Origin of the sequence: Bradyrhizobium retamae (assembly GCF_001440415.1) — a bacterium.
Classification (GTDB): domain Bacteria; phylum Pseudomonadota; class Alphaproteobacteria; order Rhizobiales; family Xanthobacteraceae; genus Bradyrhizobium; species Bradyrhizobium retamae.
This window is the reverse complement of record NZ_LLYA01000013.1, coordinates 55,306-166,453: the sequence shown is the minus strand read 5'-3', so window position 1 is coordinate 166,453 and position 111,148 is coordinate 55,306. Positions and strand designations below refer to the sequence as shown.

113 protein-coding genes and 1 pseudogene (2 of these 114 running past the window's edge) are annotated in these 111,148 nt (G+C 62.7%); 59 read left to right on the top strand and 55 right to left on the bottom strand.

What is annotated here, in order from left to right; translation table 11 throughout:
* From CQ13_RS04625 to CQ13_RS04615, 3 genes are all read left to right on the top strand, one after another.
* Nucleotides 1–443, top strand: partial view of an ABC transporter substrate-binding protein gene (locus CQ13_RS04625; protein ID WP_057841872.1) — the 3' portion only. Its footprint begins 304 nt before the window's first position; 443 of the gene's 747 nt are visible here — the last part of the coding sequence; its start codon lies off the left edge, out of view; it ends in the stop codon at nt 441–443.
* Nucleotides 444–939: 496 nt separating this feature from the next.
* Nucleotides 940–1,791 carry a formate/nitrite transporter family protein gene (locus CQ13_RS04620; RefSeq protein ID WP_057841824.1) on the top strand — a complete coding sequence of 284 codons (852 nt, stop codon included), beginning with the start codon at nt 940–942 and terminating at the stop codon, nt 1,789–1,791.
* Nucleotides 1,792–1,853: 62 nt separating this feature from the next.
* A complete protein-coding gene (locus tag CQ13_RS04615; RefSeq protein ID WP_057841823.1) occupies nt 1,854–3,590 on the top strand; it encodes a bifunctional protein-serine/threonine kinase/phosphatase in 1,737 nt (578 codons plus the stop codon).
* Nucleotides 3,591–3,681: 91 nt separating this feature from the next.
* Here the strand turns inward: CQ13_RS04615 and CQ13_RS04610 are convergent, their stop codons facing one another.
* Entirely contained in the window at nt 3,682–4,476 is a 795-nt protein-coding gene (locus CQ13_RS04610; RefSeq protein ID WP_057841822.1) for a substrate-binding domain-containing protein, read from the bottom strand.
* A 140-nt stretch (nt 4,477–4,616) separates the two neighbouring features.
* A complete protein-coding gene (locus CQ13_RS04605) occupies nt 4,617–5,840 on the bottom strand; it encodes a polyhydroxyalkanoate depolymerase (protein WP_156433493.1) in 1,224 nt (407 codons plus the stop codon).
* Nucleotides 5,841–6,017: 177 nt separating this feature from the next.
* On the opposite strand from CQ13_RS04605, the gene CQ13_RS04600 reads away from it, so the two are divergent.
* Both CQ13_RS04600 and CQ13_RS04595 read left to right on the top strand, forming a co-directional pair.
* Complete coding sequence (locus CQ13_RS04600) at nt 6,018–6,671, top strand: glutathione S-transferase family protein (RefSeq protein WP_057841821.1); 654 nt, start codon at nt 6,018–6,020, stop codon at nt 6,669–6,671.
* 307 nt (nt 6,672–6,978) lie between these two features.
* The gene (locus tag CQ13_RS04595; RefSeq protein ID WP_057841820.1) at nt 6,979–7,413 is read left to right on the top strand and encodes a cupin domain-containing protein; all 435 of its coding nucleotides are present in this window, start codon (nt 6,979–6,981) and stop codon (nt 7,411–7,413) included.
* 226 nt (nt 7,414–7,639) lie between these two features.
* Here the strand turns inward: CQ13_RS04595 and CQ13_RS04590 are convergent, their stop codons facing one another.
* Nucleotides 7,640–7,873: a hypothetical protein gene (locus CQ13_RS04590; protein WP_057841819.1), complete on the bottom strand. Its 234-nt coding sequence runs from the start codon at nt 7,871–7,873 to the stop codon at nt 7,640–7,642.
* A 218-nt stretch (nt 7,874–8,091) separates the two neighbouring features.
* On the opposite strand from CQ13_RS04590, the gene CQ13_RS04585 reads away from it, so the two are divergent.
* Complete coding sequence (locus tag CQ13_RS04585) at nt 8,092–8,463, top strand: hypothetical protein (RefSeq protein WP_156433499.1); 372 nt, start codon at nt 8,092–8,094, stop codon at nt 8,461–8,463.
* 15 nt (nt 8,464–8,478) lie between these two features.
* On the opposite strand, the gene CQ13_RS04580 is transcribed toward CQ13_RS04585, so the two are convergent.
* Nucleotides 8,479–9,585 carry a mandelate racemase/muconate lactonizing enzyme family protein gene (locus CQ13_RS04580; RefSeq protein WP_057841817.1) on the bottom strand — a complete coding sequence of 369 codons (1,107 nt, stop codon included), beginning with the start codon at nt 9,583–9,585 and terminating at the stop codon, nt 8,479–8,481.
* A gap of 155 nt (nt 9,586–9,740) precedes the next feature.
* On the opposite strand from CQ13_RS04580, the gene CQ13_RS04575 reads away from it, so the two are divergent.
* The 9 genes from CQ13_RS04575 to CQ13_RS04535 all read left to right on the top strand — a co-directional run bounded on the left by CQ13_RS04575 (nt 9,741) and on the right by CQ13_RS04535 (nt 19,169).
* A complete protein-coding gene (locus tag CQ13_RS04575) occupies nt 9,741–10,574 on the top strand; it encodes an AraC family transcriptional regulator (protein ID WP_057841816.1) in 834 nt (277 codons plus the stop codon).
* A 147-nt stretch (nt 10,575–10,721) separates the two neighbouring features.
* The gene (locus CQ13_RS04570) at nt 10,722–11,648 is read left to right on the top strand and encodes an SMP-30/gluconolactonase/LRE family protein (RefSeq protein ID WP_057841815.1); all 927 of its coding nucleotides are present in this window, start codon (nt 10,722–10,724) and stop codon (nt 11,646–11,648) included.
* A 141-nt stretch (nt 11,649–11,789) separates the two neighbouring features.
* Nucleotides 11,790–12,383, top strand: a complete 594-nt coding sequence (locus CQ13_RS04565) for a GNAT family N-acetyltransferase (protein WP_057841814.1) — start codon at nt 11,790–11,792, stop codon at nt 12,381–12,383.
* A gap of 23 nt (nt 12,384–12,406) precedes the next feature.
* Nucleotides 12,407–14,050 (top strand): GMC family oxidoreductase, encoded by a 1,644-nt coding sequence (locus tag CQ13_RS04560; RefSeq protein ID WP_057841813.1) that lies wholly within the window; start codon nt 12,407–12,409, stop codon nt 14,048–14,050.
* A 16-nt stretch (nt 14,051–14,066) separates the two neighbouring features.
* Complete coding sequence (locus CQ13_RS04555; protein ID WP_057841812.1) at nt 14,067–14,477, top strand: hypothetical protein; 411 nt, start codon at nt 14,067–14,069, stop codon at nt 14,475–14,477.
* A gap of 626 nt (nt 14,478–15,103) precedes the next feature.
* Nucleotides 15,104–15,604, top strand: coding sequence for a cupin domain-containing protein (locus tag CQ13_RS04550; RefSeq protein WP_156433492.1), 501 nt, complete (start codon nt 15,104–15,106; stop codon nt 15,602–15,604).
* A 116-nt stretch (nt 15,605–15,720) separates the two neighbouring features.
* Nucleotides 15,721–16,437 (top strand): glycerophosphodiester phosphodiesterase, encoded by a 717-nt coding sequence (locus CQ13_RS04545; protein ID WP_057841810.1) that lies wholly within the window; start codon nt 15,721–15,723, stop codon nt 16,435–16,437.
* 1,782 nt (nt 16,438–18,219) lie between these two features.
* Complete coding sequence (locus tag CQ13_RS04540) at nt 18,220–18,408, top strand: hypothetical protein (protein ID WP_057841809.1); 189 nt, start codon at nt 18,220–18,222, stop codon at nt 18,406–18,408.
* 53 nt (nt 18,409–18,461) lie between these two features.
* Entirely contained in the window at nt 18,462–19,169 is a 708-nt protein-coding gene (locus CQ13_RS04535) for a hypothetical protein (RefSeq protein WP_057841808.1), read from the top strand.
* Between the two features lie 98 nt (nt 19,170–19,267).
* Here CQ13_RS04535 and CQ13_RS04530 read toward each other — a convergent pair whose 3' ends face one another.
* Genes CQ13_RS04530 through CQ13_RS04520 form a run of 3 tightly spaced genes read right to left on the bottom strand, consistent with a single transcriptional unit; the run spans nt 19,268 to nt 22,063 of the window.
* Nucleotides 19,268–20,248 (bottom strand): PDR/VanB family oxidoreductase, encoded by a 981-nt coding sequence (locus tag CQ13_RS04530; protein WP_057841807.1) that lies wholly within the window; start codon nt 20,246–20,248, stop codon nt 19,268–19,270.
* 8 nt (nt 20,249–20,256) lie between these two features.
* Complete coding sequence (locus CQ13_RS04525) at nt 20,257–21,009, bottom strand: GntR family transcriptional regulator (RefSeq protein WP_057841806.1); 753 nt, start codon at nt 21,007–21,009, stop codon at nt 20,257–20,259.
* A 4-nt stretch (nt 21,010–21,013) separates the two neighbouring features.
* Nucleotides 21,014–22,063, bottom strand: a complete 1,050-nt coding sequence (locus tag CQ13_RS04520; protein ID WP_057841805.1) for an aromatic ring-hydroxylating dioxygenase subunit alpha — start codon at nt 22,061–22,063, stop codon at nt 21,014–21,016.
* Nucleotides 22,064–22,447: 384 nt separating this feature from the next.
* On the opposite strand from CQ13_RS04520, the gene CQ13_RS04515 reads away from it, so the two are divergent.
* The gene (locus CQ13_RS04515; RefSeq protein ID WP_057841804.1) at nt 22,448–23,464 is read left to right on the top strand and encodes a methyltransferase; all 1,017 of its coding nucleotides are present in this window, start codon (nt 22,448–22,450) and stop codon (nt 23,462–23,464) included.
* Between the two features lie 43 nt (nt 23,465–23,507).
* Here CQ13_RS04515 and CQ13_RS04510 read toward each other — a convergent pair whose 3' ends face one another.
* From CQ13_RS04510 to CQ13_RS04500, 3 genes are all read right to left on the bottom strand, one after another.
* Nucleotides 23,508–25,010, bottom strand: a complete 1,503-nt coding sequence (locus tag CQ13_RS04510) for a flavin-containing monooxygenase (protein ID WP_057841803.1) — start codon at nt 25,008–25,010, stop codon at nt 23,508–23,510.
* Between the two features lie 85 nt (nt 25,011–25,095).
* The gene (locus CQ13_RS04505; protein WP_057841802.1) at nt 25,096–25,938 is read right to left on the bottom strand and encodes an AAA family ATPase; all 843 of its coding nucleotides are present in this window, start codon (nt 25,936–25,938) and stop codon (nt 25,096–25,098) included.
* 98 nt (nt 25,939–26,036) lie between these two features.
* A complete protein-coding gene (locus CQ13_RS04500) occupies nt 26,037–26,279 on the bottom strand; it encodes a GlsB/YeaQ/YmgE family stress response membrane protein (RefSeq protein ID WP_057841801.1) in 243 nt (80 codons plus the stop codon).
* Nucleotides 26,280–26,420: 141 nt separating this feature from the next.
* On the opposite strand from CQ13_RS04500, the gene CQ13_RS04495 reads away from it, so the two are divergent.
* The 3 genes from CQ13_RS04495 (at nt 26,421) to sseA (ending at nt 29,190) form a co-directional block, all read left to right on the top strand.
* On the top strand, nt 26,421–27,596 hold the full coding sequence (locus tag CQ13_RS04495; protein ID WP_057841800.1) for a vWA domain-containing protein: 1,176 nt from the start codon (nt 26,421–26,423) through the stop codon (nt 27,594–27,596).
* A 156-nt stretch (nt 27,597–27,752) separates the two neighbouring features.
* Nucleotides 27,753–28,166, top strand: coding sequence for a rhodanese-like domain-containing protein (locus CQ13_RS04490; protein ID WP_057841799.1), 414 nt, complete (start codon nt 27,753–27,755; stop codon nt 28,164–28,166).
* Between the two features lie 163 nt (nt 28,167–28,329).
* Nucleotides 28,330–29,190, top strand: coding sequence for a 3-mercaptopyruvate sulfurtransferase (gene sseA / locus CQ13_RS04485; RefSeq protein ID WP_057841798.1), 861 nt, complete (start codon nt 28,330–28,332; stop codon nt 29,188–29,190).
* 7 nt (nt 29,191–29,197) lie between these two features.
* Here the strand turns inward: sseA and CQ13_RS04480 are convergent, their stop codons facing one another.
* Nucleotides 29,198–29,968 (bottom strand): hypothetical protein, encoded by a 771-nt coding sequence (locus CQ13_RS04480; RefSeq protein ID WP_057841797.1) that lies wholly within the window; start codon nt 29,966–29,968, stop codon nt 29,198–29,200.
* A gap of 346 nt (nt 29,969–30,314) precedes the next feature.
* Between CQ13_RS04480 and CQ13_RS04475 the strand changes: the two genes are divergently transcribed.
* Nucleotides 30,315–31,664: a L,D-transpeptidase gene (locus CQ13_RS04475; RefSeq protein ID WP_057841870.1), complete on the top strand. Its 1,350-nt coding sequence runs from the start codon at nt 30,315–30,317 to the stop codon at nt 31,662–31,664.
* Nucleotides 31,665–31,863: 199 nt separating this feature from the next.
* Nucleotides 31,864–32,829 carry an NAD-dependent epimerase/dehydratase family protein gene (locus CQ13_RS04470; RefSeq protein ID WP_057841796.1) on the top strand — a complete coding sequence of 322 codons (966 nt, stop codon included), beginning with the start codon at nt 31,864–31,866 and terminating at the stop codon, nt 32,827–32,829.
* 132 nt (nt 32,830–32,961) lie between these two features.
* Here the strand turns inward: CQ13_RS04470 and CQ13_RS04465 are convergent, their stop codons facing one another.
* A complete protein-coding gene (locus CQ13_RS04465) occupies nt 32,962–33,921 on the bottom strand; it encodes a D-2-hydroxyacid dehydrogenase family protein (RefSeq protein ID WP_057841795.1) in 960 nt (319 codons plus the stop codon).
* 125 nt (nt 33,922–34,046) lie between these two features.
* Nucleotides 34,047–34,241, bottom strand: a complete 195-nt coding sequence (locus CQ13_RS04460) for a hypothetical protein (RefSeq protein ID WP_057841794.1) — start codon at nt 34,239–34,241, stop codon at nt 34,047–34,049.
* A 230-nt stretch (nt 34,242–34,471) separates the two neighbouring features.
* Here CQ13_RS04460 and ettA point away from each other — a divergent pair, with 230 nt between their 5' ends.
* From ettA to CQ13_RS04445, 3 genes are all read left to right on the top strand, one after another.
* Nucleotides 34,472–36,121 (top strand): energy-dependent translational throttle protein EttA, encoded by a 1,650-nt coding sequence (gene ettA / locus CQ13_RS04455; RefSeq protein WP_057841793.1) that lies wholly within the window; start codon nt 34,472–34,474, stop codon nt 36,119–36,121.
* A 126-nt stretch (nt 36,122–36,247) separates the two neighbouring features.
* Nucleotides 36,248–36,838 (top strand): TIGR00645 family protein, encoded by a 591-nt coding sequence (locus CQ13_RS04450; RefSeq protein ID WP_057841792.1) that lies wholly within the window; start codon nt 36,248–36,250, stop codon nt 36,836–36,838.
* A 77-nt stretch (nt 36,839–36,915) separates the two neighbouring features.
* Nucleotides 36,916–38,106 (top strand): lytic murein transglycosylase, encoded by a 1,191-nt coding sequence (locus CQ13_RS04445; protein WP_057841869.1) that lies wholly within the window; start codon nt 36,916–36,918, stop codon nt 38,104–38,106.
* Nucleotides 38,107–38,729: 623 nt separating this feature from the next.
* Here the strand turns inward: CQ13_RS04445 and CQ13_RS04440 are convergent.
* Nucleotides 38,730–39,002: a hypothetical protein gene (locus tag CQ13_RS04440; RefSeq protein WP_057841791.1), complete on the bottom strand. Its 273-nt coding sequence runs from the start codon at nt 39,000–39,002 to the stop codon at nt 38,730–38,732.
* Nucleotides 39,003–39,232: 230 nt separating this feature from the next.
* The gene (locus CQ13_RS04435; RefSeq protein WP_057841790.1) at nt 39,233–39,544 is read right to left on the bottom strand and encodes a hypothetical protein; all 312 of its coding nucleotides are present in this window, start codon (nt 39,542–39,544) and stop codon (nt 39,233–39,235) included.
* A 357-nt stretch (nt 39,545–39,901) separates the two neighbouring features.
* Here CQ13_RS04435 and CQ13_RS04430 point away from each other — a divergent pair, with 357 nt between their 5' ends.
* Both CQ13_RS04430 and bfr read left to right on the top strand, forming a co-directional pair.
* Nucleotides 39,902–40,177 carry a (2Fe-2S)-binding protein gene (locus tag CQ13_RS04430; protein WP_057841868.1) on the top strand — a complete coding sequence of 92 codons (276 nt, stop codon included), beginning with the start codon at nt 39,902–39,904 and terminating at the stop codon, nt 40,175–40,177.
* A 149-nt stretch (nt 40,178–40,326) separates the two neighbouring features.
* Nucleotides 40,327–40,812 (top strand): bacterioferritin, encoded by a 486-nt coding sequence (bfr, locus tag CQ13_RS04425; RefSeq protein ID WP_057841789.1) that lies wholly within the window; start codon nt 40,327–40,329, stop codon nt 40,810–40,812.
* Nucleotides 40,813–40,985: 173 nt separating this feature from the next.
* Here the strand turns inward: bfr and CQ13_RS04420 are convergent, their stop codons facing one another.
* Entirely contained in the window at nt 40,986–41,588 is a 603-nt protein-coding gene (locus CQ13_RS04420) for an MSMEG_1061 family FMN-dependent PPOX-type flavoprotein (protein ID WP_057841788.1), read from the bottom strand.
* 65 nt (nt 41,589–41,653) lie between these two features.
* Nucleotides 41,654–42,007, bottom strand: a complete 354-nt coding sequence (locus tag CQ13_RS04415; RefSeq protein WP_057841787.1) for a hypothetical protein — start codon at nt 42,005–42,007, stop codon at nt 41,654–41,656.
* A gap of 380 nt (nt 42,008–42,387) precedes the next feature.
* Between CQ13_RS04415 and CQ13_RS04410 the strand changes: the two genes are divergently transcribed.
* Nucleotides 42,388–43,041, top strand: a complete 654-nt coding sequence (locus CQ13_RS04410) for a hypothetical protein (RefSeq protein WP_156433491.1) — start codon at nt 42,388–42,390, stop codon at nt 43,039–43,041.
* Nucleotides 43,042–43,090: 49 nt separating this feature from the next.
* Here CQ13_RS04410 and CQ13_RS04405 read toward each other — a convergent pair whose 3' ends face one another.
* The 3 genes from CQ13_RS04405 to CQ13_RS04395 form a co-directional block, all read right to left on the bottom strand.
* Entirely contained in the window at nt 43,091–43,438 is a 348-nt protein-coding gene (locus CQ13_RS04405; protein WP_057841785.1) for an MmcQ/YjbR family DNA-binding protein, read from the bottom strand.
* A gap of 19 nt (nt 43,439–43,457) precedes the next feature.
* Entirely contained in the window at nt 43,458–44,522 is a 1,065-nt protein-coding gene (locus CQ13_RS04400; RefSeq protein ID WP_057841784.1) for an alpha/beta fold hydrolase, read from the bottom strand.
* Between the two features lie 80 nt (nt 44,523–44,602).
* Nucleotides 44,603–44,842: a DUF2188 domain-containing protein gene (locus tag CQ13_RS04395; RefSeq protein ID WP_057841783.1), complete on the bottom strand. Its 240-nt coding sequence runs from the start codon at nt 44,840–44,842 to the stop codon at nt 44,603–44,605.
* 130 nt (nt 44,843–44,972) lie between these two features.
* Between CQ13_RS04395 and CQ13_RS04390 the strand changes: the two genes are divergently transcribed.
* The 3 genes from CQ13_RS04390 (at nt 44,973) to CQ13_RS04380 (ending at nt 46,361) form a co-directional block, all read left to right on the top strand.
* On the top strand, nt 44,973–45,239 hold the full coding sequence (locus CQ13_RS04390) for a DUF2277 domain-containing protein (protein ID WP_028347019.1): 267 nt from the start codon (nt 44,973–44,975) through the stop codon (nt 45,237–45,239).
* Between the two features lie 291 nt (nt 45,240–45,530).
* A complete protein-coding gene (locus tag CQ13_RS04385; protein WP_057841782.1) occupies nt 45,531–45,971 on the top strand; it encodes a globin family protein in 441 nt (146 codons plus the stop codon).
* Between the two features lie 198 nt (nt 45,972–46,169).
* On the top strand, nt 46,170–46,361 hold the full coding sequence (locus CQ13_RS04380) for a hypothetical protein (RefSeq protein ID WP_057841781.1): 192 nt from the start codon (nt 46,170–46,172) through the stop codon (nt 46,359–46,361).
* Between the two features lie 61 nt (nt 46,362–46,422).
* Here CQ13_RS04380 and CQ13_RS04375 read toward each other — a convergent pair whose 3' ends face one another.
* From CQ13_RS04375 to CQ13_RS04365, 3 genes are all read right to left on the bottom strand, one after another.
* Nucleotides 46,423–47,595: a cytochrome P450 gene (locus tag CQ13_RS04375; protein ID WP_057841780.1), complete on the bottom strand. Its 1,173-nt coding sequence runs from the start codon at nt 47,593–47,595 to the stop codon at nt 46,423–46,425.
* A 7-nt stretch (nt 47,596–47,602) separates the two neighbouring features.
* Nucleotides 47,603–48,361 (bottom strand): SDR family NAD(P)-dependent oxidoreductase, encoded by a 759-nt coding sequence (locus CQ13_RS04370; RefSeq protein WP_057841779.1) that lies wholly within the window; start codon nt 48,359–48,361, stop codon nt 47,603–47,605.
* A 204-nt stretch (nt 48,362–48,565) separates the two neighbouring features.
* A complete protein-coding gene (locus tag CQ13_RS04365) occupies nt 48,566–48,820 on the bottom strand; it encodes a hypothetical protein (RefSeq protein WP_057841778.1) in 255 nt (84 codons plus the stop codon).
* 179 nt (nt 48,821–48,999) lie between these two features.
* Between CQ13_RS04365 and CQ13_RS04360 the strand changes: the two genes are divergently transcribed.
* Entirely contained in the window at nt 49,000–49,548 is a 549-nt protein-coding gene (locus CQ13_RS04360) for a DUF2380 domain-containing protein (RefSeq protein WP_057841777.1), read from the top strand.
* Nucleotides 49,549–49,599: 51 nt separating this feature from the next.
* Here CQ13_RS04360 and CQ13_RS04355 read toward each other — a convergent pair whose 3' ends face one another.
* On the bottom strand, nt 49,600–49,989 hold the full coding sequence (locus tag CQ13_RS04355) for a RidA family protein (protein WP_057841776.1): 390 nt from the start codon (nt 49,987–49,989) through the stop codon (nt 49,600–49,602).
* 373 nt (nt 49,990–50,362) lie between these two features.
* On the opposite strand from CQ13_RS04355, the gene CQ13_RS04350 reads away from it, so the two are divergent.
* Nucleotides 50,363–50,803, top strand: a complete 441-nt coding sequence (locus CQ13_RS04350; protein ID WP_057841775.1) for a hypothetical protein — start codon at nt 50,363–50,365, stop codon at nt 50,801–50,803.
* A gap of 127 nt (nt 50,804–50,930) precedes the next feature.
* On the opposite strand, the gene CQ13_RS04345 is transcribed toward CQ13_RS04350, so the two are convergent.
* Nucleotides 50,931–51,434, bottom strand: a complete 504-nt coding sequence (locus CQ13_RS04345; RefSeq protein ID WP_057841774.1) for a DUF1993 domain-containing protein — start codon at nt 51,432–51,434, stop codon at nt 50,931–50,933.
* 269 nt (nt 51,435–51,703) lie between these two features.
* The gene (locus CQ13_RS04340; RefSeq protein ID WP_057841867.1) at nt 51,704–53,047 is read right to left on the bottom strand and encodes a lytic murein transglycosylase; all 1,344 of its coding nucleotides are present in this window, start codon (nt 53,045–53,047) and stop codon (nt 51,704–51,706) included.
* A gap of 307 nt (nt 53,048–53,354) precedes the next feature.
* Here CQ13_RS04340 and CQ13_RS04335 point away from each other — a divergent pair, with 307 nt between their 5' ends.
* The 4 genes from CQ13_RS04335 to CQ13_RS04320 all read left to right on the top strand — a co-directional run bounded on the left by CQ13_RS04335 (nt 53,355) and on the right by CQ13_RS04320 (nt 57,982).
* Nucleotides 53,355–54,227 (top strand): FAD binding domain-containing protein, encoded by an 873-nt coding sequence (locus tag CQ13_RS04335; protein WP_057841773.1) that lies wholly within the window; start codon nt 53,355–53,357, stop codon nt 54,225–54,227.
* Nucleotides 54,228–54,243: 16 nt separating this feature from the next.
* The gene (locus CQ13_RS04330) at nt 54,244–54,720 is read left to right on the top strand and encodes a (2Fe-2S)-binding protein (protein WP_057841772.1); all 477 of its coding nucleotides are present in this window, start codon (nt 54,244–54,246) and stop codon (nt 54,718–54,720) included.
* Nucleotides 54,721–54,738: 18 nt separating this feature from the next.
* Complete coding sequence (locus CQ13_RS04325; protein WP_057841771.1) at nt 54,739–57,012, top strand: xanthine dehydrogenase family protein molybdopterin-binding subunit; 2,274 nt, start codon at nt 54,739–54,741, stop codon at nt 57,010–57,012.
* 400 nt (nt 57,013–57,412) lie between these two features.
* Nucleotides 57,413–57,982: a DinB family protein gene (locus CQ13_RS04320; protein WP_057841770.1), complete on the top strand. Its 570-nt coding sequence runs from the start codon at nt 57,413–57,415 to the stop codon at nt 57,980–57,982.
* A gap of 51 nt (nt 57,983–58,033) precedes the next feature.
* Here the strand turns inward: CQ13_RS04320 and CQ13_RS42485 are convergent, their stop codons facing one another.
* On the bottom strand, nt 58,034–58,540 hold the full coding sequence (locus CQ13_RS42485; RefSeq protein WP_156433490.1) for a hypothetical protein: 507 nt from the start codon (nt 58,538–58,540) through the stop codon (nt 58,034–58,036).
* A gap of 422 nt (nt 58,541–58,962) precedes the next feature.
* Between CQ13_RS42485 and CQ13_RS04315 the strand changes: the two genes are divergently transcribed.
* A complete protein-coding gene (locus CQ13_RS04315) occupies nt 58,963–59,376 on the top strand; it encodes a VOC family protein (protein ID WP_057841769.1) in 414 nt (137 codons plus the stop codon).
* A gap of 139 nt (nt 59,377–59,515) precedes the next feature.
* On the opposite strand, the gene CQ13_RS04310 is transcribed toward CQ13_RS04315, so the two are convergent.
* From CQ13_RS04310 to CQ13_RS04300, 3 genes are all read right to left on the bottom strand, one after another.
* Nucleotides 59,516–59,806 (bottom strand): hypothetical protein, encoded by a 291-nt coding sequence (locus CQ13_RS04310; RefSeq protein ID WP_057841768.1) that lies wholly within the window; start codon nt 59,804–59,806, stop codon nt 59,516–59,518.
* 263 nt (nt 59,807–60,069) lie between these two features.
* Nucleotides 60,070–60,315: a hypothetical protein gene (locus CQ13_RS04305; RefSeq protein ID WP_057841767.1), complete on the bottom strand. Its 246-nt coding sequence runs from the start codon at nt 60,313–60,315 to the stop codon at nt 60,070–60,072.
* Nucleotides 60,316–60,630: 315 nt separating this feature from the next.
* On the bottom strand, nt 60,631–62,076 hold the full coding sequence (locus CQ13_RS04300; RefSeq protein WP_057841766.1) for a helix-turn-helix domain-containing protein: 1,446 nt from the start codon (nt 62,074–62,076) through the stop codon (nt 60,631–60,633).
* A gap of 187 nt (nt 62,077–62,263) precedes the next feature.
* Between CQ13_RS04300 and CQ13_RS04295 the strand changes: the two genes are divergently transcribed.
* The 4 genes from CQ13_RS04295 (at nt 62,264) to CQ13_RS46380 (ending at nt 65,275) form a co-directional block, all read left to right on the top strand.
* Complete coding sequence (locus tag CQ13_RS04295) at nt 62,264–63,901, top strand: isocitrate lyase (RefSeq protein WP_057841765.1); 1,638 nt, start codon at nt 62,264–62,266, stop codon at nt 63,899–63,901.
* 74 nt (nt 63,902–63,975) lie between these two features.
* Nucleotides 63,976–64,185, top strand: a complete 210-nt coding sequence (locus tag CQ13_RS04290) for a DUF4170 domain-containing protein (RefSeq protein ID WP_057841764.1) — start codon at nt 63,976–63,978, stop codon at nt 64,183–64,185.
* A gap of 310 nt (nt 64,186–64,495) precedes the next feature.
* Nucleotides 64,496–65,050: a hypothetical protein gene (locus CQ13_RS04285; RefSeq protein WP_057841763.1), complete on the top strand. Its 555-nt coding sequence runs from the start codon at nt 64,496–64,498 to the stop codon at nt 65,048–65,050.
* Nucleotides 65,051–65,140: 90 nt separating this feature from the next.
* On the top strand, nt 65,141–65,275 hold the full coding sequence (locus CQ13_RS46380) for a hypothetical protein (RefSeq protein ID WP_283807486.1): 135 nt from the start codon (nt 65,141–65,143) through the stop codon (nt 65,273–65,275).
* Between the two features lie 7 nt (nt 65,276–65,282).
* Here CQ13_RS46380 and CQ13_RS04280 read toward each other — a convergent pair whose 3' ends face one another.
* Nucleotides 65,283–66,173 (bottom strand): metallophosphoesterase family protein, encoded by an 891-nt coding sequence (locus CQ13_RS04280; protein ID WP_057841762.1) that lies wholly within the window; start codon nt 66,171–66,173, stop codon nt 65,283–65,285.
* 95 nt (nt 66,174–66,268) lie between these two features.
* On the opposite strand from CQ13_RS04280, the gene CQ13_RS04275 reads away from it, so the two are divergent.
* The 4 genes and pseudogenes from CQ13_RS04275 to CQ13_RS04265 all read left to right on the top strand — a co-directional run bounded on the left by CQ13_RS04275 (nt 66,269) and on the right by CQ13_RS04265 (nt 68,382).
* A complete protein-coding gene (locus CQ13_RS04275; RefSeq protein WP_057841761.1) occupies nt 66,269–66,757 on the top strand; it encodes an NUDIX domain-containing protein in 489 nt (162 codons plus the stop codon).
* 95 nt (nt 66,758–66,852) lie between these two features.
* The gene (locus CQ13_RS42480; RefSeq protein ID WP_197427240.1) at nt 66,853–67,011 is read left to right on the top strand and encodes a hypothetical protein; all 159 of its coding nucleotides are present in this window, start codon (nt 66,853–66,855) and stop codon (nt 67,009–67,011) included.
* A 46-nt stretch (nt 67,012–67,057) separates the two neighbouring features.
* Nucleotides 67,058–67,800, top strand: a pseudogene (locus CQ13_RS04270) (glycosyltransferase family 2 protein).
* Between the two features lie 69 nt (nt 67,801–67,869).
* A complete protein-coding gene (locus CQ13_RS04265; protein WP_028346996.1) occupies nt 67,870–68,382 on the top strand; it encodes a GNAT family N-acetyltransferase in 513 nt (170 codons plus the stop codon).
* A 31-nt stretch (nt 68,383–68,413) separates the two neighbouring features.
* On the opposite strand, the gene CQ13_RS04260 is transcribed toward CQ13_RS04265, so the two are convergent.
* From CQ13_RS04260 to CQ13_RS04250, 3 genes are all read right to left on the bottom strand, one after another.
* Nucleotides 68,414–70,210, bottom strand: coding sequence for a cation:proton antiporter domain-containing protein (locus CQ13_RS04260; RefSeq protein ID WP_057841760.1), 1,797 nt, complete (start codon nt 70,208–70,210; stop codon nt 68,414–68,416).
* A gap of 129 nt (nt 70,211–70,339) precedes the next feature.
* Nucleotides 70,340–72,724, bottom strand: coding sequence for a TonB-dependent receptor (locus CQ13_RS04255; RefSeq protein ID WP_057841866.1), 2,385 nt, complete (start codon nt 72,722–72,724; stop codon nt 70,340–70,342).
* Nucleotides 72,725–72,830: 106 nt separating this feature from the next.
* Nucleotides 72,831–73,250 (bottom strand): DUF2946 family protein, encoded by a 420-nt coding sequence (locus CQ13_RS04250; RefSeq protein WP_057841759.1) that lies wholly within the window; start codon nt 73,248–73,250, stop codon nt 72,831–72,833.
* 315 nt (nt 73,251–73,565) lie between these two features.
* On the opposite strand from CQ13_RS04250, the gene zigA reads away from it, so the two are divergent.
* Nucleotides 73,566–74,774 (top strand): zinc metallochaperone GTPase ZigA, encoded by a 1,209-nt coding sequence (gene zigA, locus CQ13_RS04245; protein WP_057841758.1) that lies wholly within the window; start codon nt 73,566–73,568, stop codon nt 74,772–74,774.
* Nucleotides 74,775–74,800: 26 nt separating this feature from the next.
* On the opposite strand, the gene CQ13_RS04240 is transcribed toward zigA, so the two are convergent.
* The 4 genes from CQ13_RS04240 to CQ13_RS04225 are packed head-to-tail and all read right to left on the bottom strand — an operon-like array spanning nt 74,801 to nt 81,623.
* A complete protein-coding gene (locus tag CQ13_RS04240; RefSeq protein WP_057841757.1) occupies nt 74,801–76,864 on the bottom strand; it encodes a hypothetical protein in 2,064 nt (687 codons plus the stop codon).
* A 3-nt stretch (nt 76,865–76,867) separates the two neighbouring features.
* Nucleotides 76,868–79,678, bottom strand: coding sequence for a DUF4159 domain-containing protein (locus CQ13_RS04235; RefSeq protein WP_057841756.1), 2,811 nt, complete (start codon nt 79,676–79,678; stop codon nt 76,868–76,870).
* Complete coding sequence (locus tag CQ13_RS04230) at nt 79,678–80,622, bottom strand: DUF58 domain-containing protein (RefSeq protein ID WP_057841755.1); 945 nt, start codon at nt 80,620–80,622, stop codon at nt 79,678–79,680. The genes CQ13_RS04235 and CQ13_RS04230 overlap by 1 nt, the downstream gene beginning before the upstream one ends.
* On the bottom strand, nt 80,622–81,623 hold the full coding sequence (locus CQ13_RS04225; RefSeq protein WP_057841754.1) for an AAA family ATPase: 1,002 nt from the start codon (nt 81,621–81,623) through the stop codon (nt 80,622–80,624). The genes CQ13_RS04230 and CQ13_RS04225 overlap by 1 nt, the downstream gene beginning before the upstream one ends.
* A 260-nt stretch (nt 81,624–81,883) precedes the next feature.
* On the opposite strand from CQ13_RS04225, the gene CQ13_RS04220 reads away from it, so the two are divergent.
* Genes CQ13_RS04220 through CQ13_RS04200 form a run of 5 tightly spaced genes read left to right on the top strand, consistent with a single transcriptional unit; the run spans nt 81,884 to nt 85,470 of the window.
* A complete protein-coding gene (locus CQ13_RS04220) occupies nt 81,884–82,525 on the top strand; it encodes a DUF1285 domain-containing protein (protein WP_057841753.1) in 642 nt (213 codons plus the stop codon).
* Between the two features lie 8 nt (nt 82,526–82,533).
* Nucleotides 82,534–83,196, top strand: a complete 663-nt coding sequence (locus tag CQ13_RS04215) for a CoA pyrophosphatase (RefSeq protein WP_430649651.1) — start codon at nt 82,534–82,536, stop codon at nt 83,194–83,196.
* The gene (locus CQ13_RS04210) at nt 83,193–83,456 is read left to right on the top strand and encodes a DUF6111 family protein (RefSeq protein WP_057841751.1); all 264 of its coding nucleotides are present in this window, start codon (nt 83,193–83,195) and stop codon (nt 83,454–83,456) included. The genes CQ13_RS04215 and CQ13_RS04210 overlap by 4 nt, the downstream gene beginning before the upstream one ends.
* Nucleotides 83,453–84,712, top strand: coding sequence for a CCA tRNA nucleotidyltransferase (locus CQ13_RS04205; protein WP_057841750.1), 1,260 nt, complete (start codon nt 83,453–83,455; stop codon nt 84,710–84,712). The genes CQ13_RS04210 and CQ13_RS04205 overlap by 4 nt, the downstream gene beginning before the upstream one ends.
* Nucleotides 84,709–85,470, top strand: coding sequence for a sulfite exporter TauE/SafE family protein (locus CQ13_RS04200; RefSeq protein ID WP_057841749.1), 762 nt, complete (start codon nt 84,709–84,711; stop codon nt 85,468–85,470). Before CQ13_RS04205 ends, CQ13_RS04200 begins: the two co-directional genes overlap by 4 nt.
* On the opposite strand, the gene CQ13_RS04195 is transcribed toward CQ13_RS04200, so the two are convergent.
* The 7 genes from CQ13_RS04195 to CQ13_RS04165 form a co-directional block, all read right to left on the bottom strand.
* Nucleotides 85,448–86,575: a hypothetical protein gene (locus CQ13_RS04195; protein ID WP_156433487.1), complete on the bottom strand. Its 1,128-nt coding sequence runs from the start codon at nt 86,573–86,575 to the stop codon at nt 85,448–85,450. The genes CQ13_RS04200 and CQ13_RS04195 overlap by 23 nt on opposite strands.
* Nucleotides 86,576–86,706: 131 nt before the next feature.
* Nucleotides 86,707–87,438 (bottom strand): HAD family hydrolase, encoded by a 732-nt coding sequence (locus tag CQ13_RS04190; protein WP_057841747.1) that lies wholly within the window; start codon nt 87,436–87,438, stop codon nt 86,707–86,709.
* 147 nt (nt 87,439–87,585) lie between these two features.
* Nucleotides 87,586–87,855, bottom strand: a complete 270-nt coding sequence (locus tag CQ13_RS04185; protein WP_057841746.1) for a YodC family protein — start codon at nt 87,853–87,855, stop codon at nt 87,586–87,588.
* Between the two features lie 69 nt (nt 87,856–87,924).
* Nucleotides 87,925–88,812, bottom strand: a complete 888-nt coding sequence (gene hemF / locus CQ13_RS04180; protein ID WP_057841745.1) for an oxygen-dependent coproporphyrinogen oxidase — start codon at nt 88,810–88,812, stop codon at nt 87,925–87,927.
* A 6-nt stretch (nt 88,813–88,818) separates the two neighbouring features.
* Entirely contained in the window at nt 88,819–89,184 is a 366-nt protein-coding gene (locus CQ13_RS04175; RefSeq protein ID WP_057841744.1) for a 6-pyruvoyl trahydropterin synthase family protein, read from the bottom strand.
* A gap of 15 nt (nt 89,185–89,199) precedes the next feature.
* A complete protein-coding gene (gene queE / locus CQ13_RS04170) occupies nt 89,200–89,832 on the bottom strand; it encodes a 7-carboxy-7-deazaguanine synthase (protein ID WP_057841865.1) in 633 nt (210 codons plus the stop codon).
* Nucleotides 89,829–90,314 (bottom strand): tRNA (cytidine(34)-2'-O)-methyltransferase, encoded by a 486-nt coding sequence (locus CQ13_RS04165; protein WP_057841743.1) that lies wholly within the window; start codon nt 90,312–90,314, stop codon nt 89,829–89,831. Before CQ13_RS04165 ends, queE begins: the two co-directional genes overlap by 4 nt.
* Before the next feature lie 276 nt (nt 90,315–90,590).
* On the opposite strand from CQ13_RS04165, the gene petA reads away from it, so the two are divergent.
* From petA to CQ13_RS04135, 6 genes are all read left to right on the top strand, one after another.
* On the top strand, nt 90,591–91,121 hold the full coding sequence (gene petA / locus CQ13_RS04160; protein WP_057841864.1) for a ubiquinol-cytochrome c reductase iron-sulfur subunit: 531 nt from the start codon (nt 90,591–90,593) through the stop codon (nt 91,119–91,121).
* Between the two features lie 68 nt (nt 91,122–91,189).
* Nucleotides 91,190–93,262 (top strand): cytochrome c1, encoded by a 2,073-nt coding sequence (locus CQ13_RS04155; protein WP_057841742.1) that lies wholly within the window; start codon nt 91,190–91,192, stop codon nt 93,260–93,262.
* A gap of 149 nt (nt 93,263–93,411) precedes the next feature.
* Nucleotides 93,412–94,086, top strand: coding sequence for a dienelactone hydrolase family protein (locus tag CQ13_RS04150; protein WP_057841741.1), 675 nt, complete (start codon nt 93,412–93,414; stop codon nt 94,084–94,086).
* A 48-nt stretch (nt 94,087–94,134) separates the two neighbouring features.
* The gene (locus CQ13_RS04145) at nt 94,135–95,037 is read left to right on the top strand and encodes an NAD-dependent epimerase/dehydratase family protein (protein ID WP_057841740.1); all 903 of its coding nucleotides are present in this window, start codon (nt 94,135–94,137) and stop codon (nt 95,035–95,037) included.
* A 286-nt stretch (nt 95,038–95,323) separates the two neighbouring features.
* A complete protein-coding gene (locus CQ13_RS04140) occupies nt 95,324–97,489 on the top strand; it encodes an anthranilate synthase component I (protein WP_057841739.1) in 2,166 nt (721 codons plus the stop codon).
* A 116-nt stretch (nt 97,490–97,605) separates the two neighbouring features.
* Entirely contained in the window at nt 97,606–98,145 is a 540-nt protein-coding gene (locus tag CQ13_RS04135) for an adenine phosphoribosyltransferase (protein ID WP_057841738.1), read from the top strand.
* Between the two features lie 162 nt (nt 98,146–98,307).
* Here CQ13_RS04135 and CQ13_RS04130 read toward each other — a convergent pair whose 3' ends face one another.
* The 9 genes from CQ13_RS04130 to CQ13_RS04090 all read right to left on the bottom strand — a co-directional run bounded on the left by CQ13_RS04130 (nt 98,308) and on the right by CQ13_RS04090 (nt 108,647).
* Nucleotides 98,308–98,640 (bottom strand): GIY-YIG nuclease family protein, encoded by a 333-nt coding sequence (locus CQ13_RS04130; RefSeq protein WP_057841737.1) that lies wholly within the window; start codon nt 98,638–98,640, stop codon nt 98,308–98,310.
* A 96-nt stretch (nt 98,641–98,736) separates the two neighbouring features.
* The gene (locus tag CQ13_RS04125; protein ID WP_057841736.1) at nt 98,737–99,405 is read right to left on the bottom strand and encodes a P-loop NTPase family protein; all 669 of its coding nucleotides are present in this window, start codon (nt 99,403–99,405) and stop codon (nt 98,737–98,739) included.
* 59 nt (nt 99,406–99,464) lie between these two features.
* Nucleotides 99,465–100,217: a P-loop NTPase family protein gene (locus CQ13_RS04120; protein ID WP_057841735.1), complete on the bottom strand. Its 753-nt coding sequence runs from the start codon at nt 100,215–100,217 to the stop codon at nt 99,465–99,467.
* 165 nt (nt 100,218–100,382) lie between these two features.
* The gene (locus tag CQ13_RS04115; RefSeq protein ID WP_057841734.1) at nt 100,383–101,576 is read right to left on the bottom strand and encodes a M48 family metalloprotease; all 1,194 of its coding nucleotides are present in this window, start codon (nt 101,574–101,576) and stop codon (nt 100,383–100,385) included.
* 164 nt (nt 101,577–101,740) lie between these two features.
* Nucleotides 101,741–102,301 (bottom strand): LemA family protein, encoded by a 561-nt coding sequence (locus CQ13_RS04110; protein WP_057841733.1) that lies wholly within the window; start codon nt 102,299–102,301, stop codon nt 101,741–101,743.
* Nucleotides 102,302–102,565: 264 nt separating this feature from the next.
* Nucleotides 102,566–103,540 carry a small ribosomal subunit Rsm22 family protein gene (locus tag CQ13_RS04105; protein WP_057841732.1) on the bottom strand — a complete coding sequence of 325 codons (975 nt, stop codon included), beginning with the start codon at nt 103,538–103,540 and terminating at the stop codon, nt 102,566–102,568.
* Nucleotides 103,541–103,702: 162 nt separating this feature from the next.
* Entirely contained in the window at nt 103,703–107,167 is a 3,465-nt protein-coding gene (gene smc, locus CQ13_RS04100) for a chromosome segregation protein SMC (RefSeq protein ID WP_057841863.1), read from the bottom strand.
* 226 nt (nt 107,168–107,393) lie between these two features.
* Nucleotides 107,394–108,050, bottom strand: coding sequence for a DsbA family protein (locus tag CQ13_RS04095; protein WP_057841731.1), 657 nt, complete (start codon nt 108,048–108,050; stop codon nt 107,394–107,396).
* Nucleotides 108,051–108,167: 117 nt separating this feature from the next.
* Nucleotides 108,168–108,647, bottom strand: coding sequence for a DUF721 domain-containing protein (locus CQ13_RS04090; RefSeq protein WP_057841730.1), 480 nt, complete (start codon nt 108,645–108,647; stop codon nt 108,168–108,170).
* A 173-nt stretch (nt 108,648–108,820) separates the two neighbouring features.
* Between CQ13_RS04090 and mutY the strand changes: the two genes are divergently transcribed.
* Both mutY and CQ13_RS04080 read left to right on the top strand, forming a co-directional pair.
* Nucleotides 108,821–109,921 (top strand): A/G-specific adenine glycosylase, encoded by a 1,101-nt coding sequence (mutY, locus tag CQ13_RS04085; RefSeq protein ID WP_057841729.1) that lies wholly within the window; start codon nt 108,821–108,823, stop codon nt 109,919–109,921.
* A 75-nt stretch (nt 109,922–109,996) separates the two neighbouring features.
* Nucleotides 109,997–110,449, top strand: a complete 453-nt coding sequence (locus CQ13_RS04080) for a PaaI family thioesterase (protein ID WP_057841728.1) — start codon at nt 109,997–109,999, stop codon at nt 110,447–110,449.
* Here the strand turns inward: CQ13_RS04080 and CQ13_RS04075 are convergent.
* Nucleotides 110,418–111,148, bottom strand: the 3' portion of a protein-coding gene (locus CQ13_RS04075; RefSeq protein ID WP_057841862.1) for a flavin-dependent oxidoreductase. Its footprint extends 556 nt past the window's final position; only the last 731 of its 1,287 coding nucleotides appear in the window; its start codon lies off the right edge, out of view; it ends in the stop codon at nt 110,418–110,420. The genes CQ13_RS04080 and CQ13_RS04075 overlap by 32 nt on opposite strands.

The following is a 111,148-nucleotide window of genomic DNA, read 5'->3' as shown; positions in this document are numbered from 1 at the left end:
ATGAGGTTGCGGATGCGACCTACATCGTCAAGCCTGGCTCGACGGTCACGAATTTCGCGAAACTCGATCAACCCGGGATCAAGGTCGCGGCGGTCAACAACACGACCACGATGCGCGGCGCAATCGCGCATTTGAAGAACGCTGAGGTCACGGGCTACCAGACCTATGACGAAATCTTCGGCCTGCTCAAAGATGGCGAGATCGACGCATTCGCGTTGTCGCGCGACCAGCTCAACGCCATGGCAAAACAGATTCCGGGCACCCGCGTGCTGGACGAAACCTTCAAGCAGACGGTCACGGCGGTCGCGGTGCCGCCCAACCATCCGCGGTCTCTGGCGTTTGCTGAGAAGTTTCTGAACGAAGCGATCGCCAATGGTACGCTACGCAAGGCCTACGACAACAATGGCCTGAAAGATCGGCCGATCCGGACGCAGACGAAATAGGCGATCTATCCTCACGTCATTCCGGTGCGCGCCCGAATGACGGATGTGGCGGGCTGCACAGCAGGCGCCAACATATGTGCAACTGCACAAATACAAGGCAGCCGTTCCTCTCCAGGCACCGCGCGATAGGGGCACAACCACGTAGAAATACGCGCTTTTTTGAGCCTACGGCTCGATTTCGGGTTGGCACATCGATTGCTTAATCCTGTCTCAGTCAATGACGACTGCCGTCCGTTCGGATTGCCAAGGCCAGCGTTGGCCGAAGGCGTTGGGATCAAGCGGCCTCGCGTGAGGCGCTTCGAGCAGTCTTCGGGACCACCTCACGATAGCTCGCGCATCCTCAGTTCCTGGTCGGGCATGACCCCGCGTCGTTCTGTGCCGCTCAAAGGCGGCGCGGGATCGGTCGCGCACGAGGACGGCAAGATTTTTCATTCAATCGGTGCACGGCTGCGCAGCATCCGGCGCGCTTCAACGTTGTCTCGAAAGGGGGACTGGAATGGCCTATCTCGCGCCTTCGGAATTCGTGACCAAGATGGTCGACGCCGGAGAATCCAAAATCTTCATGTCGACGCGCGATACGGTCATCCGCGCCTACATGGCCGGAGCGATCCTCGCGCTTGCCGCGGCGTTTGCGATCACCATCAACGTGCAGACCGGCGTGCCGATCGTCGGCGCCGCGCTGTTCCCGGTCGGCTTCTGCATGCTGTACCTGCTGGGCTTCGACCTGCTCACCGGCGTCTTCGTTCTGTGTCCGCTGGCACTGATCGACAAGCGCCCGGGCGTCACGCTCGGCGGCGTGCTGCGCAACTGGGGCCTCGTCTTCATCGGAAATTTCGCCGGCGCCTTCACGGTCGCCGTGATGATGGCGATCGTGTTCACCTTTGGCTGGTCGCAGCCACCGGACAAGGTCGGCCAGGTGATCGGCACCATCGGCGAAAGCCGCACCGTCGGCTATGCCGATCATGGCGCGGCCGGCATGCTCACGCTGTTCGTCCGCGGCATGCTCTGCAATTGGATGGTATCGGCCGGCGTCGTCGGCGCGATGATCTCCACGCACGTCAGCGGCAAGGTGATCGCGATGTGGATGCCGATCATGCTGTTCTTCTTCATGACCTTCGAGCATTCCATCGTGAACATGTTCCTGTTCCCGTCCGGACTCCTGCTCGGCGGCAAGTTCACCTGGTGGGATTACATCTTCTGGAACGAGATTCCGACGGTCATCGGCAACCTCGTCGGCGGCCTCGCCTTCACCGGGCTGACGCTGTACGCGACCCACGTCAAGACCGGCCCGTCGCGCAGCGCGTCGGCTGCGGCATCTTCGCGGCCGTCCTCGCGCATTGCCGCTTGATCTTAAGATGAGGATGGGCCTCTCCTCGCAAGGGGAGAGGCCTATTGTCGTGAAAGCCGGGAATGCCGCGCGAGCTGAAAATATCCGTCGGACAATTTTCCGATAAGGGCCTCAAGGAAACCAACCAGGATTTCCATGGCGTCCTGATCCCGGACGAGCCGCTGCTCAGCCTCAAGGGCATTTCCATCGTGCTCGCCGACGGAATCAGCACGAGCAAGGTCAGCCGGGTCGCCGCGGAATCGGCGGTCAAGGGTTTTTTGACCGACTATTACTGCACCTCGGAATCCTGGTCGGTGCGCACCTCGGCGCAGCGTGTGCTGGAGGCGACCAATTCCTGGCTGCATTCGCAGACGCGCAGCCAGTATGCCTATGACAAGGACCGTGGTTACGTCTGTACGCTCTCCGCCATGGTCATCAAGTCGACCACGGCGCATCTCTTTCACATCGGCGATTCCCGCATCTATCGCCTCTCCGGCAACACGCTGGAGCAATTGACCAACGACCACCGCATCGTCATCTCCTCCCAGCAGAGCTATCTCGGCCGGGCGCTCGGCGTAAATCCGCAAATCGAGATCGACTACCAGATGCTGCGGCTCGAGCCGGGCGACGTCTTTGTGCTCGTGACCGACGGCATCTACGAGCATCTTAGCGCCCGTCGCATCGCAAAGGCGGTGAACGAGGGCGGCGCCGATCTCGATGCGGCCGCGAAGGGGATTGTCGACCAGGCTTTTGAAGCCGGCAGCAAGGACAATCTCACCGTCCAGATCGTCCGCGTCGATGAGGTGCCCGACGGCGCCGCCAGCGAAGTGTTCGCCCAGCCGCATGAGCTGCCGCTGCCGCCGCTCCTGGAGGCACGGGCGGTTTTCGACGGCTACCGGATCGTCCGCGAGCTGCACGGCTCCAGCCGCAGCCATATCTATCTCGCCGTCGACATCGAAACCGATGCGGTGGTCACCATCAAGATCCCGTCGATCGATCTGCGCGACGATCCCGCTTACCTGAAGCGGTTCATGATGGAGGAGTGGGTGGCGCGGCGGATCGACAGCCCGCATGTGCTGAAACCCTGCCTGCTGCAGCGCAAGCGCAACTTCCTGTATGTCGCGACCGAATACATCGACGGCCAGACACTGACGCAATGGATGATCGACAATCCAAAACCAAGCCTGGAAACCGTGCGCGGCATCGTCGAGCAGATCGCCAAGGGCTTGCGCGCCTTCCATCGCAAGGAGATGCTGCACCAGGACGTCAGGCCCGACAACATCATGATCGATGCTACGGGCACCGTGAAGATCATCGATTTCGGCTCGACCAGGATCACCGGCGTCGTCGAGGCCGAGCCATCAGGCATGCGCAGCGACATTCTGGGCACGCAGCAATACACCGCGCCGGAATATTTTCTCGGCGAGCCGGCGACCTCGCGCTCCGATCTGTTCTCGCTCGGTGTCATCACCTATCAGATGCTGACCGGAAAACTGCCCTACGGCGCGCAGATCGCGACGGCGCGAACGCGATCGCAGTTCAACAGGCTGGTCTACCGTCCGGCGTCGCATGGCGACCGCGACGTGCCGCAATGGATCGACGGCACGCTCGAGAAGGCCGTGCACCCTAATCCCTACAAGCGCTATGACAGTTTTTCGGAGTTTTTGTTCGACCTGCGTCAACCCAACGCGAAGTATCTCTCGACGTCATCGACACCACTGATCGAGCGCAATCCGCTTCTGTTCTGGAAAAGCACGACCGTTGTGCTGGCGCTGGCCGTGATCGTGCTGCTGGCAATCCAGCACGGTGGGCATCGGTAGGGCGCCCCGTTCGCGTCTGGCTTTTCGTGGAGGCGCAAACCTACTTTGCATGGGGTTGTTTTCGCGATTTTGTGTCCAGGCCTGCGGTGCTTTAGTTCGTCGCGCCCGCCGGAATCGGGTCCAGCCCGCTCTTGACGATCTCGGGGCGGGCGGCGGGCGAGGCGAGGAACTTGATCAGCGCCTTGCCGGCCTCGGATTCTTTCGAGACGGTGGCGATCCCTGCTGAAAACACCGTGATCTTCTGCAATTCGTCCGGCAGCGGGCCGACGATTTCGATGCCTTCCACCGGCATTAGTTCGCTGATCTGCTGGAAGCCGATCTCGGCATCGCCGCGCGCGACGATCTCGCCGACCGGGGTTGCCGGGATTTTTCTCGCTTTGTCTTTCATTGCTTCCGTAATGCCGAGCTTGCCGAACATCTCGGTCGAAACATAGACGCCGCTGGCGCTGTCGGAATAGGCGACCGACTTCACCGCCAGCAGCGCGCGCTTGAGCGCGTCGGCTGTGCTGATATCAGGCTTCGGCGTGCCCAACTTGACGGCAACCCCGATCGGCGACTTGACGAGATCGACTTTGCTGTCAGCGGTCGCCTTTCCCTTCTTGACGAGATCGTCGAGCGCATAGCCGACCATGATCAGGACGTCCGCAGGCTCGCCGCGCTCCAGCCGCACCGGAATGGCATTGGTCGTCGTGCCCATCGAGGGGCCGTAGGCGGTCAGCACCTTGTGGCCTGCAGCGCGCTCGAATTCGGGCACCAGCGCCTTGTAGGCGGCCGACAGCCCGCCCGAGATCATCACCCGCACCTCGGCGGCTGTGGCTGTGACGGTCAGCAGGAATACGCTGAGAGTGGCGAGGGTGAGGGCGCGGAGATTTGCAGAAAGTCGCATTGATGCTTCCTCCCGGACAACTCTTGAGCGGTCGTCCTTGGGAGAATGTTAGCGCGCGTAGAGGGAGGCGGCTAGTTCGACAATGGCGGTGCGTTCCCTCTCCCGCTTGCGGGGGAGGAAGCGGGAGAGGTGACTACAGTTCACGAATTCACATGCACGAAATCCCGCAGCAGCGGATAGATCTCGTTGTTCCAGCGCTTGCCGGAGAACACGCCGTAATGGCCGACGCCGGCCTGCATGTGGTGCACCTTGCGATAGGCGCGCACGCCGGTGCAGAGGTCTTGTGCCGCCAGCGTCTGGCCTATCGAGCAGATATCGTCCTTTTCGCCTTCGACCGTCATCAGGCCCATGCGCCTGATCGCGGCCGGGCTCACCGGCCGGCCGCGATGCATCAGTTTGCCCTGCGGCAACAGATGCTCCTGAAACACGTCGCGCACGGTCTCGATATAGAACTCAGCGGGCAGGTCCATGACCGCAAAATATTCGTCGTAGAAGGTCTTGATGATCGCGGCCTTTTCCTTCTCGCCCCTGGCGAGATGATTGGCGAGGTCGATGTGCTGCTTGACGTGGCGCTCCAGATTCATCGATACGAAGGCGGTGAGCTGCACGAAGCCGGGATAGACTTTTCGGAACGCGCCCTTGCACTGCACCGGCACGTAATTGATCAGGTTCTTTTCGAACCAGTTGATCGGCTTGCTCTTGGCGAATTCATTGACCTTGGTCGGCTGGATCCGCGTGTCGATCGGCCCGGCCATCAGGGTCAGCGTGGCTGGGCGGGCCGGGTGATTATCCTCCGACATCACGGCAGCCGCAGCCAGCGCCGAGACCGACGGCTGGCAGATCGCGACCATGTGCGCACGCGGGCCGATCTTGTCCAGGAAGGTGATCAGATGATCGGTGTAATCCTCCAGCCCGAACCGGCCGGCGTGAAGCGGAATGTCGCGCGGATTGTGCCAGTCGGTGATGTAGACGTCGTGGTCCTGCAGCAGCGTCTTCACGGTGGCTCGCAACAGCGTCGCGAAATGGCCGGACATCGGCGCTACCAAGAGCAGCCGCGGCTGCTCCGGCGCGTTCTCCTTCTTGAAATGCAGCAGCGAGCCGAACGGGGTGGCAAAGGTGACTTCCTCAGTCACCTCCAGCTCCCGGTTGCCGACCAGTACCCTGTCTATGCCATAGGCTGGCCGGTGATAGGTGAGGGAGGAGCGCGAGATCAGCTCGAGCGAGGCGGCGAGCCGGCCGAACAGTCTGTCGGAGACCCCCTGCGGCACCAGATTGAGATACCTGAGCGCCGCTGCAGCCCCGGTCCGCCATGGCGACGTCAGGTCCATGTGGTTCTGATAGGCCTGGTACATCATTGACATCATTCACATCAGCCCCTGTCCCATGACGCCATGCAATATCGACGCCACAGCGGGCCCGGCCGCCTCTAAAACTGGCACGTGGTTTGCTGCGCAAATGCCCAGCGCACAGGCATTGGCGGCGGCGCGGTCGGCCGCCCTTGGCTGTGCAAGAGGCGTTTTTGGGGTTCGAGGGAAGGCCATATGGCGAAGACCACACTGACCATCTCCAGCAAAAATTACTCGTCCTGGTCGCTGCGCGGCTGGCTGCTGGCGAAGTTCTCAGGGCTTGAGTTCGAGGAGGTCACCACCGCTCCCGACGATGCCTCGGCGCGGGCTGAAATCCTGCTGCTGTCGTCGTCGATCCTGGTGCCGTGCCTGCGCCACGACGGCGCCACCATCTGGGATACGCTGGCGATCGCGGAATATCTCAACGAGGTCATGCCCGACGCCGGCCTGCTGCCGGCCGACCGGATCCGCCGCGCCCATTGCCGCTCGATCTGCGGCGAGATCCATTCCGGCTTCACCACGCTGCGCGCCTCGCTGCCGGTCAACCTGAAGGGCCATTTCCCGGGCTTCAAGATCTGGTCGCGCGCGCAGGCCGATATCGACCGGGTCTGCACCATCTGGCGCGAATGCCTTGCGGAATCAGGCGGGCCGTTCCTGTTCGGGGAGCGTACCATGGCGGATGCCATGTACGCGCCCGTCGTGACCCGTTTAATGACCTATGACGTCAAACTCGAGCCCACTCTCGCGGCCTACGCCAAGACCATCATGGCGATGCCGGAAATGCAGGAATGGATCGAGGCCGCCAAGGCAGAGCCGGCCGATATCGAGGAGCTCGAGGTCGAATATTAGGCAAGCCTGGCGCGGCCATGCCCGTTTGGATGGCTCAGGCAACGGGCAGGCTTTGCTCAAGCCCGTGCCAGCCGTGACCGGCGCAGGGCCCGATCCTCTTGCCATTTCGCAAGCTGCTGAAGCCGGATTTCTGCCTCCGGCCAAGCGGTTCACTGCACCGATGCCGGCCAAATCGCTGCATTGCAACGCGACTGGCGTGAATTTCGCATAGCAGCATGCAGCCGTGAACGCGACGATGCGACGCTGCCGAAAATTTGGACGCTCTTCGCCAGTCGCGGTCCCGCCAACGCGAACCGTGGAGGCTTCGATGAACAAGCAGGCCGTCGTCAGCAAATTCTCTCACGTCAAACCCGGCGATACCAAGTTCAAGGGCGGAGGTCTGCGCGACTTCTTCCTGTACCGCGATCTCGGCATTGCCGATGCCACCGGCGGGCAGGTGATCTGCCATCTGGTCAAGGCCAACCCCGACTTGCCGCCCGAAGAGGGCACCGGCTGGCACAAGCACGAATGCGAATTCCAGATCGTGATCATGACCAAGGGCTGGGCGCGCTTCATGTATGAGGACAAGTCGACCTTGGTGCAGGCCGGCGATGTCGTGCACCAGCGGCCCGGCATCACGCATTACCTGTACGATTACTCGGAGGACATGGAGTACCTCGAGATCGTCAGCCCCGCCGACTTCAAGACCGTCGACGTGCCTCCCGCGGTCGACAAGGTGCCGCCGCCCACGCCGTGGAGCTGACCGCCATGTCATCCGCCGAGGAATTAACCTTTGTCGTCGGCCGCTGACTGCGGCCGATTGCCGTGGTGCTTTATGTGGTGCGCCGGCTGGGATGGCGCGCGACATCTAGCCGTGAACAGGAGCGTACGGCGCTAAATCGGTGATTCGGGCGCGGTTCGTTCCGTAGCTGTTCCAAACCTTAAAGTTCCGCGCGCATCCGTCCCATTCTGACGCAATCTACGACGGGTCAGGGTCTTTCCGCGGCGCTTTCAGATCTCGGCCGCGGCAGTCGCCAACCGACCACGGTGGCCTCGACCATGCCGCCGGTCCTGTCATTTCGCCATTGACCGTCGATCCATCGGCAGGCGAACGGCAGTTGATAGGTTCCGCTGTGATCCTCGCAAAGAACTTCCACCGGCAGGTTCGGCGGCGGCTCCCCGTTGCCATCGAACTGCGCCAGTCGTTTTTCACGCGTTGCCATCAATCAATCTCCACTGCCGCACCCGGCAAACACACCGGTTTGAGGTGCGGCGAAATCCATCCACTGTTAACGGGATGAAGCACAACGCCTGAATGAGGTATCAGTATGGTATCTCTGGGGACGGGGCCCTGCTTCGCGCAAATTGCCGTGATAGACGTTCCCTTACGTGAGATGCTTGTGGAATGAGGATTTTGATGATTGCTCCGACGCCCAGGATCATGATCGTCGCCATCACGCTGCTGATGGCTTTGTTGCCGGCGAGCGTCCACGCGCAGGACGTTCCCGGCATCGAGATCTGCACCGTCGAAAAAACCATGGAACGGCGCACCTCTTGCCTGCAGAGCAATGTCGACTTCCTGCAGAAGACGATCACAAAACTCACCACCGACCATCAGCAGAAAATTGATGCCGCCAACCGGCAGATTGAGGCGTTGAAAAACGCGGTCATTGGCTTGCAGAAGCTGGTCGGCGAGTTGCAGGCGGCGCAGAACAAGGCGGCAGAGGATGCGAAGAAGACCGCCGCGCCCACGGCGAAGGATTCAGCGCCTGCTGCGAAGGATGCGGCGACGCCGAAAGACGGCACCAAGTAGGGGCTGCCCCGCGGGTTACGCCACACGGTATTGCTCCATGATGGCCTTATCCGGTTCGTAACCAAGTCCGGGCCCCTGCGGCACCTCCACATTGCCATTGGCATCGACGTCGATGCGACCGCGCCACAAGCAGGCGGCACGTTTCATGGAGAACACCTCGACGAAGGTTGCGTCGTCGCGCAGCGACATCAAGTGCAGCGTCGCGAGGAAGCCCGGGCCGAAATACGGTGAATGCGGTGCAAGCCTGACGCCGAATTCGTCGGCGAGGTCGACGACCCTGAGATATTCGGTGATGCCGCCGACCTTGATGACGGAGGGTTGCGCATGGCTCACCGCGCCCGCCTTCAGCATCTGCCTGAATTGGTGAACCGTGCAGGCATTCTCTCCGGCCGCAACGTTGAGCCCGCCCTTGCTTCGCACTTCGGCCAGCGTTGCAAAATCTTCCGGCGGCCAGACCGGCTCCTCGAGGAACATCGGCGTTGCGTCGCGGCAGGAATGCGCGAAGGCGATCGCGGCCTCGCCATTCAGCGGACAGTTCAAGTCGACCATCAGCGGAATGCCGGCGCCGATCTCCTGCCGCGCGGCATATACCGCAGGCGTTGTGGTTTCGTGCAGCTTGATCGCCTTGTAGCCCTGCCGCAGCGCGGTCTCGCATTCGCTTGCGATCAGCTCTGGCTTTCCGATCCGCAGCAGGCTCGCATAGGCAGGAATCCGGGTCCGCCTGGCTTCGCCGATCAGGCGGTGCAATGGCGCGCCCTTGACCTTCGCTGCGAGGTCCCACAGCGCGATATCCAACGCTGAGATCGCAAACATGGTGATGCCATAGCGGCCGAACAGATGCAGGTTGCGCTGGATCTGTTCCATGAAGGCGGGAATACCGGCCGCATCTGGAACTTTCTGTCCCAGCGCCTGCGGCGCAATCATTTCCTCGATGGCGGCGTAGCTGGTTCGCGGGCAGACATAGGCAAAGGCATCGCCCCAACCCGTGATGCCGGCGTCGGTCGAAACTTCCACCATGACGATTTCCAGCGCCGAGATGGCGGACGCTCCTTGCTTGAAACTCGCGACACCGGCGTCATAGGGAATACGGATATGGTGCGCCCGGACATTGGTGATCAGCATGGTAACCTCCAATAAGTAGTGCCGCGTCAGCCGGCGGCCTTGATCCCTGTGCCCAGCAGATAGTTCCATAGGCTGCGACGACGGAGCAAGGACTGTCAAATCAGGCGCGGCGCAATCGCCGATAATACGAACGCTTCGTATGAAAGCTATGAGCCATGAATCCAGCCCAGAAAGCGCTCTGGTACATCGAAAGCCATCTCGCCGACCCGCTGACGCTCGATGAGATCGCGGGCGTTGCGGGCGTCTCGCGCTTCCATCTGGTGCGGGCGTTTGCCACCGCGACCGGCCTTTCGGTGATGCGTTATGTGCGCGCCCGCAGGCTAACCAAGGCCGCGCACGCGCTCTCCGCCGGTGCGCCCGATATCCTTAGCCTCGCGCTGGATTCGGACTACAGCTCTCACGAAGCTTTCACCCGCGCGTTCCGCGACCATTTCGGCGTAACGCCCGAAGCGGTCCGCGCCGCAACGTGCCTCGATCATCTCAAGCTTCAGGAGCCAATCGTCATGGATTCAACCCTGCTCGATCATCTCAAGCCCCCGCGTTTCGAAACCTCTAAGCCGTTGCTGATCGCCGGCATCAGCGAACGCTGCACGCATGAGAACGGCGGCGCCGGCATTCCGAACCAGTGGCAGAAGTTTCACCAAACTGTCGATGACATCCCGAAGCGGGTCGGCAAGGTGGCCTACGGCGTCTGCTGCAATGGCGACGATGCCGGCTTCGACTACATCGCCGGCGTCGAGGTCGCCGACTTCTCCGACCTGCCGCGCGAGTTCGCCCGCGTGAGGATTCCGGAGCAGAAGTATGCGGTGTTTACCCACTCGGAGCACATCTCGACGATCCGCCGCACCGTCAACACGATCTGGAATCACTGGCTGCCGGCATCCGGCATGAAGGCGGCAGATGCGCCGAGCTTCGAGCGCTACGACGAGAATTTCGATCCCGCCACCGGCAATGGCGGGTTGGAGATCTGGATTCCGGTCAAGGAGTAGCGTCTCCGCAATGCTGCCCTGCGCCGCTTCATTGCCGGTGGTTGCTTGGCAAGCCAAACCGACTTTGCCATAACAGCCACAACGAATTGTTGCGCGTGCGGGGCCGAGCCAAATCCGCCTGCAGCCAAAAGTAAGTCGGGAGGATTCATGGCCGATATCCGCGTTCTCGCCACCGATCTGGAATTTCCGGAAGGCCCGGTTGTCATGCCGGACGGATCGGTGGTGCTGGTCGAAATCCGCGGCAAGCGGCTGACGCGGGTTTATCCTGACGGGCGCAAGGAGGTCGTCGCGCAAATTCCCGGTGGCCCCAATGGCGCAGCGCTCGGCCCCGACGGCAAGATGTACATCTGCAACAATGGCGGCTTTAGCTGGATTCCGACCGGCAAGATGATCATGCCGGGGCCGCAGCCGGACGATTATCAGGGCGGCTCGATCCAGCGCGTGGATCTGCAGAGCGGCAAGGTCGAGACCGTCGTCGATAAATGCGGCGAGCACGCCCTGCGGGGGCCCAACGACCTGGTGTTCGACAAGCACGGCGGCCTCTGGTTCTCCGATCTCGGCAAACGTCGCGCCCGTGAGATGGATGTCGGCGGGTTCTATTATGTCAGGCCGGGCATGAAGGAGGTCGTCGAGGCCGTGCACGGCGTGCTGCCCGCCAACGGCATCGGCCTGTCGCCGGACGAGAAGACCGTCTATATCGCGGAGACGCCGACCGCGCGGCTGTGGGCCTATGAGATCTCCGAGCCCGGCACGATCAAGCCGCGCGACGTCATCTATCGCGGCGAGCGCGGCAAGCCGATTGCGGGGCTGGGCGGCTACCAGATGTTCGACTCGATGGCGGTAGAGGCAAACGGTAATGTCTGCGTGGCGACGCTGGTGTCGGGCTGCATCTCGGTGATCGCACCTGACGGCTCCCTGGTCGAGCAGGTGCCGACCGGCGACCGCGTCACCACCAATATCGCATTTGGCGGGCCGGAGTTGAAGACGGCGTACATCACGCTGTCTGGCAAGGGCGAGCTGATTGCGATGGATTGGGCGCGGCCGGGACTGGCACTGAATTTTTTGAACAAGTGAACCATCCCCGTCATTGCGAGCGCAGCGAAGCAATCCATGCCGCCACAAGGGGATAGATGGATTGCTTCGTCGCTTCGCTCCCTTGCGCAAACGCTTCGCGTTTGTCGCAGGCAATGACGGCGTGACAACGGAGTTTTTAAAATGGCCTTTCTTGAACCGGTTACCCTTCACGGCGAGCACGCGCGGCTGGAGCCGTTGTCGCACGATCACATCGACGGCCTGGTGGAAGCGGTGAGGGACGGCGAGCTGTGGAAGCTCTGGTACACCGCCATTCCGACCGCCGAAAACATGAAAAAAGAAATCGATCGCCGGCTCGGCCTGTTCGCGGCGGGATCGATGCTGCCGTTCACGGTCTATGACGCAGAGGGCAAGATCGCCGGCATGACGACCTATATGAATGTCGATGCCGCCAACCGCCGCGTCGAGATCGGCTCGACCTGGTACGCCAAACGCGTGCAGCGCAGCGCGCTCAATACGCAGTGCAAATTGCTGCTGCTGACGCACGCGTTCGAGAAATTGAATTGCATTGCAGTGGAGTTCCGCACCCATTTCTTCAATCACCAGAGCCGGCGCGGCATCGAGCGCCTGGGCGCCAAGCTGGACGGCATCCTGCGCAGCCATCAGATCGCGCCAAACGGCACGTTGCGCGACACCGTGGTTTACAGCATCATTGCCAGCGAATGGCCGACGGTGAAGGCGCATCTCACCTATCAACTCAACGATAAGCCGCGGTAACAAGCCGCGCCAGAAAAGAGACGATGGAAACGTTCGATTATGTGATTATCGGCGCGGGCTCCGCAGGCAGCGTGCTCGCCAACCGGCTCAGCGAAGATTCTTCCAGCCGCGTCTGCGTGCTCGAAGCGGGTGGCAAGGACTGGCATCCCTACATTCATCTGCCCGCCGGCTTCATCAAGACGTTCCACATGAAGAGCGTCAATTGGGCCTATCAGCAGGAACCGGGGCCATGGACCGGCGGCCGCAGCATCTACGCCCCGCGCGGCAAGACGCTGGGCGGCTCGTCGTCCATCAACGGCCATATCTACAACCGCGGCCAGCGCCAGGATTTCGACACCTGGGCGCAGCTCGGCAATCACGGCTGGGGCTATCCGGACGTGCTGCCCTATTTCAAGCGGCTGGAGTGCCGCGTCGGCGAATGCGACGAGACCTATCGCGGCCGCGATGGCAGTCTCACCGTCACCACCATGGATTGGCAGGATCCACTGTGCGAGGCCTTCATGGAGGGCGCTGTCAGCCTCGGGATCCCCAAAAATCCCGATTACAACGGCGCGATCCAAGAGGGCGTCTCCTATTGCCAGCGCACCATCCAGAACGGTCTGCGCATGAGCGCCGCGAAGGCGTTTTTGCACCCGGCGCGAAAACGGCCGAATGTCGATGTGCGAACGCATGCGCATGTCACCAACCTGATTTTCGAGGGCAAGCGCGCGGTCGGCGTGCGTTATCTCCGGGGCGGCAAGGGCGGCACGCCCGTCGAGGTGCGCGCTAACAAGGAAGTCATTCTTTCGGGCGGCGCCTATAACTCGCCGCAGGTGCTGCAATTGTCCGGCGTCGGCTCGCCCGAACTGCTGCAATCGCACGGCATCGACGTCCGTCACGCGCTACCGGGCGTCGGCGAAGGCCTGCAGGATCATTACGCGCCGCGTTCGGTCGCGCGCGTCAAGAACATCAAGACCATCAATGAACTGCGGCGCGGCCTGAGCCTGTGGGTCGAGACGCTGAAATGGGCGACGACGCGGCGCGGGTTGCTGTCGCTGTCGCCGACCATGGTCTATTGCTTCTGGCACTCCGGCGAGACCACCGAAAGCTCCGACCTGCAGCTCACCTTCACGCCGGCAAGCTACAAGGAAGGCGTGCAGGGCCAGCTCGAGGACGAGCCCGGCATGACGGTCGCCTCTTGGCAGCAGCGCCCGGAGAGCCGCGGCTATGTCCGCATCCGCTCCGCCGATCCGTTCGCGCCGCCGATCATCCAGACCAATTACCTGGTGGAAGAGATCGATCGCCGCGTCGTCGTCGCCGGCATGAAACTGGCGCGCCGGCTGCTCGCGTCCAAGCCGCTCGCGCCATACTACGCCTATGAGGATTTCCCCGGACCCAAGGTGCAGAGCGACGACGAATTCCTGGCGGCCGCCACCGAGCGTGGCACCACCACTTTCCATCCCGGCTGCACCTGCCGCATGGGCCCGGCGGATGCCAAATGGGCCGTGGTCGACGACCAGTTGCGCGTGCATGGACTGCAGGGCTTGCGCGTCGTCGACGCCTCGATCATGCCGCGCATGATCTCCGCCAATCTCAACGCATCGACCTTGATGATCGCCGACAAGGCCTCCGACATGATCCGCGGCAAGACCGCGCTGGAAGCCGTCAGATTCCCGGTGTCGGCCTAGCATTGGCGCGAGGAGCATGGCGTTCGCGATCAAGGCCAAGGTTTCCGATCTGCGACCGAAGACGTTCGCATTGACAGCGCAAAAGACCATGTATGGCGGCAAGCATATCGCCGAAGGCGACACGGTTTTCGTGTTCGCGAGCGAGAACGAGGGCGGGCACGGCCTTATCGCGCGCGGCGTTGTGGTTTCGGCCGAAGCGATCGCCAGGAAGCGCGGCATCACCAGGCAAACACCACGTGTGAGCGTTACCATCCGACGCACCGCGCTCGCGAAGCGGCCGCTTGGGCGGAGCGAGCTAAAGCGTTTCACCGAGTGGAATGACGGCCAGCCCGGGACCGAGCTCAATTTCAAGTTCTATCGTCAGGCAACGAACAAGATCGCCGGCATCTCGGAAGAAGCGGCGGCGTTCCTCGATGAATTCTTCTAGCGGCGTGGACTTCTGACGGAGAAGCGGAAATCTTGCGATCAGTTAGAGTATTGCCGCTCGTGGCCCAACCCGGTCATCGAGGGCAGCAAATGTCAGAGATGGCGGCACGGAGGCTCGGCTGGTTTGTCGCCCTCCCGGGCGCAACCTGCCGGACTGCCATAGTTCGTTCGCGCTACGTCCAGTAAAAAGTAAGAGTTGGAAGGCGCACGGATGCGTTTCGGCTCTTTCTAACCAGCGATGGCTTGAGGTTCAAACGAGCGGCTAATCGGGGAGGGATGGGCCCGGGAGACAAGACGAGATCGGTGACGAGCCGACGCTCGCGCCAAGGCATTTAGGGCTAGCGCCAGACCAAAGTTTCAACGCCGCGATCGCCCTTCGCAATAAGTTCCGGCGGCTCCAAGCGATGCTCATGGGCCGTCGCTTTCGCCGCGGCAAATTGCGCGTAGAACGCGCGCTTGGGGAGGATACAGTGAATTATTGAATGTGACCCAGGGCGGGTCACAAGGACATGACGATTGGCATGAGCCGTTCCGCGACGCGCGCGAGCAGCGGCTCGACCAGATGCTGACGCAGCCGTTCCGAGAAGACGACCGCAGCTACCCACTTCGGGCTTGAAAGCCTGGCGCATGATCCTGTCCGCTCTCACGGGGCGCATTCGCAACAAGGAGGACATCGCCATGACGCCCACGCGTTTCGTTTCAACTGCCAGCGTGCTGGCGGCAATCTGGCTCGTGACCGGAGCCGCGACAGTGCGCGCCCAGGACAGTGCGCTGCCGGCCGGCTTCAAGACCCAGCCGCTGCTGAAGACAGGTCAAACCCGAGACAAGCAGCCGATTGTTTATCCGAAGACAGACAAGCCAGAAATGATATCCGTTATTGGGACCATCGAGCCCGGTGGCCGTACGCCACTGCATGAGCACCCGGTACCGACCTACGTCTATGTCCTCGAGGGCGAGGTGGAGTTGCAGAGTCACGGCGGACAACCGTATCAATATAAAACCGGCGAAGCCTACATCGAGGCCCTCAATCACCAACACCAGCTTTTCAATAAGGGGAATGTTCCGGCTAAGGTCCTGGTGGTCTTCGTCGGCGAGGAGGGTAAACCCACAACCATCGCGGCGAAATAGCCGCCGGTCCCCAGCGCCAGTCGGCACGCCCGCTATCTAAAAACGCCCGCGCCGCCGCGCTGATCAGGGGTCAACGTCGTGGCCGCGGATTGACATTTCTCTCTACGGGAGATTGCGTGGCGCGCGCACAGCTTGGCTTTACGGACCTCGTCATGAAGCTCATTGCGCATCGTGGATGGTCCGCGGGTCGGGGCGAAAACTCGCCCGCCGCGTTCGTACGTGCCGCGCGTGACGGCAGAATATCCGGTGTCGAATTCGACGTCTGCCGTGCAGCGGATTCCGACACATTGGTGGTGTCACACGACCCGCCGCGTCATGTCGAGAATGCGCTTACCCTCGATGCGGCACTGTCGCTTCTTTCGCCGACTGACCTTGAACTGTTCGTGGAGGTGAAGGAGACGGGACTTGTCTCTGGAGTCATCGAGAGGCTGATTGCTAGCGACGTGGCCCGTCGCTCGGTCGTATTTGCCTTTGCCGCCGTCGCAAAATCCTTTCCGTGGGAGGGTGCGCGACCGGTGCGCCTGGGCATCATCGTCATGTACCCGTGGAACCTGAATCGTGCGGTGCGCAAGTATGCGCCGGATGTCCTACTGCTCGGCTGGGACGCGCGCACTTGGACACGAGTCGCTTTTCGCGCCTGGTGGTCCGTTTTCTCCCTTGAGCAGCTTGCGCGACGCCACCACGTGCCGGTTGTGGTAGGAGTCGTGCAACGCATGGACGACCTTCATTGGCTCTCACGGCAGCGCCTCTACGGGGCGGTTGCCGACGTCGACCGTACTATCGGCCGCAGCGCAGGCCTGATTAGGCAGCGCAAACCCGTTCGTGGCCCGTGAAGTATGACAGGTCGGCCTAATCTGGCGTGGCGGACCGGCTGTTTCGGTGATGTCGCCTTTTTGCCCCTTCGAGACATGCCGACCGGCCCCGAACACATCTACTAGTCGGGGAAGAGCGGAAGTGATTGGCCTTCGATTCGAATGTCGCTAATGACCTCAACGGACTTTCGCTCGCATCTGCTGAGTTCAGGAAAGGTTCTGGAGTTGCCAATCTCTCCCATGCGCGGCCGGGTGCTGGCTTGATTTGATCCCTATTGGCCTAGTTTCAAATTTCGGGTGGCCTAGTATGGATGATTGCCAGAATGGAGTAACCTAAGCTTGGGGGCGACGGTTAACTTACGGCGGAGCCACTTGTCATGACGCCTCTCAATAGAAACATACTGATCGCTGCCGTGGTGATCATTCTTGCTGGAGTGCTCATTTATACTTACGGCGGATTCGATACGACTACGACAACGCCCTCGCCGCCTGCAACGCCGCCTGCGCCAACACAGAAGTAGCCGTCGAAGCGACGAATCAAAGAGCGAAGCGTACGATTTGCTAGTCGAAAGAGGCCCGCTTCAGTTGGCGGCCTCTTTTCGAATGTCACCTGTTGGGCCCATAGCGGACCCCATCTCCGGCATGACGATCACGATGGGCAACGTCTGTTGTCGCGGGCAGAGCGGAAGTGCCGGAGATGGCTGTGAGTTCAGCTAATTACCCCCAGTGGACATGCCGATCCGTCCGATTGGTGTGTGCTTCCCGGGGTAGACCGGACGTGGCGAAGTAAACCGCCGCTTCCGCTCTGACAATAGCCTGAAATTTTCGAACCCAGCCGGCTCCGCTGGCGTTCGAAAATTACTGGCTCGCAACAAATCCCGCACCTCGTGGCATAAAGTATTTGACGCGCCGAATTTCTCTGCGTTTAGATCGTGACATTCGTCGCGGGTGAAATTGCCTGCACTCTTGAGGACCGCAATGCGTAACGCGCGCACACACATCGCAGAGACTGCCGCCCACGTCCGGCCGCTTATTCGGCTCGCCGATTGGTCGTGCATGTCCGTGATGACGCGAGGTCCTAACTTTCAGCTCGAAGCGGGGCTGATCCGCAAAGCAAGAGTGTAACTCTCGGCGCAGGGCCGCTCCCTCCGCCGAACCGGCAGGAGGGCAAGATGAACGCCCGCAACGACGTCAAGAAACCATCCGATCAGAGCTTGGACGCGAGGCCTGTGCTGGCAGCGGCTCGACGGCGATTTGCCGTGCGGGTTAATTTTCTCGTGGCTCGCTGGCTCGAGCGCTGCGCCACAAACGCCGAGGCCGCACAACGGTTGTTAAGGACCGATCGGAAGCCCACGCGTGAGTTCGGGATGGGCGTGAGCCCTGTCGTTTCATCTCCACGTTGGGATGAGTCCCCATGACGGGGGCAGGCAGCGCGTGCGGATAGCTTCAAGGTATGGAGAGAGGCTGCCCGCATGGCAGCCTCCGTTACTCTATTGCCGATCACCTACGGACTTCCGAGTTTTGATCCTTCGCCGAACAACGTGGGCCCGTCGTCGATATCGCCTTGGCATCGCCATCAAATGGATTGGCGCGACAATGGCGTTCGGCTATCGCACCATCGACCCAATAGGGGTCGAGGTTCCCGCATGTCTCATATCTGCCGCACTGCAGACCTATCGTTCGAACGTATCTGATCTGCCGCACTGTAGACGTATTCCGACACTCATGTTCACGGCGTGTCTGAGTGGAACGAGCAGTAGTTCACTGCCTTGTTCCTTCTAACCTAGAGGAAAAAGTACCGTGATGAAAATTGTGATTATTGCGGGTGCGACGCTTGCCGTGGTGACTGCCGCTGGCGCTGCCGACGTTCCGCGTCCACAGCCCGTCTATCAGCAGGCCCAAATCGGCAAGATGCCGATTGGCAAGACCCCAATCGGGAAGACCCCAGTCGGCAAGACGCCTGTCGCGCCGCGGCCCTATACGCGGTATTGACTTAAGGTCTCGCTGAATCCTGACCTTTGTCGTCGACAGTTGAAGGGCGAAGCGTGGTAAATAGGCCGAAGCGGTTGGGACTATGCTTGCTTGCGGGATTCACACTCGCTGTCTTGCTCCAGTGCAAAATCCAATCAGCTTCAGCACGCGAGATTGACACTCGCGCCCGCTCGGACCGTTTCGTTTCCCAGAAACGGGAGGTCCACAAGCGCGCCGCCGCCGCGAACGCGCTTGTTTCCAGTGATGCGCCCATTGAATCGAAACCGGCGCCACAGTCGACTCGAAAGCCGGGATCGGGAGCAGCAAAGGGCCCGTACTACGTTGATTTCAGAGCCAGGACAGCGGCGAGCTGGGGACACGCTTTCGTCTGGTTCGGGAAGACAAGCGAGCGAGCAGTTGAAGTCGCGGGCCTTACCCCTGCGGGAGACACTGCAGCTTATGTACTTGGTCATTTGCTGTGGGTGCCGTCCGAGACCACGGCAAGCTATGGCGATCTTGATCCGCAGTACTTGACCGCCAGTTACCGGGTTTACCTGAATGAGCCGGACGCAAAAAGAGTTTTCGCATACATCAAGAAATTACAGGCGAGTTCACCGGTCTGGAACGCTGAAACCACCAATTGCACTGCGTTTATCGGTAGCATCGCGGAGTTCATGGGACTAAAAGTTCCTCACCGCTGGCAGCGCCCTGAGGACTACGTCAACAATCTCAAGGCGATGAATAGCGGGCGCAAGATGATCTACCTGTCGTCAAAACAATAGCTCGCATTCGTCCTTGCCCCTAAGGATGACCTTCGCGTCATCAACCGAAGATCCGTGTCCGTTACGTGAGGCTCGGAGTCCGGCGCCCGATCCAGGCGCTAGACAGCCTCCGCCCGGTACAGCGTGTCGATTGTCACCACGCCGATCGCCCGCGACACGCACGTACAGATCTTGCGGTTGTCCTGCTTCTGCTGATCGCTGAAGAACACGTCGCGGTGGTCGATCTCGCCCTCGACCGCGACGACGTCGACCGCGCAGACGCCGCATTCGCCGCGCTGGCAGTCCGATATCACCTCGAAGCCGGCGCCGTTCAGCGCATCCAGCATCGAGCTGTTCTGCGGCACGACCAGTTCGGTGTCCATATCCTTCAGCCGCACCCGGAATTCCGCCGTCGGCATCAAGCCGCTGGAGCCGAAGGTCTCGTAGCGGAGATCGGCAGGCGCTCTACCTGCCTCGTTCCAGGCGCGCCGCGCCGCTTCCAGCATCCGCATCGGCCCGCACATCACGGCGATGGCGTCATCCGGTAACGCGCGGAAGGTGGCGTTCAGATCGAGCCGCGCGCCTTCGTCGGAGGCGTGCACGACCAATCGATTGCCGAGCAGCGCGGAGAGTTCGTCGACGAAGGCTGCATCACCGCGCGATTTCACCGCGTAGTGCAACGTGGCGTCGATATTTCTGCGGTACAGCGCGGCGGCGATACCGGTAATCGGCGTGATGCCGATGCCGCCCGCGATCAGGCAATAATTTCGCCGCGTCCAATCGACGTCCAGCAGCGAGCTTGGGTTGCAGATTTCGATCCGCGCGCCAGCTCGCAAATTCCACATGCCGCGCGAGCCGCCGCGGCTATCCGGCGCCAGCCGCACCGCGATTCGATAAGTGCCGGCGTCGTCGTTCTCCACCAGCGAATAGGAGCGCCGCGCCGGCTGTCCATCGATCAGCACGGAGACGCCGATATGGCTGCCTGCCGGGTGGGGCGCTACTCGACCGCTTTCAGGACGCAGGCGGAATTCGCGGATCGTCGGCGTCACGTCGCGGATAGATTCGACAGTGCACCAGCTCCATTGCTCGGCAAAACGCATGGGCTACTCTATTCGACTGGCGATTTCAAAAGGGCGAGTGCGGGCAGCAAATCGAGATGCGTGCGGTTTCGGATCGCGAGCCGCAAGTTGCGCGCGGCGAGGCGGGAATGTTCTCGCATCACGGCTTCGGCCCGCGCGCCCTCGCGGTTCTCGATCGCATCGACCACAACGCGGTGATGATCCTGCCCGATCAGCAGGATCTGGTGCGCTTCCGGCAGCGCCGACTGCGCCATTACGAACGCGCTTGGCGAAGCAAACGGCAGCGCCGAGACGCGGTCGATCTCCCGGATCAGCGGCGCGCTGGCGGACAGTTCATTGAGCAGCGCGTGGAAGCGCGCGTTCATTGTCACATAGGCAGAAAAGGCTTCGACCGAGATCTGATCCTGCCGGACCAGTTGATCGAGATCGGCAAGGCACTCCTTGAGCGGCTCAAGGCTACGCGCGCTGACGCCGCGCTCGGCCGCAAAGCGCGCGGCGAGGCCCTCAAGCGTGCCGCGCAGCTCGATCGAATCCAGAATGTCGCGCTCGGTGAACGCTTTCACCATGAAGCCGCCGGACGGGATCGCCTGCAACAGCCCTTCGTCCTCCAGCCGCACCAGCGCCAGCCGCACCGGCGTCCGCGACACGCCGGTGATATCGACCGCCTGCAATTCGCTGATGCGTTCGCCCGGGCGCAGCCGCCCGGACAGGATCATGTCGCGCAGCGCGAGTTGCGCCCGCACGGTCTGCGACACGGAACGTTCGGCGTCGCGCTCGCTCATTTCCTCACTCCGCAGCTTGCATGGTCTGCGGTGCGCTCTCGCGCGCCACCATCCGGTCGATCACGCGCCGCGCCCACATCGCTCCCGCATCGATGTTGAGATTGTAGAACGTGCGATCCGGATTCTCGTCCATCGCACGCTGCTGCGCTTCGAGGATGATTTCATCCTCGTGGAAGATGTTCGACACGCCTTCGCGAATTTCGGTGGTCAGTTTCTGTTCGGTCGTCCGGTAATTGCGGACGAAGGCCCAGAAATAATGACAGGTAGTGTCGGTCTCCGGCGTCATGGTGTTGAGCACAAAGCCGTTGACGCCCTGCGAGCGGTCGCCTTCCGGCGCGCCGGTGCCGGCGGGCGCCACGCCGACGTCGATGTTGACGGTGCCGGGCGCCTGGAAATGGATGATCTGCCAGCGGTCGACCGGGCCCGGCTTCTGCAACTGCGCGGCCCAGAACGGCGGCGCGTCGATGCCCTTCATCCAGCGCGTCACGGTGACCGTCTTGTCGCCATGGGTGACGTCGAACGGGGCTTCGGCCACGTGATCATTGCCGATGCTGGAGCCATGCACGAAGGTTTCGTGGGTCAGGTCCATCAGATTATCGACCACGAGGCGGTAGTCGCATTTGACGTGAATGGTTTTGCCGTCGCCCGCCCAGGCCGGGTCGTCGTTCCAGTGCATGTCGGGCACCAGCGCGGGATCGGCCAGCGCCGGATCGCCCATCCACAGCCAGATGAAACGATGGCGCTCGACCACCGGATAGGAACGCACGCAGGCGGACGGGTTGATGGTCTCCTGCGAGGGCATGTAGGTGCAGCGGCCCTGCGCATTGAATTTCAGCCCGTGATAGCCGCAGACGACAATGTCGCGGTCGAGCCGACCCTTCGATAGCGGCACCAGGCGGTGCCAGCAGGCGTCCTCGAGCGCGCAGACCCGCCCGTTGGACTGGCGGTACATCACGACATGCTTCCCGCAGATCGTGCGCGGAAACAGCGCGTGCTTGACGTCGACGTCCCAGGCGGCGGCGTACCAGGCATTGAGGGGAAATGAAGACGGCATGGTTTGCGCTCCCTACTGAGTGCAGCATGTATACAGAGAACGCGAATAAATGGCAAATGGTGCAAAATAACGGTGTGAAAATACCATGAAAGTATACATATGGTTTGTGAACTATCTCATTTGGCCACTCCCGGTTTGCGGTCACCTTGATCGCAGGCGGAGCGGGGGCTTCTGCGCGCGGCAGGCCTGCACGCGTCATCAGGGAAATGACCGCTGCGCTCGCCTGGGCGACGGTCGACGAAAGCTGCAGCGTCGATCCAAGCCCGTGACCAATGGGACGCAACCGCGACGATGTTCTCGCAGTCGTGGTTCAACCTGGACCGCTGATCGTTCGGCTTTCGGAAGATCCGGCTGCCGCAAAACAATGCGGAGATAGGAGGCACGATGTCATCGCAAGTATCGGCCCTCAGGCTTTTCGACTTGATCCAGTCGCAACGTGTTACGGCGGTGATCTATGTCGCGGCCAGACTGGGGCTCGCCGAGTTGTTGAGCTACGGACCGCAGACGGTCGGCAAGCTCGCCAAGGCAACCGGCGCGGATGAGCGGTCGCTCGGACGCCTGCTTACCGCGCTTTCCACCATCGGCATCTGTTCGCGAACCGGCGAAGATCGCTATGCGTTGACGGACATGGGTGCCTGCCTCGATAGCTCGGCAACGCATTCGGTCAAGGGCTGGGCAATCCTTGAGACCGAACTGATTTCAAAATACTGGAGCGGAATGCTTGAATCGATCATGACCGGCAAGACCGCGGCGCAACTGCAAGGCGTCGATGACAGCTTCGAGCTGATGGGCCGGACGCCGGAGATTGTGGACAAGTTCAACGTGGCGATGGTGGAGCTTACCCGTCTTGTCACACCGAATGTCCTTCAGTCCTATGACTTCAGCCGGATACGCCACCTGATGGACGTCGGCGGCGGATCCGGTGAATTGCTCGGCGTCATCGCGCAGCAAAACAGCAAACTGCGCGGAACTGTTTTCGACCTTCCGAGATGTGCCGAGGCCGCGAGCAAGCATCTCAGGCAGATCGGTGTCGATGACCGCGTGGAATTTGTGGCCGGCGATTTCTTCAAGGCCGTGCCGGCGATCGCTGATGCGATCATCCTCAAGAGCATCATTCACGACTGGGATGATGCGCGCAGTATCGCGATCCTGCAAAACTGTCGCAAGGCGCTCCCGGACGCAGGCAAGCTGCTTCTGGTCGAACGGCTGATGCCGGAGCGGCCATCCATGGCGGACGAGGACAAGGAGCAGGCGCTGAGTGATCTGAACATGCTTCGCGGGCCGGGAGGGCTCGAGCGCACCGAGCGACAGTACCGCGAGTTGTTCGGCCAGAGCAGCTTCGATCTGGTCACGAGCTACCCTGCCGGCCGCTTCAACGTGATTGAGGCGCGTCCAATCTGAAGGCGCCGGATGAGGGGATGCAGCCTTCACCCGGCGGCCGGCTTCAGCCGTAAACGAATGCCTTGTCCTTGAGGTCGATCGCCGGAAACTCGTCCTTTTCCGCCCAGTAGTCCTGGTTGTGCTGCCATTCCGGCTTATCGCCGCGCTTGGGCAGCAGGTGCATGCCGCGCATCATGTAGCCAGGATTGAAATTTTCCGGATCGATCCACGGCAACAGCGGCATGTTGTGGTCTTCGGGACGAAGCTGCGGCGTTACCTTTTTCGCGCCGGTCTCCTTCATGTGCGTGAGCAGCCGGCAGACGAAGTCGGCAACGAGATCGACGCGCAGCGTCCAGCTCGCGCGGAAATAGCCGAACACCCAGACGAGGTTGGGTACGCCGGTGAACATCATGCCGCGATAGGTCACGGTGTCGGCGAAGTCGAGCGGCTTGCCATCGATGGCAAACTCGATGTCGCCGGTGGCGCAGAGGTTGAAGCCGGTCGCGGTAACGATGATGTCGGCTTCCAGTTCCTTGCCGGATTTCAGCAGGATTCCCTTCTCTGTGAAGCGGTCGATCTCGTCGGTAACGACGGAAGCCTTGCCGGACTTGATGCCCTGGAACAGGTCACCGTCGGGAATGAAGGCGATGCGCTGCCGCCACGGCCGGTATTTTGGCGTGAAGTGGGTCGCGATGTCGTAGTCCTTGCCGAGATAGGCTTCGACCGCCGACAACAGATCCTTCTTGGCGGCTTCCGGTTCCGCAAACGTCTTTCGGGTGAAGGCGTCCTGGTCGAACAGGATTTTCCGTCGTGTGATTTCGTGAATCCAGGTTTCGTCGACCTGTAGTTTCCGCAGCTCCTCGGCGATCTCAATCGCATTGCGCCCGGTGCGAAAATATGTAGGCGAACGCTGCAGCATGGTGACGTGAGCGCAGTCGGGAGCCAGCGCCGGTATCAGCGTCGCTGCGGTAGCACCCGAGCCGATCACGACGACGCGCTTGTTCTTGTAATCGAGGTCTTCAGGCCATTTCTGCGGGTGGACGATCGGGCCCTTGAACTTGGCCATCTCCTTCCACTCCGGCGTATAGCCCTCGGTGTGACGGTAATAGCCCTGACACATCCAGAAGAAATTGGTGGTGAAGCGCAGCCTCTCGCCGGTGTCGGTGCGCGTGGCCTCGATGGTCCAGAGGTTTTCCTCGCTCGACCATTTCGCTGAAGTGATGGTGTGCCGGTAGCGGATGTGCCGGGCGAGATCGTTTTCCTCGATCACCTCGCCCATGTATTCGAGGATTTCCTTGGCACTGGCGATCGGTGCTGACGTCCACGGCTTGAACCGATAACCGAAGGTGTGGAGATCGCTGTCGGAGCGGATGCCGGGATAGCGATGGGTGGTCCAGGTGCCGCCGAATGTCTCCTGTGCCTCCAGCGCCACGAACGTCGTTCCCGGGCATTGCGTGGTGAGGTGATAGGCCGCGCCGACGCCGGAGATGCCGGCACCGGCGATCAGGACGTCGAAATGCTCGGTCGTGCGGGGCGACGTTGCGTCGATCTGGCTTTGAACGTTCATCTTCCCTGTTCTTTTTTTGGTTTGTCGTGTCTTACGAAAAGCAAAACGCCAGAACCTCAGGTTCTGGCGTCGCGGTCGTCAGCAACTACACTTCGCGTCGGCTGAGGAACGCCAGCCGCTCGAACAGGTGCACGTCCTGTTCGTTCTTCAAGAGAGCGCCGTGCAGCGGCGGGATCAGCTTGCGCGGATCGCGCTCCCGCAGCATCTCCGGGGTGATGTCCTCGTTCAGCAACAGCTTGAGCCAGTCGAGCAGCTCGGAGGTCGAGGGCTTCTTCTTCAGACCCGGCACTTCGCGCACCTCGAAGAAGATGCGCAAGGCTTCCTCCACCAGGCGCTTCTTGATGCCGGGGAAGTGCACGTCGACGATCCGGCCCATGGTGTCGGCGTCGGGAAACTTGATGTAGTGGAAGAAGCAGCGGCGCAGAAACGCGTCCGGCAGTTCCTTTTCGTTGTTCGAGGTGATCATCACGATCGGGCGCAGGCTCGCCTTGATGTTCTCGCCAGTCTCGTAGACGAAGAACTCCATGCGATCGAGTTCGAGCAGGAGGTCATTCGGAAACTCGATGTCGGCCTTGTCGATCTCGTCGATCAAAAGCACCGGGCGCTTCTCGTGGGTAAAAGCTTCCCACAATTTGCCGCGCTTGATGTAGTTGGAGATGTCGGAAACCCTGCTATCGCCGAGCTGGCTGTCGCGCAGCCGCGACACCGCGTCGTATTCGTAAAGACCCTGCTGCGCCTTGGTGGTCGACTTGATGTGCCAGGTCAGAAGCGGCGCGCCGAGCGCCTTGGCGACTTCTTCCGCCAGCACGGTCTTGCCGGTGCCGGGCTCGCCCTTGATCAGCAGCGGGCGTTCGAGCACGATCGAGGCGTTGACGGCGACCTTGAGGTCGTCGGTGGCGACATAGTCCTTGGTGCCGGTAAATTTCATCTATCCGTTTGCCTTGTTGTTCGTTCGTCAGCCGCTCGCGGCCTGAACAGTAAACGACCGCCGGTCCGGCGGTCGCGATTGGAATTGCTGCGGCTTCGTCAGCGTCTGATCAGTGACAGGATCACCAGGATGATCACCGCGCCGATCGTGGCGTTGACAATATCGCGGACCCAGCCTGCGCCGAGACTGACGCCGAGCTGCGGCAACAGCCAGCTCGCAAGCAACGCGCCGATGATGCCGATCACGACATTGCCGATCAGCCCGAAGCCTGCGCCGCGCACGATCAACCCGGCAAGCCAGCCCGCAACACCGCCGATGATCAGCGCCGCTATGATTCCCATTGAATTTCCCCTGCCGGAATAAGCCTTTTGCAGGTCAATTGTAATTGAAAAACCTACCCGGTCTAGGCCTGACAGCTATGCGCCGGCCTTTGACAGGCTCTGGCCCTTGACGTGCGCCGCCCGGCGGGCAATCTGTAACCCATGTTCCTGCAATTCTTCACATCGTTGCGCGACGCGCAGGTCCCGGTGACGCTGCGTGAATATCTGACGCTGATGGAGGCGCTCGATGCCGACCTTGCCGATCAGACGGTGGAGAATTTCTACTATCTCTCCCGCGCCGCTTTGGTGAAGGACGAGCGCAACCTCGACAAGTTCGATCGCGTCTTTGGCACCGTGTTCAAAGGGCTGGAAAGCCTGCTGGATGCTATGGAGAAGGCGGACATTCCCGCCGAATGGCTGAAGAAGCTCGCGGAAAAATACCTCACCGAGGAAGAGAAGAAGCAGATCGAGGCGATGGGCTGGGACAAGCTTATGGAGACGCTTCGCCAACGGCTGAAGGAACAGCAGGGCCGCCATCAGGGCGGCAACAAGTGGATCGGCACCGCCGGCACCTCGCCGTTCGGCGCTCATGGCTACAATCCCGAAGGCGTGCGGATCGGGCAGGAGAAGAACCGCAACAACCGCGCCGTCAAGGTGTGGGACAAGCGCGAGTTCAAAGATCTCGACGGCAATGTCGAGCTCGGCATCCGCAACGTCAAGATCGCGCTGCGCCGGCTGCGCAAATTCGCCCGCACCGGCGCGCCCGACGAGCTCGATTTGGACACCACGATCAGGGAGACCGCCAACCACGGCTATCTCGACGTGCATATGCGCCCGGAACGCCGTAATGCGGTGAAGGTTTTGGTGTTCTTCGACATCGGCGGCTCGATGGATTCGCACATCGAGCAGGTCGAGGAGTTGTTCTCGGCCGCGAAGTCCGAGTTCAAGCACATGGAATATTTCTATTTCCACAACTGCCTCTATGAAGGCGTGTGGAAGCAGAACAAGCGTCGCTTCACTGACCGCACGCAGACCTGGGACGTGCTGCATAAATATCCGCACGACTACAAGGTGGTGTTCGTCGGCGACGCCTCGATGTCGCCGTATGAGATCATGGTGCCGGGCGGCTCGGTCGAGCATGTGAACGAGGAAGCCGGCGCGGTTTGGCTGGAGCGCATCACGCGCACCTATCCGCATACGGTGTGGCTCAATCCGGTGGCGCAGAAACACTGGGACTATTCGGAATCCACCGCCATCATCCGCCGGCTGCTTTCGGATCGCATGTACCCGATCACGATCGAAGGCCTCGAAGGCGCGATGAAGGAATTGGTGCGGTAGCGGGATTGCGTGCCCCGGACGCAGCGCAGCGCGTCAGCGGTGCGCTGCAGAGCCGGGGCCCATCGGCTGCGATCTGGGTCCCGGCTCTGCGGTGCATCACCTAAGGGGTGCTGCACCGCGTCCGGGACACGCGCACAAACACAAAGAGGAAACACAATGCCCCAGACCATCCACCGCGGCATCAAATCCCTGATCGACGAAGCCAATGCCGAGATCGAGACTGTCAGCGCCACCGAGGCCATCAAGGCCGCGCAGGATCCCAACGTCGTGATCGTCGATATCCGCGATCCCCGCGAGATCGAACGCGAGGGCAAGATTCCCGGCGCGTTCTCCTGCACCCGCGGCATGCTGGAATTCTGGATCGATCCGCAAAGCCCCTATGCCAAGCCGATCTTTCAGGAAGACAAGAAGTTCATCTTCCATTGCGCCGGCGGCATGCGCTCGGCGCTCGCGGCCAAGACCGCGCAGGACATGGGCCTGAAGCCGGTTGCGCATATGGGCGGCGGCTTCGCCGCCTGGCGCGACGCCGGCGGTCCGGTGGAGAAATGGGAGCCGAAGAAGAAAGTGTAGGCGTTGCGGCCTCCGTCATTCCGGGGCGCGCGAAGCGCGAACTATGATGCGCAATTGCGCATCCGAGAATCTCGCAACATAATCTCTGGCTTCCGCGATGTGCAATTGCACATCTGAGGTCTGCGCCTTGCGGCGCATCCCGGAATGACGATGGATACAAGACATGACCACCACGACCACCACTGACCCGCTCGTCTCCACCGACTGGCTCGCCGAGCACCTGAACGATCCCAACGTCAAAATCGTCGACGCCACGTTCAAGATGCCGGGCGTGATGCCGTTGCCGAAAGACGACTATCTCGCCGCGCATATTCCGGGCGCGGTGTTCTTTGACGTCGATGCGGTGTCCGACCATTCCAATCCGCTGCCGCACATGTTTCCTTCCGCCGAGCAATTCGGCCGCGACGTCGGCGCGCTCGGGATCGGCAATGACGACACCGTCGTGGTCTATGATTCCGGCGGCTGGGTCGCCGCACCCCGGGCGTGGTGGATGTTTCTGTCGTTCGGCAAGGACGTGCGCGTGCTCGATGGCGGCCTGAAGAAGTGGGTCGCGGAAGGCCGCAAGGTCGAGAGCGGGCAGGTGACGCCGAAGCCTTCGACGTTCAAGGCGACGTTCGATGCGCGGCGCACGCGCAGCATGCAGCAGCTCGTCGCCAATCTCGCAAGCCGCGCTGAACAGGTGATCGATGCGCGCGCCAGTGAACGTTATCAGGGCAAGGTCGCCGAGCCGCGGCAGGGACTTCGCTCCGGCCATATTCCCGGCAGTCTCAGCCTGCCGTACAACAATCTGTTTGATGCTGCGACCGGCACGATGAAGCCGCTCGACGAATTGCGCGCGGCATTTCTCGGCGCCGGCGTGAAGCTCGATGCACCGATCGTGACGAGCTGCGGATCCGGCGTCAGCGCCGCCGTGCTGACGCTGGCGCTCTATCGTCTCGGCGTCGAGAACCCGGCGCTGTATGACGGCTCGTGGACGGAGTGGGGCGCACCCGACGGTCCCCCGGTTGCGACCGGCCCGGCTTGATCAAGCGCTACCGCGTCGCGCGCGGGGTCGGGGTCTGGAATTGCGCGAACGGATTGGCCTGCAGTTGCTGCTGAGCCAGCGCCGCCTCGCGTGCCAGGCGCGCCCGCTGCGCCGCAATCCGCCGCCGTTCCTGGGCCTGCTGCGCGGCCCGCTTTTTGACGGCACTCCGATCGGGCTTCGCTTCCGTGGTCTTGGCCGATGTCTTTTCATCGACGATGGCGGCGGGACCGCCGAGCGTCGCGATCCTGGTCACAGCGGCGTTGTCTTCAAGTAACGGCACGTCCGTTGTCGGCGCCGCGGGAGGCGAGGCGGCGGCAGCGGCGGGCTCCGGCGTATCAGGGACGGCGGCGAGCTTCACTTCCGCACTGGGAGCGGGTGCCTCGGTTTGGGCCGCGGAAGCCGGAGCAACCGGTGTCTCCGCAATCATCTCCGGCTCTGCCGGCGTCGCCGCAGCCAGTTGCTCGGGCTCCGCCGGACTGGCGTCTGGAGACTGCACAGTCGATGCCGGTGCCTCCGAGGCTGCTTCCGGGACGGCGGCGGCCGCGACGTTGTCGGCCGGCCTCTCCGCGACGGGTGGATCGACGCGCATCAACGCCAAGCTCGGCAGCGGGTCGTCGTTCTGGCGGGCGAACATCGGCTCGGGCGCCGCCCGTCGCGAGGGAAGATTGGCAAATTCCTCATGCGCGGCCCGCAACAGGGCGGCAGCGCCAAGACCAAAAACCAGGATCGACATCGACAGCACGATCGCGATGAACAAGAAACGAAAGCCGGGAAGCATGGATCAGGGTTCCACCCTCCGTGATCTCGGAAGGGTTATTGCTTGCCAAGGGAACGCGGTGACCACTGTGCGGGCCGGATGCGGCGGAGGGTGTGGCGCGCGCGAATCAGGCCGATTTGAGAGTATCTCAATGCCCGGTGGCTTTTTGTTACAAAATCTGCGGTTCGACGTCGCGCACCACCCGCCGACGGCGATTTCCGCCGTCCTGAGGCATCTTTGCCGCAGCTTGCCTGCGATCACAAATGACTGGTTTGGGCCGAATTTCGCGGATTTGTCTTGAATGCGCCGCGATCTTCCGTCATCTGCCGTTAACCGTCCGGTGGGGCTTGGGGTCTATACAAAGGCGATGATGAACAACCGCATTTTGACGATTTGTGCCGCCATTGCCGCTGGCATGGCTGGAACCTCGCTCGCCCAAGCGCAGAGCTATCCGCCAGCTCCCGGCCAGGTCTATTCGACAGCTCCGGGACCGTACGTGCCCGGTGGCTATGCGGTTGACGAACGCCGTGCCGGCGAACCTGATTTCGACGGACTGGAAGACGACGAAGCGCCGAACGCGCCGAGTTCGGCCGCGTTGCCGCCGCCCGGCCCGGTGCTGTCGCCCAACGATCCCCGCTATGGCCGCCCGGCGCCCGCCCCGGTCTATTCGGACCGCGGCGGCCCGATGCCCACAGGCCCGATCCTTTCTCCGGACGACCCGCGCTATGGCCGGCCGGCCGCTGGCCCGGCCTATTCGGACCGTGGCGCCGCGACGCCGACGGGCCCGATCCTTTCGCCCGACGATCCGCGTTACGGCCGCCCGGCCGGTCCGCCGCCGGTGATCTATGCGGACCGTCCGCCCGGTTCGCAGCCGCAGGTCTATTCGGATCGCGACGATAGCCGCATTCCCGGCGCCGGTATCGTCTATCCGAACGACGACCGCGCCGGCCTTCGCCCGCCGGGGGCCATTGGCACCGCGCCTGCGCCCGCCGAGACTGGCGCGCTCCCGCAGTCGCAGCAACCCGCCATTGGAACTGACGGCAAGCCGGTGCAACTCGCCGCCCTGCCGCCGGAAGAGCAGCCGGAAGTCGGCCCTGCGCAGCTTCCGCCGCATCTGCGCCGCCAGGAAGTGGCCTTCACGACCAAGGAGCCCGCGGGCACGATCGTTGTCGATACCGCCAATACCCACCTCTATTACGTGCTCGGTGGCGGACGTGCGATCCGCTACGGCGTCCGCGTCGGGCGCGACGGCTTCACCTGGAACGGCGTGCAGAAGATCAGCCGCAAGGCCGAGTGGCCGGACTGGCATCCGCCGACCGAGATGATCGAGCGCCAGCCCTATCTGCCGCGCTTCATGGCCGGCGGCCCCGGCAATCCGCTCGGCGCACGTGCCATGTATCTGGGTTCGACCATCTACCGCATCCACGGCACCAACCAGCCTTCGACGATCGGCAAGTTCGTCTCCTCGGGCTGCATCGGCATGCTGAACGAGGACGTCTCCGACCTGTTCGAGCGCGCCAAGGTCGGTACCCGCGTGGTGGTGATGCCCGGTGGCCCCCCGCCTGCCAATACCGCAAGCGCGTCAGCCGCTCCGCCGCCCACCGCTGGCCCGGCTGCCGCAGCAGCCGCCCGACCGGCTCAGGCCCAACTGGCGCCCGCTTCCGGTGCGCAGCCGGCGGTGGTGCCGCCGCTGCCCGCGCCGGTCACGATTCGGTAGGTTCTCAGTCACAACGACGTTTTCGAAGGCGCGCCCACGGCGCGCCTTTTTTGTTGTCGATCCGCGCGCGATGCAACTTGGCCTTGCGGAACAAGTCCGGATGGACAGGGGGCCTTCAGCCACATTCGTGAGCTTGAATTCACATTTCCTTCGACTACCTGCCGGCCAGAATTGTGGGGCAGTAGCAGGAGAATTTGCCATGCGGATCTTTGTTGCAGGCGCCACTGGCGCTGTGGGCCGTCCGCTAGTTGCCGCCTTGATTGCGGCCGGTCATTCCGTCGTTGGCACGACGCGAACGGCGGCGAAGGCCGAGATCATCAGACGGATGGGCGCGGAACCTGCGATCGCCGATGGGCTCGACGCGCCGGCCATTCGCGCCGCAGTGCTTGCAGCGAAGCCGGAAGTCATCATCGACCAGATGACTGAGCTTGCCGCGGTCACAGATCTCAGGCATTTCGATCGCGCGTTCGCCAGCACCAATCGATTGCGCACGCAGGGCACCGATTTTCTGTTGACGGCTGCCCGCGAGGCCGGCGTGAAACGCTTCATCGCCCAGAGCTTCTGCGGCTGGACCTACGGCCGCAGCGGCGACCCGATCAAGACGGAGGCCGATCCGTTCGATTTCGATCCGCCGGAAGAACTGCGCCGCACGCTGGACGCGATTCAGTATCTGGAGGACGCCGTCACCAGCTCGGCGAATCTCGAAGGGATCGTCCTGCGATATGGGTCGTTCTATGGCCCCGACACCGGCATGCTCTCACGCGCGATGATCGAACAGGTGCAGCGCCGCCGCGTGCCGCTGATCGGCGGCGGTGGCGGACAGTGGTCGTTCATCCATGTCGATGATGCGGCGTCCGCTACCGTCGCTGCCATCGAGCGCGGCAAGCCCGGCGAGATCTACAACATCGTCGACGATGAACCGGCGCCGGTCGCCGAATGGCTGCCTGCTCTTGCCACGCTGGTCGGAGCCAGGCCGCCGATTCGCGTGCCGGCTTGGCTTGGTCGGTTGTTCGCCGGCGAGCACCTGGTTTCGATGATGACGGAGGTGCGGTCAGGCTCCAACGCCAAGGCAAGGCGCGAGCTGGACTGGCAGCCGGCGCATCCGTCGTGGCGTCAGGGATTTGCGGAGGTTGCCAGCGGCGCAACCGCGCAGCACGCAGCCTGAGCCTGGGAATAGCGTTTTCGAGCGAAGCACGCCCTCGGAGTTGATCGGGGGTGCGTACCGGTTCGCGTGAAGAAAACGTGTCAAAGCAAGAATCCAGAGCTTCGGTTCTGATTCCATCAGGAGTGAAATGCCCTAGGCCAGCCGCTGCTTCGGCTCGCCGTTTAACCAGGCGTCGATGCCTTCCACCATCTGCTGATAGTGGTTTCGAAAACTGTCCTCGGTGACGTAGCCGAGATGCGGCGTCAGCACGATATTGTCGAGCTTGCGGAAGGGATGGCCGACCGGCAGCGGCTCGACCGAGAACACGTCGATGCCGGCGCCCGCGATCTTCTTTTGCGTCAGCGCTTCCAATAGCGCGCCTTCGTCGACGATCGGCCCGCGCGCGGTGTTGACGAGATAGGCGGTCGGCTTCATCCGCGCGAGGTCGGCGGCGCCCACCAGCCCGCGCGTGCGCTGGCTCAGCACCACATGGATGGTGACGATGTCGGCGGTCGAGAACAGCTCTTCCTTGCTCACATAAGTGACGCCGACCTCCTTGCATTTTTCAGCCGTCAGGTTCTGGCTCCAGGCGATCACGTTCATGCCCAAGGCCTGCGCCAGCTTCGATACTTTGGTGCCGAGCTTGCCGAGGCCGATCACCCCGAGCGTGCGGCCCTCGATTTCCATGCCGACATGTGCCTGCAACGGCTCGCCGGCATGCATGCGGGCGTTCTCGCGGCCGATATTGCGGGTCAGCTCCAGGATCAGGCCCATGGTCAGCGGCGCCGTCGGGTCGCGGCCCCATTGCGTGCCGCACAGCACCACCTTGTGGTCCTTGGCGGCCTCCATATCGATGGCGGCATTGCGCAGGCCCGAGGTGATCAGGAGTTTTAGGTTGGGCAGGCCTGCAAACATGGTGCGAGGAAAGGGGGTGCGCTCGCGCATCGCACAGATGATCTCGAAATCCTTGAGCGCGGCGGCGGCGGCTTCCGCGTTCGCAAACGGCTGGTTGAACACCGTGACGTCGACGCGGTCGGTGACCTTGGACCAGTCGGCGACCTTAAGCGCCACATTGAGATAGTCGTCGAGGATTGCACAGCGCGGCCGCGTCATTTGAGAGGTCCGTTGATGGCGAGGATGACGGCGGGAAACGCCGTCGGAAAGGTCGCCATGGTTGCGCGCAATCGGTAGCGGCGCAAGCGGACTAAACGCAGGGCAGGCTCAATTAATGCGAGAGCTCAGTTCGAATGGCCGGGATGCTTGGCGCGCCAGGCCGGTCCCGGGCCGCGCATATAGTACAGTTCCGGGCGGTAGGGGTTGAACGCCTTGGCCACGAACTGCCGCCAGAAAGCGCGGAGTTCTGCCAACGGTTTTGCCAGTCCGGCGCTTGCATGAGCCGGGGCGGAAAGGGATGCCGAAGCGATCGTAGCCATGACGCGGGCCCTTGTTCTCAAGACGCCTTTTTCGGCGCTGAAAACGAGTTTTCGCCTGATTTATTAAAAGATAGTTTCAATTGTCGGGATCGCGGCGGACATGGTGACCATCCCGTATTGATCCGTGGTGAACGGACGGAAAACGCCCCGCCGCGGTTGCCCTTTGGGGGCCGCGCCGCTACATCAGCGGCAGCAAATTTCCGTAAAATCCAACGATTCCAAGGATCGCGATGGCTCGCCAATTCATCTATTTCATGCAGGGTCTGACCAAGAGCTACCCGACCCGAAAGGTGCTCGATAACATCCATCTGAGCTTCTACCCGGACGCCAAGATCGGCGTGCTCGGCGTCAACGGTTCCGGTAAGTCGACCCTGCTCAAGATTATGGCTGGTCTCGACAAGGAATATACCGGCGAGGCCTGGGTCGCCGAGGGCGCGCGCGTCGGCTACCTCGAGCAGGAGCCGCACCTGGACCCTGCGCTTACCGTCCGCGAAAACGTCATGCTGGGCGTCGCCAAGAAGAAGGCGATCCTCGATCGCTACAACGAGCTGGCGATGAACTATTCGGACGAGACGGCCGATGAGATGACCAAATTGCAGGACGAGATAGAGGCCGCGGGTCTCTGGGATCTCGACAGCAAGGTCGACCAGGCGATGGACGCGCTGCGCTGCCCGCCCGACGATTCCGACGTGACAAAACTCTCCGGTGGCGAGCGCCGCCGCGTCGCGCTGTGCAAATTGCTGCTCGATCAGCCGGATCTCTTGCTGCTGGACGAGCCGACCAACCACCTCGATGCCGAGTCGGTGTCGTGGCTGGAAGGCCACCTGCGCAATTATCCTGGCGCGATCCTGATCGTGACCCACGACCGCTACTTCCTCGACAACGTCACGGGCTGGATCCTCGAGCTCGATCGCGGCCGCGGCATTCCCTACGAGGGCAATTATTCGTCCTGGTTGGTGCAGAAGCAGAAGCGCCTCGAGCAGGAGGGCCGCGAGGAGGCCGCGCACCAGAAGACGCTGGCTCGCGAGCAGGAATGGATCGCGTCCTCACCGAAGGCACGCCAGGCCAAGTCCAAGGCGCGCTATCAGCGCTATGAGGACTTGCTCAAGCAGGCGAGCGAGAAGCAGACTCAGACAGCGCAGATCACCATTCCCGTGGCCGAGCGTCTCGGCCAGAACGTGGTCGATTTCGAAGGGCTCACCAAGGCGTTCGGTGACCGCGTGCTGATCGAGGATCTCACTTTCAAGCTGCCGCCCGGCGGCATTGTCGGCGTGATCGGCCCCAACGGCGCCGGCAAGACCACGCTGTTCCGCATGATCACCGGGCAGGAAGAGCCGGACAAGGGCACCATCAACGTCGGCGAGAGCGTTCACCTCGGCTACGTCGACCAGTCGCGCGACGATCTCGACGGCAAGAAAACCGTGTGGGAGGAGATTTCCGGCGGCAACGAGCTGATCCTGCTCGGCAAGCGCGAGGTCAATTCGCGCGGTTATTGCTCGTCGTTCAACTTCAAGGGCGCCGACCAGCAGAAGAAGGTCGGCGCCCTGTCGGGCGGTGAACGCAACCGCGTGCATCTGGCCAAGATGCTCAAATCAGGCGCCAACGTGCTGCTGCTCGATGAACCGACCAACGACCTCGACGTCGATACGCTGCGCGCGCTGGAAGAGGCACTGGAGGATTTCGCCGGCTGCGCCGTGATCATCAGCCACGATCGCTGGTTCCTCGACCGCATCGCGACCCACATCCTGTCCTTCGAAGGCGACAGCCATGTCGAATGGTTCGAAGGCAACTTCCAGGATTACGAGAAGGACAAGATGCGCCGGCTCGGCCAGGACAGCATCATTCCGCACCGCGTGAAGTACAAGAAGCTGACGCGGTGAACCAATCGGGTGTTTGCATGATTAGTGTCCCGCTTGTGCTGCGGCCAGTTGTCGCTTCACACGGCAGTGACAGTGCGTAGATATAGGCGTTGTTCCGAAATTCCAATCCCGCAGTGAGCCATCCTGATGTCCCTTACCCCCGAAACACCGTTGCCACCTAAAGGTAAGGGGAAAGCATTGCGCCCCGTTCCAATGCTGATTTTCGGCTCCCGCTGGTTGCAATTGCCGCTTTACGTCGGGCTGATTGTCGCGCAAGGCGTCTATGTCGTGCTGTTTCTGAAGGAACTGTGGCATCTGTTCGCCCATGCTTTCGATTTCAGCGAACAGCAGATCATGCTGGCGGTGCTGGGCCTGATCGACGTCGTCATGATCTCCAACCTGCTGGTGATGGTGATCGTCGGCGGTTACGAGACCTTCGTCTCCCGCCTCAACCTGCAGGGCCATCCCGATGAGCCGGAATGGCTCAGCCATGTCAACGCCAGCGTGCTCAAGATCAAGCTGGCGATGGCGATCATCGGCATCTCCTCGATCCATCTGCTGCGCACGTTCATCGAGGCCGGTGCACTGGCGTCGGGAAAAAGCGCATACACCGAAACCGGCGTGATGTGGCAAACCATCATCCATACCGTTTTCATTCTGTCGGCCATCGGCATTGCCTATGTCGACCGTGTCTCGAACATGGCCGTCGACGAAGCAAAGCGCGCCGCTTCGCATTGATGGGCGGCTTGTCGATCATCGGATTTTCGGCTTTGCGAACGAGGGCGGCTGCCGCAGTTCTGATAGTGACTGCGGTGATGCTCGGCGCATCGCAACCGGCGTTTTCCGCCGACGCCGCCTTTGCCCAGTTCGTCGCCTCGCTATGGCCGGAAGCGCAAGCGGCCGGCGTGTCGCGCGCGACGTTCGATCGCGAAACGCAAGGACTGGAGCCCGACTACAAACTGCCCGATCTCCTGCTGCCGGGTCGGCCCGCCACTGGCGCGCCGGCGCAGGCCGAGTTCGTGCAGGTGCCGGCCGATTATGTGAAGGAAGCTTCCATCGCGCGGCTGGCCGCCGAGGGGCAAAAGCTGATGCAGAAGCATCGCGCCGCTCTCACCGAGATCGAAAAGCGTTTTGGCGTTCCTGCATCCATCGTGCTCGCGATCTGGGGCCGCGAGACCGATTTCGGTCGCTATCGCCTGCCTCACGACATGCTCCGCGTGGTCGCGACGCAGGCCTATGTCGGCCGGCGCAAGGATCAGTATCGCACCGAGTTCATTCAGGCGCTCAAACTTCTCGGCGAGGGCGCGGTGGCGCGCAAGGATTTTCGCTCGTCCTGGGCCGGCGCCACCGGCCTCACCCAGTTCCTGCCGTCCGAATATTACAAGCATGGCATCGATCTTGACGGCGACGGTCGTGTCGACATCTGGAATTCCGTGCCGGACGCGCTGGCGTCCGCCGCGCAACAGCTCGTCAACAAGGGCTGGCAGGCGGGCGTGCGCTGGGCCTATGAGGTCAAGGCGCCCGCCAATGTCGATTGCACCATGGGCGTGCCCGAGGTGACGAAGCCGATCGCCGAGTGGCTGCGCGCCGGCTTCGTGCCGGTACGCGGACAAAGGCTGAGTGCGGCCGAACAGGCACAGCCGGCCTCGCTATTGCAGGTGGAGGGCATCTACGGCCCGTCGTTCCTGACCACGAAGAACTATTTCGTCATCAAGGAATACAATTTCTCCGATCTGTATGTGCTGTTCGTCGGCCATCTCGCCGATCGCATGGCGAGCCCGCTGCCGTTCGCAACGCCGTGGTCGGCCTCGACGCAGTTGCGCTCCGCCGATATCGAGGCCATGCAGCGCCATTTGACGCGCATCGGTCTCTACAAGGACAAACTCGACGGCAAGGCGGGCATGCAAACCCGTGCGGCGCTCGGCGCCTATCAAAAGTCCGCCGGGCTGAAGGTCGATTGCTGGCCGAGCGAGGCGGTGCTGCGCTCGATGAGCGGGGGACGCTGACTACGTCGTAGACATCGTAGACGGATGAGGGCCAGCGATATCCGCAAGCGGTGCCGGCATCATCCCCGGACGTCGCCTCACCTCGGCTACAGGACTGGGGCGGTCTCTTTGGATATCTAGTTGCAGTAAGTCTGATTCCCTATGCGTTGGCACGTACGACCGTCGCTGAAGTAGGTGAAGTTCCCAATCGTTTGAGAGCTGGTGCCGTCACTGTAATAGTTGAAATTTCCGCTTCTCTGAGAACTTGAGCCATCGCTGTTGTAAGTGAAATTTCCTGCGCGCTGGGATGAAGTCCCATCACTCCAATAGGTGAAATTTCCGATCTGCTGGCCTGAGAGACCGCTGTCGCAACTAACGAAGTTACCGATTTGCTGGCAACTATCGGCCTGTGCAGCGGTCGCGACGAATACTAGGGCAACCGAAAACAGAAATCGCATGTCTCAACCCTATGTTGAACGTGGATGAGACCACACGATTCGTTAAATTGGAACACTGGTAACTTCAAACTTGGACACGGGCCTCGGAATACGGACAGTCCCCTACGTCGTCACAAAGAAAAACCCGGCCGAAATATCGGCCGGGCTCTCGATCAAAGCGCGCATCTCGCACGCCAGTCGGTCAGATCAGTGGCAGACCTCGACGCGGCGATAGCGCCAGTCGTAGCCATCCCAGAAGCGCTCGCGAACCATGCGGCACGCCGGATAGGGCGCCTCTTCCACATACACCGGACCGCCGTAAGCCGGGCGGCTGGAGGCGATCGCGCCACCGATGATCGCGCCGCCGAGCAAGCCGGCCGCCACGCCTGCGGCAACGCCACGCTGCGCACTTGCGGGCGTCGAGGCAAGCGAACCGGCGATCGTTGCGACCGCGACGAAGGCAGCAAATGTCTTCTTCATGTCCTGGGCTCTCCTGGAGTGACGCCTTCGGGCGCCGGGTTTAGGGGATGACTCACACGCTGTTTCGAACTGCCGCTTCGCTAAAAAAGCGCACATGGGTCAATCGAAAGTAAACGTCTTCAAACGGTCGCGAAAAAAAACGGTCTTTTTCGGGCCGGAAAACGCATGCACCCCGGAAAAGCACTGCCTTTCCGGGGTGTTGAGCGCAATTTAATGAAGATGAACGACCGCTAGTCGCAGACCCTGACGTTGCGGACCCGCCAGCCATAGCCATCCCAGAACCGCTGCCGCTGCCAGATGCAGGACTCGCCGTAGCCGGGATCGACGACATAGGCCGGGCCGCCATAGCCGGGCTCATAATAGCCCGGGCCGTAATAGTAGCCGTTCTGCGAAGCAATCGCGCCGCCGACAATGGCGCCGCCGATCAATCCGGCGGCGACGCCCGCCGCAACGCCGCGCTGCGCTTGGGCGGGAGCGGGAACAGCCACGGCCGAAACGGCCAACGCGGCGGCGGCACCGAGCGCCATCAATGTCTTCTTCATGGCCTCACCTTTCTCGTGGAGCAAACGAACTTAAGTTCCGTCCGGGCGAAAGTTCCACATTTCGCTTGAATGATCAATGAACAGCCGCGGCTCTGGGATGACGAAAATGCGAGGAGGTCCGGCAGGCTGCGGTGCGGCGATACCAAAGATCCCCTGTGTTCGGCTGTGGCGGCGACTGATGCGAAGAACCCCGGCAAATCGGCGGCGGATTGATTTACCGCAATACTCCTTTTTAGATTCATTCCAGTGTTTGCCCGGCATCAGTTTGGAATTGCTTGAAAATGCGGCTTTTCCTTTTGCATCTCGGCGCGCTCTTAAATATCGATGAGGCGCATCACCGAAGGTTTTACCGGTTTCATGATCGTCTGTTCCTGCAACGTGTTGAGCGACCACGATGTCCGTAATGCTGTGACTGCAGCTTCGGACCTGCCGCGAAATCCCAAACAGATTTACGGTTGCCTCGGCTGCAGCGCCGAATGTGGCCGTTGCGCGCGCACCATCAAGACCATCATCGACGAAGCGCTCGGCGCCTGCGCCAAGGAGTGCTGCTCCGGTTGCCCGCACACGCGCCAGGCCGTCAGCGACGAGCCCGCGCAAGAAACCGCCCCGGCCTTCGCCCTCGCGGCCTGCTGAAATCCTCTAAAATCCCCTCTGAAATGCCCTGATTTCTCAGGTTCCCACCGCTTTTTCCGCGGAACAGTTGCCCTCGGCACCAAACTGATTTAGAAGCGTTCTAAATGTAATGTCGGGCCGCATCTGGCCTGGGAAAATTGGAGTGAACCATGCAGGGCGATCCCAAAGTCATCGACTATCTCAACAAGGGCCTGCGCAGCGAGCTCACCGCTATCAACCAGTACTGGCTGCATTACAGGCTTTTGAACAATTGGGGTCTTTTGGAATTTGCCAAGGTCTGGCGCAAGGAATCCATTGAGGAGATGGAACACGCCGACAAGTTCACCGACCGGATTCTTTTCCTCGATGGCTTTCCGAACATGCAGGTGCTCGATCCGCTCCGCATCGGCCAGAACGTCAGGGAAATCATCGAATGCGATCTCGCAACCGAGATGACCGCGCGCACGCTCTATCAGGAAGCGGCGACCTACTGCCATGGCGTGAAGGATTACGTCTCGCGCGACCTGTTCGAGACCGTGATGAAGGACGAGGAACATCACATCGACTTCCTCGAAACCCAGCTTGACCTGATACAGCGCATCGGGCTGGAGCTCTACACCCAAAAGCACGTCGGCGGCCTCGAGAACGGGGACTGAGGCGAAATCGCGGGACGCCCACGACTGTCATCACCCGCCTTGTGCGCAATTGCGCACTGGGGCGGGTGATCCAGTATTCCAGAGACGTCAGTGAATGAACCGAAAAAGCCGCGGCGTACTGGATACCCGCTTTCGCGGGGTATGACGGCCATATTGGCGTTACCGGCCAGCCTCTACAACTGCGTCTTGTAGCGCTCGTAAATCTCCGCCTGGCTTTCGCGCTCGCCAAGTCCGGTCTGATCGTGGATCACTTCGCCGATGCTCGGCATCACCGAACGCTCGACTTGCGTGGCCGCCCATAGTTTCGAGCGCATCAGCGCCTTGCCGCAGTGGAAATAGGCTTCCCTGACGTCGATACGCAGCACCGCGCGCGGCGGCTTGCCGAATTCGATCATCGACGCCATCAGCTCTGGATCCACCGAGACACTGCCCTTGCCACCAACGCGCAGCGTCTCGTCGATCCCGGGCACGAAGAAGATCATCTGTACGAAGCCCGAGCCTTCGACGATGTTGCGAAAGCTGTCGATGCGGTTGTTGCCCGAGCGATCCGGCATCAAGAGCAGGTTCGATCCCGCGACATGGACGAAGCCGGGATTGCCGCCGCGCGGCGACGCATCGACGCTGCCGTCCGAGCCTGAGGTGGCGAGCACACAGAACGGCGACATGCCGATGAACTTTTTCGCATGGGCATCGATCTCCGGCCGCGCCTTGGCGATCACGCGCGGCGTGGGAGCGGGATAGATCGTTGAGAGGTCGCTGGGCGCAAGATCTGACAAGGGCGGCTCCTTTGCAATTTTCCGTCAGATTATCATCCGCCGGTGCCACCGTCATCTTGAAGAATCTAAACCGCGTCCGCCGGCACGAAGCAGCTAATGATGATGCTGCCGCGGTGGTGCACGTACCACACCACGGCTTCGCCGATCGGGTTGCCCTGGTCGCGAATGACCGCGTGCTCCGGTACCTGCATCCATTGGCCCTCGATCGGCACCCAGTAGGCTCCGCCGCGCACGTCGTAGCTGGTGCGATGCCCGTCCGACTCATCGCAGCATGGCACGCCGTTCGGCGCGATCACGCTCTTGAACCAGGCGCGGATATCAGGCGGCACGTGGTCGTATTGACCCCTATCAACAGCGAGCGCTGCGCTGGCCGACACCGAAAGGCAGACGAGCAAGCCGAATGGCGCAAGCCTTCGCATCCGATCCTCCGCTGCGTTGTCTCTTCCTCGCGACGGGCGCGTGCCGCTCACGATTCGTAATCTGAGGACAATTCAAGCGGAGCCCGCTTGTCGATGCACGCTCAAATAATGAGCGGTGTGAGCGAGGCAAATTTGATGCGGTGCGAAATCGGGGCTTTCTGGCTGGTCGTCCTGCACAGTTTGATGCGACCCACGGCCGGTTCAACGATCGCAGCGCACTGGCTGCTGCCCTGAAGTAAGCAAAGTGAGAACGTGCTATCGATCTTGCCTACGGATTCGTAGTGAGCTGCCGGGCGCAGCAAGCTGCCTGACATGCGGCCTAACCGCCCGCGGTTGATGGAAGGAGCGGCTCTACGCTCATCTTCACGATTGGAAACGCGTTGGGCACGAACCCGAAGATTGCAATAGGCCTGCTTTCACCTGTGGGATTGCTGTTTGCGCTCCCGATATTGCTCTGGGCTTTCAGCTTCACCGAACGTTTCGGACTGGAGAAATGCAGCATCGGTTCGATTAGCGATGCTGAATACCAGAACATGTTGTCGCGAGCCGGCGAGCAACGCTGGACAGTATGGCCCGGTTTGTCGAATGGCGTGTTTTGGCCGTCGGACAGGGGCTTTCGAGGCCCGACAGCTTCTTTCAACAGCAATCTAAATGATCAGGTTCTCTCACACATCAGGGAGGTGGCTGGAGCCGATCCGTCCGTTAATCGCCAACTCGCCTCTGCTCATGCCGTTCTGCGCAGCATGGGCGCAGAATACGTCCAAACTCGGGAAGTGCCGGATATGCGAAGGGATCGCGCTGGTTCGCGCGTTTATTTTACCTACTACTTGCCGCAGGTGCGTTTCGCACCTGCGTGCGTTCTTTGCCTGATATGGTCGTACACGACCATTGACGTGATCTTTTCTCATGACCTCGCCACCGACCGATACGAGTTGCAGGCAGTGAACGTTCTGTTCGCCGGGCTGAAGGGTAGCCCCGACAAAGAGCGCGCGCGCAACGTTCCATGGGGTAGTTGCCCCGAGTTTCGGAGATGATTCGATTGAGCAACGTCAGCCGCGGGACCGCAGCTCGATACGCGCGAAATTAAGGCTGCTTTGTCGCGCGCCGTTTGACGGCAGCCTTCGGCGCGACATTCTCCCATGCCATCGTCAGCGCGCTTTTCAGCGTCGTCGCATCGGCCTTGGCGAGAAAAACATTGGTGTAGCCCTGTTTGCCCCAGCCGCCCGGCACCGGGCGGAAGATTCCGGGCTCGGCGTCGACCAGCATCGATTGCTGCTCGACCGTCAATTTCAGCGTACCCCAGTTTTCGTCGGGATGGCCCAGCGTTGCGAAGATGCGTTTGCCGACGCGGAAATCAGCCTTGCCGTGATGCGCGCTCTCCACCGCATCGGAAAGCGCCAGTGCTATCCGGCGAAAGCGGCTGGTTGACATTGCACGCTCTTTTTAGGGCCTACATCGCCCGCTGCGGGGCAGTCTGCAGCAGCTCTTCCAACTGCTTCTTGTAGAACTTCGCATTGCCCGTGGTGAGATGGCCGCGCGTCTCGCTGGAGGCCGGGATCAGGAACAGGCGTCCGTTCTTGACGCGCTTCATCGCCGCGTCGGTGATGCCGGTCTCGGGGGGATTGCGCTCGTCGTCGGCTGCGTTGATCAAGAGCAGCGTGGCCTCAATTTTCTCCAGCGAAGGCGCCGGATTGTAATCGCGCGAGGCTTCCCATTGGTAGATGAAGTCGTTGGCATCGGCGGTAACCGCGGTTGCCAGCCGATCGTCGACCATCTTGTCGGCCTTCGCCGCCGTCGGCGCCAGCGACTGATAGGTCAACGTGCCGCCGGCGGTCGCGATGCCGAAGGCGTTGATGGCGTATTTCATCATGCGCGGCTGGACGGTGTAGTTGCCGCCATTGTAATCGGGATCGTTCCTGATGGTCTCCAGCATCATCCGCCGCAGCATCCAGTTGCGCGCCGCCATCTCGGTCGGTTGCGAGGCCATCGGCACCAGCGCGTCCATGAACTTGGGATATTTGCCGCCCCAGATCCAGGTGTGCATGCCACCCATCGAATTGCCGATAACAAGCCGCAGATGCTTTACGCCGAGACCTTCCGTGACCAGGCGATGCTGCGCGTCGACCATGTCCTCGTAATTGTATTTCGGAAACGTGGTTTTCATGCCGTCGGAAGGCTTTGATGATTTGCCGCGGCCGACGCTATCCGGAATGATGATGTAATATTTCGCGGCATCCAGCGGCTGGCCGGGGCCGAACAACTGCCCGCCGAAGGTGGCCGTCAGCATGCTGGCGGCGGAGCCGCCCGACCCGTGCAACACCAGTACGGGCTGACCGGTCCGCTCGCCGATCGTGGTATAGTGCAACCGCAATTCCGGCATCGTCTCGCCGGTGTGGAATTTGAAGTTTCTGGCGATCCAGTCGCCCTGCTTGGGTGCGGGATAATCGGCGGCGAAGGCGGTGACGGAGGTCAGAGCCAATGCGGCGGCCGAAAAGGCCGCATGCGAAAAATTCATCGTGGTCTCCCCAAGACTGCGGCCGTCTTTGCCGACCGCTTGACGGGGGAACCTAGCACACCAGACCGCCGAACAATGCACTAACCTTCCACTTCGGTTTCCGGCCGGTCATTGCCGGCGGCGGTCTCCGAGCGCCATTTTCCATCCTCGGTTTCGTATTCGATCACCTCGGTGCGCCCGGGCACGCGCTGCTCGGCGGCCGCGCGCCGGGCGGCTGCCAGCGCCGCGGCGCGGTTCGGAAACGGCTCGGAAAACACGCCGTTGACGGTGTAGGCCCAGCCGCCGTCATGTTCGACGATCTTGTAGGTCACGTGGGGCATCGGGAACTCGCTGTTTCGAGGTGCCGACAGGGGTGAACACGCCGCTAGTTTCATGACAGAATAAGCCACGCCGTCGGATTTTGCACCGGCCGTTCGTCCTTGATCGAAGACCTCTGCAGAAGAGAAAACCATGTGCCGTAACATCAAGACCCTGTTCAACTTCGATCCCCCGGCCACGCATGCGGAGATCCATGCCTCCGCGCTGCAATTCGTGCGCAAGCTCTCCGGCTTCAATTCGCCTTCGCAGGCGAACGCCGAGGCGTTCAACCGCGCGGTTTCCGAAGTCTCCGACAGCGCGCGGCGCTTGCTGGCCTCGCTGCAGACCAACGCGCCGCCGCGTGACCGCGAGGTCGAGGCCGAGAAGGCGAGGGAGCGGTCACGGGCGCGGTTTGGCTAGGGGCGTGGACCCATAAGCGCGCAACTAAATGCAGCGGGCATCGAGTTCCGGCAGATCGCGCCAGGGACAGCAATCCGCAGCAGGCCTGATAGAGCCGGCGCTGGTCAAGTCTGGCCGTTGCTGTGGGTCTGAAGATGAACTGCGAGCCGCTGCTCTTTTGGGGCCGTTCGCAATATGAGAACGTACTGATCTCAACAAATCATTGTGCCGGTATCGAACCTTGGCGCGTTGGCCCAGCACATATTTGCAGTGTTCCGACCAGATTATTCAAACGGATAGGAAAGTGCTGCCATGTCTCCCGAAACGAAAGAACTTCTCAAGTCGACCTGGGCAAAGGTCGTTCCGATCAGCGATGTCGCGGCTGGTTTGTTCTATGAGAGACTGTTTACGCTCGATCCATCGCTGCAACGATTGTTCAAGAATGCAGATATGAAAGAGCAGCGCCGGAAGCTGGTCCAGGCATTGAGTGCCGTGATCAACAGTGTCGATGACTTGCCGTCGTTGGTACCGACGCTAGAGATCCTCGGGCGAAACCATATTCGGTATGGCGTAGAGGATCGGCATTACGACACGGTTGGTGCAGCCTTGCTATGGACCCTGGAGCAGGGATTGAAAGAGGCTTGGACGCCAGCGGCGAAGTCGGCCTGGGTGGTGGCATACAGCACCGTGTCCGGCGTCATGCGTGATGTAGCAGCCGCATCGCGAGAGAACGCGACCGCACAGGCAATTTGAATCCGGCAGGTCGCCTGTTGGCATTTTTCGGACCTCACGCGATGTCCGATGTGAGTCCGGAACGCGCATCAAAGCGGAAATCCGCCAACCACTCTGGATTTATGGGTTCATAGCCTCGGCGCTGCGTGACGCTGCTCACGGTGCGGCGAGGTCGCAGCGCTCATGATGCCATCCATCGCCAGGCATCGGAGGGATGTCATGGATCAGACGAAGCGTTTGAAGCTCGGCGCCATCTTCTTCACCATCTTCTGGATTGGCGGAATGCTGTGGTGGAGCGGCGAGTATCATCCCGCCTACATCATCCTTCTTGCCGTTTGTGGGACCATCGCGGGTTATCTCTGGTATCTCGCGATGCGCTCGGTGTTCCAGCATATGCACCGTTCCGGGTAGCACGATCATCAACACGTTGTCTTATCAGGAATGCCCGCGCCAGTAGGCCGTCACGGCGAGATCACGCCGCGTCCCACTTCACCGGAAGATTGAGCAGCCCCCGAAACGCCCAGCCGCCGATCCGCACTGGTTCGCGCTCGTCCAGCCGCAGGCCTTGCAGCCGCGCGAACAGGCTCGGCAACGCGACGTCGGCGACCATGGCGCGCGAGGCGAACGCGCCGGCGCAATAATGCGGGCCGGCGCCGAAGGCGATGCTCTTTTGCGTATCGCGCGTGATGTCGAAACGATCGGGGTCGTTGAAACATGCCTCGTCGCGGTTGGCCGATCCGAACATGAAGAACACGCGGTCCTCCGGTTCGAAGTCGACGCCGTGATACGTCCACGGTTTTGCGACCCGGCGCGGCGACATCTGGATCGGCGCGATCCAGCGTGCATATTCCTCGAACACGTCGATCCACTTTGCTTTTCCGCCGCGCACCAGCACGAGCTGATCGGGATGCGTCAGCAAGGCCCAGGTCGCACCTGATATCGCATCGCGCGGCTCGTTCTGGCCGCCGGAGATCGCGAGCTTGATGTTGGCGCGGATGCTTTCCATGTTCTGGCCTGAAGCCAGCAGCACGCTCAGGATCGAGGTGTTGGGGTGTTTCTTCACCACCGGAATCATGTCGTCGATCGCAGCATCAATGCCGGCGGTCGCGGCATGGCAGCGCGCCTCGACCTCCTTGTTGCCGGTGTAATTGGCGATGCCGTCGATCATCGCCTGCGACCACGCGTCCATGTCCTGGTAGCGCATGTTGGTCAGCCCGGTGACGTCTTTTAAGCATTCGGCCGACAGCGGCAGCGCGAACGCCTTGCAGAGATCGGCGGAGCCTTGCGGCACGAGCTCATCAAGGATGCGGTCGGCATGGGCCTGAAACTGCCGGATCCAGGTGTCGCGCACCGTGCGCGGCGACACCGCGGGAAACATTGCCTGCCGCTCCGTCATGTGCGCTTCGCCATCCTTGCGCATCATGTTGTGGCCCATCAGAACGTTCATCAGCCCGTTCGGCTGATGCGAGGAGAACACGTCGATGCGCTTCTCCTGGGTAAAGATGTCGTCGCGCCGGGTGAACACGGTCGAGCCGAGCTGCGGCACGAACGCGATCGGCGCCTCTTTCCGCATCTTCGCCAGCGCGGGATAGGGATCGGCCCAGAAGGCGGGGACGTCGATGTCGAAGGGCGGGGCGTTGGACATGATGACCTCACACCGCCCGATAGCCGCCGTCGACCATTACGATCGATCCGGAGACGTAAGCCGACAGATCGGACGCCAGGAAGATCGCGGGGCCGACGATGTCCTCCGCGGTGCCGGGCCGGCCGAGCGGCGTGTGATCCATGAAGGTTTTCACCAGTTCCGGATTGTTGGCGCGGGCGTTGGCGTTCAGTGGCGTTGCGATGAAGCCGGGGCCGATTGCATTGACGCGGACGCCTTCCTTGCCGAGTTCGGCGGCGAGCGCCTTGGTGAAACCGAGCACGCCGTGCTTGGAGGCGGTGTAGGCCGGCGAGCTCGGTGTGCGCACATGCACGAAGGACTGGATCGAGCCGATGTTGACGATGCGCCCCTTGCTCGCGCGCAAGGGTTCGAGAAAGGCATGCGTCACGTTGAAGACGCCGGTGAGGTTGATCGCGATGATGTCTTCCCAGTCGCTGATCACAGCTTCCGCCGCGCCCAGCATGCCGTTGCGGCGGACGATGCCGGCATTGTTGACGAGGACCGAGACCTGGCCGACCTTGTCGGCGACCTGCTTCGCCATCGCGACGCAATCCTCGCGTTTTGCGACGTCGAGCGCAAAGCTGACGGCCTTGTCGCCGATTTCCCTTGCGGCTTCTGCTACCGCGTTCTCGTCCCTGTCGAGCAGCACGACCCGCGCGCCCTCCCGTGCATAGCCGCTCGCAATCGCGCGCCCGATACCGGAACCTGCGCCGGTAATTACGGCGATGTGATTTTGGAGAAGTGGCATGGCGCGTTTCCTCTTGCTTGGTTTTGCCAGAGGATAGCAAGCGCGCCCGCTTGTACAAGATGGTTGGCGGCGACTACGTCAGGAATTGAAGGGTGGGCAAAGCGACAGCGTGCCCACCATTCAGATCACCGGTTGGAATGGTGGCACGGCGCTCGAGCGCCTTTGCCCATCCTATAAATCTTTGCCCACTCTACAGATGTCGGGTCAAAACGAGCAGGTGCCGTTGCGCAGCATGCCGTCCTTGAACACCAGCGCGTCGCCGAACGTCGGCACCTCTGAGCCCGCGATCACGGCGTAATTCCCGGGATACGGCGCGGTCGGGATGCTTCGGTCCCAGATCTGGCAGAACCCGGTGTCCTGCCAGCGGATCAGATGATACGAGGCCTGGGCCGGGCTCGACGCGGCAAGCGCGGTGAAACCGATAGCGGCAACGGCGCAAAGGGCAAAAATGCGACGCATCTTCAATCTCCTGTTTTGAATACGGGGCTCAGCGCCCGATCACCGATTGAGTAGCGACGAGGGCGGGAAGGTTCAAAGACGGAGCCGCGGAATGGGTTAGCGAAATTCTTAGGCCCTGTTACAATTTGCTCCCGTCGGCAGCGTGGCGATGCCGACGACGGAATTGAAGGAGGCCAGGCATGACGCAAACGGCGACCGGACGGCACGCCTCACGCAGGCGCAATGGCGCGAACGCCGTGCTGACGATGCTCTGCGCGCTGGCCGCATTGTCGCTCGCATCGAGCGGATCGCCGGCCGCCGCGCCGATCGCGGTCGCGGTAGCGGATTTCGATTATTTCGATACTTCCGGTGAAGTCGTGGACCAGAGCGCGGAGCATCGCGCCCGCGTCGCATCGTTTGCCGCGTTGCTGCGCGACAATCTCGCGGCGCAGGGCGGTTATCGCGTGGTACCGATCGAATGCCCCGATCACCCCTGCACCGCCACCAGCATGTCGCAGGACGTCTTCATCGCCGCCGCGCGCAAGGCCGGCGCGCGGCTCGTGGTCTATGGCGGCATCCGCAAGATGAGCACGCTGGTGCAATGGGGCGAAATCCAGTTGCTCGATCTCGAAGCCGAGAAACTGTTGATGCGGCGAACGGTGACGTTTCGCGGCGACAACGACGCCGCCTATCGCCATGCCGCAGATTTCGTCGGCAATACACTGAAGGAATCCATGCCGAAGCCGTGAGTTCCCATCGACGATCGCAAGGTCGGCAGATTACGCTGTCGCTAATCCGCCCTACGCCTTCGTCAGTGATGCAACAGCTTCGATCTCGATCAGCATCTTCGGGTCGGGCAGCGCGTGCACCACGCAGGTGGTTCGGGCCGGGTAGGGTGCCGGCCCGAACGCCGACGCATACAGCACGTTCATCGTGGCGACGTCGGATGCGCGCGTCAGCAGCACGTTGACCTTGACGAGATCGCGAAACGTCGCGCCGGCTTCGTCGAGCACGCGCTTGATATTGGCGACGACGAGGCCGAACTGCGCCTCGAAACCATCCGCCAGCGCGCCCTTGTCGTCAAAACCCGGAATGCCCGAGATGAACAGCAGGTCGCCGGTGCGCGTGGCAAAGGATAGCGGCGGGGCCTTGACGCCGGCGGGCGGCGCAAAATGCTGGATCGGGGGCATGGGACACCTCGTGGATGGTCGGTGCCTTGAAGCCTAACGCGCCGCTGCCTCGCTGGAAAGGCAGCGGCGCCCGTGCTTCACGACCCGCCGATAGGTTTGTAGGTCCCGCCCGTCAGGGAAACTCGCTGGATACGATAGCGGCATACGACGGCTGTGAAAGTAACGCAGTTCACAGGCCGGCATTTTTGCTTGTGCAATCGTGATGAAATTGTGTCGGGCGCACGGCGCGGGTCGGCACACAGAGCGTCGCGCAGGGCCTGAATATGCTTTGCCCCTTGCGCCGATCGGCTACAATCCGATAGTTGCGACTCAATCTGCAGGCAAAGCCCGTCCGACACTTTTCCGATTTGCAAGCCCTCCGGAGATACGATCCATGAACATGCTATCCGCCGTCCGCGCCACCGTGCTTGCGTTTGCGGCCTTCGCCGGCGTCACGCTGTCCTCTGCCGCGCATGCCGACGAAGGTTTCGTGCAGCTCACGATCTACAAGGCGGGATGGATCATCGGCGGCTCCGGCGGCAGCGGCGTTCTGAATTTTCACGGGCGACGCTATCCGCTGTCGACCGGCGGGCTCGACTACGGCCTGGTGTTCGGCGGATCGAAGACCGTGCTGCGCGGCCGCGTCAGCAACATCTATCGTCCTTCCGATGTCGCGGGCGTGTACGGCGCAGCCGGCGCGGGCCTGGCGGTCGGCCGCGGCGCACGCGCGATCGTGCTCACCAACCAGAAGGGTGCGGTGCTGGAATTGACCGGGCACCAGGTCGGGTTGATGGCGAACGCCGATCTCAGCGGATTAGCGATCACGATGCGGTAGGACTTGTAGGGTGAGCAAAGGCGCGAAGAGCCGTGCCCACCATCCGGCATCTCGCTAGGAATGGTGGGCTCCGCTTCGCTTTGCCCGCGAAAACCTTGCGCGCGAGCTGGCCGCCTTGCGCTGACGATTACCTCACCCCGAGAAACTCCCGCTTGCCGATTTCCACGCCATTATGGCGCAAAATGCCGTGCGCGGTGGCGGCGTGGAAGTAAAAATTCGGGAAGGCGAAATTGACGAGATATTGCTGGCCCTTCATCGTCATGGTGTTGCTGGGGCCGATCGGGAAGGTCACTTCGCGCGTCTCGCCGCCCTCGAACTGCGCCGGCTTGAATGCCTTCACATAGTCGGTCGTTTTCGCGATCCGCTGCTGCAATTCCTCAAAGCTTTTTTCGGTATCGTGTATGGACGGCACTTCGTTGCCAGTGAGGCGCGCGCAGGTCTTCGCGGCAAAATCGCAGGCAGTCTGAACCTGGCGTGTCAGCGGATACATGTCCGGGTAAAGCCTGGCATTGAGCAACACCTCGGGCTGGATGTTCTTTGCCTTGCAATGCGCTTCCGCCTTGGCGAGCAGGCCGGAAAGGCTGCCGAGAATCTGCAGGAAGGCCGGCACGGTTAGGTCGTGGAAAGACATGCGATGCTCATTTCGTGATGTGGAATGGTGCCTCGGGAGGATGAGGTGTTGTTCGAGATGGGAAGCTGCGAAGGAAATACAACGCTCGCAGCTTACCGAACGCGGTCAAATATTCTCCGCTCGTCGTCGCCCGGCTTACTGTACAGACCGGGGACATGGGTAACACCGTTCGGAGACATGGGTAACACATCGGCGGCATGGGAATGGCTTAGGAGGCCGATAGGCCGCGGCGTACTGGATTCCCCGCCTTCGCGGGAATGACAGCGGTACTACCGCGCTGCCGGCATCACTAGGCCGGCGGGCTGCGCCTGGACGCTGGGGCCGCGCATCCGCGCCAAGAGCTCCGCCGTCGGCCAGGAATCCGCCGGCAGGCCGTATTTGATCTGCATCGCCTTCACCGCCGTGCGGCTCAACTGCCCCATCACGCCGTCGACCTTGCCGACATTGTAGCCGGCGCGCACCAGGAGCTGCTGCAGCTCCTTCAGCTCGTTGAGCGGCAGTTGTGCGACCGGCGCCGATGGCTGCCGCATTGGCGGGGCGCCGGCGATGCGGCTGGCGAGATAGGCGGCGGTGGTCGAATAGATCAGCGAGTTGTTCCACTCGGTATAGGCAGCGAAATTCGCATAGGCCAGAAACGCCGGTCCGGTGCGGCCCATCGGTAGCAGTAGCGAGGCCGGCAGGTCGTCGTTTGGCAGCGGACGGCCGTCGGGATAGGTGACGCCGAGCTGCGCGAATTTTGCGCGCGGCAGCTTTGTCGTGAGGTCAGCCTGCTCCCACGGAAAATTTTGCGGCGCGCGCACTTCCTGCAGCCACGGCTCGCCGCGCCGCCATTTCAAACCGTTGGCGATATAGTTCGCGGTCGAGCCGATCACGTCGGACGGGCTGCGCAACAGGTTGCGGTGGCCGTCGCCGTCATAGTCCACCGCGTAGTTGAAGTAGTGCGTCGCCAGGAACTGCGTCTGCCCGAGCTCGCCGGCCCATGCGCCGATCATCTCGCTTGCCGTGAGATCGCCCCGTTCGATGATCTTCAGCGCGGCGATGGTTTCCTTGCTGAACATCTCGGAGCGGCGGCAGTCGTAGGCCAGCGACACCAACGAGCGCAGCGTATGCAGATTGCCTAGCTCGGCGCCAAAACTGCTCTCCAGCCCCCAGAACGCGGCGATCACGGCCGGCGGCACGCCATATTCCTTCTCGGCGCGGTTGAACGCGGCCGCATGCATCCGGATTCGCGCCTGCGCATTTTTCGCCGCGCCATCGGACGCCCTGTTCCGTGCGAACTCGGTGAACACCTGGCCGAACACGCGCTGGCCGCGGTCGCGGTTGACGATGCTCTGGTCATAGACGAGGTAGGGAGCGGCTTCGGCCAACGTGCGCTGCGACACGCCCTCTGCGGCGGCCTGTTGTTTGAGGTCGGCCAGGAAGCGGTCGAACGATAGGCCGTTATGGCAGGCGGCTGCACGCGGCGCGCGCGGAGCGGCGGCCGGTGGCTGCTGACCGGGTGCCGGTGCAACTCTCGGTGCGGGACGGACTGGGGCGAGGACTGGTTGGGCGATGGCGAGAGATGAAAGAAACAGGGACGCCGTGGCAGCAACGAGGGATCTGTGAAGCAGCATCAATGTCACCGGCGCGCAGGAATTGTAGGTGGGCAAAGCGAGGCGTGACCACCATTTCTCGGGAATTCTGCAACGTCAATCAATATGGTGGACACGGCCCAAGTGCGCCTTTGTCCCCCTACAGCCTCCCGCCTCGGCGCAATCGGCCGCGCAAGCCCCGTCATGCGCATAGGAGCCTGCCGTATCAACCTGATCTCGCAGGCTGTTCCAACCGCTTTTCCCCGTGTAGGCTTGGCCTCTGCCCGACTTTTGAAGGTGAGCCGACAATCACTGGGGCGGGCGGAACGAGGGAGATGGCGGAAAGACCATGACGGAACTCCGATATTTGGCGCCTGATACGCTTGACGAAGCGGTCGGTGCATTTGCGAAGGCCGGCAGCGCCGCGCGCATCCTGGCCGGCGGTACCGATCTTCTGGTGCAGATGCGATCGGGCGTGCTCAAGCCCGGCGTGATCGTCGACATCAAGAAGATCCCCGAAGTGACGGCAATCGAACAGACCGCCGATGGCGGCTTTCGCGTTGGCGCCGCCGTCTCCGGCATGGCGCTCGCGGAACACGAGACGTTCGGCAAGGTCTGGCCCGGCGTGCTGGAGGCCGTGAACCTGATCGGTTCCAAGCAGGTGCAGGGCCGCGCCTCCGCCGGCGGCAATCTCTGCAACGGCTCGCCCGCGGGCGATAGCGTGCCCGCGATGGTCGCGGCCGGCGCCATCGTCACCGTGCAGGGCCCGGATGGCCGCCGCGAAATGAAGGTGGAGGACGTCCCCGCCGGCCCCGGCCGCACCAACTTAAAGCCCGGCGAGATCCTCGTCAGCTTCACGCTGCCGCCGCGCCCACCCGGATCGAGCGATGCTTATTTGCGCATGATACCGCGCACCGAAATGGACATCGCCGTGGTCGGCTGCGGTGTCAGCCTCACCATGAAGGACGGCATCGTCACCGCCGCCCGCATCGGTCTTGGCGCCGTCGCGCCGACCGTGCTGCTGGTCGAAGACGCCGCCAATGCGCTGATCGGCTCAAAGCTCGACGACGCCGCGCTGGCGAAGGCCGCCGCTGCATGCTCCGCCGCCTGCCGCCCGATCGACGACAAGCGCGGCACCATCGCCTATCGCGTCAAGGTGGCCGGCGTGCTGCTCAAGCGCACCGCCGCGATCGCCGCCCAACGCGCGACCCAAAAGAATTGAGATCGGAAAACAATTCATGGCCAAAGTTCACGTCACGACCACCATCAACGGCGAGCCGATGGAATTTCTGTGCGAGCCATCAGACACCATGCTCGACGCGCTACGCGGACCGCTGGCCCTGACCGGCTCCAAGGAAGGCTGCGCCTCCGGCGATTGCGGCGCCTGCTCGATCACGATTGACGATCGACTGGTCTGCTCCTGCCTGATGCTCGCGGTAGAATCCGAGGGCCACGAGATCAGGACCATCGAGGGCCTGGCGCAGGGCGAGAAATTGCATCCACTGCAGCAGAAATTCCTGGAAATGGCCGCGCTCCAGTGCGGCATCTGCACGTCGGGCATGCTCGTCGCCTCTGACGCGCTGCTCAAGAAAAATCCGGACCCGAGTGAGGAGGAAGTCCGCTTCTGGCTCGCCGGCAACCTCTGCCGGTGCACCGGCTATGACAAGATCGTCCGCGCGGTGATGGAAACCGCGGCCGAAATGCGCGCGAACTAATTTTCGGGAGACAGCCCAATGAACGTCGTCACCAACAACAAGTGGATCGGCCAGCGCACCATCCGTCCCGACGGCATGGACAAGGTCACCGGCCGCGCGCAGTTCGCCGCCGACACCACCATGCCCGGCATGATCTGGGGCAAGGTTTTGCGCAGCCCGCATCCGCATGCGCGCATCAAATCGATCGACACCTCGAAAGCGGAGAAGCTGCCGGGCGTGAAGGCCGTCGTCACCTCGAAAGACATCGTCGATTTCCCGATCGAGAAGGGCGCAGTCATGCTGGGCATCCAGGACATGCGCTGGATGTGCCGCAACGTGATGGCGCGCGACAAGGCGCTGTTCCCTGGGCATCCGGTAGCGGCCGTCGCCGCGACCACGGAAGCGATCGCCGAGGAAGCCTGCAAGCTGATCGAGGTCGATTACGAGGTGTTGCCGTGGTCGATCGAGATCGACGACGCGCTCAAGCCCGATGCGCCTGTTCTGCACGAGTTCAACAAGTTCGACGGCAAGCCCTCCAACATCGTCGGCCGCCTCGAGCACAAGAAGGGCGACATCGCGGAAGGCTTCAAGAAGGCCGACGTCGTCATTGAGCGCACCTTCACCACGCGCCCGGTGCACCAGGGCTATATCGAGCCGCATGCCTGCCTGATTTCGGTCGCGCCCGACGGCAAGACCACGATCTGGAGCTCCAGCCAGGGCCAATTCATGGTGCGCGCGATGACGGCCTATCTCACCGGCATCCCGCAGAGCGACATCCGCGCCATCCCCGCCGAGATCGGCGGCGGCTTTGGCGGCAAGACCATCGTCTATCTCGAACCGCTCGCGACGCTGCTTGCGAAAAAATCCGGCCGCCCGGTGAAGATGGTGATGACGCGCGAGGAGGTGATGCGCGCGACCGGCCCCACCTCAGGCTCGAAAAGCACGGTGACGATCGGCGCCACGAAGGACGGCAAGATCGTCGCCGCGCACGGCACCTTCTACCTGCAGGCCGGCGCGTTCCCGGGTTCGCCGATCCGCGGCGCCGCGGGCTGCAGCTTCACGCCCTACGATATCCCGAACCTGCTCTCCGAAGGCTACGACGTCTGCTCCAACCGCTCGAAGGTCGCAGCCTATCGCGCGCCGGGCGCGCCGATCGGCGCCTATGCGGTGGAATGCGTGCTCGACGAAGTCGCGGAAGCCTTGAAGATGGACCCGCTCGACTTCCGCCTGAAGAACGCCGCCAAGGAAGGAACGAAGGCCGCGCACGGCCCGGTCTTCCCGCGTATCGGCTATATCGAGACGGTGGAAGCAGCTAAAGCCTCGCCGCATTATGCCGCGCCGCTCGGCGACGGCCACGGCAAGCTGAGGGGGAGGGGCGTGGCTAGCGGCTTCTGGTTCAACGCCGGCGGCGAATCTTCCGCGCAGGTCAACATCACCGAGGACGGCAACGTCGTCGTCACGACGGGGCATCCTGATATCGGCGGTTCGCGCGCCGGCATCGCCAACATCTGCGCCGAGCTGCTCGGCATCGACTACCGCCGCGTCTCCGTCATCATCGGCGACACCCAGACGGTCGGCTTCTCCAACTTGACCGGCGGCAGCCGCGTGCTGTTTGCGTCTTCGATGGTGGTGACGCAGTCGACCGAAAAGATCATCCAGACGCTGCGGGAGCGCGCGGCCAAGATCTGGGAGATCGATCCCGAGGCGGTGAAGTGGGAGAACGGCGCGGCGCATCCGGCGAGCCCGAACGCCGGCCAGTTCGAGCCGCTGACGCTGGAAGAGCTCGCTGAGAAGGCGCCCGCGATGGGCGGCCCCATTGGGGCCGGCGTGCAGCTCAACACCCAAGGCGCGGACGGGGGTTTCGGCACGCATGTCTGCGATGTCGAGGTCGATGTCGATCTCGGCATCGCGCGCGTGATCCGCTACACCGCCGTGCAGGATGTCGGCCGCGCCATTCACCCCGGCTATGTCGAGGGCCAGCTCCAGGGCGGCGTCGCGCAAGGCATCGGCTGGGCGCTGAATGAGGAATACATCTACACGAAGGAGGGCAAGGTCGATAACCCCGGCTTCCTCGACTATCGCATGCCTGTCTGCTCCGACCTGCCGATGATCGACTGCATCATGGTCGAAATCCCGAACCCGAAACACCCGCAAGGCGTCAAGGGCGTCGGCGAAGTGCCGCTGGTGCCTGTGATGGCGGCGGTCGCCAACGCCATCTACAACGCGCTCGGCAAACGCTTCTACGCCCTGCCGATGTCGCCGCCGAAGGTGCTGGAGGTGCTGGAAGCGCCTACACAGCAGGCGGCGGAGTAGGTTGAGCTTCGTAGGTGGGTTAGCGCAGCGTAACCCACCATTCCACGTGACAGTCGGCGGGTTACGCGTCGCTACCGCCCTACAAACACCAGCCTCAGATGGGAGCTATGACCACCCATAAGATAGTGCCACCTCATCCGCCTTTTGATTATGGTTCATCGGTTCGCGTGAGGGCGATGCCGAACCCGTATGGATTCAGTCAAGGGTCGGTCTTTGGATTTCGGACAATTGAAGATCCTTCGCTCGCCGAGAAACGAGGCGTGGCTGTTGGGACGGTGTATGTGCTTGTCGAGAATGAGTCGGGTCTGGCAACCGAAGTTCCAGCAAGCGACTTGGAAATTGTATGAGCTAATGGGTCTAGATTAGCGAAAGCGTAATCCGCCAATCGCCGGCAACGCAAATGAATGACGTGCTTCCCTATCGCACCATGGCGTACAACAACGCCTGGGCAAACCACCGGCTCCTCACCGCCTGCGAGCGGCTGTCGCCGGACGAACTCACCGCAAAGCGAACCGGCTTCTTTCCAAGCCTGCGTGCTACCCTCAACCACATCCTGATCATCGACCACTTCTACGTCGACGCGATGGAAGGCGGCACGCTCGGCCCGGCGGCCTTTGCGGATCAGGAACCTTGCGCAACGGTCGCCACGCTGAAGAAAGCGCAGGCCGCAGTCGATCAACGTTTGCTCAAGGTCGTCGAAGCGCTCGACGCCGCCGGATTGCAGCGCATCGTCTCCGTGCATCGCGGCACTTCCATCCAGCGCGAACGGATGGACCGTCTGCTCCTGCATCTGTTTCAGCACCAGGTGCACCATCGCGGCCAGGCCCACGCCATGCTCTCAGGCACCTCGGTGAGCCCGCCGCAGCTCGACGAATTCTTCTCGGCGGGTGAAGCGCCGTTGCGGGCGGCGGAGTTCGCGGAACTGGGTTGGACGGAGGAGGGAATCTGGGACTCGAACGCTAAGACCTGAGCGTGTGGGATGGGTTGACCCTTAGCGATATCCATCGCTTTTGTAGGCGGTCTAAGAGTTTGTTATTTGGATTCCGAATTTCGCATCGCGAATGGCGCCCTCTACAGCTCGAAGCTCTAAGTTGAAGGTTCTTATTCTCGTCGATAGATCATCAATTTCGGTCGGTGTTATAGGCCTTGTGCGATACGGTAGCTCACCAGGAGTGGGAAGTGCCGTTCTAAGCATAATATAAACTTGGTTCTCGACACGTCGTCCAATTGGGTTGTGCAGCAGTTCGTTTCGCTCTTCCGCCAACGCAACGTAGGTTTTCAGTGCGTCCTTCAGGCGCAAGTTTAGATCGTCGGTCATGAACGGCGTCATCTTGCCGAGCTTTCGAAGTACGTCCTGTTGAGTGCGAGTTGCTTTAAAGAAACTGAAGACGGTTACGCCAACCGTTGGCGTTGTATTAGTTAGATGACAAAATATCCAAGCAAGTGTGGTTTCAGCGTGTGTCCAATTGTTAGAGCATCTGCCAATAGCGGATGCCATAGATGGATCGTCGTCAACAGGGTGGGTCATGGGTTAACCGATGCTCAGGGCAATAAGAACATTGGCGAAGTGTATTCCCGCATTCGCAGACGATAAAGTGTGTTGAGCCAATCCTACCGCTTCCGCGACGGCAGCAGTTGGGTATAAATTTACTTACGCGCCCCGCATATCGCGGAGCCTGTCATTGGGTGCGCGTTTCGCGCGGCGCGTTGGCTCATGCGGTCAACCGTCGTGGTCGTCACTTGAAGATCAGCCAACCCAGCGGAATCAGGAAGCAGAGCGTCAAAGAAAGTCCGAGTGCCAGCCGCCCAAACTTCTCTAGCGCCGAATCTGCGAGGGATCGCGATCTGGCAGGCGATCGATCCAGCGTCGGAATACGCGTAGCGGCCAACCGAAGAGCTAGACGTTGTGATAAGCGCGTCGATAATGGCGGGCCAAGTGGAGATGCAACCGTGAACGATCAAAATCCCCATCCCGTTTCCCCCTTCCACTCCATCCGCGCCGTCGACTACACCGTCATCTTCGTGCGCGACATGGCGGCGATGCGCCGCTTCTACGAGGGCATCGTGCGCTTTCCGCTGACGCGCGAATTGTCGGCGGGGTGGATCGAATACCAGATTGGCAGCAACACGCTCGCGCTGGCGCGGCCGAGCCGGACGGCGAAGGATGCGCCGACGCCCACGGGGAGCGCTTCGCTGCAGCTCGCGTTCAAGGTTGCCGCTGATAACGTCGACCGCTGCGCCGAGGAGCTGGTGCGGCACGGCGTCGATCTGCTCGAGCCGCCGATCAACCAGCCGTTTGGTCATCGTACGCTGTTCTTCAGGGATCCCGATGGGAATCTGCTGGAAGTGTATGCGGAGATTTAGCGGCGTGTCGGAATACAAGCCTGGATGAGCGAAGCGATATCCGGGATTCTACGGGTCCCGCACATCACGGAAGCCTGTCATCGGGCGCGCGTTCGCGCGACCCGTTGGCTTATTCGGGCTATAAACAGTTTACCGCCACCTAATTCAGCGTCAGCCACACCAGGTTGCAGTCGGTGTGACAGGTGTTGCAGCGCGCCGGCTGGTTGAAGGTGTTGGCGAGCTGCCATTCCTGCGCTTCGTTGCTCCATTGCGCGGTGGCGTGGCAGATGATGTCGTCGGAACCGCAGGCGGCGCAGACCGGCGTGGCACGCGCAGCGCAATTGATCACCTTGCGTTCGATCGGCTGCGGCCGCTCCTGGGTGATCCGGTCTTGACTGACCCGGTCCTGGGCGAGTTCGAACGGGTTCATCAGCTTGACGCGTCGCAACATTGGCCCTGCATCCATTCTCGCGAGTCTTGATTCGCCGCTTTCAAAACTAGCGAATCGGCATGGCCGTTCCATCGCAAAATTAGGAATACCCACGTTTTAAATGTGATCGTCACCAGCAGGACACATATGCGGCTTTCCGGTGAGAGAAAGCGGTCCATTGATGCATCGCACTGTGCAAATGACGCAGAGATCTGCGGAAAAGATCAACCTACACGCGCACGCAAAACGGCCCGGCATCGATGCCGGGCCGCGCTGTTGGAGAATTAGTACTTCTTCTTCGTAGCGGATCCGGTTGTCGTCTGCTTGCCGGGCGCGCTTTCCGAATGGCCCTTCGCCGTTTTTTTCTGATGTCCCGGCGCATATTCCGATGCACCCGGCGCGGTCGAAGTCTTGCTCTTCTGCATCTTCTGTCCCGGGGCGTATTCGGAGGAGCCCGGAGACTTCGTGCCCTGCGCAAACGCAGCCGTGGTGAGCAGCACGGTCGAAACGGTAATCAATGTCTTCAGCATTGGAGGTCTCTCCTGTTGCAGGAAACCAAGCAACGCCTCGCTCGCGGTGGTGTTCCGTTTTTTCCCGCTTGCGGTCGCAGCGGCGCATGCTGATGAACATCCCTTCATCTTCCAGGCAACCACACGATCCCGCGACGGCGATTTTCGTGTGCGAGCGGCCCTGGGGGGGGCGCGCAAATAAAAAGTTTCTCAATTTTTTCAACGTGATTTTGCCCTGTCCAGTCGTGCGCGAAAATAAGTCGCGGCGTACTGGATGCCCCGCCGGAGCCTGTCATCGGGCGGCCATTCGGCTGACGAGTTATTGGGGCGCGCGTCTCACAACTCCCGCGCATTCGAAAACGCAAACGAGGACACCCGCCGCGTGTTCTCGTCCAGGATCAGCGTCCGCGTGATCGGCGGCTCGGCACGCTGGCTGCAATTTTCGCGCTCGCAGAGCCGGCAATTGACGCCGATCGGCGTGCCCTCCGCCTTCTCCAGATCCATCCCGGCGGCGTAGACCAGCTTCGAGGCATGACGGATTTCGCAGCCCAGACCGATCGCAAAGCGCGGCTGCGGCTGCGGGTGCGGCGCGATCGGCCGGCGCACCATCTGCGCAATCGAAAAGTAGCGCGTGCCGTCGGGCAGTTCGATCACCTGCTTGAGCAGGCGGTCCGGCGTGTCGAAGGTCGAATGCACGTTCCACAGCGGACAGGTGCCGCCGAATTTCGAAAATGGAAACGTGCCGGACGAAAACCGCTTGGAGACGTTGCCGGCATTGTCGACGCGCAGCAGGAAGAACGGCACGCCGCGCGCATTCGGCCGCTGCAGCGTGGTGAGGCGATGGCACACCTGCTCGAAGCCGGCATTGAAGCGTTGCGCCAGCACGTGCACGTCGTAGTTCAGATTTTCCGCCGCGCTGTGGAACGGCTGATAAGGCATCATGATTGCGGCGGCGAAGTAGTTCGCCAGCGTAATCCGGTAGAGCCGCCGCGGCGTATCGTCGAGCGGGCCGGCGCGGTTGACGATGGCGTCGATGGTCGCGCCGCATTCGGCGAGGCCAATCTGCAGCGCGAGCTGGAAGGCCCGGCCCGAGCCGTCGACCAGTTCGGAAATCAGAAGCTGGCGCCGATGGCGATCGAACCGCCGCAGCGTCTCGCGCATCACGTCGACCGGCATGATGCGGGTGACGATCGAATGCTTTTCGCGCAAGCGCGCGGCGAGCGCGGCAAACAGTTCCTCGGCGGAGGCGTGGAGTTCGTCGCGCAGATTTTCCGCGGCCTGTTCGAGCTCCGGAAAATAGTTGCGGTTGGCTTCGATCAGGTCGCGCACACGCTCGATCGGGTTGGCCTCGAAGCGGGCGCCCTCGTCGCGGTCGGCCATTTGGGCCGCCACCAGTGTCTCGCCGCGGCGGGCCTCGGTATAGGCGGCGTAGAGGCGCTGCAGCGAATGGGTCACGCCCGGACAGAGCTCGGCGAGGTCGCGCAGTTCCTGCTTCGGCAGGTCGATCTGGCGGAACAGCGGATCGGAGAAAATCTCATTCAGCTCGGCAAAAAAGCGGTCCTCATCGGCGGTGGCGAGGTCGCGCAGGTCGAGATCATAGGTCTCGGCCAGCCGCAGCAGGATCTGCGCCGTCACCGGCCGCTGGTTCCGCTCGATCAGGTTGATGTAGCTCGGCGAGATCCCGAGCCCTTCCGCAATCTGGGTCTGCGACAGCCCGAGCTGCTGGCGGATCCGCCGAAAACGCGGGCCGACGAAGAGTTTTTTTCCGGATTCGGTGGCCATAACGGGGTCTCAATTGTGACAAAATTTACAAAATGACATTTATGACAAGTATGGATGTTACATGACATCACCAATAAAGATCAAGCACTCTATACGAAATAGGGATTCTGGCGTTTAGCTCCAGGACGTTTCGCAATGCACTGTCAAGAATGTCGATTGAAGACAGTGGAAGACAAGGATCACGCAAATGAATTACCAGCCACGTGGAATCAGTGACCGGACCATCCAGAGACCGGCTTCCTATCAGAGCGAGATTGAAGCTGCTGAGGCGCTGCTCAAGACCCAGCCGACCTGGAATGGCGTCACCGCCGAAGCCGTGGCGCGCATGCGTCTGCAGAACCGCTTCAAGACCGGCCTGGACGTCGCTCGGTACACCGCGGCGCTGATGCGCAGCGATATGGCTGCCTATGACGCCGATCCCACCAAGTACACCCAGTCGCTCGGTTGCTGGCATGGCTTCATCGCGCAGCAGAAGCTGATTTCGGTCAAGAAGCATTTCGGCACGACCGATCGCCGCTATCTGTATCTCTCCGGCTGGATGATCGCCGCCCTTCGCTCCGAGTTCGGACCGCTTCCTGACCAGTCGATGCACGAGAAGACCTCGGTGCCGGCCCTGATCGAAGAACTCTACACCTTCCTGCGTCAGGCGGATTCCCGTGAGCTCAACGATATCTTCCGCGCGCTGGACGCGGCCCGCAAGGAAGGCGACAAGGCGAAGGAAAAGGCGCTGATTGAAAAGATCAACAACTTCCAGACCCATGTCGTGCCCGTCATCGCCGACATCGACGCCGGCTTCGGCAATGCCGAGGCAACCTACCTGCTCGCCAAGAAGATGATCGAGGCGGGTGCGTGCGCCCTGCAGATCGAGAATCAGGTCTCCGACGAAAAGCAGTGCGGCCACCAGGACGGCAAGGTGACCGTGCCGCACGAGGTGTTCCTGGCGAAGATCCGGGCCTGCCGCCATGCCTTCCTCGAATTGGGCGTCGAAGACGGCATCATCGTGACCCGCACCGACTCGCTGGGTGCCGGTCTCACGCAGCAGATCGCTGTGAGCCACAAGCCCGGCGACCTCGGCGATCAGTACAACAGCTTCCTGGATTGCGAGGAAGTGACAGCCGCCAACGCCAGGAATGGCGACGTCATCATCAACCGCAACGGCAAGATGATGCGTCCGAAGCGGCTTGCCAGCAACCTCTATCAGTTCCGCGCCGGCACTGGCGAAGATCGCTGCGTGCTCGACTGCATCACCTCGCTGCAGAACGGTGCCGACCTGCTCTGGATCGAGACCGAGAAGCCGCATATCGAGCAGATCGCCAAGATGGTTGACCGCATTCGCGAGGTCATCCCGAACGCGAAGCTGGCCTACAACAACTCGCCGTCGTTCAACTGGACGCTCAACTTCCGTTGGCAGGTGTACGACGCGATGAAGGAAGCCGGCAAGGACGTCAGCAAGTACAATCGAGCCGAACTGATGAAGCCGGAATACGACGATACGCCGCTGGCCATTGAAGCCGACGAGCGCATCCGCACCTTCCAGGCCGATTCAGCAAAGCGTGCTGGCATCTTCCACCATCTGATCACGTTGCCGACCTATCACACGGCAGCTCTGTCGACTGATAATCTCGCGAAGGATTATTTCGGCGAACAGGGCATGCTGGGCTATGTGAAGAATGTTCAGCGCCAAGAGATCCGTCAGGGTATCGCCTGCGCCAAGCATCAGAACATGGCCGGCTCCGATATCGGCGACGATCACAAGGAATATTTCGCCGGCGAGGCCGCTCTGAAGGCGGGCGGCGTCCACAACACGATGAACCAGTTCGGCTAACGGTGGAATTGATCGGTCTGGGGTCTGGTCGGATTCCAGACTGATCACGCTACTCGGACAACAGGAGACTGAAAATGACCAAAGGCAGCAATTTCTGGGTGATCGGCGGCGAGTTCGGTTCGATGAACTTCCACAAGCTCGTCGAAGGCTCGGCCCAGGTCAGAGGCCCGTTCAAGACCCGCAAGGAAGCCGAAGAGTGCTGGAAGGAGGTCTCTGCAGAGAGCCGCCATAAAGCCGGCGTACGCTTCTCGATCGTCGAAGAGCCCTCGCGCGTCTCGGCCTGACCGGCTGCTGCCGATCTATCAGAAGAAACGTCCAAGGACAGGCGGCCCCATCCGGAATTCCGGCTGGGGCCGTTTGCGCGTTCCAGGGAGGCGCGTTTCTTCACCCTCTCCCGCGTGCGGGGAGGGCGTAGGCGGCCTGCGGCCGCCGTCCTTGAAGAACGCCGATGCAGAGCATCGGCTACGGTGGGGGTGCCGCCGCGGGGAATAACGGTGGAGGGATAACCTATTGAAAACAAACAACCATTGCGCAAGGCATGGTTACTGCTAGGTTAAGCCCAGGCTAACCCCTGCAGGATAAAGGCGGCTACCGATGTCAAACGCGCAAAACACCGGCAACGAAGCCCGAGACATGCGACCGACCCGGCTGCGCGACGCGCTTCGCCAAGCCCGCATCGAAGCCGCCGATCGGACCGGCGTCGTGGTCGAACTGCGCGATGCTGAGGTCGCGCGGCTCGAGATCCTGAACGAGGCGCTCGATCCGCTGTTCGCGGAGGTGCCGGAGCAAATCGATTTGTTCGATCGCGGTGTCAGCCAGGGCGAAACGCCGCGGCTGTGGATCGATGTGGTCGCGCATATCGTGATGGGACGCGACAAGCGCATCTACCGCTTCGTGCAGGATACGCGCTTCGGCCGCATCGTGCTTGCCGAATCGCATGATGTGCCTGTCATCGTCGATGCCGTCACCGGCTATGTCGCGCGCCGCATGATCGAGCGCGAGCATGCGATGGTGGCTATGCCCGTGGCCGAGCCTGTTGTGGAAAAGAAACCGCGCCGCCGCGGTCTGGGCATGTTCGTGCTCGGCTTCGTGCTGGGCGCGGTGGCGCTGTTCGGATTGGCGCTGTATGCGAGTTTGAAGAGTTTCTAACCGGAGCCGCCGGGTCGGGCATTCGGGGCATCGTGGCAGAGCTGCGCAAGAACGGCAGCGGCGCTGCTCATTGCGGCGGCGATTTCGCCGATGGCTCGATCGATGGTGGTACGGACGGCCTTGGCGACGCCGGCAGCGCAAGTGATGATGGCGGTGGTGGTGGCGACGGGGGCGGTGGCTGCGGCGGCGGCGGGGATTGAGAAATTCGCCAGGTTGCAGGCGTGAGGAAAGGTTAAAGCAGCGTCGCCTGCTTGATCTGCTGGACTCGGAAGTCGGCATCGACGGCGCGCACGGTCTGCACGCAGCGCCATTTGCCGCCGTCGCGCGTGATCGAAAACAGGTTGTAGGCAGCGGCCGGATAATGCCGGTGCGCCAGCGCCGACGCCGAAGGCACGCCAACCGCGGGGATCTGGTGGCCGGCGCCTTCAAGCCACATCGTCGAATGGATGTGGTCATGGCCGTGCAGGACCAGCTCGACGCCGCGCCGCTTCAGCACGGCGCGTAGCGCCTTCGAGTCGGTCAGTCGCTTCATCCGCGAACTCGATTGCAGGGGGTGATGGACCAGCAGCACCCGGAACGCCTCGTCCGGCGGCAACTGGGCAAGCTGGCGGTCGAGCGCATCGAGCTGCGCGCGGCCGAGCCGGCCGGTTGCCATCAATGGCAGCGTCGGCACCGCCGAGGAGACCCCGATCAGCACCAGCGGACCGCGCCGGCGCACGAACGGAAACGACGCTCCGTCCGCCGCAGCATCGCCGCGCAGATATTGCTCGAACGCGCCGGTGAAATGATGCCGCGTCGCCCGCACATAGGCGTCGTGATTGCCGGGAACGACGGTCACCTGTTGCGGCGTGCCGACGCTTTCGAGCCAGGCCTGGGCCGGGGTGAATTCCGCCTCCAGCGCCAGGTTGACGAGATCACCGGTCACCGCGATGTGGTCCGGCCGCTGCGCCTGCATATCGGCAACCAGTGCGTCCAGCACCTCGCGGCGGTGATATTTAAGGCGGTTGCGGGTCCAATTGAAATAGCCGAGCGCACGTTTGCCCGCGAGATCGCGCAGCCGCGCCGCGGGCAGCGGCGGCAGATGCGGGTCCGACAGATGCGCCAGCGTGAAGATATCGGTCATTCGCGCTCCGCCGCATTCTCTGTGATATAGAGCCGTCGCACCATCATGTCGGCGATATAAGGATCAAACGTGATAACTGTCCATTCGAGGTTTGCGTGACGGCGCTGCAGCACTTGCGAAAACGTTTCGAACCGCAGTTGCGGCGCGTATTTCACCTCTATTGGCGGATGGCCCGCGGCATGACGATCGGGGTTCGCGGCGTCGTGCTCGACGGCGACGACAAGGTGTTCCTGGTCAGGCACAGCTATGTCGCGGGCTGGCACCTGCCGGGCGGCGGGGTCGAGGTCGGCGAAACCTTTCTCGAAGCCTTGCGAAGGGAGCTGGTGGAAGAGGGGCGCATCGAATTGACCGGAGAGCCGGTCCTGCACGGCCTGTTCTTCAACAGCCACGTTTCCCGCCGCGACCATGTCGCGGTCTATGTCGTCAGGCAGTTCCGGCAGGACCGCGAGCCGGAGCCCAACCACGAGATCGTCGAGTGCGGATTCTATGCGGCTGGTTCGCTGCCGGCGGAGACGACCAGGGGTACGCGGCTCCGGATCGCAGAAGTGCTCGATGGTGCGGCGCGGACTGCGACCTGGCGCTGACGCAGGGCTCGGTGCTTCGTGGCCCCGCATTGCATAGAAGCGGGGAAACGGGTGCGCGCCAAACACGTTGCAATTCTGGTGCGGCAAACATCGCCGTGAACGTGATTTTCTTCATGACCCATCCGATATTTACGCCATATTATATTATTCCGATCGACATGCTCTCGCTCTGGACCCTGCTGTTCGCAACGCTTGATCTGCGCAACGAGCGGGCCGCCGGCAGCGCGGCCTTTCCCCAACCGGCCAACGCCTGATTGCGATATAGCGCGCTATGGACAGACTTAACTCGGTGAGCGGGCGATGACGGGACCGGCGTTGCGGATTGCGGTTCTGGTGCCGTGCTTCAACGAGGAGGCCGCGGTCGCCACCGTGGTTTCGGATTTCCGCAAGGCGCTGCCGACGGCTCAGATTTTCGTCTACGACAACAATTCCAGGGACCGCACCATCGAGATCGCGCGCGCGGCCGGAGCCATCGTGCGCAGCGAGCGCCGCCAGGGCAAGGGGCATGTGGTGCGGCGCATGTTCGCCGACATCGATGCCGACATTTATGTACTGGTCGATGGCGACGCCACCTATGATGCGCCGCGCGCGCCGCGCATGATCGATGCACTGGTGAACGACCACCTCGACATGGTGGTGGGCTTTCGCGTCGACCAATCAGTCACGGCCTACCGGCCCGGCCACCGCACCGGCAACTGGATGCTGACGAGCTTCCTTTCCTCAGTGTTCGGCCAGGCGTTCAAGGACATCCTTTCCGGCTATCGCGTATTTTCGCGTCGCTTCGTCAAATCCTTTCCGGTGCTGTCCGACGGTTTTGAGATCGAAACCGAGCTCAGCGTTCACGCGCTCGAACTCGCGCTGCCGGTGACGGAAGTCGAGACGCCGTATTACGCCCGCCCCGAGGGATCGTTCAGCAAGCTCAACACCTGGCGCGACGGGTGCTGTCGGTCAGCTCGGGGCTGGTGCTGGATACGGTGACACGCGGCCGCCGCGAGATGAAGCTTCTGGCCTATTTGTCCCAGCCCGCCCGTTTCAGGGATTGAGGCAATACAGGAATTGCTATCTTCCAGCGATGGACCGCGCCGTCGCCAGATGCTATCCCGCGCCCCATCATGAGCGAACTTGACGTCACCATCCTGGCCGAAACACCGAAGGACGCCCAGGCGATCGAACGGCTGCACGAGCGCACGTTCGGTCCCGGCCGTTTCGTGCTGAGCGCCTACCGCCTGCGCGAGCATGTCGATCACCTGCTGGACCTCTCGTTCACGGCGCGGATCGGCACATTGCTGGTCGGCTCGGTGCGCCAGTTGCCGATCTGCATCGGCGACACTCCGGCCCTGATGCTCGGACCGTTGACGGTCGAGCCGCCGTTTCGCAGCCGCGGCGTCGGCCGCATGCTGCTCGATCGTTCGCTGCGGGATGCCAAGGCCAAGGGCCATCGTTTAGTCATTCTGGTCGGCGACGAACCCTATTACAGCCGCGTCGGCTTCAAGGTGATACCGAAGGGACGGGTGACCATGCCGGGGCCCGTCGACTACAGCCGCCTGTTGGTGGCGGAACTGGTCGAGGGCGCGTTCGACGGCGTGTCCGGCAATATCCGGCCGGACTGGAGCAAGGCGCGGTAGGGCCGTTGGCGCGCGCCGCCGTCGCGATCCGTCAGAAAAATCGCCGCTTTTTGGTGCCGGTCGTCCGAACCTGCGTGACCGGTGCGTTTCTCGCCGCCTTCTGCAATTCGTGCCGAAACTCCTCGCGCTTTTCGTGGATGCTGGCGACGACATGACCCATCGCCGCCCCGAGCCCGATCAGGGCGGCTTCCGATAACAGCAAGCTTGCCTCGATGGTCTCCGGCACCGCGTCGGTAACGCCGATCTGGTAGAGATGCCGCGCGTGGTCGGCATCGCGGGCGCGCGAAACCACCAATAGATCTTTCCTCAACGCGCGGACCTGCGCGACAATTTCGTCGATGCCTTCAGGTCGGTTGATCGTGACGATGACGGCGGCGGCGTCCATGAGGCCGCAGCTCTTCAGAAACTCCGGGTTTGTTGCGTCACCGTAAAAGACGGTACGCCCCTGTCTTCGCTGCTCGGGGACGGCCGCAGCATCATTGTCGACCGCAATGTACTTGAACTGGTGCCGGTCCAGCATCGTGCAGACGACTTGTCCCACCCGGCCGTGTCCGACGACGATGGCATGGCCGCTCCCGCCGCTTGGCGCAACGGCGAGTTCAGGGTCAGTCGGCTTGTCTTCGTGCATCATCGGCGCCAGTCGCCGCGCGACATGAGATAGCGCGGGCGTGAGCATCATGGTCAGCGATGTCAGTGCGACCGTGAAGCTCGATACGCCGGCATCGATCAGACCAAGCGTCGTCGCCATCCCGATCCCGACGAAAGCGAACTCCCCGCCGGGACCCAGCAGCAGCCCGACTTCGATGGAAGCCGGCCATGAGAGGCGAAACATCCGCGCCAGGAAGATGAGGATGATGGACTTTACGGCGATCAGTCCGGCCGCAGCCGCGATCAGCCAGACCGGGTCACGAGCGAGCTCGCGAAAATCGATATTCATGCCGACCGTGAAGAAGAACAGGCCAAGCAGGAGGCCCTTGAACGGATCGATGGCGGTCTCGATCGCCTTGCGAAATTCCGTCTCGGCAAGCAGCAGTCCGGCGACAAAGGCGCCGAGCGCCATGGAAAAACCAACCACGGCGGCAACCACTCCGGTTGCGACGATCACGAACAGCGTCGTGGCGACGAACAGGTCGCTCATGCCCACTGATGCCACCAGACGGAACAGCGGTCGCATCACGACGCGGCCGACGATGACGATCACGGCGAGCGCGATGGCTGCGTTGGTGAGCGCGAGAGCGAGCGTCGCAACGACCGAACCGGACTCGCTCGCGCCAAAAATGGAGATAAAGAGCAGGAGAGGGGCGACTGCCAGGTCCTGCGCCAGCAACGTCGCGAAGCTTGCCCGGCCAGCGCTCGTGCTAAGTCGCCGTTGCCTGGAAAGAATCTCGACGACAATGGCGGTCGAGGATAGGGCAAGGCAGCCGCCCAGGATGAGCGCTACCGGACCTTTGTTGCCCAGGAGGGCGGCGACCACGCCGATCGCCACCGTGGAGAGTACGATCTGCAAGCTGCCTAGCCCGAATATCAGGCGGCGCATTGCCTTCAATCGATCGTACGATAGCTCCATCCCGATGAGGAAGAGCAGGAACACAACTCCGAGGTTCGCAATACCGGAGACGTTTTTGGGATCGACAACGGTGAACCAGTAGAGAAGCGGAAAACTCTCGATGAACGATCCCAATCCGAGAGGGCCCAGGATCGCGCCGGCGCCTAGATAGCCGAGAACGGGATTGAGGCCGAACCGCCGCACCAAGGGAATGACGATGCCCGCGGTGCCGAGCAGAACGAGCGCGTCGCTGTAGACGGGAACATTGATGGACGAGGTCATCTATTCGTCGAGCATCCGCTTTCAGTGGGCAGGGGACATCTGACGCGGGATTGCGCCTGCTGTCCCCCGTCATCCCACCTGGACGTTAGCTGGTACCACCAGCTAACGCCACCCGTCTGCTCATGCGGCTTAAAACTTCAGATTGGCAAACGCCCGCACGCCAATGCCCGGCAGCAAGACCTCGTCCTTGTTGAAGGACGCCGAATTGCGGATGTTCTCGTTCAAGAGGTTGTTGCCGACGAGCCCAACCAGCATTTCCCGCGCGCCGAACCAGGTTGGATCGAGCTTCGTCCTGTAGCTGACCTCCGCCTTCAACAGATTATAACCCGCGGTCGGCGTCTCTCCGACCGAGGCGATATCGTTCTGGGCGAAGGCGTGCAGCAGGTTGATCCGTGTGAGCCAATTGGCATCGCGCCAGAACAGGCCGCCGCCCACGCGCACGGGTGGGATGCGCGGGACATTGGTGCCATCGTCAAAGGTCGCGCGCACGACATCGAACTGGTTCTCGATGCCCCAGATGCCGCCGTTGAGCGGCCCGACATCCAACTGGCTCTGGAACTCGCCGCCGCGGAAGGTGGCGTCGCGTTGCGAATAGATCGCCTGGTTCAGCTCAAGCGGAAAAGCCGGATCGGCGGGGGCGACGCAAGCGACATCCTCGCAGGTGTTGCCGGTCAGGCGGCGGTAAATGAAGCCATTGAACTTGGTGTAGTAAGCCGTCGCCTCGAACCTGAAGGGGCCGGTCGCCCGTCGTAGTCCGATCTCGATCGATTTGGCGGTCTCCATGCTCAAATTGGGATTGCCGATATCGAAGGTGACAGTTGCTTCGTGCGGTCCGCGCGAAAACAATTCCGCCGGTTTGGGCGCGCGCTCGACGTATTGAGCGGTGATGCTTGCGACGAGTTGACCTGGAAGATCCTGGATCAAGCCGATGCTCGCGCTCTTCGGCGTGAAGCTGAGATTGCGGGCTGCCGGCGGACCGATATCGCCGGGATTGGCATTGAGGTCGAACAACTCCGGAATGAATGTCGGCATCGTTCCGTTGAGGTTAACATGCTCGATCCGGCCGGCGACCTGCGCCTTCGTGGTCTCGGTGAATCTGAGTTCGTTGAAGACGTAGCCGGCGACCCTGTTATTCTTGTTGGGATCAAACAACCCGTTGAGCGGGCTTGTCGGATCGTCCGGGCTCGACGCCGTCAGTTCCTGATGCCCGGCCTGCAGGCCGAAGGCGGTCGTGACGGCGGCAAAGCGCGCGTTGAACGGCGTCATCTGCACCTCCACGCGCCCTTCCTGCTCCTTGTTGGTAAAGGTCTGCCGCACGCCAAGGGACGAGAAGTCGGCGGGATCGGCGAGCGCGATCTCGTTGTGCTTGTAATCGGTGGCGCCTGCCCAGAACCTGATGGCGTCGATCGCCGCCGCATCCGGCCGGTATTCGCCCTTGGCCGTGAATTTGGTTTGGCGCGCGTCGATCCGGGACTGGTGATCGGAGGGCTCAATTCCGGGAATGCGGTACAGCGTGTCGTTCTGCGTGATCGCCGCGCCGATAAATCCGCCATCGAAGATGTAGGAGCCGCCAATCGATGCACCAGCCGCCTGCATCGCCGAATTCGGCTGCCGGCCGTTGACCGGGCGGGTCTGGTCGAACAAATACGGATAGCTCGGAATGTTGTAATCGCTGGCCTTGCGGCCATAGGCATCGGCATGGAACGCGAAATTACCACCGCCGGCATCAATCAGGATGCCGCCATCGACACCGCGGTCGACGGAACTGACAGCCGTTCGGGTTTCGACCGTGACGCAGGCAGGTGATCCCACGTTTGCGAGCGGCGCTTTCGCCGGCAGTCCGTAGGTCTGGAACGGAGTGGCCGCGCATGAAGGTAGGGCGTCCGGAATGCGATTGTTGGTTGCGCTGACGACGCCGCCGATCGATGTCGATCCGTAGCGCATCGCCGCCGGACCACGGATGACTTCGACCTGGTTTGTCGCCAATGGATCGACCGGCACGAAATGATCTTCGCCGAGATCGGACGCGCCGCCAGCGTTGGTGCCGTTCTCGAGGATGCCGACGCGATTGACGTCAAGGCCCCGGATGATCGGCCGGCTCGCGGCACCAGGCGCGAAGGTGGAGCCGGTAATGCCGGGCTTCGAGAACAGGAGATCGCCAAGCTGGGCGGTGCCTTGGCGGCGGATCTCCTCGTTGGGCACGACGGTAACGGTTGCGAATTGATCGGTCACGATCGGCAGCACGCCCTGTTGGGGCGCGGCCGCGACGGGCGCGGCTTGCGGCTCCGGCGCGCGTTCGCGGCTCTGGCCGGGCGCGGCGCGGACGCCGCGCGCCGGCGTTCGTACGGGCACGGGTTGGCGTCGCACGATCGGGCTCGGCGCCGTCACGGTGATTTCGGGCAGTTGCGTCGATGCCGGTGGCGTGGCCTGCGCCAGCGCGCCGTCTGTCATTGCGCATAGCAATAGCCAACTTGCTCCACCGAAATAGAGCGCACGTTTCTTCTTGAATGTCATCGTCCCGATCCTGATTCCGTCGATGTGCGACGGACGATTCCGATTTCCCCTCAGGAACCGCGCCTGACGCGGCAATCCCTTGGGGAGTGCATTGATTCAATCGGCGTCAGGAGGCGGGCGGTGCGCGAGACTGGAACGCGAAATAGGACGAACCGAGATGCGCAAATTCAGCGCCGGTGACCAGATACAGAAGTTCGACAGCTCCCGGCAACTCCAGTACGGGCGGCGTGACGAACAGGAAATTGTTGGCCAATGAGAGGACGGCGCAGACCGCGCAGACATTGGCCGTGTGCTGGTCGTCATCGTGGCCCGCAGGCTGCTGCGGCCGCGCGGCTTCGGGGTGCGCATCTTGTGCGGCGAGGGGCGTGGCGATCGCAAGATTGGCGTCGGTCAGCCCGCTTTGAACGGCCGGTGCGGCCTGCGCGGCCGCCGCGTGAAAATGCCCGCACGACAGCGCAAACTGGATCGCGAACGCAAACAGCGCCAGCCGCGAGCCGTGCTTGAGGTGTTTTCGGAACCAGTTCACGACGATTGACGCCTTGTCCCCCGGGCGGCTCAGGCATCTCGCCGTCCCAATGTTACATTATAACGTCGCGAAGACCGTGGAGTGTCAATCGACACCGGGCTACCGTTTTTCCGGAGCCCCGACAATTCTGCCAAGTGTGAGATTCGGGCAACATCGGCGTTTTTGTCCCGCGCGCCCCGCCTGTTTTGCCAATTGACAATCCCTCGGCCTTGAATTGTTATGTTATAACATAACATAGTTTGCCACCAACGGGGTCCCCGCATGCGTCTTTCTCCCCGGTTGGGACCCGTGAGCTCAAGAGGCTTTTCGATCTCCATGCGAAAACTCCCCGTCACCGTTTTGTCCGGCTTCCTCGGGGCTGGAAAAACAACTTTGATGAATCACGTGCTCAATAATCGCCAGGGCCTGAAGGTTGCGGTGATTGTGAACGACATGAGCGAAGTCAACATCGACGCAGACCTCGTCCGCGATGGCGGTGCGAACCTCTCGCGGACTGACGAAAAGTTGGTCGAGATGACCAACGGCTGCATCTGCTGCACGCTGCGCGACGATTTGTTGAACGAAGTGCGGGCGCTCGCCGAGAGCGAACGGTTCGACTATCTGCTGATCGAATCCACCGGCATCTCGGAACCGCTGCCGGTCGCGGCAACCTTCGATTTCCGGTCCGAAGACGGAGAAAGCCTGTCCGATGTGGCAAGCCTCGACACGATGGTCACGGTCGTCGATGCCGTCAATCTGCTGAAGAACTATTCCTCTACCGTTTTTCTGGCAGATCGCGGCGAGTCGCTCGGTGAAAGCGACAAGCGCACACTGGTGGATCTGCTGGTTGAGCAGATCGAATTTGCCGATGTGATCGTACTCAACAAGATCGATGCGGCGTCGCAGGGAGAACGCGACTCCGCCCGAATGATTATCCGCTCTCTGAATCCCGAGGCCGATATCATCGAGACCAATTTCTCCAATGCGCCGCTGGAGCGCATTCTCAATACCGGCCGCTTCGATTTCGAGCGCGCGCAGCAACATCCGCTGTGGTTCAAGGAGCTTTATGGCTTTGCAGACCATACGCCCGAGACCGAAGAATATGGCGTCAAGAACTTCGTCTATCGCGCGCGACGGCCGTTCGAGCCTGCGAAATTTCACCAATTCCTGAAAGAAAGCTGGCCGGGCGTCATCCGCGCCAAGGGACATTTCTGGATAGCAACTCGCCCGCAGTGGCTCGGCGAGTTGAGCCAGGCCGGTGCGATCGTCCGAACCGAAGGGCTGGGCTTCTGGTGGGCGAATGTACCGGCAGATCGCTGGCCGGACGATCCGTTCTGGCGACAATCGCTCAAGAAGAACTGGAGCGACGTATATGGTGATCGCCGCCAGGAGATCGTCTTCATCGGCACGAATATGGATCAGGACGCGATCACGGCGCGCCTCGATGCGTGTCTTGTTTCGGGGAAACCCGGAATGCGCGTTGCGGAATGGTCCGGGCTTGCCGATCCATTTCCGAGGTGGCGACGCGCGGACGAGGCTGCGTAGGGCGCATCGGCGAGGCGGGCGTGCCGTCAGCGCCCCTCGCGCACCCAGGTCGCGGCGAACGCGCCGAGCAGCAGCAACAGCCCGACCAGTCCCGCGAACATCGGCAGCACGCCGACGCCTTTTACGACGCTGGCGTCGCGCATCTTGACGCCCATCCAGCCATCGCCGTGGAAGATGCCGGAGGCGCGCACCGGCACGACGCGCGGCAGATCGACGCTTCCGCCATCGGCGACGCGGCGGGCGTCGCCACCAGTGGCCTGCGCCAATGGCTTCACCATTTCGGTCGTCGAGGTGACTTCCGAAAATTCCTTCGGGTTGGTCGGCCCGACATTGATCAGCGCCTTCAGCGCGCCGTCGGTTGCCTGCCACAGCCCGAGCTCGTTGGCGGGAATGGTCGAGCGCCAGGTGCCGGGCTCGCTTGCCGTCAGCGTCAGCTCCTTGGTGGCGCCGCTCGGCGAGGTCACCGTCACCGGCGGCACATTATCGGCCATGGTCTGGCGCAGCACCACGAGGTCCTTGCCCTGGACCTGCAGGCGCAGCGCCTCTTCGTCCAGATCAGGCTGCTTCATTAGCCAGTGCGACATCCGCCGCAGGAGATCCAGATGCGGGCCGCCGCCCTCATAGCCACGCGCCCACAGCCAGATATGGTCAGTCAATAGCAGCGCGACGCGGCCTTCGCCAAAGCGCGACAGCAGCAGCAGCGGCTTGCCGTCGGCGCCGGTCATCACGGGGGAACCGATCGCGTTGCGCGTATCGACGGCACGGAAGAAGCGGCTCCAGCGCGGTGGCTCGCTGGCGGAGCCTTCGAGGCCGCGCGTCACCGGATGGCGCTTACCGGCGTCGCTTAAGTGTGCATAGAACGGTTTCTCGGTGACGCCGACCGGTTCGGCCGGCAGGACCGTATCGAGCGGCGTGCGCCAGATGCTGGTGGTGGAGGCGTAATCGGGACCGGCCGATACCAGCACCGCGCCGCCGGCGCGGACATAGCGCGCCATGTTGTCGAAATAGGCAATCGGCAGCACCCCCTGGCGGGCGTAGCGGTCGAAGATGATCAGGTGGAAATCGTTGATCCTCTGCTGGAACAGTTCGCGGGTCGGAAACGCGATCAGCGACAATTCGTTGATCGGCGTGCCGTCCTGCTTCTCTGGCGGGCGCAGGATCGTGAAATGCACGAGGTCGATGCTGGCGTCCGATTTCAGCAGATTGCGCCAGGTGCGCTCGCCGGAATGCGGCTCGCCCGACACCAGCAGCACGCGCAGCCTGTCGCGGACGCCGTCGATCGCGACCACGGCGCGGTTGTTGACCGGAGTCAGTTCGTTCTCGAGGGGCGAAGCCTCGATCTCGATGATGTTCGGCCCGGCATGCTTGATGTCGACCTCGACATTGGCGGTCTGGCCGCTCGAGAGATTGCGCTCATTGATCACCTCACCGTCGCGGCGCACCACGATCTTGGCGCGTTGGCCGGTAACGCCCTGATCGTCGAGCCGGTATGTAATGGTCTGCGGCTGTCCGACGATGCCGAAACGCGGCGCGGCCGAAATTGCGATGCGGCGGTCGCGCTCGTCCTTGCGGCCGGTGATGAGTGCATGCACCGGCGCCTGGAAGCCGACGGCGGCGGTGTTCGCGGGAATGTCGTGCACGCGGCCATCGGTGATCAGGAACGCGCCGGCGACGCGGTCGACGGGAACGTCCGACAGCGCCGAGGACAGCGCGCTGAACAGCTTTGTGCCGTCGGTTTCGCCGTCGGCCTGTCCGGCCTCGACGACGCGGACTTCCAGTCCCTTGATCTTCTTCAGCGTATCGACCAGCGCCTCCTGCGCCTTGGCGGTCTCCTGGTTGCGGGTGCCGAAATTCTGGCTCGGGCTCTTGTCGATCACGACGGCAGCGACCGATGATAACGGCTCGCGCTCCTCGCGGGTGAAGGAGGGGTTGGCGAGCGCCAGCAGGATCAGCGCCAGAGCTGCGACGCGCACCGCGGCACCGCGCGCGCGGCCGAGCAGCAATAGCGCAGAAATCGCGACGATCGCGGCCAGCGCGATCCAGAGCACGATTGCCGGAACGAGGGGAGTGAACGCGATACCGTACTGCATGGTCTATTGCCCCAACCGTTCGATCAGGGCCGGCGCGTGGACCTGGTCGGCCTTGTAGTTGCCGGTCAGGGTGTACATCACGATGTTGACGCCGGAGCGGAAGGCGAATTCGCGCTGGCGCGGCTCGTTCGGCGTCAGCGGCAGCATCGGCTGGCCGTCCGGGCGATGCGCCCAGGCGCCGGCGAGATCGTTCGAGGTGATGATGATGGGTGAGACGCCGTCGCCGCCGCGCGCCGGGCGCGAGGCCGTATCGTCTTCATCCTCGCGCGGCAGGGTCTCGACCCATGTCTGGCCCGAGGTGAAGCGGCCGGGAAAATCGCGCAGCAGATAAAACGTCTTGGTCAACACATGCTCGCGCGGCACCGGCTCCAGTTCAGGCACGTCTAGGGAGGAGAGAATTTCGCGCAAGGTGCGCATGCCCGACGTCTGCGACGCGCCGTTCTCGCCCGGCGGCGCCTCGACGGCGTCGCGGGTATCGAACAGCACGGTGCCGCCCTGTTTCATATAGGCGTCGATGCGGTTGATGACATCCTGCGGCGGCTTCGGCGCGCCCGGCACCACCGGCCAGTAGATCAGCGGGAAAAACCCCAGTTCGTCCTTTGCGGGATCGATGCCGACGGGATCGCCGGCCTCCAACGCCGTGCGCTGTGCCAGGAACAGCGTCAGTCCGGCCATGCCCGCCTTGACGATGGAATCGACGTCGGCATTTCCGGTGACGACATAGGCAAGGCGCGTCTGCGACACCGACTTGATGGCGAATTCATCGTTGCCCTGGGCGCGCGTCGGCGACGGTGCGGTCGAGGCCGCGACCAGGATCAAGGCCAATAGAACGGTGGCCGCCGCCGTGCGCCGCCGCCACAGAGCGGCAAGGCCCGCGCCCAGCATCGCGACCACGACCGCGTCGATCAGAAACAGCACCAGCGACGACGACAGCAGGATGCCGCGCAAATCTCGCGGTTCGGCATTGGTGTAGCTGGCGCGCTGCGCCCGCAACGAGGATGTATCGAGCGGTCCGATGCGATCGGCCGCGGCCAGGGTGTTGACTGCGATCGGCCCATCGGCCGGGCCGTAGAAGCCCGGTGGATGTTCTGCCGTGGCGCGGTCGCGATAATCCGCGGGCATCGGCTTGGCGTTCGAGGGCGGTGGCCCGAAGGCGCCGAAACCATCGAGGGTGCGCAGTGGCGCCACCGTCTCGGCGTTGGTCGCCTCGCTCGCAACGCCTGCACCGGGCTTCGTGGTGTAGCCGGACATGTCGACCAGCCGCCGCAGCATTTCGACGAAGCTGCCGGACATCGGCAAGTCAGACCAGCGCGAGTCGGCGCCGACATGGAACAGGCTGACAATACCCCTGCCGCGATGCTCGCCGGTAACCAGCGGCGTGCCGTCTTCTAGCGACGCCCAGGTCTTGGTGGCGAGCACCGCATCCGGCTCGGCCAGCACCTGCCGGTTCACGGTGACATCCTTGGGCACTGCGAGGCCCGCGAACGGAGCGTCGGCGGCAAAGGACGCCAGATGCTGCGGCTTTTCCCAGGTCAGGCTGCCGCCGAGGACGCGGCCGCCGCGACGCAGTTTCACCGGCACCAGATCGTCATCGGCCTGCGCCAGGCGGGGACCTGCGAAACGCACCAGCACGCCGCCCTGATCGATCCATGCGTTCAGCCGCTCGCGGATTTCCGGCGACAGCGTGCCGACATCGGCGAGCACGATCATCGGCAGCCGCTGATCGAGGAATTGCGCGATCACCTGTTGCGGCGCGCCGCGATCGCCGAGGCGCACGTCGGCGAAAGGCGACAGGGCGCGGGTAAGATAGAAGGTCGATGCCAATAGCGGCTGGGCGGTATCGCTGGTCGCGCCGGTGACGACGCCGACGGCGCGGCGCCGCCATCGCTTGTCGAGCAATTGCACCGCACCGGCCGATCGTTCACCCGAGATTTCCAGCCGCGAAATGTCATTGCGCAGTTCGACCGGCAGATCGAATGCCGCTTCGCTTTCGCGGTCCTGCATGCCGAAAGCGTAGCGCGCTTCGCCGATCGGCGAGCCCTTGGCGTCGATCGCGCGGACCACGCCGGCTGCGACGCCGCCGGTGGTGCGCAGCACCTTGACCGTCATCTTCGCCGCGGCGTTTTCGGCGGCGACCAACGCTTGCGCTGGCGCCGCGCCGCCCTCGAACACTGTCAGCTTGCGGTCGCCGATGGTCTTGGCGAGATTCTCGACGAATTCGGCGCCGCGCCCGGTATCGACGCCATCGGACAGCCACGCGATTTCGGCATCGCCGGTGGCCTTCAGGAAGCGGTCGAGCGCGCCTAGCGTGTCGACGCGGTCGATCGAATGGGGCTTTGGTGCAATCTGGCGCAGCGCGACGCGTGCGGTACCGGCTGGCATCAGCGTGATGTCGCGTGCGGGCTCGGAGAGTGGAACCAGCGCTACGCCGCGGCGGTCATTGTCGGCGTTGGCGATCAATTCGTCCGCGGCCTTGATCCGGGTGTCCCAGCTTGCAGCCGCGCTCCAGCCGTCGTCGAGTAGAATCACCAGCGGCGCATTGCTGCCGCCGACCCCGGTCTGCGGATTCCAGATCGGGCCTGCGGCAGCAAGGATGACCAGCGCCGCGGCGGCGAGGCGCAGCGCCGTCAGCCACCACGGCGTCCGCGACGGGGTTTCTTCCCTGGGCCTGATGTCGAACAACAGCCGCGTCGGCGGAAACTCGATCCGTCTCGGCCGCGGCGGCATCACGCGCAACAGCCACCACAGCACCGGCAGGCTCAACAGGCCCAGCAGAAGCAGCGGCTGCGCAAAGCTTAAGGGGATGCCCGCCATCATGCGCTGCGCCCCGCCTTGACCGTTGAGCCGCGGAGGCTTCCCTTGGCCGCCATCATGCCGGAATGCAGGAACAGCAGCAGTTCGGCGGCGGACCGGCTGGTGGTGTGGGTCGAGAACAGCCAGTCGAGCTTGTCGGTTTCGCTGCGGATCTCATCGCGATGCAGCGCGACACGCGCGACATAGTCGCTGGCCCAGCTCTCGGCGCGGCCGGCGGTGATGACGCCAAAACCTTCCGGCTCGACGAACTCGACCCGGCCGGCATAAGGAAAGGTCTCCTCGGCAGGATCGACGACCTGAATCAGCGTGCCATGGGCGCCGGAGGCCGAAAGCCCTGCGAGCATCGTCCTGATTTCGTTCATCGGCGACCAGAAGTCGGACAGCACGACAATTTCGGCCAGCGCCGACGGCACGAAGGAGGGCGGCAGGCTGGCGCGCACCGCATCGTCATGCAGCATCGCCTGCGCCATCTTGTCGATCACGTTGCGGCTTGCGGTCGGGGTCATCAGGCCGGGAATGCCGACGCGCTCTCCGCCCGAAACCAGGAGTTCGGCGAGCGCAAAGGTCACGATCAGGCCACGCTCCAGCTTGGAGTCGCGGGCACCCTTGGAAGCAAATGCCATCGACGGCGAACGGTCGGGCCACAGCCAGATCGTATGCGCGGCCTCCCATTCTTGCTCGCGAACATAGAGATGATCGTCGCGCGCCGAACGCCGCCAGTCGACGTTCTGCGACGGCTCGCCAGAGACGAAGCGGCGATATTGCCAAAAGCTCTCGCCGGCGCCGGCGCGGCGCCTGCCGTGTAGGCCATGGATGACGTTGGCAGCGATGCGGCGGGCGTCGAGCACGAGACGGGGGAGCGATGCGGCGAGCGTTCGGCTTTCGCCATCGGCACGTCGGATCGCAACAATCTCCCTGTTCTCGTGGCTGGTCTCTGCGGCCATCAACCAATCCGCGTCTTCAATTGTCTGATTACGTCGGGAATGGTGCGGCCTTCCGCGCGCGCCGAGAAGGTCAGCGCCATGCGGTGCTTGAGAATGGGTTCGGCGAGATCGAGCACGTCATCGATCGAGGGCGCAAGGCGGCCGTCGAGCAAGGCGCGGGCACGGACCGCCAGCATCAGCGACTGGCTGGCGCGCGGGCCCGGCCCCCAGGCGATCAGCTTGTCGCCGCCGTCTTCGGTGTTGGGGCGTGCGGCGCGCACCAGCGACAGGATCGCCTCAACGACGCTGTCGCCGACCGGCAGGCGCCGTACCAGCCGCTGCGCCGCGATCAGGGTTTCCGCGTCCATCGAGGCCTTGGCAAGCGTCTCTTCCGCGCCCGTGGTCTCGAACAGGATACGGCGTTCGGCGTCGCGATCGGGATAATCGACGTCGATTTCCATCAGGAAGCGGTCGAGCTGCGCCTCGGGCAGCGGGTAGGTGCCTTCCTGCTCCAGCGGGTTTTGGGTGGCGAGCACGTGGAACGGCTTGGGGAGATCATGCCGCGCGCCTGCAACCGTGATGTGCTGTTCCTGCATGGCTTGCAGCAGCGCCGATTGCGTCCGCGGGCTGGCGCGGTTGATTTCGTCGGCCATCAGGAGCTGCGCAAACACCGGTCCGGAGATGAAACGGAACGACCGCTTGCCGGAATTGCTCTCGTCCAGCACCTCGGCGCCCAGAATGTCCGAGGGCATCAGGTCAGGGGTAAACTGGATGCGCTTGGCATCTAGCCCGAGCGTGATGCCCAAGGTTTCGACAAGCTTGGTCTTGGCGAGGCCGGGAACGCCGATCAAGAGCGCGTGGCCGCCGGACAGGATCGTCACCAGGGTGTTTTCGATCACCCGCACCTGGCCGAAAATGACGGTGGAGATCGCTTCCTTCGCGGCGCGGATCTGGCCGGCGACCTGCTCGGCCGACCGGACGATCGCGTCCTCGAGTTTCTCAACACCGTCTGCGCTCGCCATGTCTTTCTCCTTCAACAACCTAACCGCTTCATGACGCCGTTGGTTGCGTCGTCATGCCACGAACCTCATGCTAGACCTGTGCAAAGGCCATGCATTCGTTGAATTAAACTATCCCCACATTATCGGTATTTCGGGGTATGAACGGCATCACGATATGGCGACTTGATCCGCAATAGTCCGGACACAAATCGTCGGGAACACATATCTCGGTATATGTGCACCAATCGTGCCAATCGAGGCGCCGAGACTCAGGGCAAACAATGGCGAAGCAAGGGCAAACCAGCGGCCAGCGTCAGGAAGGCAAGGGCCACGACAGCAAAGGTCTTGAAGGTCTGACGGTTGCTGCCACCGAAGCCGTCAATCGCGCCCCGGCCGGGAAGGGACTGCCTCCGGTTCATCTGTGGAATCCACCGTTCTGCGGCGATCTCGACATGCGAATCGCCGGCGATGGGACGTGGTTCTACATGGGGACGCCAATCGGGCGGCCGGCGCTGGTACGGCTGTTTTCGACCATTCTCAAGCGCGAGGACGGCAAGCACTTTCTCGTTACCCCGGTCGAGAAGGTCGGCATCCGCGTCGATGATGCGCCGTTCCTGGCAGTGGAGATGCAAAACGAGGCCGGCGATCGCGGTCGGCTATTGCTCTTCCGCACCAACGTTGACGACTGGGTGCCATGCGATTCCACCCATCGCCTGCGCTTCGAGATGGCCGCCGACGGCGGGCTGACGCCCTATTTGCACGTCCGCGCCGATCTGTGGGCGAAGGTGACGCGCGCGCTCTATTACGATCTGGTTGACATGGGGGAGGAGCGGATGGTCGATGGTCAGCCGATGTTCGGCATAGAGTCCGGCGGCGAGTTCTTTGCCATGGCGGACGCGAAGCAGGTGAGGGATGCGGTTTGAACGAGCCGATGCTGACGAAGATGGAGGCGGCTCCGATCAGCTCGACGGAATTCTTCGCGCGAAGCAAGACCCGGCTGAATTTCGACGTGCCGCGCGGCCTGGTCGATCCCAATATCATTCCGAAGACGGGCGATGCGGGCAATGATCGCATGCTCGAGATCGTGGCGCGCGAGCAGCCGGTGCGCCCGGCGGCGGTGCTGATCCCGGTGGTCGATCACCGCGAGCCGACAGTGTTGCTGACGCAGCGCTCGCCGCATCTTTCCAGCCACGCCGGCCAGATTTCGTTTCCAGGCGGCAAGATCGACGCAATCGACGCTTCCCCGCTCGATGCCGCCTTGCGCGAGGCAGAGGAGGAAGTCGGCCTCAAGCGCGAGTTCATCGAGCCGATCGGCTATCTCGATCTTTATGGAACCGCCTTCGGGTTTCGCATCCTGCCGACGGTGGCGCGTGTGAAGCCCGGCTTTGAGCTGACGATCAACGAAGGCGAGGTGGTCGACGCCTTCGAGGTGCCGCTGGCGTTCCTGATGAATCCCGAGAACCATCAGATCCATTCCAAGGAATTCCGCGGCATGGAGCGCTCCTATTACGCCATGCCGTTCGCCGAGCGTTACATATGGGGTGCGACCGCGGGAATCCTGCGCGTGCTATATGAGCGGATTTATCTCGCATGATCCGTCCGATTCTGACCGAAATCGCAATCTTCCTGATCCCGTTCGTGGCCTACGCGTTGTTTCTGATTGCCACCCGTTCCGGCGTCTTCGTGTCCTCCTCCTGGCCGGCACATCTTGTCGCCAAACTGGCGCTGGGATCGCTGCTGCTGGTCGCGATCAGCTTCGTGCTGCTGGCGCAGTTCTCCGGCGCGCCGCCGAATTCGACCTATGTTCCGGCGCATATGGAAGACGGCAAGCTGGTTCACGGGGGGGAGAAATGAGCGAGGCACGCGTGCTGTCGGACGCGCCCTGGCTCAGATCCGGTCCGGCCGCGCGCGTGCTCGCGTTGCTCAATGGCGATGGCGAGGAAGCCCGCGTGATCGGCGGCGCCGTGCGCAATGCGCTTCTGCAAATTCCTCTCGGGGACATCGATATCGCGACGACGGCGTTGCCCGACGAGGTCGTCCGCCGGGCCAAGGCGGCCGGCATCAAATGCGTGCCGACCGGAATCGACCACGGCACGGTCACGCTGGTCGTCGAATCCCACCCATTCGAGGTCACGACCTTGCGTGAGGACACCGAGACCTTTGGCCGCAAGGCCAGGGTTGCGTTCGGGCGGGACTGGGTTCGCGATGCGGAACGGCGCGATTTCACCATCAACGGGCTCTCGGTCGATGCCGAGGGCGTCGTGCATGACCATGTCGGCGGGCTTGCCGATATCCAGGCCAAACGCGTGCGTTTCATCGGCGACGCCGGCCAGCGCATCGCTGAGGATTATTTGCGCATCCTGCGCTTCTTTCGCATGCATGCCGCCTACGGGGCCGGCGAGCCCGACCGTGCCGGATATCTCGCCTGCATCGACGGGCGTGCCGGGCTTTCGAGCCTTTCCGCCGAGCGCGTGCGCATGGAGATGTTGAAGCTGTTGATCGCGGAAGGCGCCGCGGTCGCGGTGCAGGCGATGGCGGATGCTGGCCTGCTGCTGCTGATCTTCGGCGGCGTCGCCTACACCGGAACATTCGCGGCGATGATCGCGGCCGAACGGGCGCTGGCGCTGCCGCCGAGCGCCGTGCGCCGGCTCGCCGCGCTTACGGTCGCCGTCACCGAGGACGCCAGGCGCGTCTCAGCACGGCTTCGGGTTTCCAACGCGGAAGCCAAAGCGCTGGATTCGATGGGCCATCGCTGGTGGCGGCTCGCGAGCAAGGACGACGCGCGGGCGCGACAGCTTCTCTATCGGCTCGGCGAGGATCCGTATCGAGACCGGCTGATGCTGGCGTGGGCGCGGGCAGGCGGCCTCGACAATGGCGCCGCGCGCTGGCATGAGCTCGCAACGTTGCCGCAGCGCTGGAGCGCGCCGAAATTTCCGCTGAAGGCAGCCGATTTCATCTCCCGCGGCATTGCCGAAGGTCCTGGTCTCGGTCACGTGCTGGCGCTTGCGGAAGACGCCTGGTTGGCCGCGGATTTTCCGCTTGAACCATCCGCCCTTGCCGCGATCGCCGACCAGGCTGCCGCCCGCTTCACCCGCGACCACCGGCTGTGAATATTCTAGCCGGGTTTGCCGATATTTCGCTCGGTCAACTCGTGCTGGTTGGAGCCATGGCGCTATTGGCCTCCGTGGTCGGCGGGCTTGCCGGCTATGGTACCGGCGCCTTGATGCCGCTGGTGCTGGTGCCGCTGGTCGGCGCCGAGCCCGTGGTGCCGATCATCGCGATCTCAGCAATCTTCACCAATATCAGCCGCTTCGTTGCGTATTTTCGCCACGCCGACTGGCGTCGCGCGCTGATCGTGATCGGCGCCGCCATGCTGACGGCGGCGCTCGGCGCCTATGGCTACACGCGGCTGACCAGCGCCGGCGCGGCGTTCGTGATCGGCGGCATGCTGATCCTAAGCGTGCCGCTACTCCGGCTGGCCAAGCGCCGCGATATCAAGATCAGCGATGCCGGCCTTGGCGTGAGCGCGGTGGGTCATGGCGTGGTGGTCGGCGGCACATCGGGTTCGGGCGTGATCCTGTTGTCGTTGCTGATGGCGTCCGGCCTCGAGGGAGCTGCCGTGATCGCTACCGACGCGCTGATCTCGGTCGTGACCGGTCTCATCAAGATTTCGGTGTTCGGCCTTGCCGGCGTCGTCACTGCACAGGTGCTTGCCTTCGCGCTCCTGATCGGCGCCATCGCAATTCCCGGCGCGTTCCTCGCCAAGGCCTTCGTTGAGCGCATGCCGGTGCAGATCCATACTGCGATCCTCGACGCCGCGGTGATTGTCGGCGGCCTCGTCATGATCACCGCGGCACTGCGGCACTGACCTGTTTGGAAGCTGCATTCGACGGCGTTTTTGACGGCGTGCTGTCCGGCGTTCTCAAGCCTTCATACGGTGTTGTTTGAACCGGCGTGCACGAGTCGTTCCATCGGCTGATAATGGGAGTTGCAAACGGAAGATGGCAGGCGAAGCTTACAGGCCGGTACTTTACCCGGACGGCCTCGATGTGGAACAACGCCAGGCCCATGAAGGCCTCGAGCCGCGCAGCCTGAACGTCGATCTCTTTCCGAAGCTGATCGCGCTCGGCTCGAAATGCTACAGCGGCCGCCGGGCTAGGCTCGCCATGCAAAGCCCAGGAGCGCACCTTCGCCAATCGTTGATGCAGGACCTGTAGACAATAGTGCATCGTGACGACTTGGTGCTTCGCGCTGTACCAGTGGACCCTGACTGAGGATCCTGAACCAGTGCTAATTCGGCGCTTTGGGCAAACATTGATGGAAAAATCGTGGATGCCGAAATGCCGACTTCCGTCAACTTCGCAAGCGTCCGGCGGCTGTTCACGAATAACCGGTGCGACCTTCGGCAAATTGTCGTTGCAATCGAAATCGTAGGCCGCAAGTAGCGTTCGAGATAGGGGATCGCTGTTGGGATAGTGTGAAGTAATCTGATCACGCTTGAAATCGGTTGCCCAGTCGATATCGATTTCGGCACTGCGCGCCATCACGTCGCCGTTCTCAAGCAGCGTGACCCAGGCCTTTTCATAGGTTGTCGAAATTGATTTTGCGTGCTTGGCAGCCATAACTTGTTCATCTGGGCTGACATTTTCATCGAGCGCGTTCGAAATGTTGATGAACAGTGCCTGCTGAAGCATCTGTACTTGGGAAAATTTCTTTGAAATCTCGGTGAATGCCGCCGTCGCCGCTTTCACGTCGTTTTCTGCGCGGGCGCTGATCTTCTCCTGGTAGGCATTAAGATACTGATAGTAGCCAACCAGCAGGCCGCCAAGCATCGTGAGAATCGGGAGACCTATGACGTAGGACACGGCGCTGTTCGCTTTGCGGAGAGCGCGCCTGATGCGAGCGCCCCAGCCGAGGCACTGTGCGATCTCCTCTTGATCACGTGCAGCCTTGACCACTCGATCTGCAGGCATCGAAAACTCCCAGCCTGGACCAACGATGATACAGTCCGGGATTGCCGGCCGCTGCGCTATGAAATGGTTCACAGTGCGCGGGAAATGCGCGGGCTGGATAGCCTTCCTTTGGCGAAGGCGCTGCGGACGCGCTATCCGCAGGCGGAAGGCAGCAGTTCCGTCAGCGAGCGGATGATGCGGTCGGGCTTTACGGCGGAATCCGGCGGCAGGCCGTCGCCATGCACGTCGATCCAGATGGCATAGATGCCAAGCCGTTGCGGCGCTATCACCTCCCATTCGAGATTGTCGCCGATCATCCAGGTTTCGGGCGCGGTGACGCCGAGCGCCTGCATCGCGTGCAGATAGGCGCGCTCGTCCGGTTTGCCGAAACCGTGCTCGCCCTCGATCTGGATGTGGTCGAAACGGTGAGACAGCGCGAAGCGTTCGACCTTGGCGCGCTGGGCGCCGGCGGCGCCGTTCGTCACCAGCGCCAGCTTCACGCCGCGTGCCTTCAATTCGTCGATGGCGTCATGCGCGCCGGGGAAGACGAACATTTCCTCTTCGCGGTAGGCGGTAAAGCGGTCTGCCAACCGTATCGCGAGGTCTTCAGGCAGGACGTGGCCGCCCTCGGCAAGCGCGGCAAATCCGTTCCTGACGGTGATGCGCCGCGCTTCATCGAGCCTCAGCCGCCATTCGGCTTCGGCAACAGCCCAGAATTTGCGCGCGGAGTCCAGAACGGCGGCGGCAACCTGCTGCGAGGTCAGGGGCCCGAACTCGGCCGCGAACTCGGACGTGACATTGTGCCAGGCGATCTCCGGACGTCCATAGGCCGACAGGATGGTGTCGTCCATATCGATCAGCATCGCACGGGGCAGGTGGGTCATTGTTTCGCGGCCATCTCACTTCAAGCGTCATCGGCCGCGGGAAGCAGCGGCGGACTTTCCGCGAATATCAGATCACCCGCACCGGGTCCAATCCCGGGAAACCACGCCGCCGGACCATGGTAGCCCGGCGGCGTCAAAAAAACTGCCTCACGCAACTTTGTTGGCGCGGTCGTCCTCTTCCTCGTCCACGGCTTCCTCTTCGTCCTCGTCTTCGTCGTCGTCTTCTTCGTCGTCTTCTTCGTCCTCCGACGTATCGGCTTCGGCGAGCTCTAGGACGGCAAGCGGCAGCGTCTCGCGGAACAGATCGCCTTCATTGCCCATCCACACGCACGCCACGTTGCCGTCCTTGACCTCCACCACACTGAGAGGATGGCCGCCGGACTTCAGAATGACGACGTCGCCTGGTTTCAAATCCATGATCTACTCCTCGGATTACATAACACGAATCGCACCATAGCGATCAGTCATGACAACCCGATCATGCGATCATGGCCACTTTACCTCCGGCGGCATCGACGAGAGGATGGAATCCACATTGCCGCCAGTCTTTAGCCCGAAGATCGTGCCGCGGTCGTAGAGCAGGTTGAACTCGACGTAGCGCCCGCGCCGGATCAACTGTTCCTCGCGGTCGGCGGCATTCCAGGGGAGGGCGAAATTGCGGCGGACCAGTTCAGGATAGATTTTCAGGAAGGCGCGGCCGACCTCCTGGGTAAAGGCGAGGTCGGCGTCCCAGTCACCTGAATCGTGCCAGTCGTAGAAGATGCCGCCGATGCCGCGCGCTTCCTTGCGGTGCGGCAAATAGAAATATTCGTCGCACCATTTTTTGTACTTGTCGTAATCGGCGACGCCGTTCGATCTCCCGCAGGCCTCTTTCATCGCCAGATGGAAGGCGAGCGTGTCGGGGTCATCCTGCGTGCGCCGGCGGTCGAGCACCGGCGTCAGATCCGCCCCGCCGCCGAACCACGTCTTGGTGGTGACCACGAAGCGGGTGTTCATGTGAACCGCCGGCACATGCGGGTTGCGCATGTGCGCAATCAGCGAAATGCCCGACGCCCAGAACCTGGGATCGTCGGCCGCGCCGGGTATCTGCGCGCGGAATTCCGGTGCGAACTCGCCATGCACGGTCGAGCAGTGCACGCCGACCTTCTCGAACAGCCGCCCGCGCATCATCGACATCACCCCGCCGCCGCCGGGCTTGCCGGTGTGGTCGGTGCGGTCCCAGGGCGTGCGCACGAAGCGGCCGGCCTCGCCGGGATAGAGGGCGGGCGGCGCGTCGTCTTCCAGCTTTTCGAAGGCCGCGCAGATGTCGTTGCGCAGCGCTTCGAACCAGGCTCTCGCGCGCGTCTTGCGATCCTCGATGACTGACATGTCCATTGGAGCTCAGCCCTGCGGCCCGAAATACGTGCAGCTCTCGTTGCAACTGTCGCGGTGAACGCTGACGCGGGTGATTTGGCCTGCGTGCTGGACCCGCTCGAAGATGTAGCGCGAAATGTTTTCCAGCGTCGGCGTCCCCAGCGCCTCGACCTTGTTGAGGAGCTTGTGGTCGAGTGCTTTCCGAACCTCTTCCATGCTGCGCTCCAGCAGGCCGAGATCGAGCACCATGCCGGTTTCCGGGTCGGGCGTGCCGCGCACGCTCACCTCGGCGCGAAATGAGTGGCCGTGAATTTCCTCGCTGGCCGCGCCGAAGGTCGTTCCCTTCAGGGAATGCGCAGCTTCGAAGCGAAACGATTTCGTCAGTTCCCACATCTTGAAATCTAAATCCTATCTGATGCCAAGTGTCTTGTGCGTCTGCAGGCTGAGCCGCCATTGCGGATGGCGTAGGCAGTAGTCGACCGCGCGCGCGGTGTTTTCGAGCACATCGGGTCCATCCATCGGCTGCAGCGAAAAGCGCTCGAAATCGAGCCTCGCGAAATCTTCCGGCGCCGCGCCCGCTTGCGGATAGACCAGCTTCAATTCGTGGCCGCGGCGCACCACGAGATCGGCGCCGGCTTTCGGACTGACGCAGACCCAGTCCATCCCTTCGGGCGGTTCGATCGTGCCGTTGGTCTCGATGCCAATGACGAAGCCGCGCGCATGCAGCGCATCGATGAAGGGCGGGTCGACCTGCAGCAGAGGTTCGCCGCCGGTCAGGACCACGTAGCGGTTGATATTCTCGCCTGTCCATTGCCCGGCGATAGTGTCGGCGAGTTCGTCCGCCGTGGCATAGCGGCCGCCGAGCGTGCCGTCGGTGCCGACAAAGTCGGTATCGCAGAACTGGCAGGTGGCGCTCACGCGGTCCTGTTCGCGGCCGCTCCAGAGGTTGCAGCCGGAAAAACGACAAAACACGGCCGCGCGGCCGGCGTGCGCGCCTTCGCCCTGCAACGTCAGAAATATCTCTTTGACGGCGTAGCTCACCATCTCTCCTTGGACCGCAGCCCTTCCGGAAGCGCGGAACCGGTCTGCCGCAGCGCCTCGCCCAATGCCATGGCAGCCGCCATCGCCACATTGAGCGAGCGCAAGCCCGGCCTGATCGGGATCACCAGCCTCGCATCTGCAGCGGACGCGACCTCATCCGTAACCCCTGCAGATTCCCGCCCGAATAGTAGGACATCGTCCCTCTCGTAGCGGAAATCCAGATAGGAACTCGCCGCCTTGGTCGTAAACAACACCAGCCGGAAGCCCGCTTCGTTACGCCATTGCTCGAATTTTGACCATGAGTCATGACGGGTAATGGCCACATGATCGAGATAGTCCATTCCCGCTCGACGGAAATGCCGGTCCGAGATCGGAAACCCCGCCGGCTCGATAATATGGGCCGCCACGTCCAGGCACGCACACAAACGCAGAATCGTCCCCGTGTTCTGGGGAATGTCAGGCTGGAAAAGCGCTATATGCATAGAGTAGGGCTTCGGAAGCGCGGATGAAATGACTGAATAATCACGGTCGGGCGCAGATTTAGTGCATTGCACGCTTGCGAGCCGATAGCGGGCTTGCGCTCTCTCGGCAAGGGTGCCAATAGAACGATTCTGGACTGCTTGTTCCGCCGGAATGGGGGAGGAAAAGCGGTTTTTCTGCCGCCGCGGGGGCCGCGGGCGCCGGCAGCCTCTCTCAGGGCGCGCTTTCGTGTGTCCGGGGCGGTTCCGCTGGCTGCAGACAAGAAAGGGCTTGAGATCGTGACGACAGCGTCTTCGGCGGACAATCCGACACGCCGTGATTTCCTTTATGTTGCAACGGGAGCCGTCGCCGCCGTAGGCGGGGCCGCCACGGTGGTGCCGCTGGTTTCCCAGATGAATCCGGATGCCTCCACGGTCGCGGCGGGTGCGCCGATTGAGGTCGATCTGACCCCGATCGCTGAAGGGCAGGACATCAAGGTGTTCTGGCGCGGTAAGCCGATCTACATCAGCCACCGGACCAAGAAGCAGATCGAAGAGGCCCGCGCGGTGTCGGTGTCGAGCCTGCCCGATCCGCAGAGCGATGAGCAACGGGTCAAGCCGGGCCATGACCAGTGGCTGGTCGTGGTCGGCATCTGCACCCACCTCGGCTGCATCCCGATCGCCCATGAGGGCCAGTACGACGGCTTCTTCTGTCCGTGCCACGGTTCGGTGTACGACACGTCGGGCCGGATTCGGCAGGGGCCCGCGCCGACCAATCTGGCCGTGCCGCCCTATACCTTCGTTTCCGATACCAAAATCCAGATCGGCTAAGGGCTCGGACGCCAGTCCGAGACCTCCCTTAAGCCGTTGCGTCGTTTTACTTCCTCAGGATCGCATCAATGAGCGGACCATCCGATTTCCAGCCGACCAATCCCGCCTTGAAGTGGATCGAACGGCGCCTCCCGATCATGGGACTCATGCACTCCTCGTTCGTGGCGTATCCGACGCCGCGTAACCTGAACTACTGGTGGACGTTCGGCGCCATCCTTTCGTTTATGCTGGGCGTGCAGATCCTGACCGGCGTGATCCTGGCGATGCACTACACGCCGCATGCCGACATGGCGTTCAAGTCGGTCGAACTCATCGTCCGCGATGTCAATTACGGCTGGCTGCTGCGCAACATCCACGCCAGCGGCGCGTCGATGTTCTTTTTCGCGGTCTATATCCACATGTTCCGCGGCCTCTATTACGGGTCCTACAAGGAGCCGCGCGAAGTGCTCTGGATCCTCGGCGTCATCATCTATCTCTTGATGATGGCGACCGGCTTCATGGGCTACGTGCTGCCGTGGGGCCAGATGAGCTTCTGGGGCGCCACCGTCATCACCAACCTGTTCTCGGCCGTGCCCTATTTCGGCGAGAGCATCGTGACGCTGCTGTGGGGCGGCTATGCCGTCGGCAATCCGACGCTGAACCGCTTCTTCTCGCTGCACTACCTGCTGCCGTTCGTGATCGCGGGCGTCGTCGTGCTGCACATCTGGGCGCTGCACGTGGCGGGCCAGAACAACCCGGCCGGCGTCGAGCCGAAGACCGAAAAGGACACGGTGCCGTTCACGCCCTACGCGACCATGAAGGACATGTTCGGCGTCTCCTGCTTCCTGCTGTTCTTCGCCTGGTTCATCTTCTACATGCCGAACTATCTCGGCGACGCCGAGAACTACATCCCGGCCAATCCGGCGGTAACGCCCGCGCACATCGTGCCGGAATGGTATTACCTGCCGTTCTACGCCATCCTGCGCTCGATCCCCAACAAGCTCGCCGGTGTCGTGGCGATGTTCGGCGCGATCATCATCCTGGCTTTCCTGCCGTGGCTCGACAGCGCCAAGACCCGCTCGTCGAAATACCGTCCGCTGGCCAAGCAGTTCTTCTGGATGTTCGTTGTCGTCTGCATCGGCCTTGGCTATCTCGGCGCGCAGCCGCCGGAGGGCATCTATGTCATCGTCGGCCGCATCCTGACCTTCCTCTACTTCGCCTATTTCCTGATCCTGCTGCCGTTGCTGGCCCGGATCGAGAAGCCCCGCCCGGTGCCGAACTCGATCGCGGACGACGTGCTGGCAAAGACGGGCGGCAAGCCGGCGCCGATGGTATCGACCGTGATCGCTCTGATGGTGGCTGGCGGTCTGCTCCTGGGCGGCGCCGAGAGCGCCCGGGCCGCCGAAGGCAGCACCAAGCCGCCGGCCCAGAAGTGGTCGTTTTCAGGCCCGTTCGGCAAGTTCGACCGCGGCGCCATGCAGCGCGGTCTGAAGGTCTACAAGGAAGTCTGCGCCTCCTGCCATGGCCTGTCGTTCGTCGCCTTCCGCAATCTCGCCGAAGCCGGCGGTCCCGGTTATTCGGTGGCGCAGGCCCAGGCGTTCGCCTCCGAATACAAGGTCAAGGACGGCCCGAACGACCAGGGCGAGATGTTCGAGCGGCCGGGCCGACCCGCCGATTATTTCCCGTCGCCGTTCCCCAACGAGCAGGCGGCACGCGCGGCCAATGGCGGCGCGTATCCACCGGACCTCTCGCTGATCACCAAGGCGCGCAGCTACGGCCGTGGCTTCCCGATGTTCCTGATCGACTTCTTTACCCAATATCAGGAGCAGGGACCGGATTACGTGACGGCGCTCTTGCAGGGCTATGAGGACAAGCCGCCGGCTGGCTTCAATCTGCCGGAAGGTTCCTACTACAACACCTACTTCCCCGGCCACGCCATCAAGATGCCGAAGCCGCTGAATGACGGCCAGGTCACCTACGACGACGGTTCGCCGGCCACGGTTGCGCAATACGCCAAGGACGTCACCCACTTCCTAATGTGGGCCGCAGAGCCGCACATGGAGGCGCGCAAGCAGCTCGGCATGCAGGTGTTCGTGTTCCTGATCCTGCTCACCGTCTTGCTGTACTTCACCAAGAAGAAGGTCTGGGCCAACGCCCACTGATCACGACGTCTTTAACGCGATTTCGGAAAAGCCCCTGCGGGGGCTTTTTTGTTGGGTGCAGCAATGCGCCGACAGGCGATTGCGTCCGGCTTTTGCAGCCGCCAAAATGGCCGCCAGCATCACGTCAAGAAGCAGTCCCGGAGGAACCCATGGGCACCCACATCACCTTCAAGCGTCCGGACGGCAAGGAAACTGCCGGCTATCTCGCCAATGCCGCGCGCGGCAATGCGCCGGGCGTGGTGGTGGTGCAGGAATGGTGGGGCCTGTCGGAGAACATCAAGGGCCTGTGCGACCGCTTTGCGGTTGCCGGCTTCGATGCGCTGGCGCCCGATCTCTACAAGGGCGTCGTGGTGCCGTATCACGATACGGGCGCCGCCAACGCGCAGATGACCTCGCTCGATTTCATGGACGCCACTACCCAAAATGTACGTGGCGCCGCGCAATATCTCGCACGCAACGGCGCCAAGGTGGGGCTTACTGGCTTCTGCCTCGGCGGCGCCGTGACCATCATCGGCGCGACCAAGGTTCCGGAGCTAGCGGCGGGCGTCGTATTCTATGGCATCCCGCCGGAGCAGGCCGCTAAACCTGCCGACGTGAAAATCCCGCTGCAGGCGCATTTCGCCAACAAGGACGACTGGTGCACACCGGCCGCGGTCGACGCCTTCGAAAAGGCGATGAAGGACGCCGGCAAGTCGCTCGAGCTGTTCCGCTACGATGCTGAACATGCCTTCGTGAACGAGCAGCGCGTGGCCGTGCATGACCGCCAGGCCGCCGAGCTTGCCTGGGGTCGGGCGACGGAATTTTTCAGGAAGCATTTGGGCTGAGCCGAGAGACACCTCGTTCGTTCTCGCAATGACGGTGGGGGCCCACACATGAAAGTCTTCTGCACGGGCGCATCGGGCTATATCGGCGGATCGGTTGCCGCGCATCTCGCGGCCGCCGGTCATCAGGTCACCGGCCTTGTTCGCTCCGTCGAAAAGGCAGACGCCGTTCGCGCGTTCGGCATAGAGCCGGTGATGGGCACGCTGGATGACGCGCAAGTTCTCGCCCGCGCCGCGCAGGCGGCAGATGTCGTCGTCAATGCCGCAAGTGCCGACCACAAGGGCGCCGTCGTCGCACTGCTCGATGCTCTCGCCGGAAGCGGCAAGGCCTTCATCCACACATCGGGATCGAGCATCGTCGGCAAGCGTTCCCGCGGCGAGCGCTCCGACGACATCTTCGACGAAGACACGCCGATCACGCCGTCGCCCGCCCGCGCCGCACGGGTCGAGCTGAACCACTTCATTCTCGGCTATCACGACAAGGGCTGCCGCCCGGTCATCATCTGCCCGAGCCTGATCTACGGCATCGGCCATGGGGCAGGGCGCGACAGCGTGCAGATACCGCTCTTGATCAAGCTCGCCAAGAAGCGCGGCAATGCCACGCATGCCGGTCCCGGCGAGAACATCTGGTCCAACGTGCATATCGACGATCTCGTGCCGCTCTACATGCTCGCGATCGACAAAGCTCCGGCAGGTAGCTTCTATTTCGCCGAGAATGGCGAGAATTCGATGCGCGAAGCCTGTGTGGCCATCAACCGCATGCTTGGCTTCGCCGGCCCGCCGTCTGCGATGTCGATGCAGGAGGCTGCCGCCGAATGGGGCGAGGGTACGGCCGAGGACACCATGGCTTCCAACAGTCGCGTCCGTGCCGAACGCGCCCGCCGCGAGCTCCGCTGGCGACCGAAAGCGCGCCCGCTGATCGAGGAGATCGAGCACGGATGTTACCGCGAATAGCGTAGCAAACACGCCGTCCCGGCGAACGCCGGACCCTTTCCGACACCCCAGGATGGGCTTGGGCGAGGCTTCCAGGGCTGTCTTTCCCTTGACATCGTTCCCGCCGGATGGTGATTAGGTTCCCATGAGCACCGTTGTTGCCCCCTGCCGTCTCTGGTGGCGCACCTCCTAAGAGGTGGCCGGTGCGATTTCATTTTTTCAATCGTCGAAGGTCGCCATCGCAGTGCGACGGTTCCTTCGTTTGTCCTGTGTGGCGCGCCCTCCCGAGGTTTCGTAAGAGGATCACATGAACAGGACAGCCTTCTCCCTGCCGGAGCATAGCGAATACCGGACCAGCGGCGGTCTGGCGATTTCGCGCGTGGTCGAGCAGTTCACCGGCAACGCCAAGCGCCTTGACGACCTGATCGAGCTGCTCGATCGCCGCCGTGGCGTGGTGCTGTCCTCGGGCACCACGGTGCCGGGGCGTTACGAAAGCTTTGACCTCGGCTTTGCCGATCCGCCGCTGGTGCTGGAAACGGCCGGCTCGAATTTCTCGCTCCAAGCGCTGAACGCGCGCGGCGAGGTGCTGATCGCCTTCCTCGGCGACGTGCTGCGCGAGCCCTGCGTCGTCATTTCGGAGCGGAGCTCCACGCGGCTGGCCGGACACATCATCCGCGGCGCCGCGCCGGTCGAGGAAGACCAGCGCACCCGCCGTGCCAGCGCGATGTCGCTGGTGCGCGACCTCGTGGCCGCCTTCACCGCAAACGACGATCCGCTGCTCGGCCTGTTCGGCGCCTTCGCCTACGATCTCGTGTTCCAAATCGAGGATCTCGTGCAGAAGCGGGCGCGCGAGGCTGACCAGCGCGACATCGTGCTCTATGTGCCGGATCGCCTTTTGGCCTACGACCGCGCCACCGGCCGTGGCGTGGTGTTGAGCTACGAATTCTCGTGGAAGGGGAGGTCTACCCAGGGCCTGCCGCGCGGCACCGCCGAGAGCATTTACGCCAAAACGCCGCGGCAGGGATTCGCCGATCACGCACCCGGCGAATATCAGGCAACGGTCGAGGTCGCGCGTGCGGCGTTCGCGCGCGGCGACCTGTTCGAGGCGGTGCCTGGGCAATTGTTCGCCGAGCCGTGCGAGCGTTCGCCGGCGGAAGTGTTCCAGCGGCTCTGCCGCATCAACCCGTCGCCCTATGGCGCGCTGATGAATCTCGGTGGCGGCGAATTTTTGGTGTCGGCCTCGCCGGAAATGTTCGTGCGTTCCGACGGCCGCCGCGTCGAGACCTGCCCGATTTCGGGCACGATTGCGCGCGGCGTCGATGCGATCGGCGATGCCGAGCAAATCAGGCAATTGCTGAACTCGGAAAAGGATGAGTTCGAGCTCAACATGTGCACCGACGTCGACCGCAACGACAAGGCGCGCGTCTGCATCCCCGGCACGATCAAGGTGCTGGCGCGGCGGCAGATCGAAACCTATTCGAAGCTGTTTCACACCGTGGACCATGTCGAAGGCATGCTGCGCCCGGGTTTCGATGCCCTCGACGCCTTTCTGACCCATGCCTGGGCGGTTACCGTGACCGGTGCGCCGAAATTGTGGGCCATGCAGTTCGTCGAGGACAATGAGCGTTCGTCGCGGCGCTGGTATGCCGGCGCCATCGGCGCGGTGAATTTCGACGGCAGCATCAACACCGGGCTGACCATCCGTACCATCCGCATGAAGGATGGGTTGGCCGAGGTGCGCGTCGGCGCCACCTGCCTGTTCGATTCCGATCCGGCTGCCGAAGACCGCGAGTGCCAGGTGAAAGCGGCTGCGCTGTTCCAGGCGCTGCGGGGCGACGCGCCGAAGCCGCTCTCGACCTTTGCGCCCGACGCGACCGGCTCGGGCCGCAAGGTGCTCTTGATCGACCACGACGACAGTTTTGTTCATATGCTGGCGGATTATTTCCGGCAGGTCGGCGCAAGCGTAACCGTGGTCCGGCACGTGCATGCACAGGAGATGCTGAAGCGGAAGGCCTGGGATCTCCTGGTCTTGTCGCCGGGCCCGGGTCGCCCGGAGGATTTTGGGATATCGAAAACCATTGGAACGGCGCTGGACCGAAAACTGCCGATCTTCGGTGTCTGCCTCGGTGTGCAGGCTATCGGCGAGTATTTCGGCGGCCAGCTCGGTCAGCTCACCCAGCCGGCGCATGGACGGCCGTCGCGGGTTCAGGTGCGCGGCGGACGGCTGATGCAGAACTTGCCGAATGAGATCGTGATCGGCCGCTATCATTCGCTGTATGTCGAGCGCGACAGCGTGCCCGATGTTCTCGAAGTCACCGCGACCACCGAGGACGGCGTCGCGATGGCGATCGAACACAGGAGCTTGCCGGTCGGCGGCGTGCAGTTTCACCCGGAATCGCTGATGTCGCTCGGCGGCGAGGTGGGACTGCGCATCGTTGAGAATGCTTTTCGTCTGAATGCGGAGGCGAATTGATTGACCGTCATTGCGAGGAGCGAGGCGACGAAGCAATCCATACCGTTCGTGGTAAGGTGGATTGCTTCGCTGCGCTCGCATGACGTTGGGGACAATTGAAAGCGAGATAAGCACCAATGACATTCGATCACGACATCAAGGCCACCGTCCGCACCATTCCGGACTACCCGAAAAAGGGTATCCTGTTTCGCGACATCACGACCCTGCTGGCGGACGCGCGCGCCTTTCGTCGTGCCGTCGATGAGCTGGTGCAGCCCTGGGCGGGATTGAAGATCGACAAGGTCGCCGGCATCGAGGCGAGGGGCTTCATCCTCGGCGGCGCGGTGGCGCATCAGGTATCCGCCGGCTTCGTGCCGATCCGGAAGAAAGGCAAGCTGCCGCACACCACGGTGCGGATCGCCTATTCGCTGGAATACGGCCTCGATGAAATGGAAATGCATGCCGACGCCGTCCATCCCGGCGAGCGCGTCATCCTGGTCGATGATCTCATCGCCACGGGCGGCACCGCGGAAGGCGCGGTGAAATTGCTGCGCCAGATCGGCGCCAATGTTGTCGCGGCCTGCTTCATCATCGATCTGCCCGATCTCGGCGGCGCCGCCAAGCTCCGCGCGATGGAAGTGCCGGTGCGTACGCTGATGGCGTTCGAGGGACATTAAGTCAGCTTGCTCAAAGCTCTCCCCATGTCGTCCCTGCGGAAAGCAGGGACCCATAACCACCAGCGGCAATCGTTAGAGAAGGCGTTCGCCTTCTTGCCCAATCGCGAGAGCAACGCGGTATGGGTCGCTTGGCCGGACGACGGCTGGTGATGGTTGCGCGGCTCAAACCGCCTCTGCATTGAACCGCGACCGCCAATGCAGCGCGCGCTCTTTCAAAAGCGCGTCGAGGATGTAGGGCGTCTCTTCCTCTTCCAGCCGCTCGCATGTCTCGAACGTCAGGCTGTCGGACCCGTGCGCGGCCCACGCCGCCTGCAGGCTACGGCAGGGGTGGCTCCCTTGGCGCAGCGAGAACCAGATGCGGTTCTGGATTTTTTCGAGATTGGGCGTCTGGCCGACCCATGTCTCGGAGGTCGCCTTGCAGCGGATGACGAAGACCCCCGCGATGGTTTTCCGCTCCTTGTAGGCGGCAATGGCTGCCTTTCTGGCTGATGTCACGGCATGCCTCGCGGAAAATGGTTACGTTCGGAGGCACTAACAGACTGGCAGCCCAGCGTCAATATTACCCGGGTAATATTTGCCGTCGTAGAGGCTTCACGGCCGCTGCGGTAGCAGGCTGAACTCGAGCTCGCGAAAACTGGTGTAGTTCCTGCGGATCCACTGATGCAGCTCGGTCGACGAGTCCCGCTCGTTGCGCAGGTAGCTGGTGAAGGAAAAGGTCAGCCGGTCGATATAGGTTTTCAGGAAAGAGGGCAGCGCCGATATGCGCAGGACCCGCCCCAAGCCCATCGCCTCGGGCAGTTCGCCACGCACCACATACTCGTTGTCGACCGTAATCAGCGCTTTCAGCGGGATCTGCTCCCGTAACGTCGAATAAGCGCGCGCGGAAACGCGGTCGGTATCCGCTACGAACAGGATGATCGGCGCCACGCCACGCCGTGCGGCCTCCTTTAGGAAACCGATCTCGTTGATCATCTTGAAGAACTCGTCGAACGCATGAAAGCCGAGGTCGATCACCTTGGCGACGCCGTCATCGACGATCAGGCGATCCATGAGCTGCATCTTGCCATAGGTGTCCATCACGTCGGCTGTCTCGGTGATGCGCGGCAGATATTCGAGCAGCGATGGTTCCTTCAGGTTGATGTCGAAGGAAGATACCGTCCCATCCTTCAGCAGCAGGAACTCGCTCAACAGGCGCGCGAATAGCGTCTTGCCGACCAGCGGCCGGGGCGAGCAGATGATGTAGACAGGCGTGGAGCTCATCACCCGCTATATCAAAGGAATTTTTCGCCTAATCCAGCCCCGTCGCGGCGGCTATCCGACTATTTTTCGCCGCCGCGCACGCCAGGCTTGGCGCCGACGAGATCGGTCAGCTTGATGCGGTCGAACTCGCTCCAGACGTTGGCGAGCCAGTGCCGGACATAGCCGCGCAGCACGAACGAATAGTTCGCGGCCTCGTCGTCCTTGCCCTTGTTGGCGACGAATTTGAGGAACGGCACCGAGGAAACCTCGACCTGCTCATAGGCCATTTCATTGAGCTTGGGGATCGTGAGGTCGGTGGCGTCCTTGATTCTGTGAAAGTAGGAGTTGTAGGTCGACTGATCCCACTGGAAGAACTGGGTGTCGTTGATGAAGTTCTTCACCAGGAAATATTTGGCGCCGTGCATGAAGTTCGCGGTCTCGGCGATTTCGTCCAGCGAGGCGATCGAGGGGCCCAGTATATGGAACACGGCAAAGGTGATCTGCCCGGCCTTTGCGGCATCGAGAAAGCCGATGTCGCGCAGCGAAGCCAGCGCCGGCGACAGCAGTCCGGCGCGGACATCGATCACGGTGACGGAGGGGCTGGCCGCGTTCAGCGTATCGAAGATCTTCATCTGATCCGATGTCGTCGTCATGTCGACGATCTCGGTGATGTCGGGGTGGAAGCGCTTCAGGGTGCCACGCGGGGATTCGGTGTCGAATGCCCGGGTCGGCACGTTGTTGGCGCTGAAATAATCCAGGAGCGTCCGCGACACGGTCGTCTTGCCGACCCCGCCCTTGTCCGCGCCCACCACAATCACGACTGGCTTTGCCATGGAATTCCCTTGAACTGCAGCTCCGACCGCGGGGAGCGGCCGGCATGCCCCATACCCTGCTTTGGGCGCGAACATGGCAGAAACAAGGGAGAATTCAATTCATTAGACGGCCGTCGCCACTATTCGCACGGAATTCGTTAATCCGGGAGGCAGCAGGGCGGCTATTTAGCGGTGCGGCCCCCAAGGGCCATCCGCGGGGCCGGGACGGGTGCCCGGAACGCCGGCGGGCTCGCTGGCGTCGCTCCACGGGCCGCCGGAAACCGGCGGCTGGAGTTGCTCCGTGGCCGATTCCTCCGACTCATCGGGTTCATCCGCCGTATCCGACGGGAGGGCGAGCGGGCCGGGATCATGGCCACCGGCAAACTGCACCAGCGCCTTGACCCGCCTGTCGACTGACGGATGGGTCGCGAACAGGTCGGCAAACCCTTCGCGCGGATTGTCGACACAGAGCTCCATCACCGCAGACGTCGCGCCGGGCAGCTCGCCACGATTTTCGATCTTGCGCAGCGCTGTGATCATGGCGTCAGGGTTCTTGGTCAGTTCGACCGAGCCGGCGTCGGCCAACAGTTCGCGCGACCGCGACAGCGCCAGCTTGACGACTTGCGACAACAGCCACGCCAGCAGGATCAGCACGACCGCGATAATAATCGCCATGACGGCACCGCCGCCGCCCTTGCCGCGGTCGGACGACGAAGAGGAGGAGGACGATGAGGAAGATGACGAGGACGACCAGTCGCTGCCGGTGGAGTTCCACGACAGGTTGGTAAATGTTCGAAAGAACAGTTCGCCGAAGAAGCCCACCACGCCGGCGATGATCATGGCGATCACCATCAACTGCACGTCACCGTTGCGGATATGCGTGAGCTCGTGGCCGAGCACGGCCTCGATCTCCTGGTCGTTGAGCGCCCGCAGAAGGCCCGACGTCACCGTGATGGAATATTGCCGCTGGTTGAGCCCAGTGGCGAAGGCGTTCAGTGCCGGGCTGTCCATTACCTTCAGCTTCGGCATCGTGATGCCGCGCGAGATGCAGAGGTTTTCCAGGAGATTATAGAGCCGCGGCTGCTGCTGCCGCGTTACGCTCTCGCCGCCGGTCACGGCATCGATCATGTTCTGGTGGAAAAAATAGGCGATCACAATCCACAACGCGGCGAGGATTGTCGCATAGGTGAAGGATGCGATCAGGTCGCGCGCGGCGCGCGTCAGATAATAGTTGAGTGAAGCGCCGCTGTTGAGTACCACTTCCGCAACCAGGGCGCCGGCGAAGACCAGCACGTAGATCAGCAGAAACAGCCCGGCGAGCAGCAGCATCGAACGAAACTTGTTCGATGCGATATGCGTGTAGAGACCATACGCGGCCATGGCTGCCTTTCGCTAACCACGGTCATTCCGGGGCGTCGCAAAGCGACGAACCCGGAATCTCGAGATTTGTGGGTGCGATGAGATTCTCAGGTGCGCAATTGCGCACCATAGTTCGATGCTTTGCATCGCCCCGGAATGACGGGGAGGACGAGGCGCCATATCGATCAGAACTTCACGCTCGGCACTGTCTCGACTTCGGTGCGGCTGGTACCGAGATCGAAGAATTCCTTGCGGGTGAAGCCGAACATGCCGGCAAACAGCGCTGCCGGAAGCTGCTGGATGCCGGTGTTGTATTCCTGGACGGCGTTGTTGAAGAAGCGTCGGCTCGCCGCGATCTTGTTTTCGAGGTCCGAGAGTTCGCTGGCAAGTTGCTGGAAATTGGCGTTGGCCTTGAGGTCCGGATAGGCCTCCGACAGCGCGATCAGACGGCCGAGCGCGCCGCTCAACTGGTTCTCCGCAGCCGATACCTGGGCCGGTCCCTGCGCCGTCATCGCGGAATTGCGCGCCTTGATGACGTCGTCGAGCGTACCGCGTTCGTGCGAGGCGTAGCCCTTCACGGTCTCGACCAGGTTCGGGATCAGGTCGTGGCGCTGCTTGAGCTGCACGTCGATGTCGGCAAAGGCCTGGCTGACCCGCTGGCTGAGCGCGACGAGGCGGTTATACGCAGCGAACGCAAACAGCACGATGATGACGATGACGCCGAGAACGATCCAGCCGGTCGACATGCAGACAACTCCTGTGGGACAAAAAGAAGAGGGAAACTAGACGAAAAACTGAGCGTGCGGCAGCCTACCCGCGATTTGGGGCATGGCGTTAGTCGGAAGTGGGGCGGGATAAGTTCAAGGGGTAAACACTCCGCCGTCATTCCGGGGCGATGCGAAGCATCGAACTCAGGGGCGCCCTTGCGCCCCTGAGAATCTCGAGATTCCCCGATGCGCAATTGCGCATCTGAGGTCTGGTGCTAGCGCATCAGCCCGGAATGACGAGGCTCAACTAACCGCATCGCCCCACCGCCAGCGGCGGGCGGTGGCGTAATCCGCCTTGGCCCGGCGCGGCACTTTCGTGAAGGTGAGACCTTCCGGCGTGCAGAGCTTGGCTGTTACTTCGACTTTGCTGATGGCTGGTTGCGCCAGCACGCGCGAGCGCCGCCGACCTACCACCGCCGCGCGCGTCAGCGCCACATAGGAGAATTTTTCGTCCTCGTACGGCAGCTCCGCGCCTTTGACCTGCTTGTGCGCGCGTGAGCGCTGCAGGCGCTGGGTGAAATGGCACCAGTCCGGTGCTTGTAGCGGGCATTGGCTGTCGTGCGGGCAGGGGGCAACGACATGTGCGCCGAGCGTGATCAAGTGCGCGCGCAGCGCAATGATCCGGGCATAGCCGGCAGGCGTGCCGGGTTCGACCACGAGCAGCGTGTCGTGGGTCTTCTGCCACAACAGTTCGGCGAGCGAGCGTTGCTCGGCGTCGCCGATCTCGCCGATCATGTAGCTTGCCACGACAAGATCTGCCGTATCCGCTTTGGCAAGCCCGGCGCGAGCCTCGCCGAGCTGGTAGCCGATGTCGCGCAGCCGCGTGCTGTTGCGCGCTAGATCCAGCGCCAGCGCACGCAACGCCGCGTTGGCATCCAGCAGCGTGAAGTCCGTCAGCGACGGGAATGCTTCGGCCGCTGCCCAAGTGGCCGTGCCCGGCCCGGCGCCGACGTCGAGCAGGGTCTTTGGAGCGAAGTCAGGTCCGTTCTCGACGAGTGCGTTCAGGCTGGCCGTGACCGCGGCATAGGTTGCAGGCATCCGCGCCAGCGCATAGGCGAGCGCGTCGGTCTCTGAGCGGACGGTGGTGGAGCCGCCGCCTTCACGGTAGTTTTTCGAGATGGCGGCTGCGCGGCCGGCGGCGTCGCTGCGCGAAAAGCCCCGCAGCTTGCCGTCGAGCGCGGCTTTCAGTTCGGCGGGGAGATCGGGTGAGGTCATCATTTCCTGTCATGCCCGCCACCGGGTCTCGCCTTCGGCGAGCCCGAATGACAGGCCCAGGCGGGTATCCAGTACGCCGAGACGGCTGTGACGATCACGGACAGCGCGGCGTACTGGATCCTCCGCCTTCGCGGATGATGACGTCAACTGGGGACGCGAACTGCCTCACGCCACGTTCTGATCCAAAATCTTCACGGCGTCGTCGAGGCCGACCGAGACCAGTTGCGACACGCCGCGTTCGGCCATGGTGACGCCGAATAGCCGGTTCATCCGCGCCATCGTGATCGGATTGTGCGTGATGATGATGAAGCGGGTTTCCGTCGAGGAGGTCATCTCGTGCAGCAGGTTGCAGAACCGCTCCACATTGTGGTCATCGAGCGGCGCGTCGACTTCGTCCAGCACGCAGATCGGCGACGGGTTGGTGAGGAACACCGCGAAGATCAGCGCCAGCGCGGTCAGCGCCTGCTCGCCACCCGAAAGCAGCGACAGCGTCTGCGGCTTCTTGCCGGGCGGTTTGGCGATGATTTCGAGGCCGGCTTCCAGCGGGTCGTCGCTCTCGATCAGATGAAGCGCCGCTTCGCCGCCACCGAACAATTCGACGAACAGCCGCTTGAAGTGCTCGTTGACGGTCTCGAACGAGGTCAACAGCCGCTCGCGGGCTTCCTTGTTGAGGCTCTGTATGCCCTGGCGCAGCCGCTTGATGGCTTCGACCAGATCGTCGCGTTCGGTGGTCAGCGCCATGTGCTGAGTCTCGACCTCGCGCAATTCTTCCTCGGCGCGCAGATTGACGGCGCCAAGGCGCTCGCGGTCGCGGCGCAGCTTTTCGAGGTTTTCTTCGATCTCGCCAAGCGGCGGCAATTCCGCACCGGGCTCGATCTCGGCGAGCGCGGCGACCGCGTGCGGCTCGACTTCGAGCATGTCATGGATTTCGCGCTCGATGTCGGAAAGCCGGCGCTTGGTGCCCTCCATGCGTTCCTCGGCGCGGGCGCAGGCCTCGCGGGAAGAGGAGAGCGCTTCGAGCGACGCCTTGGCCGCGCGATCGGTCTCCGCCATCAGGCTTTCGGCGGCAGCCAGTGCGTCGGCGGCGACGCGGCGGGCGCCTTCGGCGGATTCGATTTCGTTGATCAACGCGCGCCGCTTTTCGGCAAACACGGCCGGTGCATTTTCAAGCTCGGCGCGCTCGGCCGTTACCTCGGTGATGCGCGCCTCGACGGTAGCGACCTGTGAGGCCGAGCTTTGCTTTCGGTTCTGCCATTCGGTGCGTTCGGCCGTGATCGCCTGCACGCGCTTGTCGGCCAATTCAGCTTCGCGCGCCAGCGCCTGGGCTTCGGCCCGCACCTGCGCGGCAAAGCGGCGGTGTCCGTCGATCTCCGTGCGAACGGCGCTCAGTTTCGCTTCCGTCTCATCCGTCGGCGGCAGTTCGGTCAGCGCGGCGGTGGCGCTCTCATGCGCGGCCTCCGCTTCACTGCGGTCGGCGGCAAGACGGGTATGAGCTTCGGTCAGCGCGGATTTGCGCGCGGCGTGGCGATTGATCTCGCGCTCGGTCGCGGCATGGCGTTCGCGCGCCGCATCGGCCTCGCGCTGCGCGGCCCGCCAGGCCTCGCGAGCGGCGGTTTCGGCAGCGGATGCCATCTTCAGTTCCGCCTCGGCGTTTTCCAGGGCCTGCCGCTTGGCAGCGGCGTCAGTGCGGGCCTGTTCCAGCTCGTGTTCGATATCAACCAGGCGGGCGCGTTCGGCCAGACGCCGAGCGGCACCGGTCGGCGCATGCGCGGCGGCCACAAAGCCGTCCCAGCGCCAGACGTCGCCTTCCAGCGAGACCAGCCGCTGGCCGGTCTTTAATTGCGAGACGAACTCCGCGCCGCGCTCCTTCGGCACGACGCCGATTTGCGCGAGACGGCGCGCCAGTTCGGCCGGCGCCTCGACATGCGCAGCCAGCGCCTCCACGCCGTCCGGCAGGGCCGGATCGTCGAAGCTTGCACCGGCATTGGTCCAGCGCATCGGCGCGGAGGGATCGACGGGGGCGTCAAGATCGTCGCCGAGGACGGCGCCGAGCGCTTTCTCATAGCCCTTGGCGACGGTGACGCCGTCGATGATCGGCGGCCACAGATTCTTGGTCTCGACATTCACCAGTTTTGAAATCGTGCGCGCTTCGGTCTCGAGCCGCTGCACGCGCTTTTCGGCCTCGGTGAGCGGGGCACGGGAAGCTTCGAGCTTCTGCCGCGCAGCGATGTGGCCGGTCTCGTTGGCTTGCGCTGCCGCTTCGGATACGGCCAGCGTTTCCTGCGCGGTCTCCATGGCGGCGGCGAGCGCGTCGAGGTCGCCGAGATTGCCAGTCTCGTCGCTGAGCTTTTTCTCATCGGCCGCGACACTGGCAATTTCCTGGTCGAGCCGGGCCAGCCGGTCGCGATGGGTGCGCACGCCGGCCTCTAACTGGTTGCGCTTGGCCGTGAGGTCGGCGAGCGCCGTGGTCAGTTCGCCGAACATGCGCTCGGCCGCGGCCAGTGTCGCTTCCGCTTCCGACACGCGCTCGTCGACGCCAGAACGCTTTTCGACGCGTGACTTGATCTCTTCCTTCAGCTCGGCGTCCTCGGTGTCGAGGCGCTGCAGCGCGACCTCGGCATCGGATGTCTGCTGCTGTTCGCGCGCGATGTCGGCGGCGAACTGATTCAGCCGCCGGTCGAGCTCGGCGACGCGCTCCTTGGCGCGCTCTTCCTCGCGGTCGAGCTGCTCGCGCGCGTTGGTGAGGCGCTGCAGTCCCGCCGCGGCGCGCGCTTCGCCTTCGCGCAAGGCCGGCAATTCGGAGGCGCGGATCGCCTGGATACGCGCCGCTTCGGCCTGCTCGCGGGTGCGCTCGGCCATCTCGCGAACGTTGATGTCGTGCGTATTTGCGGCTTCCGCGACGTCAGTATTGGCCTCGAGCCAGCGCAGGTGGAAGAGTGTGGCCTCGGCCTTGCGCACCTTGGCCGCAACTTCGCGGAACCGGATCGCCTGCCGCGCCTGCTTCTTCAGCCCGTCGATCTGGCCGGAGAGCTGTCCGATCACGTCCTCGACGCGGGTGAGGTTGGTTTCGGCAGCCCTCAGCCGCAGCTCGGCTTCGTGGCGGCGGGCGTGGAGGCCGGCGACGCCGGCGGCGTCTTCCAGCACGCGGCGGCGCTGCTCGGGCTTGGCCTGAATGATCTCGCCGATCTTGCCCTGGTGGACCAGCGCCGGCGACCGCGCGCCGGTGGCGGCGTCGGCAAACAGGATCTGCACGTCGCGGGCGCGTACGTCGCGGCCGTTGATGCGATAGACCGAGCCCGCCTCGCGCTCGATGCGGCGGGATATTTCCAGCACATGGCTGTCATTGACCGCGGCCGGCGCCGTGCGATCGGCATTGTCGATCGTCATCGTGACTTCGGCGTGGTTGCGTGCCGGGCGGTTGCCTGAACCGGCGAAGATCACCGCATCCATGTCGGCGGCGCGCAGCGATTTGTGCGAGGTTTCGCCCATCGCCCAGCGCAAGGCTTCGACCAGATTCGATTTGCCACAGCCGTTCGGTCCGACCACGCCGGTTAGGCCGGGTTCGATCATGAAATCAGTGGGTTCGACGAACGACTTGAAACCGTGGAGGCGGAGGCGCGTGAGTTTCATGAACACAAATCTCTGTTGGCCGGGCGCGAATCTCCCTGCCGTGACAATACCATAGATGGCAATGTCAGTGTGGATGAGCCGCCCGTTGCGGCGCTTATGAGCCGCGACAATGGCGAGGCCGAGGCCGGAGAGCAACGCCTCCGCGGGCTTTTCCCAAGAGATTTGAGGCGCTTGTGTGGCGCCTTTTGCTGGACTTATGAGCGCGAATGAATCCGGTCCGCGCGAATCAGCTCTTCAGCATCGCGTTGATGCGCTTTGCGAACTCCTCGAAGCTCTGCTCGCCCTTGATCATCTCGCCGTTGATGAAGAAGGTAGGCGTCGACTGCACCTTCAGCACCTCGGCGGCGTATTTCTGGTCGGCGGCGATCTTGTCGAGCAGTGCCTGATCCTTCAGGCAATCCTCGACCTGCGTTTGCGTAAGACCGGCCTGCTTGCCGATCCGGGTCAGCGTCTCCGTGGTATTCTTCACCACCCAGTCGTTCTGCTGCTTGAACAGGAGATCGATGACGGCGAAATATTTCGGAGCGTCGTCCTTGGCGATGCAGCGCGCCAGCATCGATCCGGCAGCCGCCTTGATATCGAGCGGGAATTCGCGGAACACCCAGCGGATCTTGCCGCTGTCGATGAATTCCGACTTGATCTTCGGAAACACTTTTTCGGTGAACGCGGCGCAATGCGGGCAGGTCATCGAGGCGTATTCGGTGATGGTCACGGTTGCGTTGGCGGGCCCGAGCGCCATGTCGGGCAGCGATTGCGGCTTGGCGACGTCAGTGGGGCTCTGCGCCATCGCATCGGTGATCAGCCGCAGCGGCGAGAAGCCGGCGAGCAGGCCAAGCCCGGTCAGCGAGAGAGCGGCGGTGAAGGCGCGGCGCGTGATCATCAAAGTCTGCTCCCGAATGGCGCGTTCACGCCCGAAAGAACTGCGAAAAAGAAGCCTTCGCTAGCTTGAAACGCCAGTTGTGGCAATGGCGGGTCGTGGCGGTCGTGCCGCGCTGCGGGCTCAATTTCGCTTGATCGAGGCGCCGAGCCGGGCAAGCGCAGCGCGCAGTTCCTCATCCTCCACGGCGGACAGGGTCTCGGCCACCTTCGCGACCGATTTCGGATCTGGCGCGCGGGGCGGCGCGGGGCGATTTCGCCGCGACAGCGGCGCCTGCCGCAGCGCCAGCCGGCCGACCGCGCTCCAGCCGAAAAAGCGGTTGACCCGTTGCAGGATCACGTCGGAGGAATGCTGGATCTCCAGCGCCACCGGGCCCTCCACCCGCAGCACCAGGGTTGCCGGTTCCTGCGGCTGCCCCTCCACCGGCCGTGGCCACTGCATCTTCAGCGGCTCGGAATGGGCGGCAATCTCGGAGCCGGCGATTTCAGCCCAGCGCGTCACCAGTTCGCGTGCGGCAAATCCCTGCTTGGCATAGGCGTCGGAAAAGACGTCGCTGAGCAGGACGGAGAGAGGTTTCGCCGAGATCGGGCCGGGTTTTGCCATAGGGCTCTATAACACGGCGCCAATGGCGGTAGAAATCGCCAGTGCAACCTCGTCATGGTCGGGCTTGACCTGGCCGTCCACGTATCGAATCAACGCGCAAGAAAGACGTGGATGCCCGGGTCAAGCCCGGCCATGACGTGGAGAGATTTGCGTTCCGGCACTAGAGTAGGTGGATGACATCTTCCGCGGCCGCAAAAATCAAACAACAGGCAGTACCTGCCGAAAGCGCCTCCCGCCCCGCGCTGCTGCTCGACTGGTACGACCGTCATCGCCGTCGCTTGCCGTGGCGCGCGGCAGCGGGCGAGCGGGCCGACCCGTATCGGGTCTGGCTGTCGGAAATCATGCTGCAGCAGACTGGCGTCAAAACGGTCGGGCCGTATTTCGAGAAATTTCTGGCGCGCTGGCCCGATGTCGCTGCGCTCGGCCGCGCCTCGCTGGACGACGTTCTTCGGATGTGGGCCGGGCTCGGCTACTATTCGCGCGCGCGCAATCTGCACGCCTGCGCGGTCGCCGTGCTGCGCGACCATGGCGGGATATTTCCCGATACCGAGGAAGGCCTGCGCCGATTGCCCGGGATCGGGCCTTACACGGCGAAGGCCATTGCAGCGATCGCGTTCGATATCCGAACCATGCCGGTCGACGGCAATATCGAGCGCGTGGTGTCGCGGCTTTACGCGGTCGAGGAGCCATTGCCGCAGGCGAAGCCGCTGATCGGAGTATTGGCGGAGATGCTGCTGGGGCCTTCCCGCCCCGGCGATAGCGCGCAGGCACTGATGGATTTGGGCTCCTCGATCTGTACTCCAAAGAAGCCGGCTTGCGCGCTTTGCCCCTTGGATGATGATTGCGCCGCTCGCCTGCGCGGCGATCAAGAGACGTTTCCGCGCAAGGCGCCGAAGAAAGCGGGAACGCTGCGCCGCGGGGCCGCCTTCATCGTCACCCGCGGCGATGAACTCCTCGTTCGCACCCGGGCGGAGAAGGGCCTGCTCGGCGGTATGACGGAAGTACCCGGCTCGGCCTGGCTTGCCGAACAGGACGACAAGATGGCGCTGAAGCAGGCGCCTCAGGTCAACGGCGTGACGCGCTGGCACCGCAAGACCGGCGTCGTCACTCACGTATTCACGCATTTTCCGCTCGAGCTCGTGATCTACATCGCCGATGTAGCCGCGCGCACGCGGGCACCTGCGGGCATGCGCTGGGTGCCGATTGCAACGCTCGCCGACGAGGCGTTGCCCAACGTGATGCGCAAGGCGATTGCCCACGGGCTGGACATTTGAAAATGCGAGGCTGCTCGCTGCTGACACCATGCTGGCAGCAGGGCTGCGTTAGGAAGGAGCCTCACGGAGGTTCCCATGATCGCGACCGCTCTCGATAGTCTTAGCCCGCCGCCGTCCTCAAAGCTGCTCGGTTGGCGCCTGCTCGACGCGCGGCCGAAGGACGGCTGGATCCGCATCGGCTTCGACGGCAAGCGGGATTTCTGTAACCCGGCCGGCTTCGTGCAGGGCGGCATTCTCTCGGCGATGCTCGACGACACCATGGGGCCTGCGGTGTTCGCCATGACCGAAGGAAGGCTCTACACCGCAACTATCACCATGACGGTGAATTTTCTCAGCCCCGCCAGGCCGGGGCCGATCACCGGCGAGGCCAATGTCACCCAACTCGGCAAGACCGTCGCATTCGTGGAGGGACGGCTGATGGCCAAGGATGGCACCGTGCTGGCGACGGCTACGACCAGCGCGCGGCTGGTCGAGACGGCGAAGGCGATTGCCTCGGCTAGATCGCAGCCCGCGGCGCTTCCCGCATAACCTGAACAATCGGCGGCTTGGCGTTGAGGCCTTCGACCTGGAAGCCGGCGACGCGTTTATAGTTGGCGGCGATGTCCTCCAGCTCTTGCAGCGAGAGCACGTCGGTCACGACGTTGTAGCCGTTGGGCGCGCGTTCCTCGACCATCTGCATCACCTGCTCAGGGCCGTTACGGCGGTTGAGCATCACGAGGTCGGTCGTGGCGGGCCGGCGCTCGGCTTCATACGCTGACAATGCGGCATTGGTCGTGCCTTTCGCGAGGATCTCGCGGGCGATGACGCGCGCGTCCAGAATTGCCTGCGACGCACCGTTGGAGCCGATCGGGTACATCGGGTGCGCGGCATCGCCCATCAGTGTGACCCGGCCGAATGTCCATTGCGGGATCGGATCGCGATCTACCAGCGGATATTCGTAGGCGTGCGGGCAGTTCTCGATCAGGCCGGGCACGTCGAGCCAATCGAACTTCCAATCCTTGAACCAGGGCAGAAACTCTTCGAGCTTTGCGGTCCGGTTGTAGTCCTCGCGCCGCCACTGATAGGTCGGCGGCATGTGCCGCTCGGCCACCCAATTGATCCGGAACTTGCCGGCGCTGTCGGCCTGCTTCGAAATCGGATAGCAGACGAATTTCAGGATCTCGTGGCCGGCCATGATCATGGTGCGGCCGGACAGGAAGGCGTCGCTGTCGGTGATGCCGCGCCACA

What these genes read in the sequence shown, in the direction of transcription:
- CQ13_RS04620 (WP_057841824.1), top strand. Translation starts at nt 940, where the DNA reads ATGGCCTATCTCGCGCCTTCGGAATTCGTGACCAAGATGGTCGACGCC.
- CQ13_RS04615 (WP_057841823.1), top strand. Translation starts at nt 1,854, where the DNA reads ATGCCGCGCGAGCTGAAAATATCCGTCGGACAATTTTCCGATAAGGGC.
- CQ13_RS04610 (WP_057841822.1), bottom strand. Translation starts at nt 4,476, where the DNA reads ATGCGACTTTCTGCAAATCTCCGCGCCCTCACCCTCGCCACTCTCAGC.
- CQ13_RS04605 (WP_156433493.1), bottom strand. Translation starts at nt 5,840, where the DNA reads ATGATGTCAATGATGTACCAGGCCTATCAGAACCACATGGACCTGACG.
- CQ13_RS04600 (WP_057841821.1), top strand. Translation starts at nt 6,018, where the DNA reads ATGGCGAAGACCACACTGACCATCTCCAGCAAAAATTACTCGTCCTGG.
- CQ13_RS04595 (WP_057841820.1), top strand. Translation starts at nt 6,979, where the DNA reads ATGAACAAGCAGGCCGTCGTCAGCAAATTCTCTCACGTCAAACCCGGC.
- CQ13_RS04590 (WP_057841819.1), bottom strand. Translation starts at nt 7,873, where the DNA reads ATGGCAACGCGTGAAAAACGACTGGCGCAGTTCGATGGCAACGGGGAG.
- CQ13_RS04585 (WP_156433499.1), top strand. Translation starts at nt 8,092, where the DNA reads ATGATCGTCGCCATCACGCTGCTGATGGCTTTGTTGCCGGCGAGCGTC.
- CQ13_RS04580 (WP_057841817.1), bottom strand. Translation starts at nt 9,585, where the DNA reads ATGCTGATCACCAATGTCCGGGCGCACCATATCCGTATTCCCTATGAC.
- CQ13_RS04575 (WP_057841816.1), top strand. Translation starts at nt 9,741, where the DNA reads ATGAATCCAGCCCAGAAAGCGCTCTGGTACATCGAAAGCCATCTCGCC.
- CQ13_RS04570 (WP_057841815.1), top strand. Translation starts at nt 10,722, where the DNA reads ATGGCCGATATCCGCGTTCTCGCCACCGATCTGGAATTTCCGGAAGGC.
- CQ13_RS04565 (WP_057841814.1), top strand. Translation starts at nt 11,790, where the DNA reads ATGGCCTTTCTTGAACCGGTTACCCTTCACGGCGAGCACGCGCGGCTG.
- CQ13_RS04560 (WP_057841813.1), top strand. Translation starts at nt 12,407, where the DNA reads ATGGAAACGTTCGATTATGTGATTATCGGCGCGGGCTCCGCAGGCAGC.
- CQ13_RS04555 (WP_057841812.1), top strand. Translation starts at nt 14,067, where the DNA reads ATGGCGTTCGCGATCAAGGCCAAGGTTTCCGATCTGCGACCGAAGACG.
- CQ13_RS04550 (WP_156433492.1), top strand. Translation starts at nt 15,104, where the DNA reads ATGATCCTGTCCGCTCTCACGGGGCGCATTCGCAACAAGGAGGACATC.
- CQ13_RS04540 (WP_057841809.1), top strand. Translation starts at nt 18,220, where the DNA reads ATGAAAATTGTGATTATTGCGGGTGCGACGCTTGCCGTGGTGACTGCC.
- CQ13_RS04530 (WP_057841807.1), bottom strand. Translation starts at nt 20,248, where the DNA reads ATGCGTTTTGCCGAGCAATGGAGCTGGTGCACTGTCGAATCTATCCGC.
- CQ13_RS04525 (WP_057841806.1), bottom strand. Translation starts at nt 21,009, where the DNA reads ATGAGCGAGCGCGACGCCGAACGTTCCGTGTCGCAGACCGTGCGGGCG.
- CQ13_RS04520 (WP_057841805.1), bottom strand. Translation starts at nt 22,063, where the DNA reads ATGCCGTCTTCATTTCCCCTCAATGCCTGGTACGCCGCCGCCTGGGAC.
- CQ13_RS04515 (WP_057841804.1), top strand. Translation starts at nt 22,448, where the DNA reads ATGTCATCGCAAGTATCGGCCCTCAGGCTTTTCGACTTGATCCAGTCG.
- CQ13_RS04510 (WP_057841803.1), bottom strand. Translation starts at nt 25,010, where the DNA reads ATGAACGTTCAAAGCCAGATCGACGCAACGTCGCCCCGCACGACCGAG.
- CQ13_RS04505 (WP_057841802.1), bottom strand. Translation starts at nt 25,938, where the DNA reads ATGAAATTTACCGGCACCAAGGACTATGTCGCCACCGACGACCTCAAG.
- CQ13_RS04500 (WP_057841801.1), bottom strand. Translation starts at nt 26,279, where the DNA reads ATGGGAATCATAGCGGCGCTGATCATCGGCGGTGTTGCGGGCTGGCTT.
- CQ13_RS04495 (WP_057841800.1), top strand. Translation starts at nt 26,421, where the DNA reads ATGTTCCTGCAATTCTTCACATCGTTGCGCGACGCGCAGGTCCCGGTG.
- CQ13_RS04490 (WP_057841799.1), top strand. Translation starts at nt 27,753, where the DNA reads ATGCCCCAGACCATCCACCGCGGCATCAAATCCCTGATCGACGAAGCC.
- sseA (WP_057841798.1), top strand. Translation starts at nt 28,330, where the DNA reads ATGACCACCACGACCACCACTGACCCGCTCGTCTCCACCGACTGGCTC.
- CQ13_RS04480 (WP_057841797.1), bottom strand. Translation starts at nt 29,968, where the DNA reads ATGCTTCCCGGCTTTCGTTTCTTGTTCATCGCGATCGTGCTGTCGATG.
- CQ13_RS04475 (WP_057841870.1), top strand. Translation starts at nt 30,315, where the DNA reads ATGATGAACAACCGCATTTTGACGATTTGTGCCGCCATTGCCGCTGGC.
- CQ13_RS04470 (WP_057841796.1), top strand. Translation starts at nt 31,864, where the DNA reads ATGCGGATCTTTGTTGCAGGCGCCACTGGCGCTGTGGGCCGTCCGCTA.
- CQ13_RS04465 (WP_057841795.1), bottom strand. Translation starts at nt 33,921, where the DNA reads ATGACGCGGCCGCGCTGTGCAATCCTCGACGACTATCTCAATGTGGCG.
- CQ13_RS04460 (WP_057841794.1), bottom strand. Translation starts at nt 34,241, where the DNA reads ATGGCTACGATCGCTTCGGCATCCCTTTCCGCCCCGGCTCATGCAAGC.
- ettA (WP_057841793.1), top strand. Translation starts at nt 34,472, where the DNA reads ATGGCTCGCCAATTCATCTATTTCATGCAGGGTCTGACCAAGAGCTAC.
- CQ13_RS04450 (WP_057841792.1), top strand. Translation starts at nt 36,248, where the DNA reads ATGTCCCTTACCCCCGAAACACCGTTGCCACCTAAAGGTAAGGGGAAA.
- CQ13_RS04445 (WP_057841869.1), top strand. Translation starts at nt 36,916, where the DNA reads ATGCTCGGCGCATCGCAACCGGCGTTTTCCGCCGACGCCGCCTTTGCC.
- CQ13_RS04440 (WP_057841791.1), bottom strand. Translation starts at nt 39,002, where the DNA reads ATGAAGAAGACATTTGCTGCCTTCGTCGCGGTCGCAACGATCGCCGGT.
- CQ13_RS04435 (WP_057841790.1), bottom strand. Translation starts at nt 39,544, where the DNA reads ATGAAGAAGACATTGATGGCGCTCGGTGCCGCCGCCGCGTTGGCCGTT.
- CQ13_RS04430 (WP_057841868.1), top strand. Translation starts at nt 39,902, where the DNA reads ATGATCGTCTGTTCCTGCAACGTGTTGAGCGACCACGATGTCCGTAAT.
- bfr (WP_057841789.1), top strand. Translation starts at nt 40,327, where the DNA reads ATGCAGGGCGATCCCAAAGTCATCGACTATCTCAACAAGGGCCTGCGC.
- CQ13_RS04415 (WP_057841787.1), bottom strand. Translation starts at nt 42,007, where the DNA reads ATGCGAAGGCTTGCGCCATTCGGCTTGCTCGTCTGCCTTTCGGTGTCG.
- CQ13_RS04405 (WP_057841785.1), bottom strand. Translation starts at nt 43,438, where the DNA reads ATGTCAACCAGCCGCTTTCGCCGGATAGCACTGGCGCTTTCCGATGCG.
- CQ13_RS04400 (WP_057841784.1), bottom strand. Translation starts at nt 44,522, where the DNA reads ATGAATTTTTCGCATGCGGCCTTTTCGGCCGCCGCATTGGCTCTGACC.
- CQ13_RS04395 (WP_057841783.1), bottom strand. Translation starts at nt 44,842, where the DNA reads ATGCCCCACGTGACCTACAAGATCGTCGAACATGACGGCGGCTGGGCC.
- CQ13_RS04390 (WP_028347019.1), top strand. Translation starts at nt 44,973, where the DNA reads ATGTGCCGTAACATCAAGACCCTGTTCAACTTCGATCCCCCGGCCACG.
- CQ13_RS04385 (WP_057841782.1), top strand. Translation starts at nt 45,531, where the DNA reads ATGTCTCCCGAAACGAAAGAACTTCTCAAGTCGACCTGGGCAAAGGTC.
- CQ13_RS04380 (WP_057841781.1), top strand. Translation starts at nt 46,170, where the DNA reads ATGGATCAGACGAAGCGTTTGAAGCTCGGCGCCATCTTCTTCACCATC.
- CQ13_RS04375 (WP_057841780.1), bottom strand. Translation starts at nt 47,595, where the DNA reads ATGTCCAACGCCCCGCCCTTCGACATCGACGTCCCCGCCTTCTGGGCC.
- CQ13_RS04370 (WP_057841779.1), bottom strand. Translation starts at nt 48,361, where the DNA reads ATGCCACTTCTCCAAAATCACATCGCCGTAATTACCGGCGCAGGTTCC.
- CQ13_RS04365 (WP_057841778.1), bottom strand. Translation starts at nt 48,820, where the DNA reads ATGCGTCGCATTTTTGCCCTTTGCGCCGTTGCCGCTATCGGTTTCACC.
- CQ13_RS04360 (WP_057841777.1), top strand. Translation starts at nt 49,000, where the DNA reads ATGACGCAAACGGCGACCGGACGGCACGCCTCACGCAGGCGCAATGGC.
- CQ13_RS04355 (WP_057841776.1), bottom strand. Translation starts at nt 49,989, where the DNA reads ATGCCCCCGATCCAGCATTTTGCGCCGCCCGCCGGCGTCAAGGCCCCG.
- CQ13_RS04350 (WP_057841775.1), top strand. Translation starts at nt 50,363, where the DNA reads ATGAACATGCTATCCGCCGTCCGCGCCACCGTGCTTGCGTTTGCGGCC.
- CQ13_RS04345 (WP_057841774.1), bottom strand. Translation starts at nt 51,434, where the DNA reads ATGTCTTTCCACGACCTAACCGTGCCGGCCTTCCTGCAGATTCTCGGC.
- CQ13_RS04340 (WP_057841867.1), bottom strand. Translation starts at nt 53,047, where the DNA reads ATGCTGCTTCACAGATCCCTCGTTGCTGCCACGGCGTCCCTGTTTCTT.
- CQ13_RS04335 (WP_057841773.1), top strand. Translation starts at nt 53,355, where the DNA reads ATGACGGAACTCCGATATTTGGCGCCTGATACGCTTGACGAAGCGGTC.
- CQ13_RS04330 (WP_057841772.1), top strand. Translation starts at nt 54,244, where the DNA reads ATGGCCAAAGTTCACGTCACGACCACCATCAACGGCGAGCCGATGGAA.
- CQ13_RS04325 (WP_057841771.1), top strand. Translation starts at nt 54,739, where the DNA reads ATGAACGTCGTCACCAACAACAAGTGGATCGGCCAGCGCACCATCCGT.
- CQ13_RS04320 (WP_057841770.1), top strand. Translation starts at nt 57,413, where the DNA reads ATGAATGACGTGCTTCCCTATCGCACCATGGCGTACAACAACGCCTGG.
- CQ13_RS42485 (WP_156433490.1), bottom strand. Translation starts at nt 58,540, where the DNA reads ATGACCCACCCTGTTGACGACGATCCATCTATGGCATCCGCTATTGGC.
- CQ13_RS04310 (WP_057841768.1), bottom strand. Translation starts at nt 59,806, where the DNA reads ATGTTGCGACGCGTCAAGCTGATGAACCCGTTCGAACTCGCCCAGGAC.
- CQ13_RS04305 (WP_057841767.1), bottom strand. Translation starts at nt 60,315, where the DNA reads ATGCTGAAGACATTGATTACCGTTTCGACCGTGCTGCTCACCACGGCT.
- CQ13_RS04300 (WP_057841766.1), bottom strand. Translation starts at nt 62,076, where the DNA reads ATGGCCACCGAATCCGGAAAAAAACTCTTCGTCGGCCCGCGTTTTCGG.
- CQ13_RS04295 (WP_057841765.1), top strand. Translation starts at nt 62,264, where the DNA reads ATGAATTACCAGCCACGTGGAATCAGTGACCGGACCATCCAGAGACCG.
- CQ13_RS04290 (WP_057841764.1), top strand. Translation starts at nt 63,976, where the DNA reads ATGACCAAAGGCAGCAATTTCTGGGTGATCGGCGGCGAGTTCGGTTCG.
- CQ13_RS04285 (WP_057841763.1), top strand. Translation starts at nt 64,496, where the DNA reads ATGTCAAACGCGCAAAACACCGGCAACGAAGCCCGAGACATGCGACCG.
- CQ13_RS46380 (WP_283807486.1), top strand. Translation starts at nt 65,141, where the DNA reads ATGGCTCGATCGATGGTGGTACGGACGGCCTTGGCGACGCCGGCAGCG.
- CQ13_RS04280 (WP_057841762.1), bottom strand. Translation starts at nt 66,173, where the DNA reads ATGACCGATATCTTCACGCTGGCGCATCTGTCGGACCCGCATCTGCCG.
- CQ13_RS04265 (WP_028346996.1), top strand. Translation starts at nt 67,870, where the DNA reads ATGAGCGAACTTGACGTCACCATCCTGGCCGAAACACCGAAGGACGCC.
- CQ13_RS04260 (WP_057841760.1), bottom strand. Translation starts at nt 70,210, where the DNA reads ATGACCTCGTCCATCAATGTTCCCGTCTACAGCGACGCGCTCGTTCTG.
- CQ13_RS04255 (WP_057841866.1), bottom strand. Translation starts at nt 72,724, where the DNA reads ATGACATTCAAGAAGAAACGTGCGCTCTATTTCGGTGGAGCAAGTTGG.
- zigA (WP_057841758.1), top strand. Translation starts at nt 73,566, where the DNA reads ATGCGAAAACTCCCCGTCACCGTTTTGTCCGGCTTCCTCGGGGCTGGA.
- CQ13_RS04240 (WP_057841757.1), bottom strand. Translation starts at nt 76,864, where the DNA reads ATGCAGTACGGTATCGCGTTCACTCCCCTCGTTCCGGCAATCGTGCTC.
- CQ13_RS04235 (WP_057841756.1), bottom strand. Translation starts at nt 79,678, where the DNA reads ATGGCGGGCATCCCCTTAAGCTTTGCGCAGCCGCTGCTTCTGCTGGGC.
- CQ13_RS04230 (WP_057841755.1), bottom strand. Translation starts at nt 80,622, where the DNA reads ATGGCCGCAGAGACCAGCCACGAGAACAGGGAGATTGTTGCGATCCGA.
- CQ13_RS04225 (WP_057841754.1), bottom strand. Translation starts at nt 81,623, where the DNA reads ATGGCGAGCGCAGACGGTGTTGAGAAACTCGAGGACGCGATCGTCCGG.
- CQ13_RS04220 (WP_057841753.1), top strand. Translation starts at nt 81,884, where the DNA reads ATGGCGAAGCAAGGGCAAACCAGCGGCCAGCGTCAGGAAGGCAAGGGC.
- CQ13_RS04215 (WP_430649651.1), top strand. Translation starts at nt 82,534, where the DNA reads ATGCTGACGAAGATGGAGGCGGCTCCGATCAGCTCGACGGAATTCTTC.
- CQ13_RS04210 (WP_057841751.1), top strand. Translation starts at nt 83,193, where the DNA reads ATGATCCGTCCGATTCTGACCGAAATCGCAATCTTCCTGATCCCGTTC.
- CQ13_RS04205 (WP_057841750.1), top strand. Translation starts at nt 83,453, where the DNA reads ATGAGCGAGGCACGCGTGCTGTCGGACGCGCCCTGGCTCAGATCCGGT.
- CQ13_RS04195 (WP_156433487.1), bottom strand. Translation starts at nt 86,575, where the DNA reads ATGCCTGCAGATCGAGTGGTCAAGGCTGCACGTGATCAAGAGGAGATC.
- CQ13_RS04190 (WP_057841747.1), bottom strand. Translation starts at nt 87,438, where the DNA reads ATGACCCACCTGCCCCGTGCGATGCTGATCGATATGGACGACACCATC.
- CQ13_RS04185 (WP_057841746.1), bottom strand. Translation starts at nt 87,855, where the DNA reads ATGGATTTGAAACCAGGCGACGTCGTCATTCTGAAGTCCGGCGGCCAT.
- hemF (WP_057841745.1), bottom strand. Translation starts at nt 88,812, where the DNA reads ATGGACATGTCAGTCATCGAGGATCGCAAGACGCGCGCGAGAGCCTGG.
- CQ13_RS04175 (WP_057841744.1), bottom strand. Translation starts at nt 89,184, where the DNA reads ATGTGGGAACTGACGAAATCGTTTCGCTTCGAAGCTGCGCATTCCCTG.
- CQ13_RS04165 (WP_057841743.1), bottom strand. Translation starts at nt 90,314, where the DNA reads ATGCATATAGCGCTTTTCCAGCCTGACATTCCCCAGAACACGGGGACG.
- CQ13_RS04155 (WP_057841742.1), top strand. Translation starts at nt 91,190, where the DNA reads ATGAGCGGACCATCCGATTTCCAGCCGACCAATCCCGCCTTGAAGTGG.
- CQ13_RS04150 (WP_057841741.1), top strand. Translation starts at nt 93,412, where the DNA reads ATGGGCACCCACATCACCTTCAAGCGTCCGGACGGCAAGGAAACTGCC.
- CQ13_RS04145 (WP_057841740.1), top strand. Translation starts at nt 94,135, where the DNA reads ATGAAAGTCTTCTGCACGGGCGCATCGGGCTATATCGGCGGATCGGTT.
- CQ13_RS04140 (WP_057841739.1), top strand. Translation starts at nt 95,324, where the DNA reads ATGAACAGGACAGCCTTCTCCCTGCCGGAGCATAGCGAATACCGGACC.
- CQ13_RS04135 (WP_057841738.1), top strand. Translation starts at nt 97,606, where the DNA reads ATGACATTCGATCACGACATCAAGGCCACCGTCCGCACCATTCCGGAC.
- CQ13_RS04125 (WP_057841736.1), bottom strand. Translation starts at nt 99,405, where the DNA reads ATGAGCTCCACGCCTGTCTACATCATCTGCTCGCCCCGGCCGCTGGTC.
- CQ13_RS04120 (WP_057841735.1), bottom strand. Translation starts at nt 100,217, where the DNA reads ATGGCAAAGCCAGTCGTGATTGTGGTGGGCGCGGACAAGGGCGGGGTC.
- CQ13_RS04115 (WP_057841734.1), bottom strand. Translation starts at nt 101,576, where the DNA reads ATGGCCGCGTATGGTCTCTACACGCATATCGCATCGAACAAGTTTCGT.
- CQ13_RS04110 (WP_057841733.1), bottom strand. Translation starts at nt 102,301, where the DNA reads ATGTCGACCGGCTGGATCGTTCTCGGCGTCATCGTCATCATCGTGCTG.
- CQ13_RS04105 (WP_057841732.1), bottom strand. Translation starts at nt 103,540, where the DNA reads ATGATGACCTCACCCGATCTCCCCGCCGAACTGAAAGCCGCGCTCGAC.
- smc (WP_057841863.1), bottom strand. Translation starts at nt 107,167, where the DNA reads ATGAAACTCACGCGCCTCCGCCTCCACGGTTTCAAGTCGTTCGTCGAA.
- CQ13_RS04090 (WP_057841730.1), bottom strand. Translation starts at nt 108,647, where the DNA reads ATGGCAAAACCCGGCCCGATCTCGGCGAAACCTCTCTCCGTCCTGCTC.
- mutY (WP_057841729.1), top strand. Translation starts at nt 108,821, where the DNA reads ATGACATCTTCCGCGGCCGCAAAAATCAAACAACAGGCAGTACCTGCC.
- CQ13_RS04080 (WP_057841728.1), top strand. Translation starts at nt 109,997, where the DNA reads ATGATCGCGACCGCTCTCGATAGTCTTAGCCCGCCGCCGTCCTCAAAG.